The organism is Aquabacter cavernae (assembly GCF_003993795.1).
Taxonomy (GTDB): domain Bacteria; phylum Pseudomonadota; class Alphaproteobacteria; order Rhizobiales; family Xanthobacteraceae; genus Aquabacter; species Aquabacter cavernae.
In genome coordinates this window covers 56,207-167,488 of sequence record NZ_RWKV01000003.1, presented here as the reverse complement: position 1 = coordinate 167,488, position 111,282 = coordinate 56,207, and the positions used below count along the sequence as shown (strand labels likewise).

Here is a 111,282-nt window from a genome sequence, read left to right as displayed (position 1 = left end):
AAGCTCGGCTGGCAGCCGCGCCTCGACGACATCCCCACCATCGTCCGCACTGCCCTGGATTGGGAACGCGGCCTGGACGCCCGCAGGGGGGCCTGAAATATCCGCCACGGGAAACTTGCCTTACGTTAACCAAGGGGCAACCCTATTTCGTGCCCATTAGGCGGCGGACGATACGAGCGCGCACCGAACGGCCTGCACCCCAGGCTGTCCGGGCCGCGCGCTCGCCATCAATGGGTTCAGAGACGGATTCGGTGAAGAGGTTGGCCAAACCTCTTCGGATCAGGCTCCAAGTGACGAACGAGGCAGGCATGGCGCGGGATCTGGCCCGGGGACGAATCGCAGGCGTGGCGACATGGGCAGCGGGCATCACGCTGATGGCGCTCGGCGCTGCCAGTGCCCAGGCGCAGGTCACGGGATCCATCTTCGATCCGCCCGCGCAGCAGCAATCCGCTGCCACGGGCCGCGCCATGCATCCCATGATGACGCCCCAGGCCATCGCCGCGGCGGAGGCCAATTTCGATTCCTGCATCGCCGGCCTGTATCCCCTGGCCCAGGCCAAGGGCATCTCCCAGAACACCTATCGCCGCCTCACGTCCGGGCTCACGCCCGACATGAAGATCATGGACTTCCTGGATTCCCAGCCGGAATTCTCCAAGCCCATCGGCGATTATGTGAACATGCTGGTGAGCGATTACCGGGTGCGGAAGGGCAAGGAGATCCTCGCCCAGTACAAGACCATCTTCGACGCCGCCGAGAAGAAGTATGGCGTGGACCGTTATGCGGTGGCGGCCATCTGGGGCATCGAATCCAGCTATGGCAGTCCGCAGGGCATGGGCACCCGCTCCGTGCTGCGCTCCACGGCCACGCTGTCCTGCGTCGGGCGCCGGCAGGATTATTTCCGCGACGAATTCATCGCCACGCTCCAGATCCTGGACAAGGGCGACGTGCCGGCGGACCATCTGACGGGCTCCTGGGCGGGTGCCTTCGGGCCTACCCAGTTCATGCCCACCAGCTTCCAGCGCTTCGCCGTGGATTTCGACGGCGACGGCAAGCGCAACGTGGTGGATTCCATCCCCGACATCATCGCCTCCACCGCCAACAACCTGAAGCTGGATGGCTGGGAGTTCGGCAAGACCTGGGGCTACGAAGTGGTCCTGCCGAAGAATTTCGACTACCGTTACGTGGACCGCTCCCGCAACCACACGCTCGGCCAGTGGGCGTCGCTCGGCATCACCCGGCCCGGCGGCAAGGCGTTCCCGCGCCCGAACGAGACCGCCTTCCTGCTGCTGCCGCAGGGCGCCAACGGACCGGCCTTCCTCATGCTGCCGAACTTTTCGGCGATCTTGAAATACAACCCGGCCGATGCCTATGCCCTGGCCATCGGCCACCTGTCGGATCGCCTGCGCGGCGGCGGGGACTTCGTCCAGAGCTGGCCGAAGGAGCCGGCCCTGACGCGCTCCGAGCGGCTGGAAATGCAGCAGCGGCTGATCCAGCGCGGCTATGACATCGGCACCGTGGACGGCATCCTCGGCACCAAGACCCGCGTGGCGGTGCAGGACTTCCAGGTGCGCACCGGCCTTCTGCCGGACGGCTTCCCCTCCGTCGCCGTGCTGCAGAAGCTGCGCAACTGACAGGCTCGCCTGCCGAACGGAGTGTCCAAAAAGAAAAACCCCGTTTGCAGCGCTCACGGGGTTTTTTCATTGGACCGCCCCGGCCTCACTCCGCCTTGCCGTAGCCCCCGCCCGTGGGGGTGATGACGATGACCGCCTCGCCGGGTTCCAGCACGGTCTGGGCGCAGCCCTCCATCTGCTCGAACGAGCCGTCATTGCGCCGCACGAAGCCCTCGCCCACCTGTCCGGGCTCGCCGCCTTCCAGGCCGAACGGACGCACCCGGCGATGGGAGGAGAGCAGCGCGCAATCCATCTTCTCCAGGAAGCGGATGCGCCGGTAGGTGCCTGCCCCCGCGCTCCAGCGCCCCTTGCCGCCGGAGCCCGGCCGCACATGGAAATCCTCCAGCAGAACCGGGAAGCGGGTTTCCAGAACCTCCGGGTCGGTCAGGCGGGAATTGGTCATGTGCACATGCACCGCATCCGTGCCGTCAAAGCCGGGCCCGGCGGGGGAGCCGGAGCAGATGGTCTCGTAATACTGCACCTCGTCATTGCCGAAGGTGAGGTTGTTCATGGTGCCCTGGGAGGCGCCCATGGCTTTCAGCGCACCGAACAGGCAGTTGGTGACGGCCTGCGAGGTCTCCACATTCCCCGCCACCACGGCGGCAGGATAGACGGGGGAGAGCATGCAGCCCTTGGGCACCACGATCTCGATGGGCCGCAGGCAGCCGGCATTCATGGGGATCTGGTCGTCCACCATGACGCGGAACACATAGAGCACCGCCGCGCGGGTGACGGGCTCGGGCGCGTTGAAATTGGTTTCCTGCTGGGGCGAGGTGCCCGTGAAGTCCACCTTGGCGGTGCGCGCCGCCTTGTCCACGGTGATCTTCACCTTGATCACCGTGCCCTGGTCCATCTCATAGCTGAAATCGCAATCCTCCAGCCGGTCGAGCACCCGGCGCACGCTCTCGTCCGCATTGTCCTGCACATGGCCCATATAGGCCGTGACAACGTCCAGCCCGAACAGGGCGATCATCTTCTTCAGCTCGCGCACGCCTTTCTCGTTGGCGGCGATCTGGGCCTTCAGGTCGGCGACGTTCTGCACGGGGTTGCGGGCGGGATATTGCGCGCCCAGCAGCAGGGCATTCAGCTCCGCCTCCCGGAAGCGGCCCTCATCCACCAGCTTGAGATTGTCGATATAGACGCCTTCCTCGTCGATGGTGGTGGCGCGCGGGCTCATGGAGCCGGGCGCGACGCCGCCCACATCCGCGTGGTGGCCGCGTGAGGCCACCCAGAAGAGCAATTCCCCGCCGTCTTCGTCGAACAGCGGCGTCACCACGGTGATATCCGGCAGATGGGTGCCGCCATTATAGGGCGCGTTCAGCGCGAACACGTCGCCGGGGCGGATGGCGCCCGCATTCTCGCGGATCACCGTCTCCACCGACTTGTCCATGGAGCCCAGATGCACCGGCATGTGAGGGGCATTGGCCACGAGCCGCCCCTCGGCATCGAACACGGCGCAGGAGAAGTCGAGGCGTTCCTTGATGTTCACCGAATAGGCGGTGTTCTGGAGCGTGACGCCCATCTGCTCGGCGATGGACATGAAGAGGTTGTTGAAGACCTCCAGCATCACCGGGTCCGCATGGGTGCCCACGGCCTCCGCGCGCTTCATCTGCTTGGCGCGCGAGAGCAGGAGATGGTCCTTCACGGTCATCTGCGCCCGCCAGCCCTCCTCCACCACCACGGTCTGGTTGGGCTCGATGACGATGGCCGGGCCTTCCAGCACCATGCCGGGCTTGAAGGCCGCGCGCAGCACCACGGGCGCCTCGTGCCAGGCGCCGCGCGCGAAGAAGCGCGTGGTGCGGCAGGCGTCGGGCACGCCCTCCGCCAGCGCATGGTCGGGCTCGGCAATGCCCGCCCCGCCGCCTGAGCCCTGCACTTCCAGGGCCTCCACCACGATCTGCTTCTCCGGGGAGACGAAGCCGAACTGGTTGCGGTGGCGGGCCTCGAACTCGGTCACCATGGCCGGAATGTCGGCGAGGCGAACGGGCAGTGCCGTGTCGGTGCCCTCATAGCGCAGATGCGCCTTCGCCTCGGTCTCGATGTCGGCGGCGGGCACACCCTGGCCCATCAGTTCGGCACTGGTTTCGCCCGCCATGGCATCGCGCAGGGCGTCGAGCGGGGACACGAGCGCCGCCTCCAGCCGCTCGCCCACGGCGCGGGTGCGAAGCGCACGCACGGCGGCAAGGCCCATCCCATAGGCCGAGAGCAGGCCGGAGAAGGGATGGATGTGCACCGTGCGCATGCCGAGCGCATCGGCCACAAGGCAGGCATGCTGCCCGCCCGCCCCGCCGAAGCAGGAGAGGGCATAGCGCGTCACGTCATAGCCGCGCTCCACGGAAATCTTCTTGATGGCGTTGGCCATGTTCTCGACCGCGATGGTGACGAAACCATCCGCCACCGCTTCCGGCTCGCGCCCGTCGCCGATCTCGGCGGCGAGCGCCGCGAACTTCGCCCGCACGGCATCGGCATCCAGCGGCTGGTCCTGGCCGGGGCCGAAGATCTTCGGGAAGAAGTCCGGGATCAGCTTGCCCAGCATCACATTGGCGTCGGTCACCGCCAGCGGCCCGCCACGGCGATAGCAGGCGGGGCCGGGATTGGCGCCCGCGCTGTCCGGGCCCACGCGGAACCGCGACCCGTCATAGTGCAGGATGGAGCCGCCGCCCGCCGCCACCGTGTGGATGCGCATCATGGGCGCGCGGATGCGCACGCCGGCAACCTCCGTGTCGAAGGCCCGCTCCAGTTCGCCGTCATAGTGGCACACGTCCGTGGAGGTGCCGCCCATGTCGAAGCCGATAATGCGGTCCAGCCCGGCGATGCGGCCGGTCTCGGACGCGCCCACCACGCCCCCGGCCGGGCCGGAGAGCAGCGCGTCCTTGCCCTGGAACAGGTCCGCCGCCGTGAGGCCGCCGGACGACATCATGAACATGAGCCGGATGGCCTCGGCCCCGTCCGACGCCTGCCCCGCGCCCAGCTCCTCGGCCACCTGCGCCACGTAGCGCCGCAGGATGGGCGAGAGATAGGCGTCCGCCACCGTGGTGTCGCCGCGCCCCACCAGCTTGATGAGGGGCGAGACCTCGTGGGAGACCGAGACCTGCGGGAAGCCCATGCTGCGGGCGAGCGCCGCCACCTGCTGCTCATGGGCGGGATAGCGATAGCCGTGCATGAAGGCGATGGCGACGGAACGGATGCCCGCCGCCTTGGCCTCCTCCAGCGCCGCGCGCACCGCATCGAGGTCGGGCGCGGTCTCCACGGCGCCATCCGCCCGCACCCGCTCGGTCACTTCCAGAACCTTCTCGAACAGCATGTCGGGAAGGACGATCTTCTTCGCGAAGATATGGGGGCGGGCCTGATAGCCGATGCGCAGCGCGTCACGGAAGCCCAGCGTGGTGACGAGCAAGGTGCGCTCGCCCTTGCGCTCCAGCAAGGCGTTGGTGGCCACCGTGGTGCCCATCTTCACAGCTGAGACGAGTCCCTCGGGGATAGGCACGCCCGCCTTCAGCCCCAGCAGGTCGCGGATGCCGTGCACGGCGGCGTCGCGATAGGCTTCCGGGTTCTCGGACAGGAGCTTGTGGGCGACGAGGCTGCCATCGGGCTTGCGCCCCACGATATCCGTGAAGGTGCCGCCGCGATCGATCCAGAACTCCCAAGCGCCCGGCCCGCTGTTCTCGCCCGCTCCGGTCCCGCGCGATTGCGCCGCTTCACCCGTCATGTGCGCCACCTTTGATCCGCCATTCCGTGGCCCGCTTCCTGCATGGAACCATGGCGCACGGACGAACTGCCCGGCCTGCCCCAAGGTGAGTGCGAACCATTCCTCAAAGAGAAGCCACGTCACAAACAAAACGTCAACAATTTGTTGACGAAACGGCGCAAGTACGCCAACGTGGTGTCAGAAAGAGCGTCGCCCCATTTTTGGGCACCGGCGCCGCCTTCAGAGGGGACCGATGATGAGCCTCACCCGCGCGACACGCGCCCGGGCGCCTGCGGCTTGCCGCACCGCCGCCCCCGTTTCCACCGCCTCCCTTTCCGGCGGAGGCGCCGCATGATCCGCCGCGCCCTCGATGGCCTCTACCTGGTGGCCGGCTGGCTGGCGGGCCTCTTCCTGCTCTCCATCTTCGTGCTGATGATGCTGCTTTCGGGCGGCCGTTTCGTCGGCCTCAACATTCCCGCCGGCGACGATTTCGTGGCCTGGTGCATGGCGGCCAGCGCCTTTCTCGGCCTCGCCCACACTTTCCGCTCGGGCGAGATGATCCGGGTGGGCCTCGTGATGGACAAGCTCTCCGGCACGCCCAAGCATGTCATGGAGATCATCTGCCTCATCGTCGGCTGCGGCTTCACCGGCTTCTTCGCCTGGAACGCCGTGAAGATGACCTACGATTCCTACCGCTTCGAGGACATGGCCCAGGGCGTGCTCGCAATCCCCCTCTGGATTCCCCAGCTCGGCTATAGCGGCGGCCTCGTCATCCTGCTCATCGCGTTCGTGGACGAGCTGGTCCACGTCGTGCTCGGCGGCGCGCCGCGCTACGAGAAGCCCCCGGCCACCACTGCCGAGGAAGTGGTGGAACGCGCCATGCAGAGCGGGATCTGAGCCATGGAACTCATCGAGATCTCCGCTCTCCTTCTGGTCCTGCTCGCCGTCCTTCTGGCCGCGGGCGTGTGGATCGCCATCGCCCTCCTGGCGGTGGGCTTCGTGGGCATGCATTTCGTGGGCGGGGGCATCCCCACCGGCTCGGTGCTCGCCACCACCATCTGGGGCAACTCCGCCTCCTGGACCCTCGCGGCGCTGCCGCTCTTCGTGTGGATGGGCGAAATCCTGTTCCGCACCCGCCTCTCGGAAGAGATGTTCAAGGGCCTCGCGCCCTGGCTCAACTGGCTGCCCGGCCGGCTGATGCATGTGAACGTGCTGGCCTGCGGCATCTTCGGCTCGGTGTCCGGCTCCTCCGCCGCCACCTGCGCCACCGTGGCCAAGATCGCTTTGCCCGAGCTGAAGAAGCGCGGCTATGACGAGAAGGTCTCGCTGGGCTCCCTCGCCGGGGCGGGCACGCTTGGCATCCTCATCCCGCCCTCCATCACCATGGTGGTCTATGCGGTGGCGGCGAACGTCTCCATCATCCAGGTGTTCCTGGCGGGCTTCCTGCCGGGGCTGCTCGTGATGGCGCTCTATTCGGGCTACATCACCGTCTGGTCCATGGCGAACCCCAAGAAGGACCCGCCGCCCGAGCCGTCCCTGTCGTTCCGCGAGAAGCTGCGGGAATCGGCGAACCTCGTGCCCATCACGCTGCTGATCCTGCTGGTGTTCGCCTCGCTGCTGTTCGGCTGGGCCACCGCCACCGAATGCGCCGCCTGGGGCGTCATGGGCTCGCTGCTCATCGCCTGGTGGCAGGGGGCGCTCTCCTGGCCGTCCTTCTGGGCGAGCGTGATGGGGGCGACGCGGCTCACCTGCATGATCATGTTCATCCTGGCGGGCGCGTCCTTCATGTCCACCGCCATGGCCTATACGGGCATCCCGGTGGCGCTGGCCCAGTGGGTGGACAATCTCCACCTCTCGCCCTACGCGCTCATCGCCGCGCTGACCGTCATGTACATCATCCTCGGCACGGCGCTGGACGGCCTCTCCATGATCGTGCTCACCACCTCGGTGGTGATCCCCATGATCAAGACCGCCGGCTTCGACCCGGTCTGGTTCGGCATCTTCCTGGTGCTGGTTGTGGAGATGGCGGAGGTTTCCCCGCCCGTGGGCTTCAACCTCTTCGTGCTCCAGACCATGTCGGGCAAGGATTCGAACACGGTGGCCCTCGCCGCGCTACCGTTCTTCTTCCTTCTCGTTGCGGCAGTTGCCATCATCACCGTGTTCCCGTCCATCGTGATGGTTCTGCCGGAGATGGCATTCGGCCGATAGCTTTCGACCTCCCCCCCCTGAACGACAACCAGAGGACGTAACAATGTCAGGCTTGAAGAGACTTCTAGGCTCCGCCCTGGTTCTGGGCACGCTCGCCGCCGGTCCCGCGGTCGCGCAGACCAAGTGGAACCTTCCGTCCGCCTATCCCACGGACAATTTCCACACCGAGAATATCGCGCAGTTCGCCAAGGAGGTGGAAACCCTCTCCGGCGGCAAGCTCGCCATCACGCTGCATCCCAATGCGGTGCTGTTCAAGGCGCCCGAGATCAAGCGCGCGGTCATGACCGGCCAGGCCCAGGCGGGCGAGGTCCTTATGTCCTTGCACGAGAACGAGGATCCGGTCTTCGGCGTGGACGTGGTGCCGTTCCTCGCCACCTCCCACGACCAGTCCAAGGCGCTCTATCTCGCCTCCAAGCCCGCGGTTGAAAAGAAGCTGGCCTCCCAAGGGCTTAAGCTGCTCTACACCGTGCCGTGGCCACCCCAGGGCCTGTTCTCCAAGACCGCCGTCACCAAGATCGAGGACCTGAAGGGCGCCAAGTGGCGCGCCTACAATGCCGGCACCTCGCGCATCGGCGAGGCGGTGGGGGCCCAGTCGGTCACCGTGCAGCAGGCGGAGCTTGCCCAGGCGCTGGCCACCGGCGTGGTAACAGCCCTGATCACGTCCGCTGCTACCGGTTATGACGTGAAAATCTGGGAGAGCATCCCCTATTTCTACGATATTCAGGCTTGGCTGCCGAAGAACATGGTGTTCGTGAGCCAGGCGGCGTTCGACGCCCTGGACAAGCCCACCCAGGACGCCGTGCTGAAGGCCGCCGCCGCCGCCGAGACCCGCGGCTGGCAGTCCTCCATCGACAAGACCAAGTGGTACATGGAGCAGCTCAGCGCCAAGGGCATGAAGGTGGAGCAGCCCACCCCCGAGCTGAAGGCCGGCTTCGAGACCGTGGGCAAGCAGCTTTCCGCCGACTGGCTCAAGAAGGCCGGCCCCACCGGCGAGCAGATCCTCGGCGCCTACAGCAAGTAAGCCCAGCTCCGCCGGGCGCCCGCGCCCGGCCTGTCTTCCGAGCCCGCCCGCGCGGTTCAGCCGCGCGGGCCTTTCAGACGAGTGTCGCCGCCATGACCAAGCCCTCCGCCGCCCGCGATGACGCCCCGCCCGCCGCCCCGGCGAAGCCGGTGGGCTCCATCGTCTCCTCGGCCCATCTCGCCGACGGCGCGCTTCCCGCGCTGTCCGAGCTGGAATTCGGCCTCAACATGATCGGCCACGCCTATCACCGCTGGATGATCCGCTGCATGGCGGCCGCCGGGGTGCCGGACCTTTCGGCCCTGGACGTGCTGGTGCTGCACCATGTGGTGCACCGCCAGCGCCCCAAGACCATTGCCGACCTCTGCCTCGTGCTGGATGTGGAGGACACCCACCTCATCACCTATGCCGCCAAGAAGCTCCAGGCGCTGGGCCTCGTGAGCGCGGGACGGCGCGGCAAGGAGAAGACGCTGACCGTCACCGAGGCGGGCCGGGCCGCCTGCGCGCGCTATCGCGAGGTGCGCGAGGCCCTGCTGACCCAGGCCGTGGTGGGCACGGGCATCGCGCCCGAGCGCCTTTCCGAGGTGGCGGCGGTGCTCCGCACCCTGTCCGGCCATTACGACCAGGCCGCCCGCGCCGCCGCGAGCCTGTAAGGACAGCGGCAGGGCGGAGGCGCGGTCCCGCGCCGCACCGTCCCATCCGCCCCATGACAGGGGCGCCGTCCCGCGTTTATCCTTCCGCGTGCAGCAGGATCCGGATGCGCGCGGATGTGGTTGGACACGCAGATCTCGTTCCAGGAGGGCCCCGCCCCCGGCCTCAGGGGGCTGGCCTTCCGTGACTTCGGCCTGCGCCGCGCGCACCTGGGCGGGGAGACGATCCCCGTCGCGGAGGACATTGCCGGCCACCTGCCCTATGCGCAGATGCGCCGCTTCCGCCGGGCCGGATCGGACCGGCGGGTGCTGGTGGTGGCGCCGCTGTCCGGCGGCTTCCCCCTTCTGATGCGCGATCTCGCGGCGGGCCTACTGCGCCATGCGGGCGAGGTTGATGTCACCGACTGGCCCGACCCGCGCCATGTCCCGGCGGATATCCCCTTCGATTTCGAGGCGAATTGCCTGGAAACCGCCCGCATGATGCGCGCGCTCGGCCGCGACGCTCATGTGGTGGGCGTGTGCCAGGGCGTCATTCCCGCGCTCAGCGCCGCGCTCCTGCTGGCGGCGGAAGGCGAGGCGCCCGCCAGCCTCACCTTGCTGGGCGGCCCCGTGGACCCGGCGCGCAACCCCACCCATCTGGACCACCTGCTCACCGACCAGCCCCTCTCCACCTTCGAGCGGCTGATGGAGCCCGTGCCGCCGCCCTTCGCCGGCGCCGGGCGACGGGTTTTCCCCCGCCGCCGCCAGATGCAGGCCTTCGCCCTCTATCTCTGGCGCCAGGGCCTCACCGGCGGCGAGCTGCCGTCCATGATGATGGCCGACAGCGGGGACGACCCGCTCCTCTTCCCGCTCTCCCGCCTGTGCTGGGACATGATGGACCTGCCCGCCGAATTCTTCCTGGGCAATGTGGATCAGGTGTTCCAACGCCGCGCGCTCGCCTGCGGCACGCTGGATATCGCCGGACGACGGCTCCACCCGGACGCCCTCACCGACTGCGCCCTGCTCACCGGCGAAGCGGAACGCGACGACATCTCCGCCCCTGGCCAGACCCGCGCGGCCCATGATCTCTGCCGCGCCATCCCCAAGGGCCTGTCCCGGCACCTCCTGGTGCCGAAGGCCGGACACTTCTCGCTCTTCTACGGCCAGACCATGCGCGACTATGTGCTCCCCGCCATCGCGAAGCTGATGGCGGCGGCGGAGGAGCGGCGGGGGGATGGGGGCTCCCCTCTGTAGCCTAATCCAGTGCGCCTTAGTTCACTGATGCATTAGAGCGTTCGCCAGAGCGGTGTCCCGTTCTGCCGTAGGCGACATCCAGTGTGGTCCACGCTGATGCCCATCGCCGTCCTCCCGACCTTCGTTCGGTTATGGTTGGCGGCGATATGCCTTCCGCGTAATATGGATTCTCGAAGGATGAGTTAGTGATGAAGCTCGAAGGCAAGGTGTTCGAAGCACGTCTGGATGCGCCGTCGCGGAGCGACGAACATATCGGCGCCCGCCTGCGCGAGATCCGAAAGCTCGCGGGGATAACTCAGGCCGACCTCGCCGCCCGGCTTAACATCGGCCAGGCTGCCTTGTCCCGCGTCGAGGGCCGCAAGGACATCCTGGTCTCGACCCTACGCGATTATCTCGCCGCCCTCGGTGCCACCTTGCGGATTGACGCCCAGTTCAGTGACGCGGCTGCACTGGTTACAAGCATGCGCGAGGCGACCTTCCAATTCGATGCTGTCGACGAGAACCAGTTGCTTCTGCCAATCATCGGCGAGGCTACCTATCCATCGCGCCGGGACGTGGTGTTCAGCATTAAGCCTGAATATTGCGACGCGATCATCGAAGGCCGCAAGACCATTGAGCTGCGCCGCCGATTTCCCTCAACCGCGCCAGTTGGAGCCACCGCGTTCATTTACGCCACCAGCCCGACCCGCGCTCTGCTCGGTCTGGCTGAGATCGGAGAGGTGCACTGCCGTGCGCCGCGCGACATCTGGGACAGCTTCTCCGATCGCGCCTGCATCGCGCGAGAGGACTTTGATCGTTACTTCGATGGCGTTGACAGCGGCGTCGCCATCGAACTCAAGCATGCCCGGCGTCTGCGCCGCCCGCTCGACCTGAGCGAGTTGCGCGAGCGGTTTAGTTTCGAGCCTCCGCAGTCCTACCTCTACGCGACACCCAAGATGCGGGAAGCGCTGCATTATGAGTGCTCCGAAATACCTCATTGATACGAACGTATTCATCGGCCTTGAGGATCACGCCGAGGTCGTACCCGTCTTCGCTGCCCTTCAACAGGAAGCGGCACGGTATGGCATAGGCATCTGCGTCCACGCGGCATCCGTGGACGACATCCAACGCGACAAGGACGCCGCCCGCCGCCGCGTCTCGCTGAGCAAGATTAAGAAGTTCCCGGTCATCGCCAGGGTGATCGGTCTCGACAATGCGACCCTCGAAGCGCGTTACGGCGTGCTGCGCAAACCCAACGACATTGTCGACGCCACTCTGCTGCACGCCCTGGATATTGGGGTGGTAGACTTCCTGGTTACTCAGGACCAGGGTCTGCACGATCGGGCGCTCCGAGCCTCAGCGGCCTTGGCCAGCCGAGTGCTGCACGTCGCCGACGCCGTCTCCCTGCTGCGCAGCACCTATGCGACTATCAACGTCAACCTCCCGGCGGTGCGGGAGGTTGACGCCCACACCATCCCCATCAATGACCCGATTTTCGCGACCTTGCGCGCCGATTATCCGCCGTTCGACGCTTGGTGGCGCGACAAGTGCGTCCGGCCGATGCGGAAGTGCTGGGTAGTGTTGGACGACGGCCGCATCGCCGGCCTTGTTGTGCGTAAGGACGAAGGGCCGGGTGACACCGACGCCCGCCTACTGGGAGGCAAGATTCTCAAGGTCTGTACCTTTAAGGTTCGCCCCGAGAGCCGTGGAGTGAAACTTGGGGAACTCCTGCTGAAACAGGTACTTTGGTATGCGCAGTCAAATAAGCACGACGTTGTTTATCTGACGACCTACTCCGGCCAGACGACCTTGATCGGCCTTCTCGAATACTATGGATTCGTCCACACCTACGATAAACCCAATGGCGAGCGGGTTTATGAGAAGGCCTTACCGCGCGAGCGGCTGGAGGTTACGGACGGCGAATCGCTGTTTGACCTCGCTCGGCGGAACTACCCACGGTTCGCCGCCGGCGCGGGCGTCGAGGCCTACGCCATTCCTATCAAGGAAGATTTCCACCGGGTGCTTTTCCCGGAGTTGTTCGAACAGCCGCAGATGACCTTGTTCCCGACCTCAGCCGATGTCGGTCTTCACCGGCCGGGTAACACCATCCGCAAGGTCTACCTCTGTCGGGCTCAGGCCTGGATCGCGCAACCCGGTGCTCTGCTGTTCTTTTATAAAGGTAAAGCGGTACTTCCGCCGTCACAGGCAATCACCACCGTCGGCGTATTCGAGGAGATGACCTTGGCGCATTCTACTGAGGAATTGCGGCGACTGGCCGGGGGGCGGTCGGTCTATACCGACTCCCAGTTGACAGGTATGGACGCCTCCGCCGAGCGGCCGGTGAAGATCATCAACTTCCTCCTCGCCGGGCATTTCGAGCCGCCAGTCGGACTGGAAGCGCTCAAGCGCGACAATGTGTTCGCCGGACACCCACCGCAGTCAATCAAACACCTTGAGCCCGACCAACTGGCGTCGGTGCTCAAACAGGTCGATCTAGGATTCGCAGTGTGAAGCGCCGGATAGCATTGCTTGGCCTCTCGGGCGTTGGTAAATCGACACTCATCAGCCGGGTCGCGGTGCACACACCGCTAGTCCACCTACAGGCCAGCAGCCTGATTAAGGCTGAGCAGCAACATCGCGCCCAAACGCCTGACTCCTCCGAGGCCCTCCGCACCGGACCAGTGCTCGATAACCAGGCCCTTATGATCGCAGCCTTCGAACGGCTGACCCGGACGACCACCCTGCCGGTCGTGTTTGACGGGCACAGCCTCATAGACGGCCGCGATGGCCTGCTCGAAATACCCAGCACGGTGTTTGCCGCCCTGAGCCTAGACGCCATCGCTTTCCTGACCGCCGATCCCGCCGCCATCTTCGAGCGCCGTCGTCTCGACGACGGACGCGAACGCCCGACACGAGACTCGGCGACCCTCGCGCTGCACCAGAGCCTCGCCGAGTCCGCCGCACGGCGGATCGCCGCTGACATCGGCCGGCCGTTTCATCTGCTCGATGGCGATCCGACGGGACGCCTCGCTTCGCTACTCGCGGATTAGAGTGCCAAATACCCTCACCGCACCGCAGGCTGGGAGACGGCCTGGACGGCGGCGCTGCTGTCCGGCGCGGCGGCGGTCGGGGTGGCGGTCGGCGCGGAGACCGAGGGGGCCGGCGCGGGCGCCGGGGGGCGGGGGCGGCGGGTCACCGCCATCACGTCCTTGATCACGTCCGCATGGAGCGTGTCGGCCTTCTCGATGTTGAAATGGTCGATATTGCCGACGCTGTCCAGGTTGCGGTTGATCAGCGTGCCCTTGAAGCCGCGCGTGGCCACGAGGCGCTTACCGAAGCCGTTGTTGGACTGGTAGTAATTGATGAACCGGCCGCCGCTGGCACCCACTTCGGTGACGCCCACGGGATCGAAGGTGATGACGAGGCGCGGCGCGATGCCCAGGCTCGTCATGCGCTCGGCCATCTCCACGGCGGCGTCCGCGCCCAGCGAATGGCCGATGATGACCACGGGCGCCTTGTTGCGCGCCTTGGACCAGGCCACCGCGTCATCCGCCAGCGCCGGCCATTGGCCATATTCGAACACCTGGGCGTCGATGCCCCGCTGCTGCAGCTTCGCCGCCAGCGTGTCCATGCCATAGGAGAAGATGTTGGCGAGGCCCCGCATCAGGTAGACCTTGCCGATATAGGGGGACGAGGTCCTGCTTTGGGCGTGGGCGGTCTGAAATGGCGCACACAGAAGAACCAACGCTCCGAGGAGCACCCACACGAACCGAACACCAGCCGTCATGATCTCACCGCCCGTTTCCTGTCCTCTTCTGCCCAACATCGGGTGAGGCGGCAACATATGGGCGGGCGGATGGTTGCGGCCTGTGCGCCACCCCACGGCGGTTTTTGCGGGGGCGTTGCGCCGTTGCATCACCCGGGCGGTAAAGCCCCTTATCCCAACGGCCCCGGCCCTTGCCCGGTGCCGCCTGGGTTTCGCGCAAGCGCCGCGCGGGCTTGACCAAAGGCCCGCAGGGCAAGCGCACCGGCCTTTGGCGTCAGAGCGCGCCCACCAGCAGCACATGGAGGCTGCGCGGACCATGGGCGCCCAGAAGCAAGGTCTGCTCGATATCCGCCGAGCGGGAGGGGCCGGTGATCCAGTTGACGGTGCGCGGCAGGAGGCCCGCCCCGTAGGTGGCGCGCAGGCGATCCCACACCGCTTCGTAATTGCCGGTGATCTCCTCCGCCCGCACCACGATGAGGTGATGGTCCGGCAGCAGGTTCAGGGTGGACGGGTTGTCCGGCCCGGAGACCATCACCAGCGTGCCGGATTCCGCGATGCCCGCGAAGGCATGGGAGAGGCCGGCAAGCTGGCGCCCGTCGGACGGCCCCACCCACACGTCGAGGGTGGGCTCCCGGCTCCAGGGCAGATCGGCGAGGCGCGGGTCCTGCCCGCGCAGGATGGACAGAGGCAGGTTGCGCCCGCGCAGATAGGCGGCCACCGCCGCCGGCACGGAAGCCGCGTCCGGCAGATGGTCCACGCTGCCCGCGGCGGCCACCACCATCTGCTTGAACAGGGCGATCTGGCCGGCGGCCGGCAAATCGGCGCGCGCGGGCACGATGCCGCGCGGATGGCCGGCGATGCGATCCGCCACTTCCTGGCGGCGCGGCGCCTCCTGGCCGGACACGCCGAGCGCGCGGCGCACGGAGCCGAGCACGGTCTCACGGGAACTCATGACACCCTCCCGGTGCGGCGCGCGGCCTTGCGGGCCTGCCATTGCGCCTGGAAGGTGCCGCCTTCCGGCGCGGGGAAATCGCGCACCTTGGTCCAGCCGCCCGCCAGAGGCAGCGACGTGAAGCGGCCCTTGGCCTTTCCGGCCAGCGCCAGCAGGCGCATGGCGAGGTCCGTGGCGGGCCGATAAAGCCAGCCGCGCCGGGCGACGAACGACCACACGCCCAGCCCGTAGCGCACGGGCGCGGGGGTGAGGTGGCGCTCGAACTCCTTCTCGCGCCAATGCCGCATGAGCTTGGGCAGCGGAATGCGCACCGGGCACACCTCCTCGCACCGTCCGCAGAAGGTGGAGGCGTTGGGCAAATTGGCGCCCTTCTCGATGCCGATGATGGACGGGGTGAGCACGGCGCCCATGGGGCCGGGATAGACCCAGCCATACGCATGGCCGCCCACCGCGTGATAGACTGGGCAATGGTTCATGCAGGCGCCGCAGCGGATGCAGCGGAGCATCTCGCGCAATTGCCCCGCCAGCATGCCGGAGCGGCCGTTATCGAGAATGACCACGTGGTATTCGCCCGGCCCGTCCAGGTCCTCCGGGCGGCGCGGGCCGGTGGAGAAGGTGGTGTAGACGCTCATCTCCTGGCCCGTGGCCGAGCGGGCGAGCACCCGCAGGAGCTGGCTCACATCCTCCAGGGTCGGCACCAGCTTCTCCAGCGAGGCCAGCACGATGTGCGCCTTGGGCAAGGTCTGGGTGAGGTCGCCATTGCCCTCATTGGTGACGATGATGGAGGTGCCGGTCTCCGCCACCAGGAAATTGGCGCCGGTGATGCCCACGTCCGCCGCCAGGAATTTCGCGCGCAGTTCGCCCCGCGCCTCGGCCAAAAGCGCGGTGGGCTCGGTGAGGTTGCGCTCGGGCGGCAAATGGGTGTGCACGCGGCGGAAGTCCGCCTCCACCTGCTCCTTGTTGAGGTGGATGGCGGGGGCGATGATGTGGGAGGGCGCCTCGCCGCGGATCTGGATCAGATATTCGCCGAGGTCCGTCTCCACCGGCTCGATGCCGTTGGCCGCCAGATGGTCGTTGAGCCCGATCTCCTCGGAGACCATGCTCTTGCCCTTGGTGACGGTCTTCGCGCCAAGATCCCGGCAGATGCGGGTGACGATGTCCCGCGCCTCCGCGGCGTCCACGGCGAAATGCACATGGCCGCCCGCCGCCGTCACCTTCTCCTCGAAGCGCTCCAGATAGAGATCGAGATGGGCGAGGGTGTGGTTCTTGATGTCGCGCGCGGAATCCCGCAGCGCGTCGAATTCCGGCAGCAGGTCGCGCGCCGCCGCGCGGCGGCCGATGAAGCCGGGGCCGACCTTGGCGAGCGCAGCCTGGAGCGGCGCATCCGCCAGCGCCTGCTTGGCATTGTCCTTGAAGCGCGGAGAGGTGATCTGGACGCTCATGAGCCCGCCTTCCGCGCGACGCCGATGGCGGGTTCGCCGCCCTGGCCCGCCAGCACTTCGGCCACATGGCGCACCGCCACGGTCTTGCCCATGCGCTGGAGCTTGCCCGCCATGTTCATGAGGCAGCCGAGATCGCCCGCCACCAGCGTGTCCGCGCCGCTGGCGAGGATATTGACGGCCTTCTTTTCCACGATGGCGCCGGACACGTCGGGATATTTCACGCAGAAGGTGCCGCCGAAGCCGCAGCACACATCGCTGTCCGCCATCTCGGCCAGCTCCAGCCCCTCCACGGAGGCGAGCAGCTTGCGCGGCTGGCCCTTCACGCCCAGCTCCCGCAGGCCCGAGCAGCTGTCGTGATAGGTGACCGTGCCCTCATAGGCGGCGGCGACGCTGGTCATGCCGCGCACATCCACCAGGAAGGACATCAGCTCGAACACCTTGGCGCAGAAGCGCTCCACGCGCGGCATCCAGTCCGGCTCGCCCACGAACAGCTCGGGATAATGCGCCTTGATCATGCCCGCGCAGGAGCCGGAGGGCACCACCACATAGTCGAACGTCTCGAAGGCGGCGATGGTCTGCTCGGCCAAAGCGCGGGTGGTGGCGCGGTCGCCGGAATTGAAGGCCGGCTGGCCGCAGCAGGTCTGGCGCGGCACGTCCACCTCGCAGCCCGCCGCCTCGATGAGCGTGGCGGCGGCGAAGCCGACGCTGGGGCGCATGGTGTCCACGAGGCAGGTGGCGAACAGGCCCACGAGGGGCGGCCGCTGAGCGGAAGGTGATGGCATCTTCGGACGTCGTTCTTGTTGGCTTGGGTCTTGGTGGCTTCCCGGCGCGGAGCCTTGCATGGCGGGGCGGCGAAACCGGCCCCGCCCCGTCCGCGAGCTATACCATGGAGCCGTTCAAAAGAAACGCGGGCGGCTTACGGTTGTCTCTCACCCAGCGATATGAACCCGCGTGCCGGGCCGCAACCGTGCGACGAGGCGGCGCAGTTCCGGGAGGGGAAGCGCGACGCACCCTTCCGTGGGCGTGAGGCCGGGACGGGCCACATGGATGAACACCGCCGAGCCCCGCCCCTTCACGCGCGGACGGGCATTGTGGTCGATGACGATGACGAGGTCGTAGAGCCCGTCGTCCCGGCGCAGGCGCTCATGGCTCGGCCCGAACGGCAGGCGCACTTGGCGATTGTAGCGCCGGTCGGCGGGGTCGTCGCACCAGCCGTCCTCCCGCCCGATGGGGCGGGCGGGCAGGCGCGTGACGGGGCGCGGGCCGTGGTCGGGGCGGTAGAGCAGGCGCACAACGCGCCAGGTTCCGGCGGGCGTGCGCCCGTCGCCCTCGCGCTTGTCGAAATGGATACCGGATCGCCCCAGCGCCACCGGAAAGGCCCGTCCGCCGAAGGTCAACAGGCCCCGATGAGGGGCGCCCGGCAGGCGGCGGACCCTCAGAAGACCGATCCCCACAGAAGTTTGACCCATCGCACCTCACAAAAATACCGCCGGGGCGTGAATTTCTTGAAGAAATTTGCACCATTGGCCTGCCATGCTGTACTTGCGCGATTCGCCTGTCCGCAAGGGCGACGGAGGATTCGATGACCAATGCGTGGAAAATCCTGGTGGTCGAGGACGACCCGGAGCTGCGCGAGGCGTTGGTCGAGCAACTCGCGCTCCAGGACGAGTTCGAGCCGGTGCCGGTCGGCAGTGCCTCCGAGGCCATAGAGAACGCGAAGAACGGCGCCATCGATCTCGTGATCATGGATGTCGGCCTTCCCGATATGGACGGCCGCGACGGCGTGCGCCAGATGCGCGCCAACGGCTTCAAGGCGCCCATCATCATGCTGACCGCACATGACACGGACAGCGACACGATCCTGGGCCTGGAAGCGGGCGCCAACGATTATGTGGTGAAGCCGTTCCGCTTCGCGGTGCTGCTGGCGCGCCTTCGGGCGCAGATGCGCAGCCACGAGGCGAGCGAGGACGCGGTGTTCGCCATCGGCCCCTACAGCTTCCGCCCCGGCGCGAAGCTGCTGGTCACCGATCGCGGCTCCAAGATCCGGCTCACCGAGAAGGAAACCGCGATCCTGCGTTATCTCTACCGGGCCGGGAAAACACCCGTGGCCCGCGAGACGCTGCTGCAGGAAGTGTGGGGCTACAATTCCGGCGTGACCACCCACACGCTGGAAACCCACATCTACCGCCTGCGCCAGAAGATCGAGCCGGACCCGTCCGCGCCCACGCTGCTGGCCACCCAGGCCGGCGGCTACAAGCTCGTCCCATGACCGGCCCAAGCATCACCGCCGGGGGAGGCCATCCATCGTGAGCGTCGAGCAGGCGGCGGCGGTTCTGGCTGAGGTGCCCACCTTCGAGGGGCTCCCCGCCGAGGCGCTGCGCAGCCTCGCCGTCAGCGGCGAGGAAGTGGCGCTCAAGGCGGGCGAAACCCTGTTCCGCGCCGGAGAGGCGGCCGATGGCGCCTATGTGATCCTGTCCGGGCGGCTGGAACTGATGTCGGAACAGGCGGGACGGCGGCAGCGGCTGTGCGAGCTGCTGCCCGGCGCGCTCGCCGGCGAGCGCGCGCTGCTCATCGCCACCACGCACCCCGCCACGGCCCGCGCGCTGGCCGCCTCCCGCGTGCTGCGCATTCCCCGCCCGCTCTTCCTGCGGCTGCTGGAGGGCTTCCCGGAGGCCGCTGCCGCGCTGCAGGCGCTGTTCGGCGCACGGGTGCAGGACACGCTCGCGGCCCTGGAGACGGTGCGGGCGGAGAAGCTGGACACGCCCCTCCCCTCCCGCGCCCGCAAGCGCTGAACCCACGGGCGGAAAACGCTCGGCCGGGGCTTTAGAGCGTTTCAGTGTTTGCTGGAAGCACGGATCAGCCGTTACGGGCGCACCGTTGCTCCCTCTCCCCTCGCGGGAGAGGGTTGGGGTGAGGGGGGCCACCTGCGCGAACCTCTGCATGGGGCACCAAACGGTGCCCAACCCCTCACCCACCTCGCTGGCGCTCGGCACCCTCTCCCGCAAGGGGAGAGGGGAAGAACGCCTTGCGCTTCAATCAAATCGTGAAGGCTCTTCGCCTCACACCGCGAACGTCACCGCCACCGGCACATGGTCGGAGGGCTTCTCCCAGCTGCGCGCCTCGCGCAGCACGGTCATGGCCGTGGCCTTGGGCGCCAGCGCCGCATTGGCCCACACATGGTCGAGGCGGCGGCCCCGGTCATTGGCGGTCCAGTCGGGCGAGCGGTAGCTCCACCAGGTGAACAGCTTCTCCTGCGGCGGCACCAAAGCGCGCATCACGTCCACCCAGGGGCCCGCTTCCTGGAAGCGGTTCAGGCGGTCCACCTCCACGGGGGTATGGCTCACCACGGAGAGGAGCTGCTTGTGGCTCCACACATCCGTCTCCAGCGGCGCGATGTTGAAGTCGCCCACCATCACCGCATGGGCCTCCGGATCGCGGGCCTGCGCCGGCAGGCGTTCCCAGGCGATCAGCTCGTCCAGGAAGGCGAGCTTGTGGGCGAATTTCGGATTGAGGTCCGGGTCCGGGATGTCGCCGCCCGCCGGGATGTAGAAATTATGCACGGTGAGCGGCTTGGCGAGGCCCGCCGCCGCGCCGAGCGTGACGCCCACATGGCGCGCATCGCCCTTGCCGCAGAATTCCTGCTTCTCGATGCTCTCGAAGGGCAGGCGCGAGAAGGTGGCGACGCCGTGCCAGCCCTTCTGGCCGTTGAGCGCGATATGCTCGAAGCCGAGATCGCGGACGGCATTGAGGGGGAACTTGTCGTCCTGGCACTTGGTCTCCTGCAGGCACAGGACGTCCGGCTTCAGGCGCTCCACCGCGTCCTTGACGATGTCGAGGCGGATGCGGACGGAATTGATGTTCCAGGTGCAGACGGTGACGGTCTTCGAACCGATTTTGGGCGCGGTCTTGGTCAAGGCGATACCCCGTGCGGCAGGCGGGGCAGACTTATCCCCCTGCCCGCCTCGCCACAAGAGAGGCCGCTCGACCTCAAGCCCTGCGTGCCGTGCGCGCAGCGGGACGCGGGCATGTGCGAATTGCGCCTTGCCAGCAGGGCCGGGCGCCCGCGATAAGACGGGCCACGCACAAAGCGAGGGAGGCTCCCATGTATCGTGACGTTCAGCTCCACATCAACGGACAGTGGCGCGGCGCGGAAGGGGGACGCACCATCCCCGTGCTCAACCCCGCCACGGAAGAAGTGATCGGCACCGTCGCCCACGCCTCCAAGGGCGATCTCGACGCGGCCCTCGATGCCGCCGCCAAGGGCTTCAAGCTGTGGTCGAAGGTTTCCGCCTACGACCGCGCCAAGGTGATGCGCAAGGCCGCCGACCTGCTGCGCGAGCGCGCCGTGGACATCGCCCGCCTCATGACGCTGGAGCAGGGCAAGCCGCTCCCCGAGGCGCGCATGGAGACGCTCGCCGCCGCCGACATCATCGACTGGTTCGCCGAGGAAGCCCGCCGCGCCTATGGCCGGGTCATCCCCGCCCGCGGCCAGGGCGTCTACCAGCTGGTGATCAAGGAGCCGGTCGGCCCCGTGGCCGCCTTCACCCCCTGGAACTTCCCCATCAACCAGGTGGTGCGCAAGCTGTCGGCCGCGCTGGCGGCGGGCTGCTCCATCATCGTGAAGGCCCCGGAAGAGACCCCGGCCTCCCCGGCCGAGCTGATCCGCGCCTTCGTGGATGCGGGCGTGCCGGCGGGCGTCATCGGCCTCGTCTATGGCGTCCCCGCCGAGATCAGCGAATATCTCATCCCGCACCCGGTCATCCGCAAGGTGACGTTCACCGGCTCCACCCCGGTGGGCAAGCAGCTCTCGGCGCTGGCCGGGCTGCACATGAAGCGCGTGACCATGGAACTGGGCGGCCACTCGCCGGTCATCGTGTTCGAGGACGCGGACGTGGACGCGGCGGCCAAGCAGATCGCCACCGCCAAGTTCCGCAATGCCGGCCAGGTCTGCGTCTCCCCCACCCGCTTCATGGTGCAGGAAAAGGCCTACGACCAGTTCGTGGAGCGCTTCGTGGCCTATGCCAAGACCGTCAAGGTGGGCAACGGCCTGGAAGAGGGCATCCAGATGGGCCCGCTCGCCAATGAGCGCCGCGTGCCCGCCATCGAGGCCCTCATCGCCGACGCCCAGCAGAAGGGCGCCGAGGTGAAGACCGGCGGCAGCCGCATCGGCAACAAGGGCTATTTCTTCGAGCCCACGGTTGTCACCGGCGTCACCCGCGAGATGCGGATGATGAACGAGGAGCCGTTCGGCCCGCTCGCCATGATCTTCCCCTTCTCGGACTTCGACGAGGCGGTGGAAGAGGCGAACCGGCTGCCCTATGGCCTTGCCTCCTACGCCTATACCCGCTCGGCCAAGACCGCCAACGCCATCGCGGCGTCGGTGGAAGCGGGCATGATGACCATCAACCATCTGGGCCTCGCCCTTCCCGAAGTGCCGTTCGGCGGCGTGAAGGATTCGGGCTTCGGCTCGGAAGGCGGCTCGGAGGCCATCGAGGCCTATCTGAACCCGAAGTTCGTCTCCCAGGCGGGCCTCTGAGGCTCTCTTCCGACCGGCGGTCCCGCGCCGCCGGTCCCCATTGCACCCGGCCCTGCCTCAGGGCCGGGTTTTCTTTTGTCGCGCCTTGAGGGGCGCTCTCCTCCCATTTCCCCCGCGTCAGTTTGGGCCTTTCCGTCCCCGCGCATCTATCGCTATATATCCAGACTACATGACGCGAACGGACCCCGCCCGTGCCCATCGAAGCCCTCGTCACCCTCAAGGCTGAAAGCCTCTCGCCCGTGGGGCGCGAGCGCATTCGCCTGTTGGAGGCGGTGGCGCGGGAAGGGTCCATCACGGCGGGGGCCAAGGCCGTGGGCCTCACCTACAAGGCCGCCTGGGACGCGCTGGACGCCATGGCCAACCTGTTCGGCCAGCCGCTGCTGGAAACCCGGGCCGGCGGCAAGGCGGGCGGCGGGGCGCGCCTCACCCCCACCGGCGCCCGCGTGATCGCCGCCTTCACGCGCCTGGAAGGCGAGATGGCCCGCATCGTGCGCGCCATCGAGCCGGAACTGGCGGGCACCGGCATCTCGCCGCTCAATCTCATGTCCGGATTCCTCATGAAGACCAGCGCCCGCAACGCCCTGCGCGGCACCATCACCGCCATCGCCAGCGACGCGCTCGCCGCCGAAGTGTCGGTGGAGGTCTCGTCCGACACCGTCATCCACGCCCTCGTGACCATGGAGAGCGTGCGCGACCTCGGCCTGTGCGTGGGGCGCGACGCGGTGGTGCTGGTGAAGGCGCCCTTCGTGGTGATCGCGCCCGGCGAGACGCCGCCCTTGGTGAGCGTGCGCAATTGCCTGCGCGGCGTCATCTCCCGGGTGGAGACCGGCGCGGTCAGCGCCGAAGTGGTTCTCGATATCGGCGGCGGCAAGACCATCGCCTCCTCGCTCACGGCCCGCAGCGTCGAGGCGCTCGGCCTTGCCCCCGGCCGCCCCGCCTTTGCCCTGGTGGACGCGGCCCACGTCATCCTCGCCATCGACTGAAGGCTCACGCCTATGATGAAGCTGACACGCCGGACCCTTCTTGCCGCCGGTCTCGCCCTGACCGGCGCCCTGTCCGTCTTCGCCGGCCCCGCCAGCGCGGACGAGATCAAGGTGGCGGTGGCCGCCAACTTCACCGAGCCCGCGAAGCAGATCGCCGCCCTCTTCAAGGAGAAGACCGGCCACGAGGCCGTGCTGAGCTTCGGCTCGTCGGGCCAGTTCTACACCCAGATCACCCAGGACGCCCCGTTCGTGATCATGCTCTCGGCCGATGACGAGCGGCCGAAGAAGCTGGTGGCGGACGGTCTCGCTGTGCCCGAGAGCCGCTTCACCTATGCCATCGGCAAGCTGGCGCTCTGGAGCAAGACGGACGGCTATGTGAAGGGCGAAGAGACCCTGAAGGCCAACGCCTTCGCCAAGATCTCCATCGCCAATCCCGCCGCCGCCCCCTACGGCGCCGCCGCCATCGAGACCATGAAGGCGCTGAACCTCTACGACACCCTCCAGCCCAAGATCGTGCAGGGCAATTCCATCGCCCAGGCCTATCAGTTCGTGGATACCGGGAATGCGGAGCTGGGCTTCGTTGCCCTGTCCCAGATCGCCAATGCGGGCGGCTCGCGCTGGCTGGTGCCGCAGAATCTCTACACCCCCATCCTGCAGGATGCGGTGCTGCTCAAGAAGGGCGCCGACAACGCCGCCGCCAAGGCCTTCCTCGACTTCCTCACCGGCCCCGAGGCCCGCGCGGTCATCGAGAAGTTCGGCTACGCCCTCGCCACGGCGGGCTGAGGCGGGATGGAGACCCAGCTCGGCGACATGTGGAGCCCCATCCGGCTGACGCTGGAACTGGCGGGGCTCACCACGGTGCTCCTCATGCTGCTGGGCACGCCGCTCGCCTGGTGGCTGGCGCGCTCGCAGGCGTGGTGGAAGGAAGGCGTGGCGACCCTGGTCGCCATGCCCCTCGTCCTGCCGCCCACGGTGCTGGGCTTCTACCTGCTCATCGCGCTCGGCCCCTCGGGCGCCGGGGCGGTGACCGAGCCGCTGTTCGGCCTGCGCACCCTCGCCTTCACCTTCGAGGGGCTGGTGATCGGCTCGGTCTTCTATTCCATGCCCTTCGTGGTGCAACCCATCCGCAACGCCTTCGAGGCCATGGGCGAGCGGCCCATGGAAGTGGCGGCAACCTTGCGCGCCTCGCCCCTGAAAGCCTTCTGGAGCGTGGCCGTCCCGCTCGCGCGGCCGGGCTTCCTCACCGGGGCCGTGCTGGGCTTCGCCCATACGGTGGGCGAGTTCGGCGTGGTGCTGATGATCGGCGGCAATATCCCGCGCGAGACCAAGGTGCTCTCCGTGGCGGTCTATGACTTCGTGGAAACCGCCCAGTGGCGCGAGGCCCATATCCTGGCCGGCGGCATGGTGGTGTTCGCCTTCTGCGTCATCCTCTCCATGACGCTGATCCAGAAGCACGCGGCGAAGGCTGGCGCATGAACGTGGTCCCCGCCCCGGCCCAGACGACGTCCATGCCCGTCATCACCGCCGCCTTTTCCGGCGCGCTCGGCGCCTTCTCCCTGGACGTGTCGCTCACCTTGCCCGCGCGGGGCGTCACGGCGCTGTTCGGCCCGTCGGGCTGCGGCAAGACCTCGGTCCTGCGCTGCATCGCCGGGCTCAACCGGCTGCCCGGCACCTGCGTGGTGGCGGGCGAGACGTGGCAGGACGGAACCCGCTTCCGCCCCACCCATCGCCGCCCCGTGGGCTATGTGTTCCAGGAAGCGAGCCTGTTCCCCCACCTCTCCGTGCGGCGAAACCTGCTCTTTGGCGCGCCGCGCGACCCAGCGGCCCATTCCATTCCGTTCGACGAAGTGGTGCACCTGCTTGGCCTCGCCCACCTGCTGGAGCGGGCGCCGCAGAACCTCTCCGGCGGCGAGCGCCAGCGGGTGGCGGTGGGGCGGGCGCTGCTCTCCCAGCCGCGCCTGCTGCTCATGGACGAGCCCCTCTCCGCCCTCGACCGCGCCACCAAGGACGAGATCCTGCCCTTCCTGGAACGGCTGCATGCGGTGCTCGATCTGCCGGTTCTCTATGTGAGCCACGACATGGCGGAGGTGGAGCGCCTCGCCGACCATCTGGTGCTCATGGAGCGCGGCCGGGTGCGGGCGAGCGGGCCGCTGGCGGTGCTGCAGAGCGACCCCGACCTGCCGCTGGCGGCGGCGCGGGACGCGAGCGTGAGCCTGGACGCCGTCATCTCCCATCAGGATGACGCCTATGGCCTCACCGAGCTTTCCGTGCGCGGTGGGCGTTTCCTCGTCCCCGCGACACCCGGCGCGGTGGGCACGCGGCGGCGCCTCAGCGTGGTGGCGGGGGATGTGAGCCTCGCGGTGGTGCCGCCCTCGCCCAGCACCATCCTCAATGTCCTGCAGGGGCGCATCCTCTCCGCCGCCCCGCTGCGGGACACGGAAATGACCGTCGTGCTCGGCCTCGGCCCGGCGGGCGACGGCGACCGGCTGCTGGCCCGCGTCACCCGCCGCTCCTGGGAATTGCTCGGCCTCGCGGAAGGCACATCCGTCTTCGCGCAAGTGAAGGGCGTCGCCCTGGCCAATCTCGCTTCCGGGCCGGAGATGACGGAAATTTAGGCGGCTATGGACCTGAGGTTTTGGGCTCGACCGTCGTCGGAATGATGGACGGCTTCCAGCCTCTGCAAGCTGTCATGCCCGGGCTTGTCCCCGGCATCCACGCCTCTGGGTCAAGCGTGCACCCAGCCAAACCCCGTGGATGGCCGGGACAAGCCCGGCCATGACGGTGCTTTCCTAAAAGAGACGTTCAGGCCGCCCGACTGTCGATCCGACCTCGGTCAGACCGCCAGCCGCCGCGCGCTGCGCAAGGGGGTGGTGGCGGCGATGCGGGCGAGGGCGGGGGCCAGGGGCTCGCGGGCCACCATCATGTGGAAGGCATTGGCATGGAGCAGGGTCTGCGGGTCCTCCACCAGCGCCACATGGCCCGGCCAGAACAGCAGGTCGCCGCGCTGGAACGGCCCGTCGAGGGGCACCGGAAGGCCCAGCGCCTTCTCCTGCATGTCGCTGTCGCGGGGGCAGTCCAGGCCGCAGGCGACGAGGGCCGTCTGGACGAGGCCCGAACAGTCGAGCCCGAGGGCGGACCGGCCGCCCCACAGATAGGGCGTGCCCAGGAAGCGCGTGGCCACCTCCACGACATCCGTCTCCCGCGCGTCCAGCGGCACCGCGTGGCGCGTGAACACGAAACCCGCGGCGAGGCGCAGGAAGCGTTCGCCCCCGTCCAGCACCGACAGGCGCGCGCCGAACGGCAAGGTGGCGAGCGGCGGCATCTTGATGTCGGGGCCGGGGAACAGGAAGGTGCGCGGCGCGCAGACCTTGTGGGTCGCCGGCTCCACGGGAACACGCAGCATCTCGCTGGGCATGTAGCCCACATAGCCGTCCGCTTCGAGCTGGACCCAGGACCAGCCTTCCGCGTCCTGGTCATAGACCGTCACGCTCTCCCCCAGCAGCGCCTCGGTATCGAGGCTCGCCACCGAGAAGGGGGCATGGCGCACCGGCACCACGGGCTCGGCCACCACGCGGTGGTGCCCCTGCACATAACGGGGCGCCTCCACCTGGCCGCGCAGGGCCTCTGCCGCGAGGTCCGTCCGCGCGGGCGTCAACCGGGGATCACGGGTCATGCGCCGTAGCGCTCCGCCAGCAAGGCGTCGAGCGCGCGGATGGTCTGCGCCTCGCCGCCCTCCGGCCGTCCGGGCCGGGCGGAGGGGTTCCAGGCATAGATGTCCAGGTGCAGCCAGGACTTCGCCGCCTCCACGAAGCGCGACATGAACAAGGCCGCGGTTATGGAGCCGGCAAAGCCCCCCGCGCCCGCATTGTTGATATCCGCCACCTTGCTCTCCATCATGGAGAGATAGGGCTTCCAGAGCGGCATGCGCCACAGGGGGTCGAGTTCGGCCGCTGCGTGGCGCGCAAGGTCGGCCGCAAGCGCGTCGTCGTCGGTATAAGCGGGCGGCAGATGCGGGCCGAGCGCCACACGGGCCGCGCCCGTGAGCGTGGCGAAATCCACCAGAAGCTCGGGCGTCTCTTCGTCCGCCAGCGTGAGCGCGTCGGCCAGCACGAGGCGGCCTTCCGCGTCGGTATTGCCGATCTCCACGCTGATGCCCTTGCGGCTCGGCAGGATGTCGCCGGGGCGGAAGGCGTCGCCCGCGATGGAATTCTCCACTGCCGCGATCAGCACTCGCAGGCGCACCTTCAGCCCGCGCGCCATCACCATGGAGGCGAGGCCAAGCGCATGGGCGGCCCCGCCCATGTCCTTCTTCATGAGCAGCATGCCGGCGGAGGCCTTGATGTCGAGCCCGCCCGTATCGAAGCACACGCCCTTGCCCACCAATGTCACCTTGGGATGGGCGGGATCGCCCCAGGTGAGGTCGATGAGGCGCGGCGCGCGGACGGCGGCGCGGCCCACCGCATGGATGAGGGGGAATTGCTCCGTGAGAAGGGCGTCGCCCTCCACCACCCGCACCTTCGCCTTGTGCGTGGCCGCAAGCGAATGCGCCGCCGCCTCCAGTTCCGCCGGGCCCATGTCGTTGGAGGGCGTGTTCACCAGGTCGCGCACCAGGCAGATGGCGGCAAGGGTGCGCGTGAGCGCCGCCCGGTCATCCTCCGGGCCGAGCTTGAGGCGCGCCAGGTCGCCCGCCTTCTTCGCCTTGTAGCGGTCGAAACGATAGGTACCGAGGCCGAAGGCGAGCGCCGAGAGGCGCGGGAACGCCCCTTCCAGATGCACCGTGCGCCCGGCCGGCAGGAGGGCGGGCAGCGCACCCGCCGCGAAGCCGTCGCCATTCACCGGCACGCCGAACAGGAAGCCCGCCACCGCACCGTCCGCACCGGGCACCGCCAGCAGCTTGCCCGCCTCGCCGGAAAAGCCTGCGGCCCGGGCGAAGGCGCGCGCGGCCTCCGGCACGTCGGGTCCGTTCAGGCTGTCGGGCGTCACGCCCCAGACGGGCAGGCTCGGCACATCGGCGGAAGCGAAGCAGTCGGTCATGGAAATCCCTCCTCCCCAGGAGGTAGCACGGGCTTCGTGAGGCAGGAACCGTTAGGCAGCGGCCATCAGCACCGAATGGGGGAACAGGAGCAGGCCCGCGCCCGCCAGCGCCACCCCATAGGGCAAGGTGGCGATGCGCCCCAGGCCGCCGCCCCGCCGGGCGCGCCATGTGGCGGCGGCCACCAGCAGAAGGCCGATGCCTCCGCACAGGAGCGCGAAGGCCGGAAGCTGGGCGGGATCGAGCCAGAGAGCGAGGGCAGCGGCGAGCTTGGCATCCCCCGCGCCAATAATGTCCTGGGCGAACAGCGCGAACCCCACTCCGAGAATGGCGGCGGCCAGCAGCAGCCGCGCGGCGAGGTCGGGCACCGGGGAGAAGGCGCACAGAATGGCGAACCCGGCCACGAGCCCGCCCACCACGAGATTGGGAATGATCCGGCTCACCAGATCGCAGGCCATGGCGAGCGACAGGGCCGCCGGAAACAGCCAATGGACCAGCACGCCGGGCAGCGCGTTCTCCATATGGGGATCAGTTGCCGGCGACCGCGCTCGCCGCCTTCAGGCGCACGAGGGCGAAGCCGATCTGGGTGAGGACCGTGACGATGGCGACGGAGAGGCCGGCCGCGATGAGCCCGTATTCCAGCGCGGTGGAGCCGCGCTCTTCCCTCACGAAGCGGGTCAAAAGAACTTTCATCGCCTTGTCCCTCGACAGCGGGAGCCAGAAGGCCCCGCCGGGAAGCGGTGCTCCCGGATGCGGCGACGCTAGGGGGTGGGCCTTGCCCACTGGTAAAGATCGGCCCGCCGCCCCCGGTCACCGGGAGTCAGCGTGCCCAAATCGTTAACGGGCGGCCGAGGCCCGGCGGGTGGAGGTGCGGTCCATGAGCGCCGACAGGGCGCTGAGGGCGAGGGCCGCGGCGGAGAGGCAGGCAGCCACGAACGGCAGGTGCGCATAGGCCACGCCGGCCGTGATGGCGAGCCCGCCGACCCAGGCGCCCAGCGCGTTTCCAAGGTTGAAGGCGCCCTGGTTGAGGGTGGAGGCGAGGTTCGGCGCCGCCCCCGCCGTGTCCACCACCCGCAATTGGAGCAGCGGCACTAGCGCGAAGGCGAGGATGCCCCAGACCGGGAGCACCACCAAAGCCGTGACGGGGCTGCGGCTCGCGGGCACGAACACCAGCAGCACCGCCACCACCGCCGTGATGGTGCCCATGAGCGAGGGCATGAGGCGCCAGTCCGCAAGCTTTCCGCCCAGCATGTTCCCGGCCGTGAGCCCGGCCCCGAACAGGAGCAGCGCGCCCGTGATGGCCTCGGGCGAAAGCCCGGCCGTGGTGGAGAGAAGCGGCGAGATATAGGTGAAGACGCAGAACAGGCTGGCGGATGTCACCACGCTGATGAGCATGGCGAGGCCCACCTGCGGGTCCTTCATCACCCGGAACTCGGCCAGGATGCTGCCCGACGCCATGGGCAGCCGCCCGGGCAGCAGGATCGCCAGCGCCGCCAATGCCGCGATGCCGATGAGCGCCACGCCCCAGAAGGTGGCGCGCCAGCCCATCCACTGGCCGAACGCCGTGCCCGCCGGAACGCCCAGCACATTGGCGAGGGTGAGCCCCGCGAACATGAGCGCGATGGCCTGGGCGCGGCGGTCGCGCGGCACAAGGTCCGCCGCCACCACCGAACCGATGCCGAAGAAGGCCGCATGGCAGAGGGCGGTGGCCACCCGCGCGCCCATGAGCAGGCCATAGGACGGCGCCAGCGCGCACAGCACATTGCCGCCGATGAACATGACCATGAGGCCGATGAGCGTCGCCTTGCGCGGCAGGCGCGCAGTGAGCACCGCCAGGATGGGCGCGCCCACCACCACGCCCAGCGCATAGCCCGTCACCAGCAGCCCCGCCGAGGGGATGGAGACGCCCAGATCCCGCGCCACATCCGGCAGCAGGCCCATGATGACGAACTCGGTGGTGCCGATCCCGAAGGCGGCGACGGCGAGCGACAGAAGCGACAGGGGCATCGCGGCTCCGGAGCGATTTGGCAGGCGGGACACCTTGCCGTCGATGCTGCAATGCAGCAAGGGCGGTGCCTGCAAGGCTGGCATGCGGCAGGCGGGCGGAACAAAGACCGCGCGCCGGACCTCACGCGGCTTTCGGCGCCCGGGTCTTTCTGGTTTCATGGCACCGCGACCGGGAGGCGATGCGGCATGGGGCGTTTCTTCAAGGACGAGATGTTCGATGCCCAGTTCTTCCGGGCCCTGGGGCACACCTATTATGGCGGCGCGGATATCGGCGAATGCCTCGCGCTCGCCGCCCGCATTCCCGACCGCGACCCCGCGCGCTGGCATGGGGAATGGACCGCGCTTGCGGAGCGCATCCAGAGCCTGGGCCAGGCGAGCCTCGTGGCGGGACATCGCGCCAGCGCGCGGGACGCCTTCCTGCGCGCCTCCAACTATTTCCGCGCCTCCTACAGCTTCCTGTTCCAGGCCCCGCTCGATCCGCGCGCCGTCACCGCCTATGACCGCCAGACCGACGCCTTCGCGCGGGCCATGGCGCTCATGGAGACGCCCGGCGAAAGCCTGGACATCCCGTTCGAGGACACCAGCCTGCATGCCCTCTTCCTGCGGCCGGATGCCAGCGGCACCGCGCGGCGGACCCTCATCGTCACGGGCGGCTATGACGGCACGGCGGAGGAAAACTATTTCATGAGCGGGCGGGCCGCCCTGGAGCGCGGCTACAACGTGCTGCTCTATGATGGCCCCGGCCAGGGGCGCGCCCTGTTCAAGCAGGATCTGAAGCTGCGGCCGGACTGGGAGGCGGTGCTCCGCCCGGTGGTGGATTTCGCCCTGTCCCGCCCGGAGGTGGACCCGGCGGGCCTCGTTGTGCTGGGTGTCAGCCTCGGCGGCTATCTCGCCCCGCGCGCCGCCGCCAGCGAGCCGCGCCTTGCCGCTTTGGTGGCGGACCCCGGCCAGTTCTCGCTGCTGGAAGAGGCCCGCGCCCGCCTGCCCGGCTGGATCGGCCGGCAGCTTCCCGACGGCAACGGGCTGGTCCTCGCTCTGCTCGGGCGCATGCTGGACCGGCGGCTCACGGATGTCTCGGGCGGCTGGGCCTTGCGGCGCGGCCTGCTGGTGAACGGCTGCGCGACGCCCCTCGACTATCTGAAATCCACCGCCGCCTACACCAATGAGGGCCGCGCGCGGGAGATCGCCTGCCCCACCATGATCTGCGGCGCGGAGGGGGACGCCATCGGCGTGACCGCCCGGCGCCTGTTCGACGCGCTCGCCTGCGAGAAGCGCTTCCACGTCTTCCCGGCGGCAGACGGAGCGGGCGGCCATTGCGAGGGCGGCGCGCGCAGCCTGTTCAACCGCGAGATGTTCGACTGGCTCGACACGGTGCTGGACCGCGCCGGCTGAAACGCAAATGGGGGCCGGATGACCGGCCCCCATGCATCAGTTTTGCGTTGTGCCGCTCAGCGGACGATGATGTTCTTGAACTGCCAGGGATCTTCCAGGTCCAGGTCCTCGGGGAACAGGCGCACCCGCTCGGTGAGGGGCGTCCAGTCCGTATAGGTGCCGATGACCGGGCCGAGATAGGGACGCTGCACGTCCAGGCAGCGGCGGAAATCCATTTCGTCCGCCTCGACAATGCCCGCTTCCGGATTTTCCAGCGCCCACACCATGCCCGCGAGCACGGCTGAGGTCACCTGGAGGCCGGTGGCGTTCTGGTAGGGCGCCAGTTCGCGGGCCTCCTCGATGGAGAGCTGCGAGCCGAACCAATAGGCATTCTTGGCGTGGCCGTAGATGAGCACGCCCAGCTCGTCGATGCCGTCCACGATCTCGTTCTCGTCGAGAATCTTCCAGTCGCTCTGCATCCGCCCGCCGGCGCCGAACATCTCGTGGAGCGAGAGCACCGCGTCGTTGGAGGGGTGGTAGGCATAGTGGCAGGTGGGCCGGTAGAGCACCTTGTCGCCGTCGCGGACCGTCAGATAGTCCGAGATGGAGATGGCCTCGTTATGGGTGACGAGGAAGGCGAACTGCGGGCCGGGAGTGGGCGTCCAGCTGCGCACGCGGGTGTCCGCGCCGGGATGCATGAGATAGATGGCCGCGCCGCAGCCGCCCTGGTGGGTGCGCCCTTCCGGGGGCAGCTCCTTCTCGTGCGTGCCCCAGCCCAGCTCGGCCGGCTGCAGGCCCTCGGAGACGAAGCCTTCCACCGACCAGGTGTTCACGAACACGTCGCGCGGCTTGGGATCGCGGGCGCGCTGGGTGTCGCGCTCGGCGATGTGGATGCCCTTCACGCCCAGCGCGCGGGCGAACTGGGCCCATTCCTCGCGGGTCTTGGGCTCGGGCCGGTCCAGGCCGGTATCGTGGGCGATGTTGAGCAGCGCCTGCTTCACGAACCAGGACACCATGCCCGGATTGGCGCCGCAGGTGGAGACCGCCGTGGGGCCGCCCGGCGAGCGGCGGCGGGCATCCAGCAGGCCCTCGCGCAGCGCGTAGTTGGAGCGCGCCTCGGGGCCCTTGGTGTCGTCGAAATAGAAGCCCTTCCAGGGCTCGATCACGGTGTCCACATAGAGGCAGCCCAGTTCCCGGCACAGCTCCATGATCGCCACCGAGGACACGTCCACGGACAGGTTCACGCAGAAACCGCGCCCCTTGCCCGCCGTGAGCAGCGGGGTGAGCAGGTCGCGATAATTCTCGGCGGTGACCTCGGACTGGATGTAGCGCACCCCATGGGCATCCAGAAGCGCGCGGCCGTCATCCACCGGATCGATGACCACGAAGCGCGACGGGTCAAAATCGAAATGGCGCTCGATGAGCGGCAGGGTACCGCGCCCGATCGAGCCGAAGCCGATCATAACGATGGGGCCATCGATGGTCGCATGAACCGGCCATTGGGTCATGATGCGTCACACTCCTCGGCTAGAGGTCCCGCCGCCCGCAGGGGCATGCGGCCTCTATCAAAGATATGGAGATTGATTCACCGCCCGTGGCGTTTACCCGGCCGGATCAGGCTCCAGGCCACCACTGGCGTGGCCGCGGGCACCATGATGAGGCGGACCCACCGCGTCAACACCGCGATGGGAGGAAAGACGAGCGCGGGGAACGATTCTCCGACATCCAATTGTCATCCGGACGGGTGCGACGACACCTCGGCTTCGCCCGCCGGTGACATGTTGCCGCGCGCTCGGACAGACGGGAGGGCCATGTGGGGCGGGCGCCCTTGGCGCCCGGCATGTGGCCAGCGGCACCCCATTCCATGGCCGGGACAAAGCCGGCCATGGCCCGCCTGCCGGGAGAAGCCGCCCCGACCGGCGGAATGTCGCCCCGCGAGACGGGGCGACCACCGGAGAGGTCAGTCGCTGGCGAGGATGTGGTTGCGCACCAGGGGATAGACCTGCCCCGCCCATTTGCGGCCGCTGAAGACACCGTAATGGCCGACGCCCGGCTGCATGTGGTGGCGCTTGCGGTGGGGCCGCAGGCGCGAGCAGATCTCTTGCGCCGCCACCGTCTGGCCCAGCGAGCAGATATCGTCCCGCTCCCCTTCCACGGTGAGGAGCGCGGTGCGCCGGATGGCGCCGAAATCGATGGGATTGCCCCTATAGGTCAACTCGCCCTTGGGGAGGCGATAGTCCTGGAACACGTACTGCACCGTCTCCAGGTAGAATTCGGCGGCCAGATCGAGGACCGCGAAATATTCGTCGTAGAACGCCTTGGCGGTCTCGGCCTTCTCGGTCTCGCCATTGGCGAGATTCTCGTAAAGCTCGAAATGCGCCTTCATGTGGCGCCCGAGATTCATGGAGACGAAGGCGGACAATTGCACGAAGCCGGGATAGACCCGCCGCCCCGCGCCCTCGAAGCCCATGGGCACCTTCGAGATCAGGTTCCGCTCGAACCACTCAATGGGCTTGGACTGGGCGAGCTGGTTCACCTTGGTGGGGTTGATGCGGCAATCGATGGGGCCGGCCATCAGGGTCATGCTGCGCGGCTGGGCGGGATTGTCCTCCTGCGCCATCACAGCGGCGGCCACCAGCGCCTGCACGCAGGGCTGGCACACGGCCACCAGATGCGCGCCCGGGCCCATCCATTCCAGGAACTTGATGACGTGCTCGACATAATCGTCAAAGGCGAAGGGCCCGTGCTCCAGGCTCACGTCGCGGGCATTGTGCCAGTCGGTGATGTAGACGTCGTGGTCCGGCAGCAGCGTGCGCACGGTTCCCGCCAGCAGCGTGGCGAAATGGCCGGACATGGGGGCCACCACCAGCACGCGCGGCTGGGGAACGTCCGCATCCTTCTTGAAATGGAGCAGGGTGCCGAACGGGAGCCGATAGACGGACTCTTCGGTGACCTCCAGTTCCCGGTTGCCCACCGGGGTGCTGGCAATTCCGAAAGGCGGGCGACCGTGGCTCAGGGCCGCGCGCTCCACCATTTCATAGGCCGCCGCCAGATGCCGCGTGCCGGGGGTGGAGAAGGCCGCCATGAGCGGCGTGCTCAGCATGCGCCGGGCCATGTGGGCCCCGAAGCGCAGCGGATCCATGAGGTCGGCCTGGGTCTGGTAGGCGAGATACATCATGATGCCCTAAGCCGGAGGCGCAGCGCCGTGGAGGAAACGAACGGGACCGGATGACCGCCGACGCGGCGGGCCGGACCCGGGGACGAGGGGTGATCGCGACGACCTCCGCGCCCCAGCGGGGGACATCGCCGCCCCGGCGAGAGGTGCGGGCCGGGGAGACCGAAAAAATGACGCGCCCGACGGCAAACGCCGCCGACGCATACTAACCCATTGGTGCCGTGGATATTTCGCGCCATTCCCCGCGCTCGTCGCTGGTCACCCTTGTGCAAGATATTGGAACGGGGGGTGGTGCAATGCAACACGGAACAGCTAAGATCACGAAACGCCGCTCCGAAATCCGGTGATGTCCATGACCACGCTCACCATTTCCAGCAAGAACTATTCCTCCTGGTCGCTGCGCGGCTGGTTGTTGTGCAAGATGGTGGGGCTCGTATTCGACGAGGAGCGGGTCCCCTCGGACGATCCCGCGGCGAAGGCGGAGCTGCTGCTCCTGTCTCCCTCCTTCCTCGTGCCGCGCCTGGTGCATGAGGGCGTGACCGTGTGGGACACGCTGGCCATCGCCGCCTATCTGCACGAACTCTTCCCCGAGGCGGGCCTCCTGCCCCCCGATCGCGCAGTGCGCGCCCACTGCCTCTCCATCTCCGGCGAGATGCATTCGGGCTTCGCCAACATGCGCTCGGCCCTGCCCATGAACATCAAGGGCCAGTATCCCGGCTTCAAGGTGTGGGCGGGCGCCCAGGCGGACATCGACCGCATCGTCGCCATCTGGCGCGGCTGCTTCGCGGCCCATGGCGGCCCCTATCTCATGGGCCCCACCTTCACGCTGGCGGACGCCATGTTCGCGCCGGTCTGCTCGCGCTTCACCACCTATAGCGTTCCGCTGGACATGGCCTGCGACGCCTATCGCGCCCGCATCATCTCCCATCCGCTGATGCAGGAATGGATCTCCGGCGCCTATGACGAGCCGGAAGAGCTGGAAGAGCTGGACGTCGAGTTCTGACGCCGGCGTGACCACGGGCCGCCCCGTCCGGGACGGCCCCAGGGTTTGAGACGAAACCGCCGCCCTACCCCGCAGCCTGGGCGGCGCGCACCTTGGTTCCCTGACCGAGGGCCACCACCACCATCACGGCGGCCATGAAGGCATAGGTCTCCGCATCCGGCGCCTCGCCGTTGATGGGCCAGGAGAGCATCACGATCAGGAAGGTCTGGAGCAGCTGAAGCTGCCCGACCCGGGCGATGCCGCCCATGGCGAGGCCGGTATTCCAGAAGAAGAAGGCCACGAGCTGGCTGATGGCCGCCACATAGCCCAGCGCCACCCAGGCCCCCATGGGCGTCGTCGCCAGCCCCGCAGGCATGAAGAAAAGCGCGGCGGGAACCGAGAGCGGCAGGCCCAGCACCAGCGCCCAGCAGATCACCTCCCATCCCGCCATCCGCCGCGCGAGGCGCCCGCTCACCGCATAACCGATGGAACAGGTGATGGCCGAGAGGCCGAGCAGGATGTCGCCGAAGCCGAAGCCGCCCGCCCCGCCATTGCGCAAGGCGAAGGCCACCACCAGCGCGCAGCCCAGCACGGAGATGCCCACAAAGGCGAGGCTCGGCCGCTCCCCCGCCAGCAAGGTGGCGGCCAGGGCAGTGGTGAGCGGCAGGATGCCCAGCACCACGCCCGCATGGGAGGACGGCACGGAGACGCTGCCATGGGCCATGAGCAGGGGGAAACCCACCATGAGGCAGAGGGCGACCAGCACGAAATCGCCCATGGGCAATCCACGCCGCCAGGGCGGCTGGCAGCCGCGTGCCAGCAGCATGCCCGCCGCCATCAGCCCCGCCAGCGTGGCGCGGGCGAAGGTGAAGAAGGTGGGGTCCACGAACTGCACGGCATAGCGCGTCGCGGGAACGGTGGCGCCGAACAGCGTCACGCCCGCAAGGCCCAAAGCAAGGCCGAGAACGGTGCGACGATTCATGGCGTCGCCACGGGGCGGGTGGAATGCGGGATCATGGCGGGAATTCTTCAAGTATCCGTGTGGCCTCGGGCAAGGCCAAGATCGAAAGAGGATGCGGGGTGCAATCCCACACTGCGCAAGCGCAGCCTTGTTTCATCTAGCGCCTGCGGGGCCTCACGGGAAATAAAAGAATGTAATGGCGCCCATCAGCACCGTGACTGATCTTGACCTGTGCCGTGGCTTCCGGGTCCATACGCGGCAAAATTTACCGTGGACGTTTGCGCCGCAGCAGATACACTCTCCCGGCTATCAAGGCATGCAACCTCCGGGGGGCCGTACCCACGGTTCGGAGCGCGCGGCCGGAGGGGATTTCATCCATGACGCAGCCGTACCGGCCCGGATATGAGGTCGATCCGAAATTTCTCGAACTCCTGGTCTGCCCCCTCACCAAGGGGCCGCTGGTCTATGACAGCGCCCGCCAGGAATTGATCTCGCGCGCCGCGCGGCTCGCCTTCCCCATCCGGGACGGCATCCCGATCATGCTGGCGGACGAGGCCCGTCGCCTCGAAGACGCCGAGCTCAATAGCTGAGCCGTTCCGCGTGACGACGCGCCGCGCCATATTGGCGGCGGGTGCCTGCGCCCTGCTGCTGACCGCATCCAAACGCCTGGGCGCCGCCCCGCTTTATGCGGTGGAGGAAGCGCCCTGGGCCGCGGGCGGCCTCTCCGGCAGCCTCACCCAGGCGCGCAACGGCCCGCGCAGCGGCCCGGCCGTTCTGCTCATCGCCGGGTCCGGCCCCACCGACCGGAACGGCAACAGCCCGGCCATCGCCACCGACATGTATCGCCAGATCGCCTTCGGCCTCGCGGGGGCGGGCTACCGGGTGCTGCGCTACGACAAGCGCGGCGTGGGCGGCTCCTCCAACCTCGTGCAACGCGAGGAGGATCTGCGCTTCGACCAATATGTGGACGATGCGGCGGTGGCCCTGGCGAGCCTGCGGGCGCGCTCCGACACCAGCGCGGTCTTCCTGGCGGGGCATAGCGAGGGATCCACCGTTGCCATCCGCGCCGCCACCCGCGCACCGGTGGACGGGCTGGTGCTGCTGGCCGGTCCGGGGCGGCGGCTCGACACCATCCTGTCCGAGCAGTTCCAGGCCATGAACCTGCCGGAGCCGGTGCTGCGGCGGGCGCTCTCCATCCTCTCGGTGGTGGCGCGCGGCGGGCGGGTGCCCGAAGTGCCCAAGGCGCTGCACATGGCGTTCCGCCCCTCGGTCCAGCCGTTCCTCGCCTCCGAATGCGCGGTGGACCCGGCGGGCGAGCTTGCGCGCCTCACCACGCCCACGCTTCTGGTCCAGGGCACGCGCGATCTCCAGGTGGGGGCGGCGGACCTCGACGCCTTGCGGCGCGGGCGGCCGGACGCGGACGTGGTCCAGCTCTCCGGCGCCAATCATGTGTTCAAGTTCGCCCCCACCGAGCGGGCGGGCAATTTCGCGCTGTATCGCGATCCGGCGGCGCCGCTTCATCCCGGCGTGCTGCCCGCTCTGGTCCGCTTCATCGAAGCGCAGGGCTGACGCCGCACCGGCCTCGCGGTGGCCACAGGCTTGGCCTATAGAAGGCGCACGGATAGAGGAGCGCCCCATGACGACCCCCATCGAAGATCATCCCGCCCATCCCGGCGGCAAGGTGACCCTCGTCCTCGACCACGCGGTGGCGATCCTGCTGCTGGACCTCGTGGGGCGCATGGACGACCCCAATGTGGAGCCGGTGGTGGAGACCGTGGACCACCCCGCCGAGCGCGGCGCGCTCTGGATGCTCCAGGCGGAGCTGGAAGGCGCGGTGGGCGAGGATCTCGCGGCCGATTATGACGGCGCGCTGGAGACCGCCCGCACCACCCTGCTCGCGCAGCTCGAAGGCAAGTAAAACCAAAAGCCCGCGCGGCGCTTGAGCGAAACCCGCTCGGCACCGGTCAAAGACCGGGGCCGTTGGTATAAGACCAACCCGCCGGAAACGCGAACGGCGCCGGAGATCCGGCGCCGTCCTGAAAGCTCGGAAACGCTCCGGCTCACCAGCTGGAGAGCACCGCGCCCTTATAGGTCTGGTCGATGAAGGCCTTCACCTCGGGAGAGTGATAGCTCTCCACCAGGGTCGCCACCCAGGGCTTGTCCTTGTCCTGCGTGCGCACGGCGATGACGTTCACATAAGGCCCCTTGGGGTCCTCGCGCAGGATCGGGTCCTTCACCGGGTCGAGGCCGGCTTCCTTGGCATAATTGGTGTTGATGCCGGCGGCATCCACGTCGGGCAGCGAGCGGGGCAGCTGGGCCGCGTCGATCTCCACGATCTTCAGCTTCTTCGGGTTGTCGGTGATATCCGCCACCGAGGGCTTGAAGCCGACGCCGTCGCGCAGCTTGATATAGCCCTTGTCCTTCAGCAGCAGCAGCACGCGCCCGCCATTGGTGGGATCGTTGGGAATCGCCACCGTGGCGCCCACGGGCAGGTCGTCGAGGCTCTTATATTTCTTGGAATAGATGCCGATGGGGAAGTTCACCGTGGTGCCCACGGAGACGATCTTGTAGCCCCGGTCGGCCACCTGATTGTCCAGATAGGGCTGGTGCTGGAACGAATTGGCCTGGAGTTCGCCCGCCTCCAGCGCGGTGTTGGGCACCACATAGTCGGAGAATTCGACGATCTGGATGTCGAGCCCCTTCTTGGCGGCGATGGGCTTCACCGCTTCCAGGATCTGGGCATGGGGGCCGGGGGTCACGCCCACCTTGATGGTTTGGGCGGAGGCTCCGGTGGCGAGAAGGGCGATGGCCGCTCCCGCGATGAGGGTCTTCAGGGTCATGGATCTGCTCCTTGAGGTCTGGGCCTGACGCGGCGCGCCGAGGGCGGTTTTTTTCAAAGCCCTCTCCCGCTTGCGGGGGAGGGTTGGGAGGGGGAAAGGGACGAGGGAGAAGGGGACGGGTGAGCGCGGCGGGCTCGCCCGGCCTCAGCCGCGCCGGTTGCGCTTGTCGAGATGCCGGGCGAGCAAATCGCCCGCGCTCTGCACCGCCTGCACCAGCAGGATGAGGACGATGACCACGGCGGCCATCACTTCGGGCATGAAGCGCTGGTAGCCGAAGCGGATGCCGAGATCGCCCAGCCCGCCGCCACCCACCGCGCCCACCATGGCCGAGTAGCCGATGAGGCTCACCACGGCCAAGGTCAGGGCCAGCGTGATGGCGGGCAGGGCCTCGGGCAGCAGCACCTTCCCGACGATCTGGAGCGGGCTTGCCCCCATGGCGCGGGCGGCTTCCACCAGGCCCTGGTCCACCTCGCGGATGGCCGCCTCGATGAGGCGCGCGATGAAGGGCGCCGCCGCCACCGTGAGCGGCACGATGGCCGCGCTGGTGCCGATGGAGGTGCCGGCGATGAGGCGGGTGAAGGGGATGATGGCCACCACCAGGATGATGAAGGGCGTCGAGCGCGCGGCGTTCACCACCAGCCCCAGCACATGGTTGAGCCAGGGCGCGGCGAACAATTCGCCCGAGCGGCTGGTGGCCAGGAACACGCCCAGCGGCAGGCCGATGGCGGTGCCGATGAGGCCCGCCACCGCCACCATGTAGAGGGTCGCCTTCGTGGCCTCGATGAGCAGGTCCACGATGGCGGGGGAGAGGATGTCAAACATAGCCGAGCACCTCCGCCGACAGATTGAGCTGTTCCACCGAGCGCAGAACGGCGGCGACCGTCTCCGGCGCGTTCGGTATTCCGACCACGATCACGCCGAACGGACGCCCGGCAATCTCGTCCACCTGGGCCTGGATGATGTTCACATCCACCCCCAGCAGGCGGGAAATGCGCGACAGCACGGGGTCGGTGGCATGGTCGCCGGTGAAAACGATGCGCACCAGCGCCTCGCCGCCCGGCGCGGGCGTATCCTTCAGGCGGGCCGCCACATAAGGCGGCAAGGCTGAGCCTGCCACCGCCGCAATGAAGGAGCGGGTGGTGGGGTGCTGCGGGCGGGCGAACAGATCGTAGGTGGGCCCTTCCTCCACAATCCGCCCGCCATCCAGCACCGCCACCCGGTCCGCCACCGCCTTGATGACCGACATTTCATGGGTGATGAGCAGGACGGTGAGGTTCAGCTCGGCATTCACCTTGCGCAGCAAGGCGAGGATCTGGTTCGTGGTCTCGGGATCGAGCGCGGACGTGGCCTCGTCCGAGAGCAGCACGCGCGGCCGGGAGGCCAGCGCCCGGGCGATGCCCACGCGCTGCTTCTGCCCGCCGGACAGTTCCGCCGGATAGCGGTCGCGCTTGTCCGAGAGGCCCACGAGGTCCAGCAGCGGCTCCACCCGCTCCTTGATGGCGCGGGCGGAGACGCCGGCAATCTCCAGCGGCAGCGCCACATTCTCATAGGCGGTGCGCCGGGCCAGCAGGTTGAAGTGCTGGAAGATCATGCCGATGGACCGGCGCGCGGCGCGCAGGCCCGCCTCGTTGAGGGCGGTGATGTCGGTGCCATCCACCACGATGCGGCCCGCGGTCGCCCGCTCCAGGCCGTTCACCAGCCGGATGAGGGTGGACTTGCCCGCGCCGGAGCGGCCGATGACGCCGAGAATGGCACCCTCGGGCACGGCGAGGTCCACATCCGTCAGCGCCGCCACTTCGGGCGTGCCGCGCCGGGCGGGATAGGACTTGCCCACATGTTCGAAACGGATGGTGGATGGCGTCACGTCGGTTCCCCTGGCCACCTCTGGCGGGGGCGGAAGGATAGAGAAAGGAGCGTTCACGGTCATCTCCGTCACACGGAACGGGCGCGTTGCGCCACGGCCGCGCGACGCGGCGATCCGGTGTCAGGAAGGGAAAAACGGGACAGGCGTCACGCGCGGCGTCAGGGCCGCAGTCACATTCGCCGACACAAGCAGCACATCATGGCCGCACCCGTTCGCCTGATAAGTCCGATAGAACCGATATCGTTCTTTTTGGCGAACAAGTCAAGCGGGCATGCTGCGCTGCGGCGGCGGGCCGCCGGACCGCTCCCGAACGGCACGGGCCGAAGCCCGCGCCGGGAATTCACGAGGGCCGACCGACATTCAAGCGGTCGGGACCGTTCTTTCAAAAAAGCGGTGTCATGGCCGGGCTTGTCCCGGCCATCCACGGGGTTCGGCCTGGATCACGCTCGACCCGGAGGCGTGGATGCCCGGGACAAGCCCGGGCATGACGGCCCTAAGAGGCCAAAATCGCTCCAGCGATCCGAATATCGATCCAACCGAGGGGACGTTCACTCGGCGGGGCGGGAGGCGGTGTGCGCGGGCGTCTCGTCCTCGCCCGGTTCGTCCTTCTTGCCGATGAAGCGGCCGAAGATGCGGCTCAGCAGATGGTCGAGATCGTCCATCACCGAGAACACCGCCGGCACGAACACCAGCGAGAGCACGGTGGAGGCCAAAAGGCCACCGATGACCGCGATGGCCATGGGCGCGCGGAACGCGCCGCCTTCCCCCAGGCCCAGCGCCGAGGGCACCATGCCCGCCGCCATGGCGATGGTGGTCATGACGATGGGCTGGGCGCGCTTGCGGCCCGCCTCGATGAGCGCCGTGAAGCGGTCATGCCCCTCGGCCATGGCGACCACCGCGAAATCCACCAGCAGGATGGCGTTCTTGGTGACGATGCCCATGAGCATGAGGAAGCCGATGACCACCGGCAGCGACACGGAATTGCCCGTGAGCAGCAGCGCCACGAAGGCGCCGCCCACCGAGAGGGGGAGCGAAATAAGAATGGTGATGGGCTGCAGCACATCGTGGAACAGCAGCACCAGCACCGCCAGAACCAGCATGATGCCCGCCGCGATGGCCATGGCGAAGCCGGAGAAGACCTCGCCCATGATCTCCGCGTCGCCCGATTCCTTCAGCGCCACGCCGGGCGGAAGGTCGCGGGCGGCGGGCAGCGCCTTCACCGCCTCCAGCGCCGTGCCCAGCGGCGTGTCGCCCACAAGGTCCGCCTCCACCGCGATGCGGCGGGCGCGGTCATAGCGGTCGATGGCGGTGGGCCCCTTGCCGAAGCTGATGGTGGCCACCGACGAGAGCGGCACCGACACGCCCGGCGTGGACGTGGGCACGCGGATGGCGTCGAAGGTGGCGAGCTGGGCGCGCGCCTTCTCGTCCATCTTCACGCGGATATCGATCTGCCGGTCCTTGGCGGAGAATTTCGCGAGGTTGGCGTTGATGTCGCCGATGGTGGCGATGCGCACCGTCTCGGCGATGGTGTCCACCGACACGCCCAGTTCCGCCGCCTGGTCGAGCTTGGGCACGATGCGGATTTCCGGCCGGTCGAGGGACGCGGAGGAGACCACGTTGGTGAGCACGCCCACCTGGTCGCGGGTCTGCGTCTCCAGCTTCAGCGCCGCCTGTTCCACCGCCGCCCCGTCATTGCCGGAGAGGATCACGGTGAAGCCGCGCTGGGTGTTCTGCCCGTTGGCGCTCCAGGAAAAGCGCATGTCGGGCAGGTTGCGCAGCTCCGCATCCAGCCGGTCCTCGAAGTCCGACTGGGAGACGGTACGATCCGCGCGGGGCTTCAGGTTCACGATGATGGTGGCCTTGCGCACCTCGCCCGCCGACATGGACATGCCCCCCTCCCCGCCGTCACCGGCGGTGGAATAGACGCTCGCCACTTCGGGCTGAGCCATCAGCATGGAGGTGATGCGGTCGGAGACCTTCTGGGTCTCACTGAGCGTGGTGCCCGGCGGCATCTCCACCGAAAGCATGGTGCGCGAGATGTCGTTCTCCGGCAGGAAGCCGGAGGGCAGCATGGTGGAGAGGAAAATGGTGCCCGCGAACACGCCGAAGCCCATGAGAATGGTCAGGAAGCGATGGCGGATGGACCAGGCCAGGATGCGCACATAAGAGCGCATGACCGGCCCGTCGCGTTCCTGGCGGTGGCCCGTATCGCGCAGGAAATAGGCGGCGAACAAGGGCGTGATGAGCCGCGCCACCGCCAGCGAGAACAGCACCGCGATGGCCACCGTGATGCCGAACTGCTTGAAATACTGCCCGGCAATGCCGCTCATGAAGGAGACCGGCACGAACACGGCGGCGATGGTGAGCGTGGTGGCCACCACCGCCAGACCGATCTCGTCCGCCGCCTCGATGGAGGCGCGATAGGGCGACTTGCCCTGCCGCATATGGCGCACGATGTTCTCGATCTCCACGATGGCATCATCCACCAGGATGCCCGTCACCAGGGTAATGGCCAGTAGGCTCACCGCATTCAGCGAGAAGCCCAGCATGTCCATGATCCAGAAGGTGGGCAGGATGGACAAAGGGATGGCCAGCGTGGTGATGAGCGTCGCCCGCCAGTCGCGCAGGAACAGGAACACCACGATCACCGCCAGGATCGCCCCCTCGATGAGGGTGTGCATGGCGGATTCATAGTCCGCCTTGGTGTAGCGGACCGTGGTGTCGATCATGGAGATGGAGATGTCGGGATTGGCCTCCTGCAGCTCCTTCACCGCCTCGGCCACGCGGTCATAGACCACCACGTCCGAGAAGCCCTTGGCGCGGAACACGCCGAACGCCACCACGGGGCGCCCGTCGAGGCGGGCGAAGCTGCGGGCCTCCTCGGCCCCGTCATAGACCGTTCCCAGATCCTTCAGGCGCACATGGCGGCCGTTGGAGAGCACGATGCGGGTGTCGGCCAGTTCGTCCACGGTGGCCGCGCCCGCGAGGGTGCGGATGGACTGCTCCTGGGTTCCCACCTCGCCGCGCCCGCCGGACACATCCACATTGGTGGCGCGCAACTGGCGGCTCACCTCCGCCGCCGTGATGCCGAGCGCCATCAGCCGGTCGGGGTCGAGCGACACCCGGATCTCGCGCGCGAGGCCCCCCTGGCGCTTCACCTGGGCGACGCCGCGCACGCCCTGGAGCGCACGCGCCACCGTATCGTCCACGAACCAGGACAATTCCTCCGTGGAGAGGCTGGCGGAGGACAGCGCATAGGTCACGATGGCCGCGCCCTCGATGTCCACGCGCTGGATCTGCGGCTCGTCGATGGACTGGGGCAAATCGGAGCGGATCTTGGTGACCGCGTCGCGCACATCGTTCACCGCCCGGTCCACCTGGGTCTCCAGGTGGAATTCCACGATGGCGACGGACGCGCCTTCCGAGACGGAGGAGGTGATGTGCTTCACGCCAGCGACGCCGGCAACGGCATTCTCCACCTTCTTGGTCACCTGCGTCTCCAGCTCGCTGGGCGCGGCGCCCGGCTGGGTGATGGAGACCATGACGATGGGCACGTCGATATTGGGCATCTGCGTGACCGGCATGGACCGGAAATGCACGATGCCGAGCGCGGTGAGCACCACGAACAGGACGAGCGAGGGGATCGGCTTGCGGATCGCCCAGGCGGAGATGTTGAGGGCCATCAGCGGGCACCCGTCGCCGGAGCACGGCTGGCGCTCACATCGGTGGTCATGACGGGGCGGACCCGGTCTCCGTCGCGCAGGAAGCCGCCCGCGCGCACCACCACCACGTCCTGCGGCTTGAGGCCGCCCGTGACCTCAACCACGCCCTGCCCCTTCAGCCCGGCGCCCACGCGGCGCTCGCGCACGATGGCGTCCTCCACCACCATGACATAGGCGCCGTCGCCGTCGAACATCACGGCGGAGAGCGGCACGGTGAGGGCATCGCGCCGCCCCAGTTCCACGAGGCCGCGCCCATAGGTGCCCGGACGCAGCTCCGGATCGGCGGCGAGCGCCACCTTCACCTCTCCAAGGCGCGTGGACTTGTCCACCTGGGCCGCAATGAGGCGCACCGTGCCGTCCACCGGCTGGGTGAAGCCGGCGGGCGTCACCTGCACCTTCTGGCCCACCTTGAGCCGCGCCATGCTGGCCTCGGGCACCTGGGCGTCCAGGTCCACGGCGCCGTCGCGGGCGATGGTGAAGAGCGGATCGCTGCGGGTGGACAGGACGATGGCGCCGATGCGGGCATGGCGGGCCAGCACCACCCCCGCCTCGGGCGCCTTGATGTCGGTGCGCGCGAGGCGCAGCTCGATCTCCGCCCGCTGGGCAGCCACCAAGGTGGAATCCGCCTCGGCGGCGGCCAGCATCTCGCGGGCGGCGGCCACCTGGGCGGTCGCCACCTTCACCGCGCGCTCGCGCTCGTCCAGCTGCTCCTGGGAGGAGACGCCGGTCTTGCGCAGCTGGCGCGTGCGGTCCACGGCGGTCAGGGCCTCCGCCTCCTGGGCGAGGGTCTGGTCCAGATTGGCCTTCTGCTGGGCGATGGCGGCCCGCGCCTTGGCGGCATTGGCGGTGTTCTGGGCGAGCTGCACGTCCAGCATGTCGCGCGAGAGGCGCGCCAGAACCTGGCCCTTCTCCACCCGGTCACCGGCTTCCGCCAGCAATTCCACCAGCCGGTAGCCCTCGATTTCAGGCCCCACCTGGATCTCCTCGCGCGGCAGCAGAGAGCCGGTCACCAGCAGCGTGTCCGACATTTCCCGGCGCACGGGATGGGTGACGCTCACCGCCAGCCCCTTCTGCTCGGCGGGCACGGGATCGGCCGCGAGGGCAGGCGCAGGGATGGCGCCCGCGAGGGCGAGGAGAAGGAGAGCCGAGAAGCGGGCGAAACGGTCCATGGGGGCCGGGTTCCAATTGTGTGCAGGCATTGCCGTAAAAGCGGGTTGCGACGGTTTTCAGGCGGAAATTTCGAGTTTTATGTCTCAACCTCTCCCACCTGGGGGGCGATCATGCGCCGGATGAGATCCGCCAAGGCGTCCGCGCGCCCGGCGAGCTGCCATTCTGGATGCAGCAGATTGTGCAGGATCAGGCCGTCGCCGATCATGTTGAAGAGCATGTTGAGGGTTTCCAGATCGATGGCGGGATCGATCTCGCCCCGCGCGCGGGCGGCCTCCAGCGTGGCGACAAGCCGCGCCCGCGTCTCTTCCTCCACCGGCTCCAGGGCATCGCGCAGCGTCTCGTTGCGGATCGCCTCGGCCATCACTTCCGGGCCGAGCGCCTTGCAGGGCAGGAGCGGCTCCGGGGAGAGCATCACGTCGAGGCAGTCCCGCAGGCCGTCCACGAAGGTCGGGGCGCCGTCCAGCGCGTCGAGGATGCGGGCGCGGTCCGCCCGCTCGCCCTCGACGATGGCGCCGATCAGGGATTCCTTGGAGGGAAAGTAGCGATAGAGCGCACCCGGGCTCATGCCCGCCTCGGCGCAGATCTGCTGCATGGAGGTGCCGTGGAAGCCGTCGCGGCTGAAGCAGACCGCCGCCGCCGCGATGATCCGGCGCCGCTGCTCCGCCCGATGCTCCTGCTGTCCCGTCTGCGGACCTTCCATGCCCATGGCGACACCGGATGCGAATGAACGTTCGCTCTCATATCGCCGGAGTGGGTCGGGATCAAGGCGGATCGGCGGGATAGGCAAGCCGGGACGCCTGCTCTATTCAGCTTGGCACGGTCCTGCCGGAGCCAGCCATGTTTCGTCCTACGATGATCCGCCTTCTCGTCCTCGCCTTCGCCGTGACGGCGTCCGGCCTCGCCTCCGCCCAATCCCCCGCGCCGTCCCCGACGCCCGGCTGGCAGGCCAGCCCGTGGGCGGACAGCGTCATGGTGCAGAGCGAGCTGCGCTTCGAGCTGGAGAGCCCCGATGGCAAGGGGGTGAGCGCCCAGCAGTGGAATCAGTTCGCCACCGAGACGGTGCGCCCGCGCTTTTCGGACGGCGTCACCGTGCTGGAGGCGAGCACCCTCACCGCCACCGGCATCGCCGGGGTGCGCGTGATGCTCATTCTCCACCCCAACACGCCGGACGCCCTCGCGAAGGTCGGCCAGATCACCGCCGACTATGCCCGCCGCTTCGGCGGGGCGAAGGCGACCCGGCTCGACTATCCGGTCCGCGTCACGCCCTGAGGCCTCCCATCAGGCCCGCACCAGGGTCTCGGCCTGCTGTCCGAGCTTCAGCGTCTGCGCCGAGGGGCGCCATTCGCCGGTATTCTCGTTGCGCCCCTGGAGCATGAAGCGCGGCGCGGGCGCGCCCATCTGCTCGGCGGCCTTGCGGCTCAATTCGCCGATGCCGCCACCCTTCACGCGGTTCACGATCACGCCCAGGGCCGTCTCCTGGAATTCGGACAGCATGTTGAAGTCGCCGTCGCTGTCGCCGAACACAATGAGCGGGCCGAAGCCGCGCGCATCCACCATGGTCCGGCGGATCGCCTGCACCTTGCCCGGCCCCCAGGTGATGGGCCAGTCCTGCGCGGGGCGCCAGTCCATCTTCCCGTCGCGGCGCTGCATGCGGATGCCGTACACATGCGCCTCGGGCAGGCCGTAGCCGTAGCGCGGATCGCAGGCGAACACCTTCACCACCTCCTCGCAGGACGCGCTCACCACGAACACGTCGATGCCCGCCGCCATGAGGGCGTGCTGGATGCAGGCGATCTCGGGGGTGAGGCGCAGGCCGTCCAGATGGGTCTGGCTCACCACCCCCGCCTTGCCGGGGCGGCCGCGGGGCGAGGTGAAGGTGATCTCCGCCATGGCGCGGCCCAGCGTCTCGTCATTGTTGAGGCGCGCCAGCGCCTGCAAGTCCTCGGGCGTTCCGCCCGCGAGGAAGCCCACCATCCAGCCGTCGCCCACGAGGTCGCCGAACGTGTCGGTGATGGCGTTGTAGGTGAAGAACAGCTTGGCCTTGAGGCTCTGGAGCCGCTCATCCTTGGCGAGATCCGCGCGCTTCTCCTCACGCGCGGGCGTGCCGTAGGCGGCGGCGAGGGCGGCATAATCCGCATCGATGTCGGCCGCGAGATCCGCGAACGCGACCGGCGCCCCGGCGGCGTTGCGATAAGAAGCCGCGAACGGCCCCTCGGGCACCCCGGCCCGCAGCGCCTGGGCGAACTCGGCCGGAGGCAGGCGGAAGGCGAAGCGCTCGATGAGAGTGAGGAACAGCGTTTCCTCGCAATCATTCATGATGGACGTGTTGTCCCAGTCGAACACCGCATAGGGGCGGCGGGCGGGATCGAAGTCCGCATTGCCCCGCCCGTGCTGACGCATCAGCGTGATGAGGCGCGCCCGCAGGGCCGGCGAGATCTTCAGCGGCGGCAAGGACGGCGCGACGGCCGCGTCCAGCGGCTCCATCGGCTCGGCCCTGGCGGACCGCAGCACCAGCGGGGCGGCGAGAGGCAGCGTGAGGGCGGCGGTGAGAAGATCGCGGCGGCGCATGGCAGGTCCGATGGCATCGTGTTACCGGGCGCATGGAAGACCGCGGGGGGTGACGGCAGAATGACGGCCCTTGAGCTACGCGGGCCGCGCCCCCACCTTGGCGGTAACGCTCACCACGAAGGGTCCTTCATGTTTTCCGATGCCCTCACCGCCCTGCAACAGGTCTTCTCCCCGCTGCTTCGTGGCGTGCTCTGGAAGTCCGTGGGGCTGGCGCTCGCGCTGCTGGTCGTGCTCGGCATCGGCCTGAACGTCATTCTCGGCTGGCTGGTGGACCTGCCCACCCATCCCTGGCTGGAGACCACCATCGCCGTCATGGCGGGCCTCGGCATCGTCTTCGGCGCGCTCTATCTGGTGCCGGCGGTGTCCACGCTGGTGGCAGGCCTGTTCCTGGACGATGTGGCCGAGGCGGTGGAGAAGGCGAGCTACCCCGCCGACGCGCCGGGCCTGCCCCAGCCGGTGGGCCGCGCGCTGCTCTATTCGCTACGCTTCTTCCTGCTGGTGCTGGTGGTGAACCTCGTCGCCTTGCTCCTGCTCCTGGTGCCGGGCGTGAACCTCGTCATCTTCTTCCTGGTGAACGCCTATCTGCTCTCGCGGGAATATTTCGAGCTGGCGGCCATGCGCTTCGTCTCCCCCGCCGAGGCGCGGGCGCTGCGCCAGCAGAATGCCGTGACGGTGTTCTTCGCGGGCTTCTTCATCGCGCCGGTGCTCATGATCCCGGTGGTGAACCTCATCACCCCGGTCTACGGCACCGCCTTCATGGTGCATCTGCACAAGCGCATCGCCGCCCGCACGGGCCGCGCGCGCTTCATCGAGGCGTGAGGCTCACAAGGCTGTCTTGCCGGTCCAGCGGCACAGATCCTGGATCACGCAGACGGGGCAGTCCGGCGCGCGGGCCTTGCACACATAGCGCCCGTGCAGGATCAGCCAATGGTGGGCATGCAGCTTGAAGCGGTCGGGAATGCGCGCCTCCAGCCCCAGTTCCACGTCCAGCGGCGTGGCGCCGGGGGCAAGGCCCGTGCGATTGGCCACGCGGAACAGATGGGTGTCCACGGCGATGGTGGGCACGCCGAAGGCGATGTTCAGCACCACATTGGCGGTCTTGCGCCCCACGCCCGGCAGCGCCTCCAGCGCCGCCCGGTCAGCCGGAACCGCGCCGCCATGCCGCTCCAGCAGCAGGCGGGAGAGTTCCACCACATTCTTCGCCTTGCCCTTGTAGAGGCCGAGGGTGCGGATGTGCTGCGCCACGCGCTCCTCGCCCAGCGCCACCATGGCGGCGGGGGTGGAAGCGGCGGCGAACAGGCCGCGCGTCGCCTTGTTCACCCCCACATCGGTGGCCTGGGCGGAAAGCACCACCGCGACGAGAAGGGTGTAGGCGTCCGAATGGTCCAGCTCGCCCTGCGGCTCGGGATCACGCCGCTCGAAGCGGGTGAAGGCCTCCACGATCTCCGCCTCGCTCCAGGCGGCCACCGAGCGCCCGTGCAAGGCGGCGGCGGCATTGGCCACCGCCCGGCGGCGCGGCGGAGGGGAGCTTGCGGGCGGCAGCACGATCGCAGCCTTGCCGCGCGCCTTGGCAGGTGCGGGCGCCTTGGTTTGGGCGGACGCCTTTCCCGGCGCACGGCCGCGCGGGGACGTGATTCCGCCTGCGGGTGAATCTGTGGTTTTGCGGGCCATTTTCTCCCTATAGTGGGCGCCATGACGAAGGCCAATGACCTGCCCTTCCCGGACGACGGAGAACCGACGGTTTTCGCGGCCGCCATGGCGCCGCACCGTTCGCTGTCGCCGCGCGGCTTTCTCCTCGTCATGCTGGCCATCGGCGGGGTCAGCTTCCTCAGCGGCTTCTATTTCCTCTCCTTGGGCGCCTGGCCCATCCTCGGTTTCTTCGGGCTGGACGTGGCCCTGCTCTATTTCGCCTTCCGCGCCAGCTTCCGCTCGGCGGCGGCGCGCGAATTCATCCGCATCACGCCCAGCCTCGTGCAGGTGCGGCAGGTGTCGGCGCGGGGCGAAGCACGGGAGGCGCGCATGAACCCCTTCTTCACCCGCGTGAAGCGGCGCGACATGGAGGAGATCGGCACGCTGGACCTTGCTCTGGTCACCCGCGAGCGGCAGGTGGCGGTGGGCATCCATCTCGGCCCGTGGCAGAAGGCGGATTTGGCGGACGAACTGGGCGCGGCGCTCGGCGAAGTGAAGAAGGGCGTCACCCGCACGGTGTTCTGAACCCTGCGTCCCGGTGGGGCGAAATCGGGTGGATGCCCCTCGCCCGCGCTGGTGGAATGGGCGACAGTAAGATCAGGAGCCACGCCCGTGCTCGCCCAGGAACATCTCGTCCTCGACATGCCCAAGTCCCTCGGCCTCGCCGTCCCCTCCCCCGCGACTCCCCTGGAGATCGCCGCCTGCGACTATGACCTGGTGCGCCAGGCCGTGGCCTATGTGACGCAGCATGTGCGCCGCCAGCCGGAAGTGGAGGAGATCGCGGCCGCCGTGGGCGTGCCCGCCCGCGCGCTCACGGACCTGTTCCGCCGCTGGTGCGGGCTCACCCCCAAGGCCTTCCTCCAGGCGGTGACCCTGGACCGCGCCCGGCGGGTTCTGGCGGAAAGCACCAATGTGCTGGACGCCGCCCTGGAACTGGGCCTGTCCGGTCCCGGCCGCCTGCACGATCTGTTCGTGGTGCACGAGGCCATGTCGCCGGGCGAATGGAAGACCGGCGGGGCGGGCCTCGAAATCCGCTACGGCTTCCACCCCTCCCCCTTCGGCATGGCGCTGGCCATGGGCACCAAGCGCGGCCTGTGCGGGCTCGCCTTCGCCGATGCGGGCGAGGACGTGGCGGCACTGGCGGACATGCGGCGACGCTGGCCCAATGCGGCCTTCGTGGAGGACCCCGCCGCCACCGCGCCCCTGGTGAAGCGCATATTCGACCCCGAGGCGTGGCGGCAGGACCAGCCGCTGCGCATCGTCTTCATCGGCACGGATTTCGAGGTGCGGGTGTGGGAGACGCTGCTGCGCATCCCCATGGGCCGCGCCACCACCTATTCCACCATCGCCGGCCATGTGGGCAAGCCGCTGGCCGCGCGGGCGGTGGGGGCTGCGGTGGGCAAGAACCCCATCTCCTTCGTGGTCCCCTGCCATCGCGTGCTGGGCAAGAGCGGCGATCTCACCGGCTATCATTGGGGCCTCACCCGCAAGCGGGCCATACTGGGCTGGGAGGCGGGCAAGGTCCTCACGCCGTGAGGCCCCTCTTGACCTCGCGGGCGCGGGGCGCCACCACAGAGGCATGACGCGCGCCCTTCCCGTCCTCGCATCCGCTCTGGCCCTCGTCCTGGCTCTCGCCGGGCCGGCCAAGGCCGTGGAAGGCTCCACCCCGCCTTATGAGGCCGACCTCTTGAAGCTGGCCGAGCTTCTGGGCGGACTGCATTATCTGCGCCCGCTCTGCGGCCTTAGCGCGGAAAGCCAGAGCTGGCGCACCGAAATGCAGGCGCTGATGGATGCCGAGCAGCCTTCCGATGCGCGGCGGGGAAAGCTCATCGCCGCCTTCAACCAGGGCTATGGCAGCTATGCCCAGGTCTATCGCACCTGCACCCCCGCCGCCGCCCAGGCGGTGACGCGCCAGCTGGACGAAGGCGCGAAGCTCGCCCACGAGATCGTGGTCCGCTACGGCGGAAACTGAGACCTCGCCGGTCCGCCGGGGGCATTAACCTTTCGTTCAGAACTTGCCCCCCCGCGCCGGGCGCCATGCTACTCATGCGGGCGTCGCCCTGGAGCGCGATCCGACCGGCCTGCGCAGGCCCGCCGGGCATCGCGCGCCACACGCAGAAAGAGGGACGGCCGCCCGGCGGTCCCTCACCACGGAAAGAGAACAACCGACGTGTCGAGCACCGGCTACGCCCCCCGTGTCCCTGACCTCGCCGAAGCCGCCTCAGACGAGCGGCATGCCGCGTTGTCCTATCTGGACGACGCCTGGACCGAGGCCATGCGGGACGGGCTGGACGAGGACTGCCTCGTTCAGGCGGCCCTGTTCACGGCGCTGCGCACCCTGGTGGACACCTATGGCGAGGAGCCCTGCGCCACCTATGTGGAAGGGCTCGCCCGGCGCATCCGCGCGGGGGAATACACCGTGGTGGGCCAGCGCCAGTAGGCGTACGCGCCACCGCCTACCCCTTACTCGTCAGTCGCCGCCTGAAGAGCCGCATCCAGCGCCTGGATCTGCCGGTTCAGGGCCTGCAGTTGGTCCGGGCTGAGCCCTGAGCGCTGCAACAGCGTCTGGCCGAGGCATGCGCTCCTGCTCAGCAAGGCCCGGCCCTCGTCCGTGAGCCACACCTGCACCTGCCGTTCGTCCGCCGCGTCCCTGCGGCGGGTGAGCAGGCCCGCCGCCTCCATGCGCTTTACCGCCGGGGTCACGGTGCTGGACTCCAGCGCCAGCCGCGCCGCGATGGCGCCGATGGTCCGCCCATCCTGTTCGCCCAGGACATTCAGCATCAGATATTGCGGATAGGTGATGCCCATGGCGTCCAGCATGGGCTTATAGGTGCGGTTGATGGCCATGCTGGTGCGGTAGAGCGTGAAGCAGATCTGCTCCTCCAGCGGAAACGGATGTTCGGCCATGGCGACCCTCCTCGGTACGCGGTTCGCGGCATTATATTATCACTGAAATAATTATCGTGATAATTTTTATCTGGACAGACCCGCCGGAGCGTCATAGCGTAAATTTATCGCGATAAACATTATCGCAAAATCAGATGGAGAGAGCCATGACCGCCAATTCGGATGCCGCCGGGACCCGGGCCAATGGACAGGGCAGCGGCTATGTCACCGCCGCCGACGGGGCGCAGATCTTCTACAAGGACTGGGGCACCGGCCAGCCCATCGTGTTCCATCACGGCTGGCCGCTCTCGGGCGACGACTGGGACGCCCAGATGATCTTCTTCCTGAACCAGGGCTATCGCGTCATTGCCCATGACCGGCGCGGCCACGGGCGCTCCACCCAGACCGACACCGGCAATGGGATGGACACCTATGCCGCCGATGTGGCCGCCCTCGCCCGCCATCTGGACCTGCGCGATGCCATCCATGTGGGCCATTCCACCGGCGGCGGCGAAGTGGCCCGCTATGTGGCTCAATATGGCGGCGACGGCCGCGTGGCCAAGGCGGTCCTGATCGGCGCGGTGCCGCCGGTGATGGTGAAATCGGAGAAAAACCCCGGCGGCCTGCCGCTGGAAGTCTTCGATGGCTTCCGCAAGGCGCTGGCGGACAATCGCGCGCAATTCTATCGCGATGTCCCGGCCGGGCCGTTCTACGGCTTCAACCGTCCGGGCGTGGCGACCCTTCCGGGCGTGGTGGACAATTGGTGGCGCCAGGGCATGGCCGGCGGGGCCAAGGCCCATTACGACTGCATCGCCGCCTTCTCGGAAACCGACTTCACCGAGGATCTGAAGGCCATCGCGGTGCCGACCCTGGTGCTGCACGGCGAGGACGACCAGATCGTCCCCATCGCGGACTCCGCTCACCTGTCCATCAAGCTGCTCAAGCAGGGCACGCTGAAGACCTATCCGGGCTATCCGCACGGCATGGCCACGACCCATGCGGACGTGATCAACGCCGACCTGCTCGCCTTCTTCAAGAGCTGAGCGTTAGCGACGAGCCAGACCATGCCCCGCAGCCCGACCGGGCTGCGGGGCATGACATGTCAGCCCTCGTAATAATCCGCCACCAGCTTGTCGAGCAGGCGCACGCCCCAGCCCGAGCCCCAGCTGCGGTTGATGTCGCTGGTGGGCGAGGACATGGCCGTGCCGGCCACGTCCAGATGGGCCCAAGGGGTCTTGTCCACGAAGCGCTGGAGGAATTGCGCGGCGGTGATGGAGCCACCATTGCGCCCGCCGGTATTCTTCATGTCGGCGAAACGGCTGTCGATGAGCTTGTCATATTCCGGGCCGAGCGGCATGCGCCACACCTTCTCGCCCGTGGCGAGCCCGGCGGCGGCGATCTCGCCGGCCAGCTTGTCGTCATTGGCGAACAGGCCCGCATGCTCCTGGCCGAGCGCCACCAGGATGGCGCCCGTGAGGGTGGCGAGATCCACCATGAAGCGCGGCTTGAAGCGCTCCTTGGCGTACCAGAGCACGTCGGCCAGCACGAGGCGGCCTTCCGCGTCCGTATTGATGATCTCGATGGTCTGGCCTGACATGGAGGCGACGATGTCGCCGGGGCGCTGGGCGGCCCCGTCCGGCATGTTCTCCACGCAGCCGATGATGCCCACCGCATTCACCTTGGCCTTGCGGGCGGCGAGCGCATAGAGGAGGCCGGTGACGCAGGCCGCGCCGCCCATGTCGCCCTTCATGTCCTCCATGCCCGCGGCGGGCTTGATGGAGATGCCGCCGGTGTCGAAGGTGACGCCCTTGCCGATGAAGGCCACGGGCTGGGACTTGGCCGAGGCGCCGTTCCAGCGCATCACCACCACCCGGCTTTCCTTGATGGAGCCCTGGCCGACGCCCAGCAGCGCGCGCATGCCGAGCTTGGCGAGATCCTCGTCGCCCAGAACCTCCACTTCCACGCCCACGGCCCGCAGGCCCTCGGCGCGGCGCGCGAATTCCGGCGGGTCCAGCACGTTGGACGGCTCGTTCACGAGGTCGCGGGCCAGCACGACGCCGTCCGCCACAGCCTCGCGGGCGGTCCAGGCGCGGCGCGCCATGGCCTCGTCGCCCACCAGGAAGGTGAGCGAAAGCGGCGCGGGCTCCGCTTCGCCTTCCTTGCGGCGGGTCTTGTAGCGGTCGAAGCTATAGCTGCGCAGCTTCGCGCCCAGCGCCATCTCGGCGGCGGCGGAGCCGGGCACGGTGCGGCCGGGCAGGTCCACCACCACGCTCGCCTCGCGGGTGCCGGCGGGCAGGCGGGCGGCGATGATGCCGCCGAGGCGCAGATAATCGCTCTCCTTCAGATCCTCGGCCTTGCCGACGCCCGCCACGATCACGCGGGAAACCGCCAGCTTCTCCGGCGCGAGCACATCCACCGCGCCACCCAGCCGGCCCTTGAACCGGTCCGCGTCGAGCGCGCGGGCGATGGCCGGGGCCGAAGGCTTCAGCGCCGCCTGGGCCAGCTTGCCGAAAGCCAGGGTCTCGTCGGTGAGCACCACGAGAACGCCCTTGGGCGCGGCATCGGCCTTGGCCGACAGCTTGGCGAACTGGATGGTGACGGGCTCGGACATGAACAGACCTCGGGCTGGAGCGTTTCCGAGCGGCAAAAGCGACGGCGCGCGGGGCGGAAACGCATGTGGATGGAGAGATAAGGCATTTCAACGGTCCCGTGGACCGCGAAATGCCGGGGGCCGCCGCCGCGCGGGCACCGGCCCGGCAGGATCAGGCGGGAGGCTGGAAATCGAGCATCCGGCCCGCGGGAAAATCATAAAGGCGCCCGGTATCCGCGCAGGCGGGCAGGCACAAGGGCAGGAGCGCGGCGGCGGCCGCCTCGGGGGTGGGCAGGGTTTCCGGATCCTCGCCCGGAAACGCCTTGGCCCGCATGCGCGTGCGGATGGGGCCGGGATTGAACAGGTTGACCTTCAGATTGCCCGTGAGGCTTTCGGCGGCCCAGGTCCGCGCCATCACCTCCAGCGCCGCCTTGGTGACGCTGTAGGGCCCCCAATAAGCGCGCGCCTTGTGCGCCGCACCCGAGGAGACGAACACCGCGCGCCCGGCGGTGGAGAGGCGCAGCAGGGGATCCAGCGAGCGCACGAAGCGGTAATTGGCCGTGAGATTGACGCAGAGCGCCTGGTCCCAGTCCTTGGGGTCCACATGGCCCACGGGGGTGAGGGGACCGAGGATTCCCGCATTGCCCACGAACACGTCGAGATGGCCATAGCGCTCATAGAGCGCGCCGCCCAGCCGGTCGATGGCGTCGTAATCGGTCACGTCCATGGGCACGAGCGTGGCGCTGGCGCCCGTCGCCTGGATGGCGTCGTCCAATTCCTCCAGCGCACCCTGGGTGCGGCCGACGGCCACCACATGGGCGCCGGCCTTGGCCAGCTCCAGAGCAATGGCCGCGCCGATGCCGCGCGTGGCACCGGTAACGAGGGCGATCCGGTCGGCGAGAGGCCGGTCTTCGAGCCGGTTTGTCATGGGGCATCCGGAATGTGGCGGGCCGGCGGGACCGCTGGAAGCCGGGGCCGGCCAGGGAAGGGGGGAATTGGGAAGGCGGGGAGGCGGAGCGCGCGGGAGGCCGCGCGCTCCGGAAGGATCAGCTCGCCTCGGCGAGCAGGGAAAGCTGCTCGGCGCCAACCGCCGTGGTGCGGTCGGTCAAGGCGGTGGGATAATCGCCGGTGAAGCAATGATCGGTGAATTGCGGCCGGGCCGGGTCGCGGGCCTCATAGCCCATGGCCCGGTAGACACCATCCACGGAGAGGAAGGCGAGGCTGTCCGCGCCGATATAGCGCCGCATGCCTTCCAGATCGTGGGTGGCGGCCAGCAGCTTGTCCCGGTCCGGCGTGTCGATGCCGTAATAATCGGGATGGGTGATGGGCGGGGAGGCGATGCGGAAATGCACCTCGGTGGCGCCCGCGTCCCGCATCATGCGCACGATCTTCACGGAAGTGGTGCCGCGCACGAGGCTGTCGTCCACCAGCACGATGCGCTTGCCTTCCACCACTGCGCGGTTGGCGGAATGCTTCATGCGCACACCCTGGTCGCGCACGCTCTGGGTGGGCTGGATGAAGGTGCGGCCCACATAATGGTTGCGGATGATGCCCAGCTCGTAGGGGATGCCGGCCATGCGCGAATAGCCGAGCGCCGCGGGCACGCCGGAATCCGGCACCGGCACCACCACGTCGGCGGGCAGGTGGGTCTCCTGGGCGAGCACTTCGCCCATATTCTTGCGCACCTGATAGACGGAGCGGCCGCCGACGATGGAATCGGGCCGGGCAAAATAGATGTACTCGAAGATGCAGGGGCGGGCCTGCATGGGCGGGAAGGGCTTGTGCGACTGCACCCCATCCTCGTCGATGACGATCACTTCGCCATTCTCGATGTCGCGCACATAGGTGGCGCCGATAATGTCGAGGGCGCAGGTCTCGGACGCCAGGATATAGGCATCGCCCAGGCGGCCCAGGACCAGCGGGCGGATGCCCAGGGGATCGCGGGCGCCGATCAGCTTCTTGTTGGTGAGCGCCACCAGCGAATAGGCGCCTTCCAGCATCCGGATCGCATCGGTGAAGCGGTCCATGAAGCGCGTCTTGCGGGAGCGGGCCACCAGATGGAGGATCGCCTCCGTATCCGTGGTGGACTGCATGATGGCGCCCTCGCGCACCAGCTGGCGGCGCAAGGTGAGGCCATTGGTGAGGTTGCCGTTATGGCCCACGGCGAATCCGCCGCCCTCGATCTCGGCGAACAAAGGCTGCACGTTGCGCAGCAGCGTCTCGCCGGTGGTGGAATAGCGCACATGCCCCACCGCCATGTGGCCGGGGAGCCGGTCGATCACGCGGGAATCGGAGAAGGTGTCGCCCACCAGGCCGAGGCGTCGCTCGGAATGGAAGCGCTTGCCGTCATAGGCGACGATGCCCGCCGCCTCCTGGCCGCGATGCTGGAGCGCGTGGAGGCCGATGGCGGTCAGAGCGGCGGCATCGGGGTGGTTATAGACCCCGAATACGCCGCACTCCTCGCGCAGCCGGTCCCCGTTGAGGTCGGCGTCCCAAAGAGCGGCGCCGTGCGGGCCGCCCGCGTCTGCGGTGTCCATGTCCTAATCCTCCGCTCGGCGGCCTACTGGCCGGTCCCGCGCGTACTCTCAAGCAGCTGGTTGATGCCCTGACGCTCCCCCTGCCGATATCCACCGGGTCCCGCCGGATTGGCAGCGGGCGCGGCGGCGAGCGTAGGGGCTCCGGTTCCTCCGTCCGAGCGCTGCCCCGGCACCGTGGCAGGCGGCGTGGCGCCGTCTTCACCGTCGGGGGTGCGCTTCAGTTTCTTGAGAATGGTGTTCTCCGGGTCGTCCGGCAACAGGGAAACCAGCCAATTCCCGGTGTTTTGAAGCACGGGACGGGATTTCGCGTTCAGCACCCACGGCGGCTGGCTCTTGTCCGGCACCAGCCAGTTGAAGAACAGGAACGCCACCACCATGACCAGCAGGCCGCGCGCGAGACCGAAAGCGAAGCCCAGCGTGCGGTCCAGCGCGCCGATGCGGCTGTCCAGGACGATGTCGGACAGGCGCGCGCTGATGATGGAGACGATCAGAAGCGTGCCCAGGAACAGGGCGGCCACCGTCACGGCGAGGGCCACGGTATCCTGGGTGATGTACTGCTTCGTGATGGGCAGCAGCTGCGGATAGAAATAAGCGGCGACGCCGGCCGCCGCCACCCATGAGACGATGCTGAACACCTCCCGCAGCAGCCCACGCACCATGGCGAGCAGCCCGGAGAGCAGCATGACGGCGATGACGATCAGATCCAGCAACGTCACGGGCATGGGCGCAGCAGAACCTCCGGTGGGCCCGCCGGAGAATCAGCGGGCGGACGGGTCCATGGTGCCATGGATGCCCGGATGGCGGGACGTATAGCTTCTACGGCTCGCGCCGTCATCCCTCCCCGGCGTGCGAGACCTCTTTTGCCGGCATCGCTGCCCTGCGCGGAGCGCGGGCCGCAACCTGGGCCACGAGGCCCGCAAGGGAGGAAACCCCTTCCACTCGCAAGGCGCCCTCCCCCTTGTCCGTGCCGGGAACCGGCGCGACGGCGCGGGCGAAGCCCAGCTTAGCCGCTTCTTTCAGCCGCGCCGGCGCCTGGGAGACGGGGCGCACGGCCCCGGTCAGGCTGACCTCGCCGAAATAGACGGCGTCCGCCGGCAAGGGCGCGCCCGTGAGCGAGGAGACCAGCGCCCCCGCCACCGCCAGGTCCGCCGCCGGCTCGCCGATCTTCAGCCCGCCCGCCACGTTCAAATAGACGTCATGACCGCCGAGCCGCACGCCGCAGCGCGCGTCCAGCACCGCCAGCACCATGGCGAGGCGGTTGGAATCCCAGCCCACCACCGCCCGGCGGGGCGTGCCCAGGCTGGAAGGCGCCACCAGGGCCTGGATCTCCACCAGGATGGGCCGCGTGCCCTCCATGCCGGCGAACACCGCCGTACCCGGCGCGCCCGCGTCACGGTTGGAGAGGAACAGCTCGGAGGGATTGGCCACTTCCGACAGGCCGCGCCCGGTCATCTCGAACACGCCGATCTCGTCGGTGGGGCCGAAGCGATTCTTCTGGGCGCGCAGAATGCGGAACTGGTGCGCGCCGTCGCCCTCGAAGGAGAAGACCGCGTCCACCATGTGCTCCACCACGCGGGGGCCGGCGATCTGGCCGTCCTTGGTGACATGGCCCACGAGGATCACGGCGGCGCCGGTCTGCTTGGCATAGCGCACCATGAGCTGGGCGGAGGTGCGCACCTGCGTCACCGTGCCCGGCGCGGACTCCACCGTGTCGCTCCACATGGTCTGGATGGAATCGATCACCACGAACCGAACCGGCGGGCCGGAGGAGAGGGTGGCGAGGATATTTTCCGCATTGGTCTCGGCCGCGAGCCCCACTTCCGCGCCCGACAGGCCGAGGCGCCCGGCACGCAGGCGCACCTGATCCACCGCTTCCTCGCCCGACACATAGACCACCCGGTGCCCCCGCTCCGCCAGCGCGGCGGACGCCTGGACCAGGAGCGTGGACTTGCCGATGCCCGGATCCCCGCCCAGCAGGACGATGGAGCCCGGCACGAAGCCGCCGCCGGCCACCCTGTCCAATTCGCCGATGCCGGAGACGAGACGCGGCGGCGGCGTGCCCTGGCCCTTCAGGCTCTCCAGCGCCACCGGCCGCCCCTTGCGGCCCGAGCGCTGCACGGCGGGGACGGAGGCCGCCACTTCCGGCTCCTCGGCGATGGTGTTCCAGGCGCCGCACGCCTCGCACTTGCCCTGCCAGCGGTTATAGACCGCGCCGCAGGACTGGCAGGCGAAGCTGGGGGTGCGGCGGGCCATGGGGTGCGCGGTCTCCGAAGCGGGCGCGAAGCACCCATGCCGAAATATAGAAGCTGACTATAGAGCCTGATCCGCCCCGATTGCATCAACAGGCGCGGCGAGAGGGTGCGCGGACGCCCTGATCCCACGCGCTGGACGCATGGGCGCTCCGCCCGGAGCGCGGGGCAGGCATGAGCACATCACCCTCCCAAAGGCGCCCATCAGCCTGTAGCGTGGCGCTCCCTCCCTTGGATCCAGGGTATTCCATGTCGCCGGTCCGCGAGCCCTTGCTCGTCCTCATCCCCTTCGCGCCCGACCATCTCGCCCGGCTCAATGCCGCCCATGACGTGATCTACGCCCCGGACCCGCGGAGCCGGGCCGACGCCATCGCCGGTGCGGCGAAGGATGTGCGCGCCGTGCTCACCCATGGAACGGCGGGCCTCAGCGCGGGGGAGATGGACGCCCTGCCCCGCCTTCAGATCGTGTCCTGCTACGGCGTCGGCTATGACCGCATCGAGGTGCCCGCCGCCTTGGAGCGGAACATCATGGTCACCCACGGGCCGGGCACCAATACGGGATCGGTGGCGGACCACGCTTTCGCGCTCATCCTCTCCACGGTGCGCTGCGTGCCCGAAAGCGACCGGGCGGTGCGCGCCGGCCAGTGGCACGAAGCGCGCCGCTCGGCGCCGGAACTCTCCACGCTGCGGCTCGGCATATTGGGCCTCGGCGCCATCGGCCGGGCGGTGGCGCGGCGGGGCGCCTTGGGTTTCGAGATGAGCGTGGGCTACCACAACCGCAATCCGGCGGCGGACGCGCCTTATGCCTATCACGCCGGCGTGCTGGATCTGGCGGACGCCAGCGACGTGCTGGTGGTGGCCGCGCCGGGCGGAGCGGCGACACGCCACCTGATCGATGCGCAGGTGCTCGAAGCGCTGGGGCCGAGGGGCTATCTGATCAATATCGCGCGCGGGTCGCTGGTGGACACGGACGCGCTGATCGCGGCCCTGCATGCCGGGCAGATTGCCGGGGCGGGCCTCGACGTGGTGGACGGGGAGCCGGTGGTGCCCCCGGCGCTGCTGAATGCGCCGAACCTCGTCATCACGCCCCACAGCGCGGCGCGCTCGCCCACGGCCGAGGACAATATGACGGTTCTGGCGCTGAAGAATCTGGCGGCCCATTTCGCCGGGGCGCCGGTTCTGACGCCGGTTCCGGAATGGGCCCGCCGCCTCGGGTGAGGCGGCGTGAAAATATCCCGTCTGGGCACGCACCTAGGGGCATGCCCATACGGGGATGATCCTCACCGGGGGGCGAGGATCATGATCATCTGGCGGCCTTCGAGCATGGGCTCGGCTTCCACCTTGGCGATGGCGACCACGTCTTCCTTCAGCTTCTGAAGCAGCTTGAAGCCGATGTCCTGGTGGGCCATCTCACGACCGCGGAAGCGCAGGGTGACCTTCACCTTGTCGCCTTCCTCGAAGAAACGCTCCATGGCGCGCATCTTCACGTCGTAATCGTGGGTGTCGATGCCGGGGCGGAGCTTGATCTCCTTGACCTCGACCACCTTCTGCTTCTTGCGCGCCTCGCTGGCCTTCTTCTGGTTCTGATACTTGAAGCGGCCGTAATCGAGGATCTTGCAGACCGGAGGCAGGGAATTCGGGGCGATCTCGACAAGGTCGAGGCCAGCCTCCTGCGCCAGGATCAAGGCGTCACGGATTGCCATGACCCCCTTGTTCTGCCCCTCGGTATCGATGAGCTGAACTTCGCGGACGCGGATATCTTCGTTGACGCGCGGTCCATCTTTCTCCGGCGCGACGGGTCTCATAGGGCGGCGAATGGCGACGTTCTCCTCTGCCGTTGAAATCGCTCACCCCGTAGTCCGGGGCCGCGCCATTCGGCGCGCCAGCCTGGAAAGCAGCCGGGTGAGCGAGCCAGAACATCGTGATTATTCGCTAAAAAGTCAATGACCGGGCCGCTTCACAGGCAACAGGAACGATGCTGCACGGCAGCATGGGGAGCGGCAGCCACAGTTCAGCCGCGTTCGCCCCGCAATCGAAGGAACTTGAGGATTCGCCGAGGCGTGTGCCCCGGCCTCGCACGGGCCCTTGAATGACGAACCTTCGTGCCGCGTTCGCCCGAGCCGCCCGCCCCCTTCTCACGGGCGGTTGCGTGCTGGCGGGCCTCGCCGGGCCGGCCGCGGCCGACGGCATGCTCAGCGCCAAATACGCGCTGTCGCTCGGCGGCATCGAGATCGGCCGCGCCAACCTCATCGTCCAGGCCACCGACACCAGCTTCGAGGCGGCGGGCACGGGCCGGGTCTCGGGCATCGCCCGCGCCCTGTCCTCGGGCAAGGGCTCGGTGGCCGCGCGCGGCCCCATGACCAGCCAGCGCCCCATGCCCACCGTGTTCGCGGTGAATACCGAGGCGGACGGCAAGGCGGAATCCATCCGCATGACCTTCGCCGGGACCACGGTGAAGGAACTGGACCTTGAGCCCCCGCCCAAGCCCCTGCCCGACCGCATCGAGCTGACCGACGCCCATAAGACCAACATCATCGACCCGCTGAGCGGCGCCTTCGTCATGGTGGCGGCGGGCAAGGACATGCTCTCCGAGGCCGCCTGCGCGCGCCCCATCCCCATCTTCGACGGCCGCCAGCGCTTCGACGTGACCCTCACCTTCCTGCGCACCGAAGAGGTGAAGATCGAGAAGGGCTATCAGGGCACGGCGGTGGTGTGCCGCGTGGGCTACGAGCCGGTGGCCGGACACCGCCCCACCCGCTCCACCGTGAAGTATATGCAGGCCAACAAGGAGATGTTCGTCTGGCTGGTGCCCATCGCCGGCACCCGCCTGATGGCGCCCTTCAAGGTCTCCATCGCCACCATGATCGGTACCGCGGTGCTGGAGGCGACCAGCTTCGAGACGAACGAAGTGGCCAAGACCCTGCCTGTCAACGCCCCGAAGCGCTGACCCGAGAATCCGCTGATAATTATCCACAGCCCCTATATCTAGTACGGGGTGAAACGAGAACTTCGCGCAGACTCGATTCGACCGCGATTCGTTCCAGACTCGTTCCAATCTTCGTTGGCTACCGTCCCAAGGCGGGACAGCGTCCCGAATGACCCTCCGCAGCGAAGCTGAGCCGGCAAGAAAACGTTGATTTGCGGGGATCCGTTGACACCTCACCCGCTGCCAGTGTTCCCTTGATACCAGCGCGACCTCTCGCGCAAGAGGACATCATGGCTAAAAAGAAAGCGGCGCAGGAGGCGGCTCTCGCCGCGCCTCGGGGTGTTAAGACGCTGGCTGAGGCGAAAGCCTGGATGGCGGCGCGGGGCATCACCGAGATCGAATGCACCGTCCCCGATCTTGCCGGCGTGGCACGCGGCAAGATCATGCCCGCGTCCAAATTCCTCTCCTCGCCGGTGATGAACCTGCCCCTCTCCATCTTCTTCCAGACCATATCGGGCGAATATCCCGACTATGAGGGGCTGGTGGATTCCGTCGTGGCGGATTCCGACCTGGTGATGGAGCCGGACTTCTCCACCCTGTCCATCGTGCCCTGGGCGCAGGACCCCACCGCACAGGTGATCCACAACGCCTTCCACCGCGATGGCCGCCCCGTGGAACTGGCGCCCCGGCAGGTGCTGAAGAATGTGCTCAACCTCTACGCCAAGCGCGGCTGGAAGCCCGTGGTGGCGCCGGAGGTCGAATTTTATCTCGTCGAGCCCAATACCGACCCGGACTATCCGCTGAAGCCGCCCGTGGGGCGCTCCGGCCGTCCCGAGATCGGCCGCCAGTCCTATTCCATCCAGGCGGTGAACGAGTTCGACGCGCTGTTCGAGGACATCTACGATTATTCCGAGGCCCAGGGCCTGGAGATCGACACGCTGATCCATGAGGACGGCGCGGCGCAGATGGAGATCAACCTGCGCCACGGTGATCCGCTGGAGCTGGCCGACCAGGTGTTCCTGTTCAAGCGCACCATCCGTGAGGCGGCGCTGGTCCATAAGATCTATGCCACCTTCATGGCCAAGCCCATCGCCAACGAGCCGGGCAGCGCGCTGCATATCCACCAGTCGGTGGTGGACGCGGAAACGGGGCAGAATATCTTCTCCGATGCCGATGGCGACCCGACGCCGGAATTCTTCTCCTTCCTCGCCGGGCACCAGAAGTACCTGCCCTCGGTCATGTGCATCCTGGCGCCCTATGTGAATTCCTACCGGCGCCTGACCCGCGACTCCATGGCCCCCATCAACGTCCAGTGGGGCTATGACAACCGCACCGCGGGCCTGCGCGTGCCGCCCGCCCCGCCCGCCGCCCGCCGCGTGGAGAACCGGGTGCCGTCCTCCGACGCCAACCCCTATCTCGTCATCGCCGCATCCCTCGCCTGCGGCTATCTCGGCCTCGTCAAGGGACTGCGTCCCACCGAGCCCCTGGAAGGCGACGCGAAGAATCTCGACTTCGACCTGCCGCGCGGCCTGCTGGAGGCGGTTGCCGCCTTCGAGGAGAACGAGGACCTCTCCGAAGTGCTCGGCCGCAGCTTCATCGCCACCTATTCGGCCGTGAAGCAGGCGGAGTTCGAGACCTTCATGCGCGTCATCTCCCCGTGGGAGCGCGAATACCTGCTCCTGAACGTGTGACGGCACGGCCCGCCGCCGGGCGGCGGGCCTGCCCGCAGGACCCCTGATGAGCCACGAAAAGCACCCGCAGTCCTGGTACGCCGCGACGGCGCATGCCTTGCCGCACCTGCCGCCCTTGCGCGGGCAGGTGACGGCGGACGTGGCCATCGTCGGCGCCGGCTTCACCGGGCTGTCCGCCGCCCTGCACCTCGCCGAGGCGGGGCTGAAGGTGGTGGTGCTGGAGCGTGGCCGCATCGGCTGCGGCGCCTCGGGCCGGAACGGCGGCCAGCTCCATTCCGGCCAGCGGCGCGACCAAGAGTATCTGGAGAAGGTCGTCGGCCCGGACGATGCCCGCAAGCTCTGGGACATGGCGCAGGAGGCCAAAGCCCTCGTCCATGACCTCATCGCCCGCCACAAGATCGAGTGCGACTACCGGCCGGGCCTGATCCATGCGGACCACAAGGCGCGCTATGTGCCCGAGGGCCACGCTTATGCCCGGCACCTCGCCGAACATTACGGCTATGACCAGATCGACCTGCTGGACCGGGAGCAGATCCACGCTTTGGTGGGTGCGCCGGGCTATTATGGCGGAACCCTCGACCATGGCGCGGGCCATCTCCACCCGCTGAACTTCACCCTCGGCCTTGCCCGCGCGGCCTTGGCGCAGGGCGTGGCGATCCACGAGGAGAGCCGCGCCGTCCGCTATGAGGACGGCCATGGCGTGCAGGTGGACACGGCCGATGGCGGCCGGGTGAAGGCGCAGTTCCTGCTGCTGTGCGGCAACGGCCTCATGGACGGGCTCGACCGGACCGTGGACGAGCACGTCATGGCCATCAACAATTACATCGCCGTCACCGAGCCCCTGGGGGCGCGGGCGAAGGAGATCATCGCCAATGGCGCGGCGGTGGCGGACAGCCGGTTCGTGGTGAATTATTTCCGGCTGACCCCGGATGATCGCCTGCTGTTCGGGGGCGGCGAGAATTACAAACGGGGCCTGCGGCGTGACCCCATGCCCTTCGTGCGGCCCTTCATGCTGCGCATCTTCCCCCAGCTCGCGGACATCCGGCTGGACTATGGCTGGGGCGGAACGCTGGGCATCACCATGAGCCGCCTGCCCTTCGCCCGGCGCCTGTCGGACCATGTGCTGGTCTCCGCCGGCTATAGCGGGCAAGGCGTGGCGCTGGCGCCCTTCTATGGGAAGATCCTGGCCGAGGCGCTCGCCGGGCAGATCGGGCAGCTCGATATTCTGGAGCGCCTGCCGGTGCCGCGCTTCATCGGCGGCACCGCGCTTCGCTACCCGCTGCTGGTGGCGGGCCTCACCTATTACGCCCTGCGCGACCGGATTTGAGGCCGCCCGGGCTCTTCATCCCGTGAAACGGGCGTTCACTTACCATCCAGCATGGAGCGGGCTTCGTTCACGGCCTTCAGGCACGCCGCCTCGTTGCCGGCGGCCTGGAAATTCTGCGCGGCATTCAGGGCGGCAGCCGGGCCCACCGGCGCGGACGGGTCGCCGGACGCGGCGGCCACCGAAGACGGGGTGGGCTGGCGACCGAGCTGGGCACCCACGCTCTGCGCCTCGGTGGGAGGAGCGGCCTGGGCGGGGCTCGCCGCCTTCACGCGGGACTGCAGGGCGACGATCTCTTCCAGGCAGGACGCCTGCGCACCGGCGGGCAGGGCAAGGAGAGCGGTGCAGGCGGCTGCAGCCAACAGGTTGAACTGGCGCATGTTTTCTCCATTCTGTCTCCACGCCGGATGGCCGGCGCGGAACGCGGGCGGAGTGTGTCGCCGCGCGCCGCGCGGAGCAACCCCGAAATGACCCCTACCGGAAACAGGCCCGTCCACCCGTTCAGTGGCTGGGCGCGGCGGCGGCACCGGCGGGCTTGCGCACCAGCAGGACCAGGAAGGCCGCGAAGCTCAGGAACACGGTGACCAGCAGGAACACGTCCGCGAACGCCATCACCAGCGCCTGCTGTCGCACCATCAGCGCCAGTTCCTTCGTCGCCGCCAGTTCGCCCGCCGGGCCGAGCTGGGCCGCGAAGCCCGCCGTGAGGCTGTTCAGCGTGTCCACCACGGAAGGCCGCGCCCATGTCACCTGCTCGCGCAGGCGCTCCATGTGCAGGTCCCACCGCCCGTTCAGCGTGGTGACGATGACCGCGAGGCCCACGGCGCCGCCGAGATTGCGCATGAGGTTGAACAGGCCGGAGGCATTCTTGAGCTGGGAGGGCGGCAATGTGCCCAGCGACACCACGTTGATGGGCACCATGCACAGCATCAGCGCCGCCCCGCGCAGCACCTGCGGCGCCAGCAATTCCCAGAAGCCCCAATCCTTGGTGATGGGCAGAAGCTCCAGGCAGGAGATGATGAGGAACAGGAAGCCGGTGCCCACCACGAGGCGCGGATCCACCCGGCGCGCCAGCACGCCCACCACGGGTGCGGCGAGGAACATGGTGGCGCCGGTGACGAACACCGTCTCGCCGATCTCCAGCGAATTGAAGCCGCGCACCTGCGCGAGGAACAGCGGATAGAGATAGGTGAGCCCGTACAGCACCGTGCCGAGCATGAAGGTGAGCATGGACCCCACCGCGAAATTGCGGTCGCGATAGGCGTTGAGGTCCACCACCGGCTGCTCCGCGCGGAAGGCCCGCCAGAAGAACAGGATCCCGCCCAGCACGGCAGCGAAGGTGAGGAACGAGATGGTGGCGGACTGGAACCAGTCGTCCTTCGCCCCTTCCTCCAGCACATATTCGATGGAGCCCAGCATCACCGCCATGCCGGCAAGCCCCGCCACGTCGAACTTCCGTAAAAGGGAAAAGTCCGGCGTGTCGAAATCCACCAGGAACCAGCACAGAAGCGTCGCGGCGATGCCCGGCACGATGTTCACCAGGAACAGCCAGTGCCAGGAGAACAGCTCCGTCAGATAGCCGCCCACCGTGGGGCCCACCGTGGGCGCCAGGGTCACGACGAGGCCCACCAGGGCCATGACCGGGCCTTGGTGGCGCTTGGGAAAGATGGTGTAGGCCGCCGCGAAGGCGGTGGGGATCATGCCGCCGCCGATGAAGCCCTGGAAGGCGCGGTAGACGATCATCTGCTCGATGGACGTGGCCGTGGCGCACAGAAGGCTCGCCAGCGTGAAGCCGGCGGCGGAGGCGGCGAACAGATAGCGGGTGGACAGCGCGCGGGCGAGGAAGCCCGAGAGCGGGATCATCACCACCTCGGCGATGAGATAGGCGGTCTGCACCCAGGAGACCTCGTCCGCGCTGGCGGACAGGCCGGCCTGGATCTCCGAGAGGGAGGAGGAGACGATCTGGATGTCCAGGATCGCCATGAACATCCCGAAGATGAGCGCGAAGAAGGCGATGAGCCGCCGGGGCGTGACCTGCGGTTCGCCCGGCAGCGCTGCCCCTTGTGGCCCTTGAGCATTCGCCATGGGATCAGTGCCCCGGCGCCGCCGCCACCTTGGCATGGGCGGACGGCGTGGTGCGGGTGTCCACCCGCGCCTCCACGGACAGGCCGGGACGCAGCACGCCGCTCGCCATCACCGCATCGGGCACGCGGATGCGCACGGGCACGCGCTGCACCACCTTGGTGAAATTGCCGGTGGCATTTTCCGGCGGCAGCAGGCTGAACACCTGTCCCGCGGCGGGCGCGATGCTTTCGAGCGTTCCCGTGATGGGATGACCGGGATCGGTGTCCAGCGTCAGCTCCACGCTCTGCCCGGGTTCAAGGCGCGCGATCTGCGTCTCCTTGAAATTGGCATCCACATAGGCCCCGGTATCGGAAACCAGGGCCGCGAGGCGCTTGCCGGCGGAGACATAGTCGCCCACCTGCACGGCCTTGTTGCCCACGATACCGTCAAAGGGCGCGCGCAGCGTGGTGGCGTCGAGATCGAGCTGCGCCTTGGCGAGCGCCGCCTCCAGCTCCACGCGGGTGCGCTCGGCCTCCAGGCGCTGCGCCTTCAGCACGTCCAGATTGGCCTTGGTGGATTCCAGGGCGGCCTGGGCGGCGAGGGTCGCCGCATGGGTCTTGTCCTTGTCGGCGCGCGCGGCATCGAGGGCCTGCTGGCTGGCGAACTTGTTCTCGGCGAGCCGGGTGGTGCGGTCGAAATCGGCGCGGGACCGGGCCTCGTCCGCCTCGGCGGAGGCGACCTGCGCACGGGCCTGGTCGATGCTCGCGGCGCCCGCTTCCACCTGCTTGCCCAGACGCACGATGGTGGCGTCCTGGGTGCCGATCTTCGCGTTCGCCTGCCGGACGGCGACCCGATAGTCGCGGTCATCCAGCTGGACCAGCACATCGCCCGCCTTCACATGGGAATTGGCGACCACCGGCACGGCGGCCACATAGCCCGTCACCTTCGGCGAGACGAGTGCGATGTCCGCGCCCACATAGGCATTGTCGGTGGAAACCTGGAAGCGCCAGGTGTTCCAATATTCGGTCCCCGCCCAGCCGAGCCCGGCCAGAAGCACCACGGCGGCGCTGAGAAGAAGCGTGCGCCGACGGCTGCGGGCAGGTGGACGGGAAATGGCGCTATCGGCGGCTGCGGCGCGGGAAGAGGCATCGGCCTCGCTTGCGCGCGCGCCCGGATGGGACGCCACAGCCGGAGCGGATGGGGTCTGGATCTGGGTCATGATGGCTCAAGAGCACGGCGGCACGGCTGCCGCGAAAAGATGGAGGGAGAAGAGCGGGGGCGGTGCCCTTCTCCCTCCAGCGCCAGTCAGATCCGGGTTGCGGTCCGGAACTGACCGAACGGTTCGGTCAACGTATTATTGACATACGCGATGCCCGGGAGCATTTCAACATCGAACTGAACGGTTCGGTCAAAAAATTTCGACCCGATGGTCGTGAGATCACGCACATCGCTGTCGCATATGCTTGCGCCGGCCCGCGCGCTCCGCGAAAAGAGAAGCATGGAGCCGATTTTGCTTGAGAAGGAAAATCACGAGGTTCTGTCCCAGGCCGGGCAGGATCCTGAGAAGCGCGGCCAGATCCTGGCGGGCGCGCGGGAGGTCTTTCTCGACCGTGGCTTCGACGCGGCCAGCATGGGCGACATTTCCCGCGCGGCCGGCGTGTCGAAGGGCACGCTCTACGTCTATTTCAAGGACAAGGTGGATTTGTTCACCGCCCTCGTCCAAACCCAGTGCAACGAAACCGCCGAATGCACGTTCGCCATGGATGCGCGCGGCGACATCGTCGAGGTGCTGGGCAAGGTCGGCCACTCCTACGTGGCCATGATGGTGCGGCCGGAAAACATCGCCACCCTGCGCATCGTCATCGGCGCCGCCGGAAAATTCCCGCAGATCGGCAAGGAATTCTTCGAGGCCGGCCCGCGCCAGGGCGCGCGGCGGCTCGCCGCCTTCCTGCGCTCGAAAGTGGAAGAAGGCGCGCTCGATATCGCGGAAGCGGATCTTGAAAGCGCCGCCAACCAGTTCCTCGCCTTGTGCAAGGAGGCGGTGGCCATGCCCATCCTGGTGGGCGCCGCCGCCCCGCCGGACGCGGAGCATACGGACCGCGTGGTGCGCCGGGCCGTGTCCTTCTTCCTGAAGGTTTACGGCACCGACCGCATCCGGGCCTGACCCGCCCCGGCGATCAACCGCGCATGAGCGCGGTGACGTGCGCGGCGGCGGAGGTGGCGAGCCCGTCCAGATCGTAGCCGCCCTCCAGCACGGACACGATGCGTCCGCCGGCGGTCTTGTCCGCCACATCCATGAGGCGGCGCGTCACCCAGCCGAAATCCGTGTCCACGAGGCGCAGCGAGCCCAGCGGATCGTTCTTGTGGGCGTCGAAGCCCGCCGAGATGATCAGCAATTCAGGCGCGAACGCCTCCAGGCGCGGCAGGATGCGGTTTTCCATGGCCTCCTTGAACCGCTCGCCCCCGTCGCCCGAGCGCAGCGGCGCATTGACGATGGTGTTGAGCGCCCCGGTCTCCGAGACCGCACCCGTGCCGGGATAGAGCGGCATTTCATGGGTGGAGGCGTAGAGCACGCTGTCGTCGGCCCAGAAGATCTCCTGGGTGCCGTTGCCGTGGTGCACGTCGAAATCCACGATGGCCACCCGCTCGATGCCGTGCACCGCCTGGGCATGGCGCGCGGCGATGGCGGCCTGGTTCAGCAGGCAGAAGCCCATGGGGCGGCGCGTCTCGCAATGATGGCCGGGCGGGCGCGTGCAGACGAAGGCATTGTCCACCTTGCGCGCCACCACCTCGTCCACCGCATAGCAGGCCCCGCCCACGGCGCGGGTCACCGCCTCCCAGGTGCCGGGAGACATGATGGTGTCGGAATCGATGCGCACCAGCCCCTCATGGGGCGAGGCCTCCGCCATGGCGTCCACAAAGTCCGCCGGATGCACGCGGATGATGTCCTCGCGGTCCCCGGCCGGCGCGATCTCGCGCAGCAGCGTCGCGAACTTTTCCTGCTCGAAAATCCGGTCCAGCGCCTTGAGGCGGTCCACCCGCTCGGGGTGGCCCGGCGGCGTCAGATGCAGGAGGCCGGACGGATGGGTGATGAGCAGGGTGGACATTTGGCGTCGGTGCCTCTCTGGGGGAGGTTGTTCGTGACATACCATATTCCAATCCGTGCCGAAGGAAATTGAGCGGCATCAGAAAACCGCCATTCCCCCTTCATTCTCCCGCCCCGGAAGCGCTATGCCTGGACCGCCGCGACGGAACGGCGAACGGGAACCGGGAGACACCCATGAGCACGCAGAACGGGCGGACCGCCCTCGTCACCGGCGGGGCATCCGGCATTGGGGAAGCGTGCGCCGCCGCCCTTGCCGCCAAGGGCTGGCGGGTGATCATCAGCGATGTCCGCGCGGACGCGGCGCAGGAGACCGCGCGGCGCCTCGGCGGCGAGGCGCTGGCCCTGGACGTGTCGGACGAGGCCGCCATCACCGCCGCCGCCGAGGAAGCGGAACGCCGCTTCGGCCCGGTGGACGGCCTCGTCACCAGCGCCGGGGTGCTCCAGCCGCCGACGCCCCCGGAGAATTTCTCCGCATTCGACTTCGACCGCGTGATGAACGTGAACCTGCGCGGCACCTGGCTGACCGCCGTCGCCTTCGGCACGCGCATGGCGCGGCGCGGGCGCGGCGCCATCGTCACCATCGGCTCGGTCACCTCGCTGCGCGCCGTGCCGCTCCATGCCTATGGCCCATCCAAGGCGGCGGTGGCGGCGCTCACCCAATGCCTCGCGGCGGATTGGGGCCGCTCCGGCGTGCGCATCAACTGCATCTCGCCCGGCTATGTGGCGACCCCGCCGCTCCAGAAGGCCATCGATTCCGGCCAGCGCGATCCCCGCTCACTGGAAGAGGCCGCAGCCATGGGGCGCCTCGTGCGCGCGGAGGAGGTGGGCAAGGCCGCCGCCTTCCTGCTGTCGGACGATGCCAGCGCCATCACGGGGGTGAACCTGCCGGTGGATTGCGGCTGGCTGGTCGCCTCGCACATGGGCACCTATGGCGGCGTGCCGCCCGCGCGCGGGGAATAAGGCGACCGCGCAAAGGGCTCTATGCGCAAACGCAATGGCGGAGACCCAGCACGCGCCTTAAGTGAGAGGCAGCGCAAACACAAAAAGGTGATCCCGTGCCCCATCTCGAACTCGGCCTCGACACGTTCGGCGATGTCACCGCCGGCCCGGACGGGGCGCTGCTCTCCCATGCCCAGGTGCTGCGCGACGTGGTGGAGCAAGGCGTCCTGGCGGATCAGGTGGGCGTGGACTTCATCGGCCTCGGCGAGCATCACCGGGATGATTTCGCCATCTCCGCTCCCGAAATGGTGCTGGCCGCCATTGCGGCACGCACCACGCGCATCCGCCTGGGCACGGCGGTCACGGTGCTCTCGTCCGACGATCCCATCCGCGTGTTCCAGCGCTTCTCCACCCTGGACGCCCTATCGAATGGACGCGCCGAGGTGATCCTGGGGCGCGGCTCCTTCACCGAGAGCTTCCCGCTGTTCGGCTTCCCCATGTCCGACTATGAGCGGCTGTTTTCCGAGAAGCTGGACCTGTTCGCGGCGCTGCTGGCCAATGGGCCGGTGACCTGGGAAGGCAGCATCCGCCCGCCGCTGAAAAACCAGAGCGTCTTCCCGCCCATTGAAGGCGGCCGGCATCTGCGGGCCTCCATCGGGGTGGGCGGAACGCCGGAATCGGTGGTGCGCGCCGCGCAATACGGCCTGCCGCTCATGCTCGCCATCATCGGCGGCGCCCCGGCGCGCTTCCGGCCCTATGTGGAGCTGTATCACCGCGCCCTGTCCCAGCTCGGGCGGGAGCAGCTTCCCGTGGGCGCCCATTCCCCCGGCTTCGTGGCGGACACGGACGAAGAGGCCCGCGAGCAGATGTTCGCGCCCTATAAGGGCATGCGCGACCGCATCGGCGCGGAGCGCGGCTGGCCGCCCATGGGCCGCGACGAGTTCGAGCGGGAGATCACCCACGGCGCCCTGTTCGTGGGCGGGCCGGAGACGGTGGCCCGCAAGATCGCGGACACGGTCCAGGCGCTGGGCATCGACCGCTTCGACCTGAAATACAGCGCGGGCGCCATTCCCCACGCCCAGCTCCTGCGCTGCATCGAGCTTTACGGCACCAAGGTCATTCCCCTGGTGCGCGAGATGCTGGCCTGAGCCCGGAAAGCGCTTCCTCGCCCAGCTTGCGGAAGGCGGCGGAGGCCATCTCCAGCCGCCCACGCCATAGCCCATGCAGACCAGGGCCCGGCCGGGAGGCGCAGGACCAGGAACGGCCAGGTGCGCAGCACGAGGCCGAAGGCGCGGGCGACCGAGAAATTCACCACTGCCTGCTGCTCCGGACCATTGCCCGCCTGCTTCACGCGCCCAGCCGCATCCCAGCTAATCACGCCGGCGTGATCCGGCAAAGGCGGACACCCGCCATTTAAGGGCGATTCGCATGGCCCGGTGGCAGGAAGCACCTTCCGCCGGTTTGCGGCGCGTTCAGGCCGCCATCAAGCAGACGTGAAGGGCGGACCCAGGCCCCGCCAGCCCCTGCGCCCACACCATTCCGGCGTTTCAGGCAAGCCGCCTGCAACTTTTGGCCGGTTGCCGGGGCAGCACAGGCAGGGCCTTGGTTAAGAGCGGATTAACGCCTTCAGGCCAAGGTGCCGCCCAATCGCGCCCGCGCAACCGGGCTTCGACGCACATGCGAGAGCGGCGGAACGAACCGCGTGCCCGCCGTGTTGTCGAAAGCAAAAGGAGCAGGATGCCGGGCATGAACGAGGCCAATCGGACGGTGAGCGTGGATTTCTGGCGGGGCTTTGCCCTGCTCACGATCTTCATCAACCATGTCCCCGGTCACGTTCTCGGTGGCCTGACCTTCCGCAATTTCGGCTTTTCGGACGCGGCCGAGCTGTTCGTGCTTCTGGCGGGCGTCTCGGCGGCCTTCGCCTATATGCGCGGCTTCGAGCCCGGCGCGAGGATCCGCGTCACCGCCCGCATCGTGCTGCGGGCCTTCCAGCTTTATGTGGCCCAGCTGGCCCTGCTCATGGTGGCGGTGGCGGTGGTGGGCGGCTTTGCCGTCTGGTCGGGAGACGGTCGCCTGCTGGACACGCTCCATCTGGACCTGATCCTCCAGGCCCCCATGGAATCCATCGTCGGCATGGCGATGATGAGCTATCAGCCCGCTTACCTGAACATCCTGCCGCTCTATGTGGCCATCCTGCTGCTGGCGCCCGTGCTCATGGCGGCCATGCGGGTCAGCATCGGGTTCGGGCTCGCGCTGTCCGGCGCGCTCTATCTGTTCAGCCTGCTCTCCGGGCTCGCGCTGCCGGTCTGGCCCAATTCCGGCACCTGGTATTTCAACCCCTTCGCGTGGCAGCTCCTGTTCGCCTGCGGCCTCGCCATCGGGCGGATGCTGGACCAGGGCACCCCTGCCCCCGGCAACCGGCTGCTGGACGCCGTCGCCCTCCTCTATCTCGTGGTTTCCATGGGCTGGGTGGTCGCCGGCTTCCCCGTGGCGCTGGACTTCGCCCCCGTGCCCGCCTTCCTGTGGGACTTCGACAAGACCAACCTCTCCGTGCCGCGCCTCGCGCACATCCTGGCCCTGGCCTATCTGGTGTCGCGCCTGCCGCTGGAGCGCCTGCTGCGGAGCGCCGCCGCCGCACAGCCCCTCATCCTCATGGGGCGCCATGCGCTGCCGGTTTTCTGCGTGGGAACCGTGCTCAGCCTCGCTGCACAAGTCGCACGTCTGGCTTATGATGGCGGCATCGCCCTCGATGTCCTGATCGCGGGCGTGGGAATCACGGTTCAGTGGCTCTTGGCATGGACGCTGGAGTGGCATCGCTCGGGTTTGAAATCCGCGTCCCGCAGGCCGCTGGAAGCCGCCTGACGCGCGCCATGTCCCCTGTCGTGTCGCCTGTTCTCGCCGCTCTCGCCGCGGTGGCTTTTCTTGTATTCGCGCTCACCCCCCTGCCGGCCGTCGCCGGCATGTCGGGCTCGTGCCGGGTGCCGGACGTCTATCTCACCTTCAACAACTTCCTGCCGCGCACCACGCGGCTCATCGACCGGGCCGCGCCGGTGCGCATCCTGGTGATCGGGCCGCAGATGGACGAGCGGATATTGTCCTCCCGCAAGCTCTCGAAACTGGCCCAGGAACTCCAGAGGCGGCTTCCCGGCGCGCGCTTCACCATCCTGGAGGAAGACGCGGTGCCCGGCCTCGCCCGGGAGGATTTCGACCGCATCCGCGCCTCCGTGGAGCGCACCGAGCCGGACCTGCTCATCTGGCAGGTGGGCTCGGGAGATGCGCTGGCGGGCACATCGGACCACAGCTTCTCCGACACGCTGGACGAGGCGGCGGAATGGCTGAGGGGCCGGGACATCGACCTGATCCTGGTGGATCCGCCCTTCCTGCCCAATGTGCGCCATGAAAAGCGCTACGGGCGCATCGTGCAGCAGATGGACAGCCTCTCCGACAAGGAGAGCCTCAACGTGCTGCAGCAATATGGCGCCACCACCTATCTCTTCTCCTCGCCCCAGTCCGGCGCGCGCGGCAGCGCGGGGCGCCTCTGCCTGCCGGAGCTTCTGGCCGAGGCCATCGTGCGCTCCGCGCTGAGATAGCCCCCCTGAAATGAAAACGGCCGGGCGCGAGGCCCGGCCGTGGAATGTGCTCCCTTGAGAGGGATCAGGCCTGGCTGGCGGCCTTGCGGCCCAGCGCCGCCTGGGCGGCGGCGAGGCGCGCGATCGGCACGCGGAAGGGCGAGCACGATACATAGTCGAGGCCAATCTGGTCGCAGAACGCCACCGAGGCCGGATCGCCGCCATGTTCGCCGCAGATGCCCAGCTTGATGTCGGGACGCGACTTGCGGCCGCGCTCGACGCCGATCTTCACAAGCTCGCCCACGCCGTCCACGTCGATGGAGACGAAGGGATCCACCTCGATGATGCCCTTCTGCACGTAGGGGCCGAGGAAGGTGCCCGCGTCGTCGCGCGAGACGCCGTAGCAGGTCTGGGTGAGGTCGTTGGTGCCGAAGGAGAAGAATTCGGCACCCTGGGCGATCTCCTCCGCCCGCAGCGCGGCGCGGGGCAGCTCGATCATGGTGCCCACCTGGAAGGTGAGGGTGGCGCCGGTCTCCTGCTCCACCGCCTTGGCGGTCTTGCGGATGATGGCGTCCACGATGTCGAACTCCGCCTTGGTAGCGATAAGCGGCACCATCACTTCCGGCACCACGGCCTCACCGGTCTTCTTGGCGGCGATCACCGCCGCCTCGAAGATGGCGCGGGCCTGCATCTCGGCGATCTCCGGGAAGGCGATGGCGATGCGGCAGCCACGGAAGCCGAGCATGGGGTTCACCTCATGCAGCTCCTTCTGGCGGCGCTGGATGCGCTCCACGTCCACGCCCAGGCTCTTGGCCACATCCGCCACTTCCGCATCGGTGTGGGGCAGGAACTCGTGCAGCGGCGGGTCCAGCAGGCGGATCGTGACGGGCAGGCCCTTCATGATCTCGAACAGTTCGACGAAATCGTCCCGCTGCATGGGCAGGATCTTGGCGAGCGCGGAGCGGCGGCCCGCCTCGTCGTCGGACAGGATCATCTCGCGCACCGCCAGGATGCGGTCCGCGTCGAAGAACATGTGCTCGGTGCGCGAGAGGCCAATGCCTTCGGCGCCGAAGGAGCGGGCCATGCGCGCGTCCGCCGGGGTTTCGGCGTTGGCGCGGATCTTGAGCCGGCGCACCTTGTCCGCCCAGCCCATGAGGGTGGCGAACTCGCCGGACAGTTCCGGCTGGAGCATGGCGACCTCGCCGGCGAGCACCTGACCGGTGGAGCCGTCGATGGTGATGATGTCGCCCTTCTTGAAGGTGCGGCCGGAGACGGTGAGCGTCTGCGCGCGATAATCGATGCGCAGGGCGCCCGCGCCGGACACGCAGGGCGTGCCCATGCCGCGCGCCACCACCGCCGCGTGGGAGGTCATGCCGCCGCGCGAGGTGAGGATGCCTTCGGCCGCGTGCATGCCGTGAATGTCCTCGGGCGAGGTTTCCACGCGCACCAGGATGACCTTGCGGCCCTGGCCCTTCCAGGATTCCGCCTCGTCGGCGGAGAACACGATGGCGCCGGACGCCGCGCCGGGCGAGGCGGGCAGGCCGGTGGCCACCACGTCACGCTCCGCCTTGGGGTCGATGGCGGGATGCAGAAGCTGGTCAAGGGCGGCGGGATCGACGCGGGCGACCGCCTCCTGCTCGGAGATCAGCCCTTCGCTCGCCAGCTCCACGGCGATGCGCAGGGCCGCCTTCGCGGTGCGCTTGCCGGAGCGGGTCTGGAGCATCCAGAGCTTGCCCTTCTCCACCGTGAATTCCAGGTCCTGCATGTCCCGGTAGTGGGTCTCAAGCGCGTTGGAGATGCGCTCGAACTCCTTGAACGCCTCGGGAAGCGCGGCTTCCATGGAGGGCTTCTCGGAGCCCGCCGCCTTGCGGGCGGCCTCGGTGAGATCCTGCGGGGTGCGGATGCCCGCCACCACGTCCTCGCCCTGCGCGTTCACAAGGAACTCGCCATAGAGCGCCTTCTCGCCGGTGGAGGGATTGCGGGTGAAGGCGACGCCCGTGGCCGAGGTCTCGCCCATATTGCCGAACACCATGGCCTGCACGTTCACCGCCGTGCCCCAGCTCTCCGGGATGGAGTGGAGGCGGCGATAGGTGATGGCGCGCTGGTTCATCCAGGAGCCGAACACGGCGCCGATGGCGCCCCAGAGCTGCTCGTGGGGTTCCTGCGGGAAGGGCTTGCCCAGCTCCTTCAGCACCTTGGCCTTGTACTGCACCACCAGCTCGGCCCAGTCGTCGGCGGTCAGGTCGGTGTCGAGGGTGTAGTTGTTCTGGAACTTGTAGGCGTCCAGCAATTCCTCGAAATGGTGGTGGTCCACGCCCAGCACCACGTCGGAATACATGGTGATGAACCGGCGGTAGCTGTCATAGGCGAACCGGCGGTCGGCGAGCTTGGCCACGGCTTCCACGGTCTCGTCGTTGAGGCCGAGATTGAGCACGGTGTCCATCATGCCGGGCATGGAGGCGCGGGCGCCGGAGCGCACGGAGACCAGAAGCGGGTTCGCGGGATCGCCGAAGGTCTTGCCGGTGATGGCGCCCACCTTGGCGAGCGCGGCGGCCACATCGCCCTTCAGCTCGGCCGGATAGGTCTCGCCATGCGCGTAATAATAGGTGCAGACCTCCGTCGGAATGGTGAAGCCGGGCGGAACGGGCAGGCCGAGATTGGCCATTTCGGCAAGGTTCGCGCCCTTGCCGCCCAAGAGGTTCCGCATGTCGGCTTTCCCTTCGGCCGTGCCGTCGCCGAAGGAGTAGACCCATTTCGTCATCTTTGGAGATCCCTTGGGGTGTTCACGCTACGCGGGGAGACAGCGCGGTTGCTTTAAACCCTGGCGCCCGCTCCTTCAACTCCGCCGTATACAAAGAACTCAGTGCGGCACGAGCCCGAGGATGCCCACGAGGATCAGATAGACCGCCACCAGCACATTCAGCAGGCGCGGGAAGAGCAGGATGAGGATGCCCGTGACCAGGGCGATGACGGGCGAAATCAAGACGATATCAAAGGTCATGGCAGGCTCCGAAGGGGTCCATGGTGGCTGGACGGTCAGATAAGGGCGCACGCACGGCCCCGGTTCCCGGCGCCCCTCACGCCGCTGTGAAATGCCGCATCATTGCGCCGGCGAAGGCTTCCCGGCGAAACTCAGCTTGACGTTGGATCAAGTCCCGCCGGCCGAGGGCGGACGGGGCTCCGCAGGAAAGGGGCACCCATGGGCTGGACGGGTCACCTGGCGATCCTGAGCCTCGCGCTCGGCCTGCTGGCCGCGCCGGGCACGGCCCGTGCCGAGCCGGAGAAATGCCCGCGCATGGTGGCGCAGGCCCCCTCCCCCTTCCGCACGGCCATGGCGCTGAAGGAACAGGCGAAGCTGTGGCGCGCCGCCGCCCCGGCCGGTCTCCAGAATGCGGCGGTGGAAGGCGGCCAGGTGGCGCTCACCTTCATCGGCCACGCCACCTTCCTCATCGAGAGTCCCAAGGGCGTCACCATCGCCACGGACTATAACGACTATATCCGCCCGCGCGGGGTGCCCCTGGTGGTCACCATGAACCGGGCGCACGACACCCACTACACCGACAATCCCGACCCCGGCATTGCCTATGTGCTGCGCGGCTGGAACCCGGACGGCGGCGCGGCGCAGCACGAAATCACCGTGGAGGATGTGTGGGTGCGCAACGTGCCCACCAATATCCGCAACGGCGCGGCCACCCTCTATGACGGCAATTCCATGTTCGTCTTCGAGGTGTCGGGCCTGTGCATCGCCCATCTCGGCCACCTGCATCACCTGCTCACCCCGGACCATCTGGAGGCGCTGGGCCGCATCGACGTGGTGCTGGCGCCGGTGGACGGCTCCTACACGCTGGACGTGGAAGGCATGGTGGAGACGCTGAAGGCCATCAACGCCCCGCTGGTCATCCCCATGCACTATTTCAGCGAATGGGGCCTCGACCGGTTCCTGGGGCGGCTCGGCAAGGAATATGAGGTCACCCGTTCCGCCTCGGCCACCGTCATGCTGTCGCGCGAGACCCTGCCCACAAAGCCCACGCTCCTGGTGCTGCCCGGCCGCTGAGCCCCTTGACGGGGGCGGGGCGGGCCGCGACGGTGCGCGCCGTGACCGAGATGCTCTTCTACCATCTGGAGCGGCGCCCCCTGGAGGATGCCCTTCCCCTGCTGCTCGAAAAGAGCCTGGAACGCGGCTGGCGCTGCGTGGTCCAATGCGCCACGCCCGAGCGGCGCGATGCGCTCGATGCCCATTTGTGGACCTATAGCGACGCCTCCTTCCTGCCCCACGGCACCGATGCCCAGCCGCGCCCCGAGCGCCAGCCCATCCTGATCGCCCTCACCGAGGCCAATCCCAACGCGGCCACCGTGCGCTTCCTCGTGGACGGCACGGACATCGCCGACGCCGCGCCCTATCAGCGTGTGGTGCATATGTTCGACGGGCGGGACGACGAGCAGGTGGCCTCGGCGCGGGAGAAATGGCGGCGCGCCAAGGCCGAGGGACACGCCCTCACCTATTGGCAGCAGGACGAAAACGGCCGCTGGGTGCGCAAGGCCTGAGGCCATCAAGGCTCATATGTGGCATATGGGAGTTCGGCCCAGCGCCGCAGTCTGCCGCAAGACGGACGCAAACCGGAGGGAGCCCAAGGCATGTCGCGGACCATCGAATATTTCTTCTCCTTCGCGAGCCCCTGGTCGTTCCTCGGCCACGCCCCCTTCATGGAGGTGGTGGCGCGGCATGGCGTCGAGGTTGACTATGTGCCCGTCAATCTCGGCCCCGTCTTCGCGGAAACCGGCGGCCTGCCGCTCGCCAAGCGCGCGCCCGCCCGCCAGCGCTACCGGATGATGGAATTGCAGCGCTGGCGCGTGAAGCGCGGCGTGGATTTCCATCTGGCCCCGCGCTTCTGGCCGTTCGATCCCTCCACCGCCGACCGGGCGGTGATCGCCGCCCTCGCCCACGGGCCGGTGGACGGCCTGCTGGCCCGCCTCTATTCGGCGGTGTGGCAGCGACAGGAAAATCTTGGCGACCCGGCGGAACTGGCCCGCATCATCGATGAGATGGGCCTGCCGGGCGCGGCTATCGTCGCGGACGCCCAGGGGGAGGCGACCGGCGCCGCCTATGAGGCGAACCGCCAGCGGGCGCTGGATGCGGGCATGTTCGGCGCCCCCTCTTATGTGCTGGAGGGCGAGGTGTTCTGGGGCCAGGACCGCGTCGAGCTTCTGGACGACGCCCTCTCCAGCGGCCGCGCGCCCTTTACCGCCTGAGCGCGGCGCCGCGCGGGTTCGAGCGCTTTCCGCTCGAACGCAAATTATGGAGCCGCCTCACAATCCATCCAGGAAGGCGTCGGCCCGCGCATTGGCGGCGTCCGCCGCCGATCCCGGAAAGCGGTTGAACACATGGGCGCCGCCGGGCGCGACGATGAGTTCGGCCGCATTGCCCGCCGCGAGCCAGCGGGCGGACATGAAGAGCGTATCGTCCAGCAACGGGTCCTGCGTGCCCACCGCGAACAAAGCGGGCGGCAGGCCGGACAGATCCGCCAGGAGGGGGGAAACGTCCGGATCCTCCACGCCGCCGCCGCCCGCCAGATAATGGGCGACGAAATTCTCGATATCCCTGGTGTTCAGCACCAGCGGCGTCTCGCCCCACCGCCGCACACTGGGGGTGAGGCGCAGATCGAAGCAGCCCGCGGTGAGCAGGGCGCCGCGGAACGGGGACACGCCGTGCCGGTCCCGCAGCCGCACCAGCACCGCAGCCGCAAGGCAAGCCCCGGCCGATTCGCCGCCGATGACGAGCCGGTCCGTGCCGAAGCGCTCCTGCGCCACCTTCGCCAACCACAGGGCCGCCGCCTCGCAATCGTCCGGTCCCTGGGGATAGGGATGCTCGGGAGCGAGGCGATAGCGCACGGAGACCACCGCATAGCCGGTGCGCGCCACGATGCGGTCATTGCCCGAATCATTCTCGCGCGGCGAGCCGATGCACCAGCCGCCGCCATGGAAATGCAGATAGACGCCCTTCGGCGCCTCCTCCGGCCAATAGATGCGCAGCAGGATGGGGCCGTGCGGTCCCTCGATCATCTCTTCCCGGGCGCGGCGGCTTTCCGGCGGCAGGGGGAAGGGCCCGCGCCCCTCCAGCCGCGCCTGGCGCATGATTGCGGGGGGAATGGCGCTGCGGTTCGCGATGGCCGACAGGGCCCGGATGACGGCCTGATTGACCATGCGCGTGTCGGCGGCCACGGCGTCGGCCGCGAAATCCGCGCCGGAGATGGTGATGCGATCCATTTGCCTCGCCTCGGGTTCGTGGCAGAGGGAAAAGCGCCGCGCCCCTGCCGTCAAGGGCGACGGCCCCCAGGGAGGCGCCCTTGTCCGTGATGACACGCACCCACGCCCGCACGGCGCGGATCGATTTCCACGCCGAGGCCCGCCTCACGGTGCGCACGCCGGGGGAAGGCTTCACCGACCTCACGCGGGAGGTCCGCGCCTTCCTCACCGAGATCAAGGCGGGCGAGGGCATGGCCTACCTGTTCTGCCGGCACACCTCTGCCTCCCTCACCATCCAGGAAAATGCCGACCCGGACGTGCGCACGGACCTCATCACCGCCTTGCGCCTGCTGGCGCCGCGCGACCACCCCTGGGTGCACGATCTGGAGGGGCCGGACGACATGCCCGCCCATATAAGAACCCTGCTGTCGGACACTCAGCTTGCCATTCCGGTTTCGCAGGGGCGCCCGCTGCTGGGCACATGGCAGGCGGTCTATCTGGTGGAGCACCGCGCGCGGCCACATGAACGCGAGGTGGTCCTTGCCTTTTCCGGCGCCGCCACGACCTGATTCGCGGCTTGCCACGTCGCGCCCCGGCCCCAAGAATGGCGGCGGGTGATTCGCGGGGCGCCTTACCCTTTGGCGCCGAGGGGGAGCATGCGCGTGGGAGACGAGGTCGCCAATGCCGTCCGGCTCGTCATCGCCGATGACCATCCCCTGTTCCGGGGTGCGCTGCGCGAGGCGGTGACGGCGCGCTATCCCGCCAGCGAGATATTGGAGGTGGGCACCTTCGACGAATTGCACGCTCTGCTGGAGCGGGATTCGGAATTCGATCTGGTGCTTCTCGACCTCACCATGCCCGGCGCGCGCGGCTTTTCCGGCCTCATCTATCTGCGCGCGCAGTATGCGGCCGTGCCGGTGGTGGTGGTCTCCGGCAATGAGGAGCCGGCGGTAATCCGCCGCTGCCTCGATCTCGGCGCCTCCGGCTTCATTCCCAAGACGCTCTCGACCACCGGCATGCGCGACGCGGTGGCCGCCGTCATGGCGGGCGGCACCTGGGCGCCCGCCGACATCAATCTCGCCGGCCGCCAGGATGCGGAAACCGACGCGGTGATCGCCCGGCTCGCCACCCTCACCCCCCAGCAGGTGCGGGTGCTGATGATGCTGTCCGAGGGGCGGCTCAACAAGCAGATCGCCTATGAGCTGTCGGTGTCCGAGGCGACCGTGAAGGCCCATGTGTCCGCCATCCTCCAGAAGCTGGGCGTGGAAAGCCGCACCCAGGCCGTGATCGCGGTGTCCAAGGTGGAAAGCGGCCTGTGGGCCGCCCAGGGCTGAGCCGCCCGCTGATCCGCCCGCCGAGCCTTCGGCATCATCGCGCCCCGAAGGAGAGGTTCGCCCGAACATGAGCGCCCCCGCCACCGAACGCCCCGTCTCCCGCTTCGAGGCCATCACCGTCTATTTCCGGCCGAGCGTGCTGGTGGTGATCCTGCTGGGCTTCTCCTCCGGCCTGCCGCTGGCGCTCACCGGCACCACGCTCTCGGTCTGGATGACGGAAGCGGGCGTCAATCTCGGCACGATCGGCCTGTTCTCGCTGGTGGGCCTGCCCTACACGCTGAAATTCCTCTGGGCGCCGGTGGTGGACGCCATCGACGTGCCGGTTCTCTCGCGCCTGCTGGGGCGGCGGCGCGGCTGGCTGCTGGCCACCCAGTTCGCGCTCATCGCGGCCATCCTGTTCCTCGGAATCCAGGACCCCGCCCACGCGCCGATGGCCGTGGCGCTGGGCGCGGTGTTGCTCGCCTTCGCCTCGGCCACCCAGGACATCGTGGTGGACGCCTTCCGCGTGGAGCGTCTGGACACGTCCGAACAGGCGGCGGGCATGGCGGGCTATGTGGCCGCCTATCGCATCGGCATGCTGGTGTCGGGGGCGGGCGTCATCGCCATCGTGGCCACGGTGGAGACCACCGGCATCGCCCGCGACGCGGTCTGGATGTGGGGCTATGTGGCCGCCGCCGCCTTCATGGGCGTCGGCATCCTGGCGACCCTGCTCGCCCGCGAGCCCGAGCCCCCGCCCGCCCGCGACGGCACGGGGGAAGGCGCGCTCGGCCGCGTCGCCGCCACCGCCTATGGCGCCTTCGCCGAATTCCTCTCCCGCCCGCAGGCGGTGACCATTCTTTTGTTCGTGCTGCTCTACAAGTTCGCGGACGCCTTTGCGGGCGTGCTCACCGCGCCCTTCGTCATCGCGGTGGGCTTCGACAAGGCTACCTATGCGGCCATCGTGAAGGGCGTGGGCCTCGCGGCGGCCCTGGCGGGCGGGTTCGCGGGCGGCGTCATGGCGCGGGCGGTGCCGCTCGTCACCTGCCTGTGGATCGGCGGCGTGCTGCAGATGCTGTCCAACCTGGTCTTCTCCGCCCAGGCGCTCATCGGCGTGAACGTGCCCTTCCTCACCGGGGCCATCATCGTGGAGAATTTCTGCGGCGCCATCGGCACGGTGATCTTCGTCGCCTATCTCTCGGCCCTGTGCGGGGCGCGGGCGCACACGGCCACCCAATATGCCCTGCTCACCGCGCTCACCGCCGTGGGCCGCACTTTCCTCGCGTCGGGCGGCGGGTTCGTGGCGGAGGCGACAGGCTGGCCGCTCTTCTTCGTCATCACCACGCTGGCGGGCATTCCCGGCCTGATCCTGCTGGCGATGCTCCAGCAGCGGCGGCACTTCCTGGGGATGGAGCGGTAGGGGCGGGCGGGATTCGATTTCGCGGCATTACTGGGCGCCGTTTCCCCTTCCCCGCTTCCCCCTCCCAACCCTCCCCCGCAAGCGGGAGAGGGCTTTACCCGGCGATACAACGCTAAGCCCCCTCTCCCGCTTGCGGGGGAGGGATGGGGAGGGGGCAGGCACGGTAGAATTAGGAGACAGGGGCCGACGCCCCCGCCCTCAGCCCTTCCGCCGCCCCGCGATCTGGAGCACGGCGCGTTCGCATACGGCGTCGCCCAAAGCCGCGTTGCGGCGGCAGGCCAGGATGGCCTCGTCCACCATGAGCAGCGCCCGCATGCACTGGCCGGCGGAAAAGGTGCGCAGCGCCCGGTCCAGATGCGGCTTGCGGGAAAAGTGAACCGCCGGCTTCTGCTGCTCGATCACCCGCTCGATGGTGGCGCCGTTCTCCACCGCCAGGGCCATCTGGTGCAGGGAGGTGAGGCCGCGCAGCAGCGCGCCCAGAACCGCGTCCGCGCGCGTCGCCGCCCCGCGCGCCTTGGCGAGGGCGGTCGCCGCCGCAGGCGCATTGCCCGCCAGGGCCGCATCCACCACATCGTCCAGGGCGAGAGCGGAGGCATCGCCCACGATGAGGCGCACATCGTCCAGCGTGATGCGCCCCTGCCCCTGCGCATACAGAGCGAGCTTCGCGATCTCGCCCCGCGAGGCGAGGCGATCGCCGCCGATCAGCGACACCAGCAAATCCTTCGCATCCCGGTCGATGGAGAGGCCCGCCTCGGAGAGCATGGTGTCCACCAGGCGGGCGAGGTCGCGCTCGCCGTCCGCATAGCAGGCGATGGCGAGCGCCGCCTTGCTGGCCTCGCACAAGGCGCGCAAGGGGGCGCCGCGCTTCAGGTCGCCCGCCTCGATCACCACAAGCGCCGCGCACGGCTCCGCCAGCAGCGGCTCCAGCGCCGGCACGATGTTGCGGCTGCCGGCGCGCACCCACACCACCCGCTCCCCGCCGAACAGGCCGATGGTGCGGGTCTCGTCCATGAGGCGGCGGGGGTCGGAGGCGATCTCGTCGCCCTCCAGGCGGACCACGGCGAAGGGGTCGGACGTGTCCGGCACGGCGCGCTTCACGACCGCGCTCGCGCGCTCGCGCACGAGGCCCGTGTCCGGGCCGAACAGAAGAATGACCGGGTGCTTGCCGTCGCGCCGGGTAAGCGCGGTCTCGGCATCGGCCGGGCGCACCGCGACCATGGCGCTCGTCTCCCATGACGGCGTTTCCGAGCGGCGCATACGGCGATCCGCAGGAAGGAAACGCGGTAAAGCAAACAGGTGAGGTGCTTCGATGCGTCCTTTAAGACGCGAAGCACACAAGGAGACCGGCAGGGCCCAAGAGCCCCGCCGCAAGGATCAGCTTCCGGCCTGCTTCACGAAATAGGCGGCCAGCTGGGCCTTGATCATCTCCGCCAGCGTCCCGCCCGCGCGCCTCTCGGCGTCGCGCGTGGCGCTGTAATTGGCGAAGCGTTCCTGGCTCACGTCGATGGAGGCGGAGGAGGCCGCCGAACCCTTGGTGACGGGCCCCTTGGCCTCTTCGCCCGCCCGCAGGAGCACCCAGTCGCTGGAGACGCGCACCACCTTCGCCTCGGGCAGGCCCGAGGAGGTGTTCACGATGGCGTAGGTGGAGGTGGACTTCACCTTCATCACGAGCTTGTAGGGCGCACCCGCCGGATTTCCCGCGCCGCCGGTGAGATTGAAGATCAGGTCGTTGCGGAACTCGTTGCCGAGTTCGCCCTCGATCTTCACCACCTCGATATTGGACAGCTGCTCCTTCAGCCCCGGCCCCGCCTGCGGCGTGCCGGTGGCGTACATGGGCTGGAAGCAGCCGCCCAGAGCCCCGGCCAGCGCGAAAACGAGCGCGACACGGGCGAGGCGGAGGCGGGGGAGCGGCGCGGCGCGATCAGGCGACAACATTCACGATCCTCTGTGGAACCACGATGATACGCTTCGGCGGGCGCCCGTCGAGAGCGCGCTGGATGCTTTCCAGGGCCAGCACCGCCGCTTCAACCTCGGCGGGCGTGGCGGACAGCGGCACCTCAATGTCGTCGCGCTTGCGGCCGTTGATCTGGATGGGCAGCGTGATGGTGTCGCGCTTCAGCAGCGCGGGGTCCGCTTCCGGCCACGCGGCCTCCGCGGCGAGCCCGTCATGGCCGAGCACGCCCCAGCACTCTTCCGCAAGATGGGGGACCATGGGGCCCACCACCCGCGCCAGGATGTCGGCGGCCTCGCGCAGGGCGAAGTCGAGCCCGTCCCCGGTGCCGCCCGCGCGCGCGGCAGCGATGGCCTGCCCGAACGCATTGGCGAATTCATGCACATGGGCCACGGCCACGTTGAAGCGCAGGCGCTCCACATCATCCGCCACCGTGGCGGCGAGGCCGTGGGAGGCGCGGCGCAGCGCGGTCGCTTCCTTGCCGAAGGCGGCAGGCGCCGGGGCATCGGCGGGCGCCCCCAGTTCCACCGCCTCGGTGACGAGGCGCCAGACGCGCTGAACGAAGCGCCACGCGCCCTCGATGCCCGCCTGGGTCCATTCGCTGTCGCGCTCGGGCGGGGTGTCGGAAAGCATGAACCAGCGGGCACAGTCCACGCCGTACGTGTCCGCCACCACTTCCGGCGGCACCACGTTGCGCTTGGACTTGGACATCTTCTCCGGCGGGCCGACCACCACGTCCTCGCCCGTGTCCACCTTCACCGCCTTGCCGTTGCCCAGGAGCTTCACCTCCTCCGGGAACAGCCAGCGGCCGGCCTGGTCCTTATAGGTCTCGTGGACGATCATGCCCTGGGTGAACAGGCCCGCGAAGGGCTCGGTCACATCCACCCGGCCGCACGCCTTCAGCGCCCGCGTGAAGAAGCGGGAATAGAGCAGATGCAGGATCGCGTGCTCGATGCCGCCGATATACTGGTCCACCGGCAGCCAATGGGCCACCGCGCCCTTGTCCAGAGGCCGCTCGGTGTTGTCGCTGGCATAGCGCAGGAAGTACCAGGACGAATCCACGAACGTGTCCATGGTGTCCGTCTCGCGGTGCGCCGGCGCACCGCATTTCGGGCACGGCACGTCGCGCCACGCCGTGGCGCGGTCCAGCGGATTGCCGGGGCGGTCGAAGGTCACGTCGTCCGGCAGCTTCACGGGAAGCTGGTCGCGCGGCACCGGCACCGGGCCGCAGGCGGCGCAATGGATGACCGGGATGGGGCAGCCCCAATAACGCTGGCGGGAAATGCCCCAGTCGCGCAGACGGAAATTCACCCGGCGCACGGCCTGGGGCTCCTCGGCGATGCGGAAGCGCTCCAGCTGGCGGGCCACCGCCTCCTTGGCGTCCGGAATGCTCATTCCGTCCAGGAAGCGGGAATTGAACAGCGTGCCCTCGCCGTCATAGGCCTCGTCGCCGATGGCGAAGCTGCCGGGATCGGTGTCGGGCGGCAGCACCACGGGCACCACCGGCAGATGGTATTTGCGGGCGAAGTCCAGGTCGCGCTGGTCGTGGGCCGGGCAGCCGAAAATGGCGCCCGTGCCGTAGTCCATGAGCACGAAATTGGCCACATACACCGGCAGCGTCTGGGTGGGATCCAAAGGATGGACCACGGTCAGGCCGGTATCGTAGCCCTGCTTTTCCTGGGTCTCGATGATCTCGGCGGAGGTGCCGCCCTTCTTGCACTCGGCAATGAAGTTCGCGAGCGCCGCATTGTCCCGCGCCAGCGTCTGGGCGAGCGGGTGGTCCGCCGACAAGGCGAGGAAGGACGCGCCGAACAGGGTGTCGGGGCGCGTCGTATAGACCTTCAGGGTCTCGCTGCCCGCCGCCTTCGCGCTCGCCTTGGACAGCTCGAACAGGACTTCCAGCCCTTCCGAGCGGCCGATCCAGTTGCGCTGCATGAGGCGCACGCGGTCGGGCCAGCGCTCCAGGCCGTCAATGGCGTCCAGAAGCTCCTGGGCGAAGCCGGTGATGCGCAGGAACCATTGGGAGAGCTTGCGCCGCTCCACCACCGCGCCCGAGCGCCAGCCGCGCCCGTCGATTACCTGCTCGTTGGCGAGCACGGTATTGTCCACCGGGTCCCAATTGACCTCGCTCTCCTTGCGATAGGCGAGGCCCGCCTCCAGGAAGTCCAGGAAGATGCGCTGCTGCTCGGCATAATAGGACGGGTCGCAGGTGGCGATCTCGCGGTCCCAGTCCAGCGACAGGCCGAGCAGCTGGAGCTGCTCCTTCATGGAGGCGATGTTTTGGTAGGTCCATTCCTTGGGATGGATGCCGCGCTCGATGGCGGCATTCTCCGCAGGAAGGCCGAAGGCGTCCCAGCCCATGGGATGCAGCACGTTGAAGCCGCGCATCCTCTTGTAGCGGGCCAGCACGTCGCCCATCACATAATTGCGCCCATGGCCGATATGGATGCGTCCCGACGGATAGGGGAACATCTCCATCACGAAGAATTTCGGGCGCGGATCGTCGTTGCGGGCGCGGAAGATGCCGCGCTCGCGCCAGATCTTCTGCCACCGGGGCTCGGCGTCGCGGGCGTTGTAGCGGTCTGCGGTCATGGTTCTCGTGCGGGTCCCAAGGCACCGGGACGAGGGATGGATCGTCCGTGGCGCCGTCCCGAGAAGGGATGGAGCGCTTTCGGCAGATCCGCCTCTGTTCAAAAAATCCGAAGGGCGGCTCACGGTTCACCCCGACGCGCGGGCGCGCATCCCGGTGAACCGGGCGCACTCTAGGACAGAAAGCGGCGTACGGGTCAACCGCCGCGCATGCTTTTGGCCCGCCCGGCCTTGCCAGGGGGGGCGCCATCAGCCATCAAAAAGAAAAATCACGAAATGGGGGCCGCCGGGTGACATATGGATGGATGAGGAGCGCCGGGCTCGGCGCCTCCGTCGGGTCGGGCCTGCTCCTGACCGTGTCTGCCGCCCATGCGGCTGTGCCGGGGGCCGTTGCCATCGCGGGGGCGGAGCTCTCGGTTCTCTGGGCCCTCCCCTTCGCGGGCATGCTCCTGTCCATCGCCCTCTTCCCGCTTCTGGCGAGCCGGTTCTGGCATCATCATTACGGCAAGGTGGCCCTGTTCTGGGGGCTGGCCTTCGTGGTGCCCTTCGCCCTCACCCAGGGTGCGGACCTGACCGCCCATGAGGTGGTCCATACGGCACTGCTGGAATATATCCCCTTCATCATCCTGCTGTTTGCACTGTTCACGGTGTCCGGCGGCATTCTGGTGGTGGGCAACATCCATGGCAGCCCGGCCACCAATACGGCCATTCTCGCCTTCGGGACGGTGATCGCGAGCCTGATCGGCACCACCGGCGCCTCCATGGTGCTGATCCGCCCGCTGCTGCGCGCCAACGACAACCGGCGCTACAATGTGCACACCGTAGTGTTCTTCATTTTCCTGGTGTCGAACATCGGCGGCTCGCTGACGCCGCTGGGCGATCCGCCGCTCTTCCTCGGCTTCCTGAAGGGCGTCAGCTTCTTCTGGACCACCACCCATTTGTTCCACGATACGGCGGTGATCGCCTCCATCCTGCTGGTGGTGTTCTATTTCCTCGATCGCTACTTCTACGCGAAGGAAGGTCTCGCGGCCCGCCCGGACCCGACCCCGGACACCGAGAGCATCGGCGTGCGCGGCCTCCAGAACATCCCGCTACTCGCCGGCATCATCGGCGCCATCCTGTTCAGCGCGCTGTGGAAGCCCGGCGTCAGCTTCCGCATCTACGGCACGACCGTGGAGCTGCAATGGCTGATCCGCGACGTGCTGCTCGTCGTCATCGCCTTCATCTCGCTGGCCATCACCCCGCGCCTCGTGCGCGAGCGCAACGGCTTTGACTGGGAGCCCATCAAGGAGGTGGCGAAGCTGTTCGCCGCCATCTTCCTCACCATCATCCCGGTCATCGCCATCCTGCGGGCAGGCCCGGCGGGGGCGTTCTCCCCGCTGGTGGATCTCGTCACCACCGAGACCGGAGAACCGGTGAATGTCTGGTATTTCTGGCTGACCGGCGCCCTGTCCTCCTTCCTGGACAATGCGCCCACCTATCTCGTCTTCTTCAATCTGGCGGGCGGCGACCCGGCCCGTCTCATGGGCCCCCTGGCGGTGACGCTGGAAGCCATCTCGGCGGGCGCGGTGTTCATGGGCGCCATGACCTATATCGGCAACGCGCCGAACTTCATGGTGCTGTCCATCGCCCGGCACCGGGGCGTGAAGATGCCGAGCTTCTTCGGCTACATGGCCTGGTCGTGCGTGTTCCTGCTGCCCTGCTTCGCGCTGCTGACCTGGCTCTACTTCCTGTAGGCCACCTTCCGGGGCACCACATGAAAAAGGCCCGGGAGGCGAGCCTCCCGGGCCTTTTTTCTTTTTCAGAACAGGCAGGCGCCATCAGCCCGCGCGGGTGCGGATCCACTCGATGATGCCGGAAAAGTCCTTGCCCGCATTCCCGTCCGCCTCGAAGGCGGCATAGAGGTCGGACGCCGCGGCGCCGAGCGCGGTGGCGGCGCCCGCCTGGCCGGCGGCCTCCTGGGAAAGCTTGAGGTCCTTCAGCATGAGGGCGGCGGCAAAGCCCGGCGCATAGCCCCGGTTGGCGGGGCTCGCGGGCAGCGGGCCGGGAACCGGGCAATAGCTGGTGAGCGACCAGCACTGGCCCGAGGACGTGGACGCCACGTCATAGAGCGCCTGATGGGACAGGCCGAGCTTCTCGCCCAGCACGAACGCCTCGCACACGCCGATCATGGAAATGCCGAGGATCATGTTGTTGCAGATCTTGGCCGCCTGCCCGGCGCCCGCATCGCCGCAATGGACGATCTTCTTGCCCATGAGCACGAGCAGCGGCTCGGCCTTGGCGAAGGTCTCGGGGGCGCCGCCGCACATGAAGGTGAGCGTTCCCGCCTCCGCGCCGCCCACGCCGCCGGACACCGGCGCATCCACCGTCTCGTGTCCAGCCGTCTTGCCGGCCTCGTGGAAGACACGGGCGGAGGCCACGTCGATGGTGGAGCTGTCGATGAACAGCGTGCCCTTGGGCGCCGCCGCGAACAGGCCCTGCGTCGCCGCCACCACATGCTTGCCGCTGGGCAGCATGGTGATGACCACTTCCGCGTCCTTGACCGCCTCGGCAACGTCAGCGGCGACGCTGACGCCGCGCGCGCGGGCCGCGTCCAGGGCGGCGGGGGAAAGGTCGAAGCCCGTCACCGTGTGGCCGGCCTTGGCGAGATTGCCCGCCATGGGGCCGCCCATATTGCCGAGCCCGATGAATGCGATCCTGGCCATGATGGCCTCCCTATCTGTTGTGGTTCAGTTGGCGCGCGCCACCAGCGCGCGCGAGATGATGAGGCGCATGATCTCGTTGGTGCCTTCGAGGATCTGGTGCACGCGCAGGTCGCGGACGATCTTCTCGACCCCGTAATCGGCCAGATAGCCGTAGCCGCCATGCATCTGGAGCGCCTGGTTGGCCACATCGAAGCCGGCATCCGTCACATGGCGCTTGGCCATGGCGCACAGGCGCGTCGCCTGCGGGTCCGCCCGGTCCAAAGCGGCGGCGGCGCGCCACAGGAAGGTGCGGGCCACCTCCAGGCTCGTCTCCATGTCCGCGAGGCGGAACTGGAGCGCCTGGAACTCGTTCAGCGCCTTTCCGAAGGCCTTGCGCTCGCCCATGTAAGTCAGCGCCTTCTCGAAGGCGGACTGGGCGCCGCCCAGCGAGCAGGCGGCGATGTTGAGCCGCCCGCCATCGAGCCCGGCCATGGCGAACTTGAACCCGTCGCCTTCCGCGCCCAGGCGGTTCTCGACCGGCACCCGGCAATTCTCGAAGATGACCGCGCGGGTGGGCTGCACCTTCCAGCCCATCTTCTTCTCATTGGCTCCGAAGGAGAGGCCGGGCGTGCCCGCCTCCACCAGCACGGTGGAGATGCCGGAGGGGCCCGGCCCGCCGGTGCGCACCATCACCGCATAGAGGTCGGCCGATCCGGCGCCGGAGATGAACTGCTTCTGGCCGTCCAGCACATAATGGTCGCCGTCGCGCACGGCCCGGGTCTTGAGCGCTGCGGCGTCCGACCCGGAGCCGGGCTCGGTGAGGCAATAGGCGCCCACCAGATCCATGCTGCACAGCTTCGGCAGGAAGCGCGCGCGCTGCGCGTCGTCGCCGAACTTGTCGATCATCCACGCCACCATGTTGTGGATGGACAGATAGGCGGAGGTGGCGGGACAGCCGGTGGCCAGCGCCTCGAAGATGAGGGCCGCATCCAGCCGGGCGAGGCCCGAGCCGCCGAAATCCTCGCGCACATAGATGCCGCCCATGCCGAGCGCGGAGGCGGCCTTCAGGGTGGGGATGGGGAAGTGCTCGCTCTCGTCCCACTCCAAGGCGTGGGGCGCGATCTGCTCGCGGGCGAAATCCTGCGCCATCTCGCGGACGGCGCGCTGGTCTTCGGTCAGCTCGAACATGTCGGGGGGCCAATCGGACGGAGGAAGGAGGCGGCCGGCGGGGAGCCGCCGACCTTGGGCTTAAGCGCCGCTCATCCTTATCCGAACCGGCGGCTCAAACCCCGTGCGCCGCAGAGACAGCCGCGCGCACCGGCGCCGCCCTTGCGGGCGGCCCGGCCACGCGAACTTGCGTCAACCCATGGTGGGGATGACGAACTCCGCGCCTTCCTTCACGCCGGAGGGCCAGCGCGAGGTGATGGTCTTGGTCTTGGTGTAGAACCGGATGCCGTCCGGGCCGTGTTGGTTCAGGTCGCCGAAGCCCGAGCGCTTCCAGCCGCCGAACGTGTGGTAGGCGATCGGAACCGGGATCGGCACGTTGATGCCCACCATGCCCACATTCACCTTGGAGGCGAAGTCGCGGGCGGCATCGCCGTCGCGGGTGTAGATGGCGACGCCGTTGCCATATTCATGCTCGGTGGGAAGGCGCAGCGCCTCCTTGTAGTCCTTGGCGCGCACCACGGCGAGGACCGGCCCGAAGATCTCTTCCTTGTAGATGCGCATGTCCGGCGTCACATGGTCGAACAGGCAGCCGCCCAGATAGAAGCCGTTCTCATAGCCCTGGAGCTTGAAGCCGCGGCCGTCCACCAGCAGCTTGGCGCCTTCCTGGACGCCGATATCCACGTAATTGGTGACGCGCTCCAGCGCCTCGCGGGTGACGAGGGGGCCGAAATCGGCGGTCATGTCGGTGGAGGGGCCGATCTTGAGGCTCTCCACGCGGGGCACCAGCTTCTCGATGAGCTTCTCGGCCGCAGCCTCGCCCACCGGCACCGCCACCGAGATGGCCATGCAGCGCTCGCCCGCCGAGCCGTAGCCGGCACCGATGAGCGCGTCCACCGCCTGATCCATGTCCGCGTCGGGCATGATGATCATGTGGTTCTTGGCGCCGCCGAAGCCCTGGCAGCGCTTACCCGTCGCGGCGGCGCGGGAATAGATGTACTGGGCGATGTTGGACGAGCCCACGAAGCCCACCGCCTGGATGTCCGGATCGTCCAGGATGGCGTCCACCGCCACCTTGTCGCCGTTCACCACATTGAGCACGCCGGCCGGAAGGCCCGCTTCCATCATCAGCTCCGCAAGGCGCATGGGCACGCCCGGATCGCGCTCGGAGGGCTTGAGGATGAAGGAATTGCCGCAGGCGATGGCCGGGCCGAACTTCCACATGGGGATCATGGCCGGGAAGTTGAACGGGGTGATGCCCGCCACCACGCCCAGCGGCTGGCGCATGGAATAGACGTCGATGCTGGGACCGGCGCCGTCCGTGAACTCGCCCTTCAGCAGATGCGGCACGCCGCAGGCGAACTCGATGACTTCGAGGCCGCGCTGGATGTCGCCCTTCGCGTCGGGAATGGTCTTGCCGTGCTCGCGGGCCAGCAACTCGGCCAGCGCGTCATAGTCGCGCTGCACCAGTTCCAGGAACTTCATGAGCACGCGGGCGCGGCGCTGCGGGTTGGTGGCGGCCCAGCCGATCTGGGCGGCCTTGGCGTTCTCCACGGCGGCGCGCATCTCGGCGGCGGAGGCGAGCGCAACGCGGCCCACCACTTCGCCCGTCATGGGCTGCCAGACGTCGGAATAGCGGCCGGACGTGCCGGGCACGTTCTTGCCGCCGATGAAATGACCAATCTCGCGCATGATGCGTCTCCCTAGGAGCCTGTTTTCAGTTGGCCGGCACAATGGCGTATGGTTTTTTGCACATCCAGATAAATTTGTGCACCTCCACTGTGCGGAATTTCACATGCCCTCCGGCGAATTCGAGTGGTCCGACCTGCGGTTTTTCCTGGCGGTGGCGCGGGCGGGCAAGCTGACCCTGGCGGCGCGGCAGCTGGGCGTTGAGCATTCCACGGTCAGCCGGCGCATCGTGGCGCTGGAAGCCACATTGGGCGCGAAGCTGTTCGACCGGAACCCGGTGGGTTATGTGCTGACCGCCCATGGCGAGCGCCTGTTCGCCTCCGCCGAGGCCATGGAGACGCTCGCCTCTGCCGCCCAGCAGGAGATTGGCGGGGCGGATCTCGGCGTTTCCGGCACGGTGCGCATCGGCGCGCCGGACGGGTTCGGCACCTCCTTCCTCGCCGCGCGCCTGGGGCGGCTCGCGGCCCAGCATCCGGCGCTGGAGATCCAGTTCCTCGCCATGCCGCGCCTGTTCAACCTTACGAAGCGCGAGGCGGATATCGCCATCTCCCTGAGCCGCCCCAAGCAAGGCCGCCTGCATGCCCGCAAGCTCACCGACTACCAGCTTCGCCTTTACGCCTCGCGCGCCTATCTGGACACGCACGGCCCCATCGAGAACCGGGCCGCTTTGCTGCGCCACACCTTCATTTCCTATGTGGACGAACTGCTCTATGCGCCGGAGCTGGACTACACGCCCCAGGTGGCGCGCGAGCTGCGGCCGCGCGTGAAGAGTTCCAGCGTGGTGGCGCAGTTCATGGCGGTGAAGGCGGGGGCCGGGGTGGCGGTGCTGCCGGGCTTCATGGCCGACGCGGACCCGGACCTGGTGCCGCTTCTGGCCGACGAGGTGCGCCTGACGCGGGCCTTCTGGCTCATCACCCATTCCGACACCCGCACCCTTGCCCGCGTGCAGGTGGCGGCGGACTTCATCGCGCGGGAAGTGCAGGAGGCGCGCAGCCTGTTCCTGCCCAATGAGGTGCGCGCATCATTCGGGCACGGAAGGAAATGAAACCCCGCACGCGCCGTTTCATCGCAGATTCTCTGAGTGACCCTAGCTCCACCGACTTGGCACGTTTAATGTGTCGCGCCGGATTGGTGTCATCAGAGGCACGCACCCGGGGAGAGGGCATCTCTGCACTCTCTCCCAAGAACTACGCTCGATATAATCGAGATTAAAATAAAACATAAGATCAAGGACCTTCTTATGCGCAAAACAATATCTGACACTTACCTGCAACTTCAGACGGAACTTCACAAAATACCCCAATATGGAACAGCTTCGCTTGGCTATGGAAAAAAGGTAAAGGAACTTCTTGAGCAAATTAACGGGACATCTCTATCTGATTACGGCGCCGGGAAATGCAGGCTTCTCGAAGCCTTAAAAAACGTCGGCGTAGAAAATATTGAATACTACCCATACGACCCCGTATTTCCAGAATACGGCCCGCCAAGATCCGCAGATCTCGTCTGCTGCATCGATGTGCTCGAGCACATTGAAGAAGAATATATTGACGATGTCATCAATGATCTAAAAAAGATCACGACAAATTATGGGCTTTTCAGCATCGCAACCGGCCCCGCCAGGAAAAAACTGTCGGATGGACGCAACGCGCATCTTATTCAAAAGAAAACCTCTTGGTGGCTGCCCAAATTCCTGCCTCACTTCGATATTCTCGAACTCACCACGACCGATCACGGATTTTGGTTTACGGTTCGGCCCGCAGAACCGGCACAGGCTCCAAGCTTGTAAGCTCACGCCAAGCGGCCAGCGCAGAACGCGCGATCCCGTCAAGTTCAGCCCGGCTTGCACCATCGCGCGCCTGAAGCGATAGCCCCTGCACCACGCAGGAATAGAAGCGCGCGATGGCGGGGAGGTCGAGCCCCTCCGGCAACTCCCCTTCAGAGACAGCGCGCGCGAGACGGGCTTCGAGGCGATGCGTGCCATCGGCCCGCGCCTCGCGCACAAGAGCACCCAGGCGCGCCTCTCCCTCCTCGCCCACGCTGGACAGCGCCACCATGCAGCCGGGGGGACGGCCGGAACAGCCCAAATTGGCGGCAGAGGCGAGCAGCACGCTCTCCACGGCATCGCGCGCGGTCGGCGCGCCATCCACGCCGCCCCAGATGGCCGGCACCGCCAGGGCGCCATAGCGCGCCAGCGCCTGCTCGTAGAGCGCATCCTTGCTGCCGAAGGCGGCGTAGAGGCTGGGCGGATTGATCTCCATGGCCGCGCACAGCTCCGCGAGCGAGCTGGCGGTGTAGCCCTTGCGCCAGAACACCTGCATGGCCGCATCCAGTGCGGCATCGCGATCAAAGGCCCGGGGCCGTCCGCGGGGCGCCATGGGGCACCTCCATGTCCATATTTTTGTATCGATCCCTAAATTAAAGCCTTGACCGCGAATTCGCAAATTGATTTATGTATCGATCATTACATATTGAACCGCAGGAGCGGATCATGACCTCCACGCCGAACCCCTCGCTCGCCGCCCATCTGGACCTCTCGGGCAAGAAAGCCCTCGTCACCGGCGCGAGCCGGGGCATCGGCGCCGCCATCGCCCGCTCGCTCGCCGCCGCAGGCGCGGATGTGGCCATCACCTATGAGCGCTCCGCCGACCGGGCCGAGGCCGTGGCGGGCGAAATCCGCGCGCTGGGCCGCAAGGCGGTGGCCATCCGCGCCGACAGCGCCGACGCCGCCGCGGCACGCGCCGCCGTCGTGCAGGCCCATGCGGACCTGGGCGGCCTCGACATTCTCGTGAACAATGCGGGCGTTGCGCGCGGCGGCCCTCTGGAGACCATGAGCCTTGAGGACATCGACGCGCTCATCGGCGTCAATATCCGGGGCGTGGTGCTCACCACCCAAGCGGCCATTCCGCTGCTGTCCGACGGTGGGCGCATCATCAATATGGGCAGCTGCCTCGCGGACCGGGTGTCCCTGCCGGGCATCAGCATCTATTCCATGACCAAGTCCGCCATGGTCGCCCTCACCAAGGGCCTGTCGCGGGATTTGGGGCCGCGCCGCATCACGGTGAACGTGGTTCATCCCGGCCCCACCGACACGGACATGAACCCCGCCGACGGGCCGAACCGCGACGCCATGCTCGGCGGCATGTCCATCAAGCAGTACGGCACCCCGCAGGATATCGCCAATATGGTGACCTTCCTCGCAAGCCCGGCGGCGGGCCAGATCACGGGGTCCGGATTCGTGGTAGACGGGGGCGTGAATGCGTGAGGGTGCGAGGTGCACCTTGACGCGCGAGAGCCCGCCGCTTATACGAGCGGCTTCCCGACATGCGGGTGACTGACGAAGGGCCTTGCGGCTCCGTACGGCGTCGCCCGCAAGCAACGAATTTAAAGGACTTCTGCCATGTCCCGGCGGTGTGACCTGACCGGCAAGGCGGTTCTCAGCGGCAACCTTGTGAGCCACTCGAACCGCAAGACCAAGCGCCGGTTCCTGCCGAACCTGTGCAACGTCACGCTCCAGAGCGAGACGCTGAACCGTTCGGTGAAGCTTCGCATCAGCGCCAACGCGCTGAAGAGCGTGGATCACCGCGGCGGCCTCGATGCCTTCCTTAAGAAGGCCCGCGAGGAAGAGCTGTCGCAGGTGGCCCGTGAGCTGAAGCGCCAGATCGCCAAGGCGAATGCCGAGGCTGCCACGGCCGCCTGACGCCGTGGCGTCACGTCATCTTTTGCAGATATCGGAACCGCGGGCGTTCGCGCTCGCGGTTTTCTGCATGTGCGCCGCCGTTCTGGCGGCCAATATCCTGGTGCAGTTTCCCTTCACGCCCTTCGGCCTGGAGGATGTGCTCACCTGGGGCGCCTTCACCTATCCGGTGACGTTCCTGGTGAACGATCTCACCAACCGGCGCCTCGGCCTCGCCCGCACCAAGCATGTGGTCTATGCCGGCTTCGCGCTCGCCGTGCTGCTGTCGGCCGCCTTCGCGAGCCCGCGCATCGCGCTCGCCTCGGGCGTCGCCTTCCTGTCTTCCCAATTGCTGGATGCCGTCGTCTTCAACCGCCTGCGGCGCCGCGCCTGGTGGATACCCCCGCTCAGCTCCGGCTTCATCTCGGCGGCGCTCGACACGGCCATCTTCTTCGCCTTGGCCTTCGGCGGCACCGACCTGCCCTGGCAGAACTGGGCGCTGTTCGACTATGGCGTGAAGCTGGCCATGATCGGCCTGTTCCTGGGGCCGTACCGCATGCTCATCGACCGCATGCCCTCCTTCCAGGGCGCGGACACGACGCAGGCGTCCGCACGGCCCTGACAGAACCAGCCGGGAGCGGCCATCGACGATATTTACCCGGCAAATAAACTGGACTGAAACCCCTGTAGCTCAGCCCATGGCCCGCAATTGGCGGCGGATGACCTTGCCCGTGGAGGTCATGGGAAGCGCGTCCAGATAGGCGAAGGCGCGGGGATATTCGTAGCCCGCCAGCGCCTCGCGCACGAGCGTCTGGATCTCGCTTTCGAGGACGGCGCCGGGGGCGACCCCCTCGTTCAACACCAGGAACGCCTTCACGACTTCGGTGCGCACGGGGTCCGGTACGCCCACCACAGCCACGAGCGCCACCGCCGGGTGGCGCAGGATCACATCCTCGATCTCAGTCGGCCCGATGCGATAGCCCGCGGAGGTGATGATGTCGTCGTCACGCCCCTGGAAGAAGATGTAGCCGTCCGCATCCGCCTGGGCCATGTCGCCGGTGAGCATGTAGCCGCCGCGGAACTTGTCGGCCGTGGCATCGGGCCGGTTCCAATAGCGCAGGAACATGACCGGGTCGGGCGCGCGCACGGCGATCTGCCCCATCTCGCCCGGCTCGCAGCGTGTCCCGTCCGCCCGCAGGATCGCCACGTCATGGCCGGGAATCGGCTTTCCGGTCGCCCCGGCCCGCGCCACGCCCATCTGGGCGCAGGAGCCGATCACGTAATTGCATTCCGTCTGGCCGTAGAATTCATTCACCGGCACGCCCAGCGCCTCGCGGCCCCACGCGAAGGTCTCCGCCCCCAGCGCCTCGCCCGCCGAACCGACGCTGCGCAGCGAAAAGCCGAACCGCTCGCGGGGGCGCGGCACCGCGCGCATCATCCGCAGCGCCGTGGGCGGGATGAAGACGTTGCGAATCTCCGCCCGCGCCAGCAGCGCGAAGGCGGCCTCCGGATCGAACTTGCCGGGCGGCTGCACCACCACCGGCACGCCATGGACCAATGACGGCAGCACCGTGTTGAGCAGCCCGCCCGCCCAGGCCCAGTCGGACGGCGTCCACATGCGATCATCGGCGCCGCCGGGAAAGCCGTGCGTATAGGTCTGGCCGGTCACATGGGGAATGAGTACGCGATGCGCATGGAGCGCGCCCTTGGGGCGGCCCGTGGTGCCCGAAGTGTAGATCATGAGGGCGGGATCGTCCGGCCCGCTGGTGACGGGAATGGGCGCGTCATCCTGCCCGTCCATCAGGCGGTCGAACCCCTCCACCCCCGGCGCGGCGCCGTCCATACAGATCCGCAGCACAAGGCTGTTCGGCCCCTGCCCCACCTTGGCGAGGCCCGCCGCGTCCGCGATCAGGCCCTTCGCGCCGGAATCCTCCAGGCGATACTGGATGGCATCCACGCCGAACACGGCGGCGAGCGGAACGGCGATGGCATTGAGCTTGTAGAGCGCCAGATGGGAAATGAGCACCTGCGGGGACTGCGGCGCCAGGATCGCCACCCGGTCGCCCGCCGCAATTCCCTGGGCGGCAAGGCCCCGCGCCAGGCGGTTGGAAGCCCGCGCAATGTCCAGATAGCTCAGCGGCGACAAGCCGGTCTCGGTGACCGTGAACAGCGCAGGCCGATGCGGGTCGCGCGCCGCCCAGTCATCGCAGGCGTGCGCGGCCATGTTGTAGCGCGCGGGAATGGACCAGCGGAAACAGGCCCGCGCCCGCTCGTAATCGGTCCTCTCCAGCAAAGGCGGACGTCCTGCATAAGGCTTGGGCAGAACGCACCTTAAACGGGCTATTGCACCGCGTCCAACTTTTTTGTGCAGCGCAAAGACGCCGGCTACTTATCCGGCTGGGCCAGCACCAGCGCCCAATAGACCTTGTATTTGGAGCGCGGCGCGAAGGCGGTAGCGATGCCCATGCGGGTCACGCCGGGGGTCAGCATGTTCTGGTTGTGGGGCGGGGAATCCCGCCAGCCGGAAAACGCCTCGGCCAGCGTGTGATAGCCCGCGCCCACATTCTCCACCGCGATCTTCGGGTCGAAGCCCGACGCCTTCATGCGCATGACGAAGGTGCGCCCGCCCACCTCGTGGGAAAGCTTATCGGCGGCCGCCATGGCATTAGCCTGCTCCTGCGCCACCTTGCTCAGCTCGGGATCGATGGAGACCTGGGAAAGGCCCTTCGTGCCGCGATAGGCATTGAGAATGGAGGCCGCCGCCGCCGGGTCCACCGGCTGTCCGGACTTGGCGAGGTCGTTATAGAAGGTGGGCTTGGTGTCCACCGGGGCGGAACCGCACGCGGCAAGACCGAGCGCGAGGGGCAGAAGAAGCAGGGCAAAGCGGCGCATGGCGGCCTCGGGTCTGGACATGTTGCGGCGATCAGAGGCCGGTCAGGTTGAGGAAGCGTTAGCGTCCCTAGAGCGTGATCGCCTCACCTCAATGCACGTATGTGCATTGAGGTGAGGCGTGAATCGCTCTCTATCAATGATTTAGAGACTGATTCACCAATCCGGTTGATTCAACCGGATTGGATCAGGCTCTAACGTCATGCGCGTGCCGCATCCCCGGAAGGCGCGGGCGGAAGGTCCAGAGTCGGCTCGTCCGGCACCTGCGGCGGCGGCGCGTAGGGCGGGGGAACGAGGTCCGCCGGCGCCCGCGCAAGGGCGGCCCAGGGCTGGCAGGCGAGGCCGACGCCCGCCTTGCGGAAGCGCGTGAGAATGGAGAAGTGCAGGTCGCTCTTCACGGTCAACGCATAGTCCACATTGGCCACCACGCAGCGCAGCTCGAACTGGAGCCCGGCATCGGCGAACTTGGTGAGGAAGACGCGGGGCGGCGGGCTCTGGATCACTTGCGGGTGATCGCAGGCGGCGGCCACCAGCAGGTCGCGCACCAAGTCCATGTCCACGTCATAGGTGGTGTTCATGGTGACGATGACCCGCCCCGTGGTGTTGGAATGGGTGAAATTCTTCACCATCCCGGTGATCAGGTCCGAATTGGGGACGATCACGGTGGAGCGCTCGAAGGTCTCGATCTCGGTGGACCGCACGCTGATGCGGCGGACATAGCCCTCCTCGCCCTTCACATTGATGGTGTCGCCCACCCGGATGGGCCGCTCCGCCAGAAGGATGAGGCCGGACACGAAGTTCGACACGATGGACTGGAGGCCGAAACCGATACCGACCGAGAGAGCACCGGCCACCAAAGCGATGTTTTCGAGGTTCAGCCCCACCTCGCTCATGGCGATGGCCACGGCGATGATGGTGCCCACATAGCCCACCACCGTGGAGACCGAGGACTGGAGGCTTCGCTCCATATCGGTGCGCGGCAGGATGGTGTTGGCGATCCAGCGCTGGAAGGTGCGGGCGATGAAGACGCCGATCAGCAGCAGCACCACCGCATAGAGCAGGCTCCACAGGGTGACCGTGGTGTTGCCGATGCGCAGCCCGAACGAGGCACGCTCCAGGGTATCGATAAGATCGGTGGTCGAACTCCAGCTTCCCACCACCAGGAGGATGCCGGTGAACAGCAGGCAGAGCTTGAGCAGGGCCGCCACCAGCAGGCCGATCAATTCCAGCCTGTTGGGCCGGATGCCCAGGGTCTTCGACACCACGCGCGCCTGGGGCGTGTCGGCATTCAGCGAGCCGAAGAAGCCGTCGATGAGCGCGTTAAGGATATAGACCGCACCGGCCATGGTGGTGGCGAGCACGATTCGCCCCGTCACGAAGGAGGCGAGGCTCACATAACCGGCCGCCAGCGCAACGACGATGGCCGCCAGCACCATCCAGATGAACAGGCGCAGGGGCTGGAGGATGCGCATCATCCCCGACGGTTCCTGCCCCCCGTCATCGTCTTCCGCCGCCCGCGCCAGCACGATGAGGCTGCGGGCGATGAAGCCGCCGATCAGCAGCGCCATGATGGCGCTGGTGGCGACCGTGAGAACCACGGGGCTGAACAGGGCCCGGTGCATGGTGTTGAGGAAGGCCGCGATGGCCAGGGTCAGCACCGTCCAATGAAAATACCGGAAGCTGATGGTCGCCGCCCGGTCGGAGATGGAGAGCAGCCGACGCCAGGGCTCCGTGGGGGCGAGAAGCGCCCGCGCCATGGCATGGCCGACCGCATAGACCACCACCGCGATCGCCACCGCCCGCAGCATGTCCGCCACGCGCGTGGGCACCAGCTCGAATCCGGTGAGGAAAATCACGGCCCCGGTGACCGCCGCCGGCCAGATCAGGGCATCCAGCACCGCGATCTTCACCGCCTCGCGGGCGGCGCGGAAACGGGGAAAGGGCTTGTCGTCCGTGGGCGGCTTGCAGCGCAGGCGGAGGCGCAAGGCCCGTCCGCCCGCCAGGATAAGCCCGAACACCAGCACCGCCCCGGCACCCAGCGCGAGCAGGACCGGGCCGCCATATTGGTTGCGGGCATAGCCCACCCAGTCGCGGGCGAGGAAATGGAGCGCGCGGCTCTCCACCGACAAGGCCGAGGCCGCCCCCGCCCAGAGCGCGGGATCCAGCACGCTGTTGGAACGCTCCAGGATCTGGTTGGCGAACAGGGTCCGGCGGCGGGTGGCGATCTGGTCCGAAAGGGTGTCGGCCCGGCTGTTGAGGGCCACATATTGCTTCACCGCCGCATCGATGAGCGCGAGCTGGGTGGTGAGCTGCTCGCGGGCGGCGGTGGTCGCGGGGTCCTCCGGCGGCGCGCCGGCCGCCGGCGGCTTGCCCACTTCTTCCAGGCGCGCCTTGGCGCTGGTGAGGCGCGGCGTCAACTGGTCCAGTTGCTGCTGGGTCTCCCGCCGCAGCGGCTCCAGGCGACCGCGCAGGTCGTCCAGATCGGAGGAGCGCAGCCCCTCCACGGTCAGCGCGCCCTCAAGGCTGTTGAGTGCCGAACGGCTGGCGTCGATCCGGTCCCTGGCCGCCTGGACGGGATCGCCAGCCACGGGCGAGGCCGTCTGCGCCCAGCCCGCCGTGGCGAGCGTGATGAAAGCGAGGATCGCGAACAGCCGCAAGACAGCGCGAGCGGGCAGATGTGACGCGGACCAGCCTGACATGGACATCCTCCGTGAGGCGGCCTTCTCTTGCCCGAAGACGGCGAGGTGATGGCAGCGCTCCGCCGCCCCCCCCCCTTGCCGCCACACGCCGACCCACTAAAACGGCGCAAGAGCGATGCGGAACCTTAAGTCCATGAGCACCCCCCCCGACGTCAAGGCCCCCCTATGGGCCGAAGGGCTCGATCCCCTGTCCCTGACCCAGGCGCTGCTGCGCGCGCCCTCCGTGACGCCCAACGCGCACGACGCCCTGGAGGTGGTCGCCCGCGCCTTGTCCGAAGCCGGCTACGAGGTGCACCGCCTGCCCTTCGACAGCGCCGGGCCGCGCGTGCCGAACCTCTATGCCCGGATCGGCACCGAGGGACCCAATTTGTGCTTCGCGGGCCATGTGGACGTCGTGCCGGTGGGCGATGAAGCCCACTGGACCCACGGCCCGTTCGCGGGAGAGGTGGCGGACGGCCTGCTTTATGGCCGGGGCGCCGTGGACATGAAGGGCGGCCTTGCCTGCGCGCTGGCGGCGGCGCTGCGCCATGGCAAGCCGGAGACGGGGAGCCTCTCCTTCCTCGTGACCGGGGACGAGGAAGGCCCGGCCATCGACGGCACGGTGAAGGTGGTGGACTGGCTGAAGGCGCGCGGCGAGCGCCTCGACCATTGCATCCTGGGCGAACCCACCAATCCCAATGCCCTGGGCGACATGGTGAAGATCGGCCGGCGCGGCAGCCTGTCCGGCACCGTCACGGTCACTGGCAAGCAGGGCCATGTGGCCTATCCGCATCTGGCGGATAATCCCGTGCCGCGCCTCCTGCGGCTGCTCAACGCCCTGACCGCCGCGCCGCTGGACGCGGGCACGCCCCATTTCCAGCCCTCCAATCTGGAGGTGGTGGGCGTCCAGGCGGGCACGTCGGCCTATAATGTGATCCCGGCCACCGCGCAGGCGCGCTTCAATGTGCGCTTCAACGACCTCTACAGCCTGGAGAGCCTGAAGGCGGAGATCGCCCGCCGCCTCGGCACGGCGGGCGAGGACGGCCACTACGCCCTCGCCTTCGAGACCGGCGGCAGCGACAGCTTCCTCACCGCGCCCGGTCCCTTCATCGACATTCTCTGCGACGCGGTGGAGCAGGCCACGGGACGCCGCCCCGAGCCCTCCACCACGGGCGGCACATCCGACGCGCGTTTCATCAAGGACCTGTGCCCGGTGGTGGAATTCGGCCTTGTGGGCCAGACCATGCACCAGGTGGACGAGGTGACGCCGGTCGCCGATCTGTTCGCCCTCGCCGACATCTACGGCGCCGTCATCACCCGTTATTTCGCGCCCCGCGCGGCCTGAAGAGAGCCAGCCATGACCGTGCCCGGAGCCGAAACCCTCTCCCATCTCGACGTGGCCGGACGCGCCATCGCCGTGCGTGCCATTCCCGGCCAGGGGCCGGGCGTGTTCTGGCTGGGCGGCTTCAAGTCCGACATGATGGGCGGCAAGGCGCAAACGCTGGCCGACTGGGCCGCGCGGCGCGGCCAGGCCTATGTGCGCTTCGACTATTCCGGCCACGGCGAATCCGCCGGGCGGTTCGAGGATGGCACCATCTCCCAATGGCTGGAGGATGCATGCGCCGTCTTCGAGGAGAAGACCAGCGGCCCACAAATCCTCGTGGGCTCCTCCATGGGCGGCTGGATGGCGCTGCTGCTGGCCCGCGCGCTGGCGGCACGCGGCGAGACGCGGCTTGCGGGCCTCGTCCTCATCGCCCCGGCGCCGGACTTCACGGAAACCCTCATGTGGGCGCGCTTCGCCCCCGAGGTGCGCGAACAGATCCTCTCCACCGGCCGGTTCGAGCGCCCCTCAGATTATAGCGACGCGCCCTACATCATCACCCGCGCCCTCATAGAGGACGGACGCCGCCATCTCGTGCTGGGCGCGCCTTTTGCCGTCGGGTGCCCGGTGCGCATTCTCCAGGGCGCGCAGGATGCGGACGTGCCGTGGCAGCACGCCATGTCGCTGGTCACCTGCCTCGCCGAGGACGATGTGGTCTTCACCCTGGTGAAGGACGGCGACCACCGCCTCTCGCGGCCCGAGGATCTGGAGCGGCTGGTAGGCGCGGTGGAAGGGCTGCTCTGACAGCCAGCGGGCGCGGCGTCGCAAAGGCGCTTGACACCCCCTTATACTCACTCTTAGCATAACCAAATAGAGCCGGCTTCCCAACCGGCCTTTCTTTGACGCCAATTATACTCATAGCGAGTATAAAGGGAGGATATCCCATGCTCCGCGATCCCGCTGAAACGGGTGCGCCCGCACGCGCGCCGCTGCCTTTCCCGGACCTCTATGCCCGCGTGGCGCGGCATGTGCCGCCCATGGAATGGGAGCTGCTGGCGGACGACATCGCCGCCATTTTGGCGCTGAAGCGGCAGCGCAATGCCGTCCTGCTGGCCCATAATTACCAGGCACCGGAAATCTTCCACACGGTGGCGGACATCGTGGGCGACAGCCTCGCTTTGGCCCGCGAGGCGGCGGAGACGGACGCGGACGTGATCCTGCTGGCGGGCGTGCATTTCATGGCCGAGACGGCCAAGGTGCTCAATCCCCACAAGGTGGTGCTGATCCCGGACGAAGAGGCGGGGTGCTCGCTGGCCGAATCCATCCGGCCGGAGGATGTGCGCGCGCTGAAAGCCCGCCATCCCGGCGTGCCCGTGGTCACCTATGTGAACACCTCGGCGGCGGTGAAGGCGGAATCCGACATCTGCTGCACCTCCGGTAATGCCAAGGCCGTGGTGGAAGCGCTGGGCGTGCCCCGCGTCATCATGATCCCCGACGAATATCTCGCCCGGAACATCGCCGCCCAGACGGATGTGGAGATCATCACCTGGAACGGGCGCTGCGAGGTGCATGAGCGCTTCACGCCCATGGACATCGCCGAGATCCGCGACATCCATGCGGATGTCACCGTCATCGCCCATCCTGAATGCCCGCCGGACGTGGTGGCGGCGGCGGATTTCGCGGGCTCCACCGCCGAGATGGTGCGCTTCGTGGCGGACCGGCGCCCGGCCCGCGTCGCGCTCGTCACGGAATGCTCCATGGGCGACAACGTGGCGGTGCATTATCCCGAGATCGACTTCGTGAAGCCGTGCAACCTCTGCCCGCACATGAAGCGCATCACGCTGAAGAATATCCGCGCCGCGCTGGAGCGCATGGCCCCGCAGGTGGAGGTGCCCGCCGACATCCTCCCCGGTGCCCGCGCCAGCGTCGAGCGCATGCTGGCGATCCGCTGACATGGCCCACATCCTCCCGGCCGACACGGATCGCGTGATCGTGGTGGGCGCGGGCCTCGCCGGCATCGCCACCGCGCTGGAGCTTGCGCCCCTGCCGGTGCTGCTGGTGGCGCCGGACGCCGATCGGACCCGTCCCGCCATTCCCGCAAGTGCCCTGGCCCAGGGCGGCATCGCCGCCGCGCTCGGGCCGGACGACCATCCCGCCTTCCATGCGCAGGATACGCAGGCGGCGGGTGCGGGCCTGTGCGATCCCGCCCTCGTCGCCCGCGTGACCGGCGCGGCGGAACGGGTGGTGGCGCAATTGCTCGCCTGGGGCGTCCCGCTGGACCGCGACGCCGACGGCACCCTGGCGCGCGGACTGGAAGCGGCCCATGGGCGCGCGCGCATCCTGCATGCGGGCGGCGACGCCACGGGCCGGCATGTGCTGGAAGCCCTGGCGGCGCGGGCAGCGGCGGCGCCCCATGTCACCCGCCTGACCGCCCGGGCACACCGGCTCGTGGTGCGGGAGGATCGCGTGACCGGGCTCTGGTGCGAGACCCCGACGGGGCCGCCTGTCTTCCTCTCCGCGCGGGCCGTGGTGCTCGCCACAGGCGGCATCGGCGGGCTCTATGCCGCGACCACCAATCCCTCCGGCGCGCTGGGCGCGGGCCTCGCCTTGGCGGCCCGTGCAGGCGCCGTGCTGCGGGACATGGAGTTCGTGCAGTTCCACCCCACCGCCCTCGATGTGAAGGCGGACCCGCTGCCTTTGGCCACCGAGGCGCTGCGGGGCGCCGGGGCGGTTCTGGTGGATGGCACCGGCGCCCCGGTCATGGCCGGCATTCCCGGCGGCGACCTCGCCCCGCGCGACGTGGTGGCCCGCGCGCTCCATGAACGCCTCGCGGCGGGCGGACGGGTGTTCCTGGACGCGCGCGGCGCGCCGGGCACCGCCTTCGCCCGGCTCTTTCCGTCGGTCCATGCGCTCTGCGCGCGCTACGGCATGGACCCGGCCCACGCGCTGCTGCCGGTGCGGCCCGCCGCGCATTATCATATGGGCGGCATCAAAGTGGACGGCGCGGGGCGCGCCTCCCTCGACGGGCTGTATGCGTGCGGGGAAGTGGCCTCCACGGGACTGCACGGCGCCAATCGCCTCGCCAGCAATTCGCTTCTGGAAGCGCTCGCCTTCGCCCGCTGGATCGCCGACGACATTCGCGACCGCGCTGCCCCTTACGACCGCACACCCGCCACGCCCATCATGCCCGGATCCGGCCGTGTCACGGCCGATGTGCGGGCCATGATGGAGGCGCATGTGGGCGTGGTCCGCCATCAGGCGGGCCTGTCTCGCGCCCTGGACACCCTGCTGCCGCGCGCCGCCCGGTGCGATGCGGCGCTGGTGGCGGCCCTCGTCGCCCTCGGTGCGCTCCGGCGGGAGGAAAGCCGGGGCGGGCATTTCCGGGCGGACTTCCCCGAGACCGGCACCGCCCGCCATGGCGAACTCACCCTTGCCGCCCTGCTTATTGACCATGACGCCACGCCCCCGCAAAGGCTCGGCGTCCGGACCCTTCCCGCCGCGCGCGCGACCTCGCGCAACCGTGTCGGCGCCAAGATCGAGGATGTCGCATGAGCCTCTCCCCGCTGCCTGCCCTGCTGACCGAACCCGCCGTGCGCGCTGCCCTCCTGGAGGATCTCGGCCGCGCGGGCGACATCACCACCGACGCCGTCATTCCCGCGGGCATTCGCATGCAGGCGGTGATGACCGCACGCGAGCCCGGCGTGCTGGCCGGCGGCCCCATCGCCGAGCAGGCGTTCCGCCTCATGGGGCCGGACCTTGCCGTCACCCGCCTCGCGGCGGATGGCGCCCACATCGCCCCCGGCACGGCCGTGCTGCGGGTGGAAGGCGAGGCGCGGGCGATCCTGTCCGCGGAGCGCGTGGCGCTGAACTTCGCCTGCCGCCTCTCCGGCATCGCCACCGCCACGGCGACGCTGGTAGCGGCAGCCGAGGGGCACGGCCATGCCCGCATCACCTGCACCCGCAAGACCACGCCGGGCCTGCGGGCGCTGGAGAAATACGCGGTGCGCGCGGGCGGCGGCTCGAACCATCGGTTCGGCCTCGATGACGCGGTCCTCATCAAGGACAATCATGTGGCGGTGGCGGGCGGTGTGCGACAGGCCATCCTGGCCGCGCGGGCCCATGTGGGCCACATGGTGCGCATCGAGGTGGAGGTGGACACGCTCGGGCAATTGAAGGACGCGCTGGAAACGGGCGTCGATGCCATCCTCCTGGACAACATGAACCCGGACATGCTGCGCAAGGCCGTGGCGCTGGTGGCGGGCCGGGCGATCACCGAGGCGTCGGGCCGGGTGACGGCGCAGAGCGTGCCCGCCATCGCCGCGACGGGGGTGGACTATATCTCCTGTGGGTGGCTCACCCACAGCGCCCCCATCCTGGATCTCGGCCTCGATTTCGAGGCCTGAGCCGGCGCACAAAAAAGCGTGAGCGGCGGGTGCCGCTCACGCTTCATTGGATCATCGCGAGACCCGCTAGCTCAGTCCACGGCCACGATGGGCACGCTGGCATAGCGCAGCAGGCGGGTGAAGGTGGAGCCGAACAGGAAGGCGGTCATGCCCGCCTCGTGATGGGCTCCCGCCACCAGGATGTCGCCCCACAGCCAGCCCACCGAGGCGATGGCCCGCTTCCAGTCGGGCCCGTCGCCAATGGCGCAGGTGCCCGAAATGTCGGACGGCAACTCCTCGAGCGCCGCCTTCTGGGCCTGTATCGCCTGCTTGCGCCAGGTGTTGGAGACCACGTTCTCGATGTCGTAGCCCACATTGGAGGGATACATCTGGTTGTCGCGCACCACGAAGGTGACGAGGCGCAGCGGCACATTGTGCTGGCGCGCGAGGTCGATGGCGACGGACAGCGTCGCCGCGCCCTGGCGGTCGTCGGAGAAGGCGCAGGTGACGCGCTCCAGCGTCTTCGGGGCATTGGTGGCAAAGCCGAGCGGCGCCATGAGGGTGGGGCACTTGGTGCCCGCCAGAACGCCGGACGCGGTGGAGCCGAGGCCCGCGCGCATCTTCTTGCCGTCGCGGGCGGAGCCCACGATGGTGAGATAGGCGTTCATCTCATTGGCGACCCGCGACAGTCCCTTGGAGGCGCTGTCGGCGGCAACCACCAGATAGTCGGCCTTCACGGCTTCGCCGAGATAGGCCTTCGCCCTGGCAAGCGCCTTGCGGGAATATTCGCCCAGGAACTGCTTGTATTCCGCGTCCACCGCCGCCGGGGAGGGATAGCCCCACGTCTCCGGCGTCACCACGCAGACGGTGACGGGCACATTGCCCGCCAGCGCCATCATGCGCCC

Annotated in this window: 104 protein-coding genes (2 of these 104 only partly in view); 56 read left to right on the top strand and 48 right to left on the bottom strand. The window is 68.3% G+C overall.

Going from position 1 to position 111,282, the window contains the following annotated elements:
• Both galE and EJJ38_RS02565 read left to right on the top strand, forming a co-directional pair.
• Positions 1–96, top strand: the 3' portion of a protein-coding gene (gene galE, locus EJJ38_RS02570; RefSeq protein WP_127088550.1) for a UDP-glucose 4-epimerase GalE. The gene continues 894 nt to the left of window position 1, outside the view; the window shows 96 of its 990 coding nt (coding positions 895–990); its start codon lies beyond the left edge, outside the window; it ends in the stop codon at positions 94–96.
• Positions 97–308: 212 nt separating this feature from the next.
• Positions 309–1,631, top strand: a complete 1,323-nt coding sequence (locus tag EJJ38_RS02565; protein WP_127088549.1) for a lytic murein transglycosylase — start codon at positions 309–311, stop codon at positions 1,629–1,631.
• A gap of 85 nt (positions 1,632–1,716) precedes the next feature.
• Here the strand turns inward: EJJ38_RS02565 and EJJ38_RS02560 are convergent, their stop codons facing one another.
• A complete protein-coding gene (locus tag EJJ38_RS02560; protein ID WP_127088548.1) occupies positions 1,717–5,379 on the bottom strand; it encodes a hydantoinase B/oxoprolinase family protein in 3,663 nt (1,220 codons plus the stop codon).
• A 330-nt stretch (positions 5,380–5,709) separates the two neighbouring features.
• Between EJJ38_RS02560 and EJJ38_RS02555 the strand changes: the two genes are divergently transcribed.
• From EJJ38_RS02555 to EJJ38_RS02520, 8 genes are all read left to right on the top strand, one after another.
• On the top strand, positions 5,710–6,255 hold the full coding sequence (locus tag EJJ38_RS02555; RefSeq protein WP_127088547.1) for a TRAP transporter small permease: 546 nt from the start codon (positions 5,710–5,712) through the stop codon (positions 6,253–6,255).
• A gap of 3 nt (positions 6,256–6,258) precedes the next feature.
• Positions 6,259–7,566: a TRAP transporter large permease gene (locus EJJ38_RS02550; RefSeq protein ID WP_127088546.1), complete on the top strand. Its 1,308-nt coding sequence runs from the start codon at positions 6,259–6,261 to the stop codon at positions 7,564–7,566.
• Between the two features lie 43 nt (positions 7,567–7,609).
• Positions 7,610–8,587, top strand: coding sequence for a TRAP transporter substrate-binding protein (locus tag EJJ38_RS02545; RefSeq protein ID WP_127088545.1), 978 nt, complete (start codon positions 7,610–7,612; stop codon positions 8,585–8,587).
• 92 nt (positions 8,588–8,679) lie between these two features.
• Positions 8,680–9,237, top strand: coding sequence for a winged helix DNA-binding protein (locus tag EJJ38_RS02540; RefSeq protein WP_127088544.1), 558 nt, complete (start codon positions 8,680–8,682; stop codon positions 9,235–9,237).
• Between the two features lie 114 nt (positions 9,238–9,351).
• Positions 9,352–10,467, top strand: coding sequence for an alpha/beta hydrolase family protein (locus EJJ38_RS02535; RefSeq protein ID WP_127088543.1), 1,116 nt, complete (start codon positions 9,352–9,354; stop codon positions 10,465–10,467).
• Positions 10,468–10,655: 188 nt separating this feature from the next.
• The gene (locus EJJ38_RS02530) at positions 10,656–11,447 is read left to right on the top strand and encodes a helix-turn-helix domain-containing protein (protein ID WP_127088542.1); all 792 of its coding nucleotides are present in this window, start codon (positions 10,656–10,658) and stop codon (positions 11,445–11,447) included.
• Positions 11,422–12,957, top strand: coding sequence for a GNAT family N-acetyltransferase (locus EJJ38_RS02525; protein ID WP_127088541.1), 1,536 nt, complete (start codon positions 11,422–11,424; stop codon positions 12,955–12,957). Before EJJ38_RS02530 ends, EJJ38_RS02525 begins: the two co-directional genes overlap by 26 nt.
• On the top strand, positions 12,954–13,496 hold the full coding sequence (locus EJJ38_RS02520) for an ATP-binding protein (protein ID WP_164738383.1): 543 nt from the start codon (positions 12,954–12,956) through the stop codon (positions 13,494–13,496). The genes EJJ38_RS02525 and EJJ38_RS02520 overlap by 4 nt, the downstream gene beginning before the upstream one ends.
• A gap of 14 nt (positions 13,497–13,510) precedes the next feature.
• Here EJJ38_RS02520 and EJJ38_RS20240 read toward each other — a convergent pair whose 3' ends face one another.
• The 5 genes from EJJ38_RS20240 to EJJ38_RS02490 form a co-directional block, all read right to left on the bottom strand.
• Entirely contained in the window at positions 13,511–14,233 is a 723-nt protein-coding gene (locus tag EJJ38_RS20240; protein ID WP_164738382.1) for a thioesterase domain-containing protein, read from the bottom strand.
• Between the two features lie 253 nt (positions 14,234–14,486).
• The gene (locus tag EJJ38_RS02505; RefSeq protein WP_127088539.1) at positions 14,487–15,164 is read right to left on the bottom strand and encodes a LutC/YkgG family protein; all 678 of its coding nucleotides are present in this window, start codon (positions 15,162–15,164) and stop codon (positions 14,487–14,489) included.
• Complete coding sequence (locus EJJ38_RS02500) at positions 15,161–16,606, bottom strand: LutB/LldF family L-lactate oxidation iron-sulfur protein (RefSeq protein ID WP_127088538.1); 1,446 nt, start codon at positions 16,604–16,606, stop codon at positions 15,161–15,163. The genes EJJ38_RS02505 and EJJ38_RS02500 overlap by 4 nt, the downstream gene beginning before the upstream one ends.
• Entirely contained in the window at positions 16,603–17,388 is a 786-nt protein-coding gene (locus EJJ38_RS02495; RefSeq protein ID WP_127088537.1) for a (Fe-S)-binding protein, read from the bottom strand. The genes EJJ38_RS02500 and EJJ38_RS02495 overlap by 4 nt, the downstream gene beginning before the upstream one ends.
• 147 nt (positions 17,389–17,535) lie before the next feature.
• Complete coding sequence (locus EJJ38_RS02490; RefSeq protein ID WP_127088536.1) at positions 17,536–18,075, bottom strand: L,D-transpeptidase family protein; 540 nt, start codon at positions 18,073–18,075, stop codon at positions 17,536–17,538.
• Positions 18,076–18,188: 113 nt separating this feature from the next.
• Between EJJ38_RS02490 and EJJ38_RS02485 the strand changes: the two genes are divergently transcribed.
• The gene (locus tag EJJ38_RS02485; protein WP_127088535.1) at positions 18,189–18,875 is read left to right on the top strand and encodes a response regulator transcription factor; all 687 of its coding nucleotides are present in this window, start codon (positions 18,189–18,191) and stop codon (positions 18,873–18,875) included.
• Between the two features lie 37 nt (positions 18,876–18,912).
• Positions 18,913–19,398, top strand: a complete 486-nt coding sequence (locus EJJ38_RS02480) for a cyclic nucleotide-binding domain-containing protein (RefSeq protein ID WP_164738381.1) — start codon at positions 18,913–18,915, stop codon at positions 19,396–19,398.
• A 267-nt stretch (positions 19,399–19,665) separates the two neighbouring features.
• Here the strand turns inward: EJJ38_RS02480 and EJJ38_RS02475 are convergent, their stop codons facing one another.
• On the bottom strand, positions 19,666–20,520 hold the full coding sequence (locus tag EJJ38_RS02475) for an exodeoxyribonuclease III (RefSeq protein WP_245454076.1): 855 nt from the start codon (positions 20,518–20,520) through the stop codon (positions 19,666–19,668).
• A gap of 188 nt (positions 20,521–20,708) precedes the next feature.
• On the opposite strand from EJJ38_RS02475, the gene EJJ38_RS02470 reads away from it, so the two are divergent.
• The 5 genes from EJJ38_RS02470 to modC all read left to right on the top strand — a co-directional run bounded on the left by EJJ38_RS02470 (position 20,709) and on the right by modC (position 25,740).
• A complete protein-coding gene (locus EJJ38_RS02470) occupies positions 20,709–22,142 on the top strand; it encodes an NAD-dependent succinate-semialdehyde dehydrogenase (protein WP_127088533.1) in 1,434 nt (477 codons plus the stop codon).
• Positions 22,143–22,333: 191 nt separating this feature from the next.
• The gene (locus EJJ38_RS02465) at positions 22,334–23,125 is read left to right on the top strand and encodes a TOBE domain-containing protein (protein WP_127088532.1); all 792 of its coding nucleotides are present in this window, start codon (positions 22,334–22,336) and stop codon (positions 23,123–23,125) included.
• Between the two features lie 15 nt (positions 23,126–23,140).
• Positions 23,141–23,908, top strand: coding sequence for a molybdate ABC transporter substrate-binding protein (gene modA, locus EJJ38_RS02460; protein ID WP_127088675.1), 768 nt, complete (start codon positions 23,141–23,143; stop codon positions 23,906–23,908).
• Positions 23,909–23,914: 6 nt separating this feature from the next.
• A complete protein-coding gene (gene modB / locus EJJ38_RS02455; protein ID WP_127088531.1) occupies positions 23,915–24,601 on the top strand; it encodes a molybdate ABC transporter permease subunit in 687 nt (228 codons plus the stop codon).
• Between the two features lie 32 nt (positions 24,602–24,633).
• Positions 24,634–25,740, top strand: coding sequence for a molybdenum ABC transporter ATP-binding protein (gene modC, locus EJJ38_RS02450; RefSeq protein ID WP_127088674.1), 1,107 nt, complete (start codon positions 24,634–24,636; stop codon positions 25,738–25,740).
• 218 nt (positions 25,741–25,958) lie between these two features.
• Here the strand turns inward: modC and EJJ38_RS02445 are convergent, their stop codons facing one another.
• The 5 genes from EJJ38_RS02445 to EJJ38_RS02425 all read right to left on the bottom strand — a co-directional run bounded on the left by EJJ38_RS02445 (position 25,959) and on the right by EJJ38_RS02425 (position 30,164).
• Positions 25,959–26,798, bottom strand: a complete 840-nt coding sequence (locus tag EJJ38_RS02445; RefSeq protein WP_127088530.1) for a C40 family peptidase — start codon at positions 26,796–26,798, stop codon at positions 25,959–25,961.
• Positions 26,795–28,159 (bottom strand): leucyl aminopeptidase family protein, encoded by a 1,365-nt coding sequence (locus tag EJJ38_RS02440; RefSeq protein WP_127088529.1) that lies wholly within the window; start codon positions 28,157–28,159, stop codon positions 26,795–26,797. The genes EJJ38_RS02445 and EJJ38_RS02440 overlap by 4 nt, the downstream gene beginning before the upstream one ends.
• Positions 28,160–28,210: 51 nt before the next feature.
• Positions 28,211–28,678, bottom strand: a complete 468-nt coding sequence (locus EJJ38_RS02435) for a prepilin peptidase (RefSeq protein ID WP_127088528.1) — start codon at positions 28,676–28,678, stop codon at positions 28,211–28,213.
• Positions 28,679–28,685: 7 nt separating this feature from the next.
• Positions 28,686–28,850, bottom strand: a complete 165-nt coding sequence (locus EJJ38_RS02430) for a Flp family type IVb pilin (protein WP_127088527.1) — start codon at positions 28,848–28,850, stop codon at positions 28,686–28,688.
• A gap of 144 nt (positions 28,851–28,994) precedes the next feature.
• The gene (locus EJJ38_RS02425) at positions 28,995–30,164 is read right to left on the bottom strand and encodes an MFS transporter (RefSeq protein ID WP_127088526.1); all 1,170 of its coding nucleotides are present in this window, start codon (positions 30,162–30,164) and stop codon (positions 28,995–28,997) included.
• 186 nt (positions 30,165–30,350) lie between these two features.
• On the opposite strand from EJJ38_RS02425, the gene EJJ38_RS02420 reads away from it, so the two are divergent.
• On the top strand, positions 30,351–31,556 hold the full coding sequence (locus EJJ38_RS02420; protein ID WP_164738380.1) for an alpha/beta hydrolase family protein: 1,206 nt from the start codon (positions 30,351–30,353) through the stop codon (positions 31,554–31,556).
• 56 nt (positions 31,557–31,612) lie between these two features.
• On the opposite strand, the gene EJJ38_RS02415 is transcribed toward EJJ38_RS02420, so the two are convergent.
• Both EJJ38_RS02415 and EJJ38_RS02410 read right to left on the bottom strand, forming a co-directional pair.
• On the bottom strand, positions 31,613–33,043 hold the full coding sequence (locus EJJ38_RS02415; RefSeq protein WP_127088524.1) for a homospermidine synthase: 1,431 nt from the start codon (positions 33,041–33,043) through the stop codon (positions 31,613–31,615).
• Between the two features lie 452 nt (positions 33,044–33,495).
• A complete protein-coding gene (locus EJJ38_RS02410; RefSeq protein WP_127088523.1) occupies positions 33,496–34,713 on the bottom strand; it encodes a polyhydroxyalkanoate depolymerase in 1,218 nt (405 codons plus the stop codon).
• Between the two features lie 343 nt (positions 34,714–35,056).
• On the opposite strand from EJJ38_RS02410, the gene EJJ38_RS02405 reads away from it, so the two are divergent.
• Positions 35,057–35,713: a glutathione S-transferase family protein gene (locus EJJ38_RS02405; RefSeq protein WP_127088522.1), complete on the top strand. Its 657-nt coding sequence runs from the start codon at positions 35,057–35,059 to the stop codon at positions 35,711–35,713.
• Positions 35,714–35,777: 64 nt separating this feature from the next.
• On the opposite strand, the gene EJJ38_RS02400 is transcribed toward EJJ38_RS02405, so the two are convergent.
• Complete coding sequence (locus EJJ38_RS02400) at positions 35,778–36,674, bottom strand: DMT family transporter (protein WP_127088521.1); 897 nt, start codon at positions 36,672–36,674, stop codon at positions 35,778–35,780.
• Positions 36,675–37,030: 356 nt separating this feature from the next.
• Here EJJ38_RS02400 and EJJ38_RS02395 point away from each other — a divergent pair, with 356 nt between their 5' ends.
• The 3 genes from EJJ38_RS02395 (at position 37,031) to EJJ38_RS02385 (ending at position 38,571) form a co-directional block, all read left to right on the top strand.
• Complete coding sequence (locus EJJ38_RS02395) at positions 37,031–37,243, top strand: Trm112 family protein (protein ID WP_127088520.1); 213 nt, start codon at positions 37,031–37,033, stop codon at positions 37,241–37,243.
• Positions 37,244–37,253: 10 nt separating this feature from the next.
• Positions 37,254–38,222, top strand: a complete 969-nt coding sequence (locus tag EJJ38_RS02390) for an alpha/beta hydrolase (RefSeq protein WP_164738379.1) — start codon at positions 37,254–37,256, stop codon at positions 38,220–38,222.
• Positions 38,223–38,289: 67 nt separating this feature from the next.
• Positions 38,290–38,571, top strand: coding sequence for a hypothetical protein (locus tag EJJ38_RS02385; protein WP_127088518.1), 282 nt, complete (start codon positions 38,290–38,292; stop codon positions 38,569–38,571).
• Between the two features lie 142 nt (positions 38,572–38,713).
• Here EJJ38_RS02385 and EJJ38_RS02380 read toward each other — a convergent pair whose 3' ends face one another.
• The 6 genes from EJJ38_RS02380 to EJJ38_RS02355 all read right to left on the bottom strand — a co-directional run bounded on the left by EJJ38_RS02380 (position 38,714) and on the right by EJJ38_RS02355 (position 46,955).
• Positions 38,714–39,493 carry a MetQ/NlpA family ABC transporter substrate-binding protein gene (locus EJJ38_RS02380; RefSeq protein WP_127088517.1) on the bottom strand — a complete coding sequence of 260 codons (780 nt, stop codon included), beginning with the start codon at positions 39,491–39,493 and terminating at the stop codon, positions 38,714–38,716.
• Positions 39,494–39,637: 144 nt separating this feature from the next.
• Positions 39,638–40,315 carry a methionine ABC transporter permease gene (locus EJJ38_RS02375; protein WP_127088516.1) on the bottom strand — a complete coding sequence of 226 codons (678 nt, stop codon included), beginning with the start codon at positions 40,313–40,315 and terminating at the stop codon, positions 39,638–39,640.
• A complete protein-coding gene (locus tag EJJ38_RS02370) occupies positions 40,308–41,420 on the bottom strand; it encodes a methionine ABC transporter ATP-binding protein (RefSeq protein ID WP_127088515.1) in 1,113 nt (370 codons plus the stop codon). Before EJJ38_RS02370 ends, EJJ38_RS02375 begins: the two co-directional genes overlap by 8 nt.
• 485 nt (positions 41,421–41,905) lie before the next feature.
• Positions 41,906–45,040: an efflux RND transporter permease subunit gene (locus tag EJJ38_RS02365; protein WP_127088514.1), complete on the bottom strand. Its 3,135-nt coding sequence runs from the start codon at positions 45,038–45,040 to the stop codon at positions 41,906–41,908.
• Positions 45,040–46,248, bottom strand: coding sequence for an efflux RND transporter periplasmic adaptor subunit (locus EJJ38_RS02360; protein WP_245454073.1), 1,209 nt, complete (start codon positions 46,246–46,248; stop codon positions 45,040–45,042). The genes EJJ38_RS02365 and EJJ38_RS02360 overlap by 1 nt, the downstream gene beginning before the upstream one ends.
• A gap of 77 nt (positions 46,249–46,325) precedes the next feature.
• Entirely contained in the window at positions 46,326–46,955 is a 630-nt protein-coding gene (locus tag EJJ38_RS02355) for a TetR/AcrR family transcriptional regulator (RefSeq protein WP_127088512.1), read from the bottom strand.
• A gap of 131 nt (positions 46,956–47,086) precedes the next feature.
• On the opposite strand from EJJ38_RS02355, the gene EJJ38_RS02350 reads away from it, so the two are divergent.
• A complete protein-coding gene (locus EJJ38_RS02350) occupies positions 47,087–47,518 on the top strand; it encodes a DUF3574 domain-containing protein (RefSeq protein WP_127088511.1) in 432 nt (143 codons plus the stop codon).
• A 9-nt stretch (positions 47,519–47,527) separates the two neighbouring features.
• On the opposite strand, the gene EJJ38_RS02345 is transcribed toward EJJ38_RS02350, so the two are convergent.
• Entirely contained in the window at positions 47,528–48,817 is a 1,290-nt protein-coding gene (locus EJJ38_RS02345) for a haloacid dehalogenase-like hydrolase (protein ID WP_127088510.1), read from the bottom strand.
• A gap of 129 nt (positions 48,818–48,946) precedes the next feature.
• Here EJJ38_RS02345 and EJJ38_RS02340 point away from each other — a divergent pair, with 129 nt between their 5' ends.
• On the top strand, positions 48,947–49,636 hold the full coding sequence (locus EJJ38_RS02340; protein WP_127088509.1) for a sulfate transporter family protein: 690 nt from the start codon (positions 48,947–48,949) through the stop codon (positions 49,634–49,636).
• A 3-nt stretch (positions 49,637–49,639) separates the two neighbouring features.
• On the opposite strand, the gene nth is transcribed toward EJJ38_RS02340, so the two are convergent.
• Positions 49,640–50,488, bottom strand: a complete 849-nt coding sequence (gene nth, locus EJJ38_RS02335; RefSeq protein ID WP_205666085.1) for an endonuclease III — start codon at positions 50,486–50,488, stop codon at positions 49,640–49,642.
• Between the two features lie 21 nt (positions 50,489–50,509).
• Here nth and EJJ38_RS02330 point away from each other — a divergent pair, with 21 nt between their 5' ends.
• From EJJ38_RS02330 to EJJ38_RS02315, 4 genes are all read left to right on the top strand, one after another.
• Entirely contained in the window at positions 50,510–51,031 is a 522-nt protein-coding gene (locus EJJ38_RS02330; RefSeq protein ID WP_127088508.1) for a DUF2244 domain-containing protein, read from the top strand.
• A gap of 117 nt (positions 51,032–51,148) precedes the next feature.
• Entirely contained in the window at positions 51,149–52,042 is an 894-nt protein-coding gene (locus EJJ38_RS02325) for a bifunctional helix-turn-helix domain-containing protein/methylated-DNA--[protein]-cysteine S-methyltransferase (protein WP_127088672.1), read from the top strand.
• A 43-nt stretch (positions 52,043–52,085) separates the two neighbouring features.
• Positions 52,086–52,478 carry a TIGR02301 family protein gene (locus tag EJJ38_RS02320; RefSeq protein ID WP_127088507.1) on the top strand — a complete coding sequence of 131 codons (393 nt, stop codon included), beginning with the start codon at positions 52,086–52,088 and terminating at the stop codon, positions 52,476–52,478.
• Positions 52,479–52,676: 198 nt separating this feature from the next.
• A complete protein-coding gene (locus EJJ38_RS02315) occupies positions 52,677–52,946 on the top strand; it encodes a hypothetical protein (RefSeq protein WP_127088506.1) in 270 nt (89 codons plus the stop codon).
• A gap of 23 nt (positions 52,947–52,969) precedes the next feature.
• Here the strand turns inward: EJJ38_RS02315 and EJJ38_RS02310 are convergent, their stop codons facing one another.
• On the bottom strand, positions 52,970–53,413 hold the full coding sequence (locus EJJ38_RS02310; protein ID WP_127088505.1) for a MarR family winged helix-turn-helix transcriptional regulator: 444 nt from the start codon (positions 53,411–53,413) through the stop codon (positions 52,970–52,972).
• A 146-nt stretch (positions 53,414–53,559) separates the two neighbouring features.
• Here EJJ38_RS02310 and EJJ38_RS02305 point away from each other — a divergent pair, with 146 nt between their 5' ends.
• Positions 53,560–54,435 carry an alpha/beta fold hydrolase gene (locus tag EJJ38_RS02305; RefSeq protein WP_127088504.1) on the top strand — a complete coding sequence of 292 codons (876 nt, stop codon included), beginning with the start codon at positions 53,560–53,562 and terminating at the stop codon, positions 54,433–54,435.
• A gap of 59 nt (positions 54,436–54,494) precedes the next feature.
• On the opposite strand, the gene EJJ38_RS02300 is transcribed toward EJJ38_RS02305, so the two are convergent.
• The 5 genes from EJJ38_RS02300 to radA form a co-directional block, all read right to left on the bottom strand.
• The gene (locus tag EJJ38_RS02300; protein ID WP_127088503.1) at positions 54,495–56,003 is read right to left on the bottom strand and encodes a leucyl aminopeptidase; all 1,509 of its coding nucleotides are present in this window, start codon (positions 56,001–56,003) and stop codon (positions 54,495–54,497) included.
• A 151-nt stretch (positions 56,004–56,154) separates the two neighbouring features.
• Entirely contained in the window at positions 56,155–56,910 is a 756-nt protein-coding gene (locus EJJ38_RS02295) for an SDR family NAD(P)-dependent oxidoreductase (protein WP_127088502.1), read from the bottom strand.
• A 118-nt stretch (positions 56,911–57,028) separates the two neighbouring features.
• Positions 57,029–58,519, bottom strand: a complete 1,491-nt coding sequence (gene purF, locus EJJ38_RS02290) for an amidophosphoribosyltransferase (RefSeq protein ID WP_127088501.1) — start codon at positions 58,517–58,519, stop codon at positions 57,029–57,031.
• 23 nt (positions 58,520–58,542) lie between these two features.
• Complete coding sequence (locus EJJ38_RS02285; RefSeq protein ID WP_127088500.1) at positions 58,543–59,241, bottom strand: CvpA family protein; 699 nt, start codon at positions 59,239–59,241, stop codon at positions 58,543–58,545.
• 109 nt (positions 59,242–59,350) lie between these two features.
• Positions 59,351–60,772 (bottom strand): DNA repair protein RadA, encoded by a 1,422-nt coding sequence (gene radA / locus EJJ38_RS02280; RefSeq protein ID WP_127088499.1) that lies wholly within the window; start codon positions 60,770–60,772, stop codon positions 59,351–59,353.
• Between the two features lie 245 nt (positions 60,773–61,017).
• Here radA and EJJ38_RS02275 point away from each other — a divergent pair, with 245 nt between their 5' ends.
• Positions 61,018–61,986 (top strand): 2-hydroxyacid dehydrogenase, encoded by a 969-nt coding sequence (locus tag EJJ38_RS02275; protein WP_127088498.1) that lies wholly within the window; start codon positions 61,018–61,020, stop codon positions 61,984–61,986.
• A 62-nt stretch (positions 61,987–62,048) separates the two neighbouring features.
• Here the strand turns inward: EJJ38_RS02275 and infC are convergent, their stop codons facing one another.
• Positions 62,049–62,573: a translation initiation factor IF-3 gene (infC, locus tag EJJ38_RS02270; protein WP_127088497.1), complete on the bottom strand. Its 525-nt coding sequence runs from the start codon at positions 62,571–62,573 to the stop codon at positions 62,049–62,051.
• Between the two features lie 284 nt (positions 62,574–62,857).
• On the opposite strand from infC, the gene EJJ38_RS02265 reads away from it, so the two are divergent.
• The 3 genes from EJJ38_RS02265 to EJJ38_RS02255 all read left to right on the top strand — a co-directional run bounded on the left by EJJ38_RS02265 (position 62,858) and on the right by EJJ38_RS02255 (position 66,712).
• A complete protein-coding gene (locus EJJ38_RS02265; protein ID WP_127088496.1) occupies positions 62,858–63,715 on the top strand; it encodes a DUF3108 domain-containing protein in 858 nt (285 codons plus the stop codon).
• Positions 63,716–63,984: 269 nt separating this feature from the next.
• Complete coding sequence (locus EJJ38_RS02260) at positions 63,985–65,385, top strand: glutamine synthetase family protein (RefSeq protein ID WP_127088495.1); 1,401 nt, start codon at positions 63,985–63,987, stop codon at positions 65,383–65,385.
• Positions 65,386–65,431: 46 nt separating this feature from the next.
• On the top strand, positions 65,432–66,712 hold the full coding sequence (locus EJJ38_RS02255; RefSeq protein ID WP_127088494.1) for an NAD(P)/FAD-dependent oxidoreductase: 1,281 nt from the start codon (positions 65,432–65,434) through the stop codon (positions 66,710–66,712).
• Between the two features lie 35 nt (positions 66,713–66,747).
• On the opposite strand, the gene EJJ38_RS02250 is transcribed toward EJJ38_RS02255, so the two are convergent.
• From EJJ38_RS02250 to EJJ38_RS02240, 3 genes are all read right to left on the bottom strand, one after another.
• Positions 66,748–67,089 (bottom strand): hypothetical protein, encoded by a 342-nt coding sequence (locus tag EJJ38_RS02250; RefSeq protein ID WP_127088493.1) that lies wholly within the window; start codon positions 67,087–67,089, stop codon positions 66,748–66,750.
• A 121-nt stretch (positions 67,090–67,210) separates the two neighbouring features.
• Complete coding sequence (locus EJJ38_RS02245) at positions 67,211–68,791, bottom strand: DHA2 family efflux MFS transporter permease subunit (RefSeq protein WP_127088492.1); 1,581 nt, start codon at positions 68,789–68,791, stop codon at positions 67,211–67,213.
• A 4-nt stretch (positions 68,792–68,795) separates the two neighbouring features.
• Positions 68,796–69,989, bottom strand: coding sequence for an HlyD family secretion protein (locus tag EJJ38_RS02240; protein WP_127088491.1), 1,194 nt, complete (start codon positions 69,987–69,989; stop codon positions 68,796–68,798).
• A gap of 62 nt (positions 69,990–70,051) precedes the next feature.
• Between EJJ38_RS02240 and EJJ38_RS02235 the strand changes: the two genes are divergently transcribed.
• Together EJJ38_RS02235 and EJJ38_RS02230 are read left to right on the top strand one after the other, a co-directional pair.
• Positions 70,052–70,288, top strand: a complete 237-nt coding sequence (locus EJJ38_RS02235; protein ID WP_127088490.1) for a hypothetical protein — start codon at positions 70,052–70,054, stop codon at positions 70,286–70,288.
• Entirely contained in the window at positions 70,269–70,934 is a 666-nt protein-coding gene (locus tag EJJ38_RS02230) for a TetR/AcrR family transcriptional regulator (protein ID WP_127088489.1), read from the top strand. Before EJJ38_RS02235 ends, EJJ38_RS02230 begins: the two co-directional genes overlap by 20 nt.
• 13 nt (positions 70,935–70,947) lie before the next feature.
• Here EJJ38_RS02230 and EJJ38_RS02225 read toward each other — a convergent pair whose 3' ends face one another.
• A complete protein-coding gene (locus tag EJJ38_RS02225) occupies positions 70,948–71,877 on the bottom strand; it encodes a histone deacetylase family protein (protein WP_127088488.1) in 930 nt (309 codons plus the stop codon).
• A 173-nt stretch (positions 71,878–72,050) separates the two neighbouring features.
• Between EJJ38_RS02225 and EJJ38_RS02220 the strand changes: the two genes are divergently transcribed.
• The 4 genes from EJJ38_RS02220 (at position 72,051) to EJJ38_RS02205 (ending at position 76,405) form a co-directional block, all read left to right on the top strand.
• Positions 72,051–72,836 (top strand): SDR family NAD(P)-dependent oxidoreductase, encoded by a 786-nt coding sequence (locus tag EJJ38_RS02220; RefSeq protein ID WP_127088487.1) that lies wholly within the window; start codon positions 72,051–72,053, stop codon positions 72,834–72,836.
• A 95-nt stretch (positions 72,837–72,931) separates the two neighbouring features.
• The gene (locus EJJ38_RS02215) at positions 72,932–73,963 is read left to right on the top strand and encodes an LLM class flavin-dependent oxidoreductase (protein ID WP_127088486.1); all 1,032 of its coding nucleotides are present in this window, start codon (positions 72,932–72,934) and stop codon (positions 73,961–73,963) included.
• A 598-nt stretch (positions 73,964–74,561) separates the two neighbouring features.
• Positions 74,562–75,677, top strand: coding sequence for an OpgC family protein (locus tag EJJ38_RS02210; protein WP_164738377.1), 1,116 nt, complete (start codon positions 74,562–74,564; stop codon positions 75,675–75,677).
• An 8-nt stretch (positions 75,678–75,685) separates the two neighbouring features.
• A complete protein-coding gene (locus tag EJJ38_RS02205; RefSeq protein WP_127088484.1) occupies positions 75,686–76,405 on the top strand; it encodes a hypothetical protein in 720 nt (239 codons plus the stop codon).
• Positions 76,406–76,469: 64 nt separating this feature from the next.
• Here the strand turns inward: EJJ38_RS02205 and ppdK are convergent, their stop codons facing one another.
• Both ppdK and EJJ38_RS02195 read right to left on the bottom strand, forming a co-directional pair.
• On the bottom strand, positions 76,470–79,145 hold the full coding sequence (gene ppdK, locus EJJ38_RS02200; RefSeq protein WP_127088483.1) for a pyruvate, phosphate dikinase: 2,676 nt from the start codon (positions 79,143–79,145) through the stop codon (positions 76,470–76,472).
• A 99-nt stretch (positions 79,146–79,244) separates the two neighbouring features.
• A complete protein-coding gene (locus EJJ38_RS02195; protein ID WP_127088482.1) occupies positions 79,245–79,385 on the bottom strand; it encodes a DUF3096 domain-containing protein in 141 nt (46 codons plus the stop codon).
• Positions 79,386–79,583: 198 nt separating this feature from the next.
• Between EJJ38_RS02195 and EJJ38_RS02190 the strand changes: the two genes are divergently transcribed.
• The 3 genes from EJJ38_RS02190 to EJJ38_RS02180 all read left to right on the top strand — a co-directional run bounded on the left by EJJ38_RS02190 (position 79,584) and on the right by EJJ38_RS02180 (position 81,634).
• Positions 79,584–80,438: an MBL fold metallo-hydrolase gene (locus EJJ38_RS02190; protein WP_127088481.1), complete on the top strand. Its 855-nt coding sequence runs from the start codon at positions 79,584–79,586 to the stop codon at positions 80,436–80,438.
• Between the two features lie 41 nt (positions 80,439–80,479).
• Positions 80,480–80,929, top strand: a complete 450-nt coding sequence (locus EJJ38_RS02185) for a DNA polymerase III subunit chi (RefSeq protein WP_127088480.1) — start codon at positions 80,480–80,482, stop codon at positions 80,927–80,929.
• Positions 80,930–81,019: 90 nt separating this feature from the next.
• A complete protein-coding gene (locus EJJ38_RS02180) occupies positions 81,020–81,634 on the top strand; it encodes a 2-hydroxychromene-2-carboxylate isomerase (protein WP_127088479.1) in 615 nt (204 codons plus the stop codon).
• A gap of 57 nt (positions 81,635–81,691) precedes the next feature.
• On the opposite strand, the gene EJJ38_RS02175 is transcribed toward EJJ38_RS02180, so the two are convergent.
• Positions 81,692–82,648 (bottom strand): alpha/beta hydrolase, encoded by a 957-nt coding sequence (locus EJJ38_RS02175; RefSeq protein WP_127088478.1) that lies wholly within the window; start codon positions 82,646–82,648, stop codon positions 81,692–81,694.
• A gap of 89 nt (positions 82,649–82,737) precedes the next feature.
• Here EJJ38_RS02175 and EJJ38_RS02170 point away from each other — a divergent pair, with 89 nt between their 5' ends.
• From EJJ38_RS02170 to EJJ38_RS02160, 3 genes are all read left to right on the top strand, one after another.
• Entirely contained in the window at positions 82,738–83,196 is a 459-nt protein-coding gene (locus tag EJJ38_RS02170; protein WP_127088671.1) for a secondary thiamine-phosphate synthase enzyme YjbQ, read from the top strand.
• Between the two features lie 87 nt (positions 83,197–83,283).
• Positions 83,284–83,961, top strand: coding sequence for a response regulator transcription factor (locus EJJ38_RS02165; RefSeq protein WP_127088477.1), 678 nt, complete (start codon positions 83,284–83,286; stop codon positions 83,959–83,961).
• A gap of 67 nt (positions 83,962–84,028) precedes the next feature.
• Positions 84,029–85,357 (top strand): AmpG family muropeptide MFS transporter, encoded by a 1,329-nt coding sequence (locus EJJ38_RS02160; RefSeq protein ID WP_127088476.1) that lies wholly within the window; start codon positions 84,029–84,031, stop codon positions 85,355–85,357.
• Between the two features lie 198 nt (positions 85,358–85,555).
• Here EJJ38_RS02160 and holA read toward each other — a convergent pair whose 3' ends face one another.
• From holA to leuS, 3 genes are all read right to left on the bottom strand, one after another.
• Positions 85,556–86,575, bottom strand: coding sequence for a DNA polymerase III subunit delta (holA, locus tag EJJ38_RS02155; RefSeq protein ID WP_127088475.1), 1,020 nt, complete (start codon positions 86,573–86,575; stop codon positions 85,556–85,558).
• Between the two features lie 156 nt (positions 86,576–86,731).
• Positions 86,732–87,292 (bottom strand): hypothetical protein, encoded by a 561-nt coding sequence (locus EJJ38_RS02150; protein ID WP_127088474.1) that lies wholly within the window; start codon positions 87,290–87,292, stop codon positions 86,732–86,734.
• Positions 87,279–89,900, bottom strand: coding sequence for a leucine--tRNA ligase (gene leuS / locus EJJ38_RS02145; RefSeq protein ID WP_127088473.1), 2,622 nt, complete (start codon positions 89,898–89,900; stop codon positions 87,279–87,281). The genes EJJ38_RS02150 and leuS overlap by 14 nt, the downstream gene beginning before the upstream one ends.
• Before the next feature lie 302 nt (positions 89,901–90,202).
• Here leuS and EJJ38_RS02140 point away from each other — a divergent pair, with 302 nt between their 5' ends.
• On the top strand, positions 90,203–91,633 hold the full coding sequence (locus EJJ38_RS02140) for a sodium:proton antiporter (RefSeq protein ID WP_127088472.1): 1,431 nt from the start codon (positions 90,203–90,205) through the stop codon (positions 91,631–91,633).
• An 84-nt stretch (positions 91,634–91,717) separates the two neighbouring features.
• Here EJJ38_RS02140 and mmsB read toward each other — a convergent pair whose 3' ends face one another.
• The 3 genes from mmsB to EJJ38_RS02125 form a co-directional block, all read right to left on the bottom strand.
• Positions 91,718–92,602 (bottom strand): 3-hydroxyisobutyrate dehydrogenase, encoded by an 885-nt coding sequence (gene mmsB / locus EJJ38_RS02135; protein WP_127088471.1) that lies wholly within the window; start codon positions 92,600–92,602, stop codon positions 91,718–91,720.
• Between the two features lie 24 nt (positions 92,603–92,626).
• Entirely contained in the window at positions 92,627–93,769 is a 1,143-nt protein-coding gene (locus EJJ38_RS02130) for an isobutyryl-CoA dehydrogenase (protein ID WP_127088470.1), read from the bottom strand.
• Between the two features lie 171 nt (positions 93,770–93,940).
• Entirely contained in the window at positions 93,941–95,437 is a 1,497-nt protein-coding gene (locus EJJ38_RS02125) for a CoA-acylating methylmalonate-semialdehyde dehydrogenase (RefSeq protein WP_127088469.1), read from the bottom strand.
• 103 nt (positions 95,438–95,540) lie between these two features.
• Here EJJ38_RS02125 and EJJ38_RS02120 point away from each other — a divergent pair, with 103 nt between their 5' ends.
• A complete protein-coding gene (locus EJJ38_RS02120) occupies positions 95,541–96,479 on the top strand; it encodes a LysR family transcriptional regulator (RefSeq protein WP_127088468.1) in 939 nt (312 codons plus the stop codon).
• 195 nt (positions 96,480–96,674) lie between these two features.
• The gene (locus EJJ38_RS02115) at positions 96,675–97,220 is read left to right on the top strand and encodes a class I SAM-dependent methyltransferase (protein WP_127088467.1); all 546 of its coding nucleotides are present in this window, start codon (positions 96,675–96,677) and stop codon (positions 97,218–97,220) included.
• Here EJJ38_RS02115 and EJJ38_RS02110 read toward each other — a convergent pair.
• Positions 97,177–97,809 carry a TetR/AcrR family transcriptional regulator gene (locus tag EJJ38_RS02110; RefSeq protein ID WP_127088466.1) on the bottom strand — a complete coding sequence of 211 codons (633 nt, stop codon included), beginning with the start codon at positions 97,807–97,809 and terminating at the stop codon, positions 97,177–97,179. The genes EJJ38_RS02115 and EJJ38_RS02110 overlap by 44 nt on opposite strands.
• A 113-nt stretch (positions 97,810–97,922) precedes the next feature.
• On the opposite strand from EJJ38_RS02110, the gene EJJ38_RS02105 reads away from it, so the two are divergent.
• From EJJ38_RS02105 to EJJ38_RS02095, 3 genes are all read left to right on the top strand, one after another.
• A complete protein-coding gene (locus tag EJJ38_RS02105; RefSeq protein ID WP_127088465.1) occupies positions 97,923–98,696 on the top strand; it encodes an SDR family NAD(P)-dependent oxidoreductase in 774 nt (257 codons plus the stop codon).
• Positions 98,697–98,831: 135 nt separating this feature from the next.
• Entirely contained in the window at positions 98,832–99,131 is a 300-nt protein-coding gene (rpmB, locus tag EJJ38_RS02100; RefSeq protein WP_127088464.1) for a 50S ribosomal protein L28, read from the top strand.
• 67 nt (positions 99,132–99,198) lie between these two features.
• A complete protein-coding gene (locus EJJ38_RS02095) occupies positions 99,199–99,729 on the top strand; it encodes a queuosine precursor transporter (RefSeq protein WP_245454071.1) in 531 nt (176 codons plus the stop codon).
• A gap of 69 nt (positions 99,730–99,798) precedes the next feature.
• Here the strand turns inward: EJJ38_RS02095 and EJJ38_RS02090 are convergent, their stop codons facing one another.
• The 3 genes from EJJ38_RS02090 to EJJ38_RS02080 form a co-directional block, all read right to left on the bottom strand.
• Positions 99,799–101,400, bottom strand: a complete 1,602-nt coding sequence (locus tag EJJ38_RS02090; RefSeq protein WP_245454070.1) for an AMP-binding protein — start codon at positions 101,398–101,400, stop codon at positions 99,799–99,801.
• A 92-nt stretch (positions 101,401–101,492) separates the two neighbouring features.
• On the bottom strand, positions 101,493–102,020 hold the full coding sequence (locus tag EJJ38_RS02085) for a CAP domain-containing protein (protein WP_245454069.1): 528 nt from the start codon (positions 102,018–102,020) through the stop codon (positions 101,493–101,495).
• Between the two features lie 176 nt (positions 102,021–102,196).
• Positions 102,197–104,695, bottom strand: a complete 2,499-nt coding sequence (locus tag EJJ38_RS02080; protein WP_127088462.1) for a DUF3772 domain-containing protein — start codon at positions 104,693–104,695, stop codon at positions 102,197–102,199.
• A 133-nt stretch (positions 104,696–104,828) separates the two neighbouring features.
• On the opposite strand from EJJ38_RS02080, the gene dapE reads away from it, so the two are divergent.
• From dapE to nadC, 5 genes are all read left to right on the top strand, one after another.
• Complete coding sequence (dapE, locus tag EJJ38_RS02075) at positions 104,829–106,019, top strand: succinyl-diaminopimelate desuccinylase (RefSeq protein WP_127088461.1); 1,191 nt, start codon at positions 104,829–104,831, stop codon at positions 106,017–106,019.
• 12 nt (positions 106,020–106,031) lie between these two features.
• Complete coding sequence (locus EJJ38_RS02070) at positions 106,032–106,799, top strand: alpha/beta hydrolase (protein ID WP_127088460.1); 768 nt, start codon at positions 106,032–106,034, stop codon at positions 106,797–106,799.
• 140 nt (positions 106,800–106,939) lie between these two features.
• Positions 106,940–107,947: a quinolinate synthase NadA gene (gene nadA / locus EJJ38_RS02065; protein WP_127088459.1), complete on the top strand. Its 1,008-nt coding sequence runs from the start codon at positions 106,940–106,942 to the stop codon at positions 107,945–107,947.
• Between the two features lies 1 nt (position 107,948).
• A complete protein-coding gene (locus EJJ38_RS02060; RefSeq protein WP_127088458.1) occupies positions 107,949–109,547 on the top strand; it encodes an L-aspartate oxidase in 1,599 nt (532 codons plus the stop codon).
• Positions 109,544–110,398, top strand: a complete 855-nt coding sequence (gene nadC, locus EJJ38_RS02055; protein ID WP_127088457.1) for a carboxylating nicotinate-nucleotide diphosphorylase — start codon at positions 109,544–109,546, stop codon at positions 110,396–110,398. Before EJJ38_RS02060 ends, nadC begins: the two co-directional genes overlap by 4 nt.
• Before the next feature lie 71 nt (positions 110,399–110,469).
• Here the strand turns inward: nadC and EJJ38_RS02050 are convergent, their stop codons facing one another.
• Positions 110,470–111,282, bottom strand: the 3' portion of a protein-coding gene (locus EJJ38_RS02050) for a universal stress protein (RefSeq protein ID WP_127088456.1). 57 nt of this gene lie beyond the right edge of the window; the window shows 813 of its 870 coding nt (coding positions 58–870); its start codon lies beyond the right edge, outside the window — the gene reads right to left on this strand; the stop codon is at positions 110,470–110,472.

What these genes read in the sequence shown, in the direction of transcription:
- EJJ38_RS02095 (WP_245454071.1), top strand. Translation starts at nt 99,199, where the DNA reads ATGTGCGCCGCCGTTCTGGCGGCCAATATCCTGGTGCAGTTTCCCTTC.
- EJJ38_RS02495 (WP_127088537.1), bottom strand. Translation starts at nt 17,388, where the DNA reads ATGCCATCACCTTCCGCTCAGCGGCCGCCCCTCGTGGGCCTGTTCGCC.
- EJJ38_RS02250 (WP_127088493.1), bottom strand. Translation starts at nt 67,089, where the DNA reads ATGCGCCAGTTCAACCTGTTGGCTGCAGCCGCCTGCACCGCTCTCCTT.
- EJJ38_RS02295 (WP_127088502.1), bottom strand. Translation starts at nt 56,910, where the DNA reads ATGACAAACCGGCTCGAAGACCGGCCTCTCGCCGACCGGATCGCCCTC.
- modA (WP_127088675.1), top strand. Translation starts at nt 23,141, where the DNA reads ATGAAGCTGACACGCCGGACCCTTCTTGCCGCCGGTCTCGCCCTGACC.
- nadC (WP_127088457.1), top strand. Translation starts at nt 109,544, where the DNA reads ATGAGCCTCTCCCCGCTGCCTGCCCTGCTGACCGAACCCGCCGTGCGC.
- EJJ38_RS02160 (WP_127088476.1), top strand. Translation starts at nt 84,029, where the DNA reads ATGAGCGCCCCCGCCACCGAACGCCCCGTCTCCCGCTTCGAGGCCATC.
- EJJ38_RS02345 (WP_127088510.1), bottom strand. Translation starts at nt 48,817, where the DNA reads ATGCGCCGCCGCGATCTTCTCACCGCCGCCCTCACGCTGCCTCTCGCC.
- EJJ38_RS02320 (WP_127088507.1), top strand. Translation starts at nt 52,086, where the DNA reads ATGACGCGCGCCCTTCCCGTCCTCGCATCCGCTCTGGCCCTCGTCCTG.
- EJJ38_RS02285 (WP_127088500.1), bottom strand. Translation starts at nt 59,241, where the DNA reads ATGCCCGTGACGTTGCTGGATCTGATCGTCATCGCCGTCATGCTGCTC.
- holA (WP_127088475.1), bottom strand. Translation starts at nt 86,575, where the DNA reads ATGGTCGCGGTGCGCCCGGCCGATGCCGAGACCGCGCTTACCCGGCGC.
- EJJ38_RS02485 (WP_127088535.1), top strand. Translation starts at nt 18,189, where the DNA reads ATGACCAATGCGTGGAAAATCCTGGTGGTCGAGGACGACCCGGAGCTG.
- nadA (WP_127088459.1), top strand. Translation starts at nt 106,940, where the DNA reads ATGCTCCGCGATCCCGCTGAAACGGGTGCGCCCGCACGCGCGCCGCTG.
- EJJ38_RS02220 (WP_127088487.1), top strand. Translation starts at nt 72,051, where the DNA reads ATGAGCACGCAGAACGGGCGGACCGCCCTCGTCACCGGCGGGGCATCC.
- EJJ38_RS02545 (WP_127088545.1), top strand. Translation starts at nt 7,610, where the DNA reads ATGTCAGGCTTGAAGAGACTTCTAGGCTCCGCCCTGGTTCTGGGCACG.
- EJJ38_RS02560 (WP_127088548.1), bottom strand. Translation starts at nt 5,379, where the DNA reads ATGACGGGTGAAGCGGCGCAATCGCGCGGGACCGGAGCGGGCGAGAAC.
- EJJ38_RS02535 (WP_127088543.1), top strand. Translation starts at nt 9,352, where the DNA reads ATGTGGTTGGACACGCAGATCTCGTTCCAGGAGGGCCCCGCCCCCGGC.
- EJJ38_RS02445 (WP_127088530.1), bottom strand. Translation starts at nt 26,798, where the DNA reads ATGACCCGTGATCCCCGGTTGACGCCCGCGCGGACGGACCTCGCGGCA.
- EJJ38_RS02120 (WP_127088468.1), top strand. Translation starts at nt 95,541, where the DNA reads ATGCCCTCCGGCGAATTCGAGTGGTCCGACCTGCGGTTTTTCCTGGCG.
- EJJ38_RS02425 (WP_127088526.1), bottom strand. Translation starts at nt 30,164, where the DNA reads ATGCCCCTGTCGCTTCTGTCGCTCGCCGTCGCCGCCTTCGGGATCGGC.
- EJJ38_RS02410 (WP_127088523.1), bottom strand. Translation starts at nt 34,713, where the DNA reads ATGATGTATCTCGCCTACCAGACCCAGGCCGACCTCATGGATCCGCTG.
- EJJ38_RS02435 (WP_127088528.1), bottom strand. Translation starts at nt 28,678, where the DNA reads ATGGAGAACGCGCTGCCCGGCGTGCTGGTCCATTGGCTGTTTCCGGCG.
- EJJ38_RS02205 (WP_127088484.1), top strand. Translation starts at nt 75,686, where the DNA reads ATGTCCCCTGTCGTGTCGCCTGTTCTCGCCGCTCTCGCCGCGGTGGCT.
- ppdK (WP_127088483.1), bottom strand. Translation starts at nt 79,145, where the DNA reads ATGACGAAATGGGTCTACTCCTTCGGCGACGGCACGGCCGAAGGGAAA.
- EJJ38_RS02325 (WP_127088672.1), top strand. Translation starts at nt 51,149, where the DNA reads ATGCCCAAGTCCCTCGGCCTCGCCGTCCCCTCCCCCGCGACTCCCCTG.
- EJJ38_RS02420 (WP_164738380.1), top strand. Translation starts at nt 30,351, where the DNA reads ATGGGGCGTTTCTTCAAGGACGAGATGTTCGATGCCCAGTTCTTCCGG.
- nth (WP_205666085.1), bottom strand. Translation starts at nt 50,488, where the DNA reads ATGGCCCGCAAAACCACAGATTCACCCGCAGGCGGAATCACGTCCCCG.
- EJJ38_RS02470 (WP_127088533.1), top strand. Translation starts at nt 20,709, where the DNA reads ATGTATCGTGACGTTCAGCTCCACATCAACGGACAGTGGCGCGGCGCG.
- EJJ38_RS02550 (WP_127088546.1), top strand. Translation starts at nt 6,259, where the DNA reads ATGGAACTCATCGAGATCTCCGCTCTCCTTCTGGTCCTGCTCGCCGTC.
- EJJ38_RS02375 (WP_127088516.1), bottom strand. Translation starts at nt 40,315, where the DNA reads ATGTTTGACATCCTCTCCCCCGCCATCGTGGACCTGCTCATCGAGGCC.
- EJJ38_RS02260 (WP_127088495.1), top strand. Translation starts at nt 63,985, where the DNA reads ATGGCTAAAAAGAAAGCGGCGCAGGAGGCGGCTCTCGCCGCGCCTCGG.
- EJJ38_RS20240 (WP_164738382.1), bottom strand. Translation starts at nt 14,233, where the DNA reads ATGACGGCTGGTGTTCGGTTCGTGTGGGTGCTCCTCGGAGCGTTGGTT.
- EJJ38_RS02175 (WP_127088478.1), bottom strand. Translation starts at nt 82,648, where the DNA reads ATGGATCGCATCACCATCTCCGGCGCGGATTTCGCGGCCGACGCCGTG.
- EJJ38_RS02150 (WP_127088474.1), bottom strand. Translation starts at nt 87,292, where the DNA reads ATGTTGTCGCCTGATCGCGCCGCGCCGCTCCCCCGCCTCCGCCTCGCC.
- EJJ38_RS02540 (WP_127088544.1), top strand. Translation starts at nt 8,680, where the DNA reads ATGACCAAGCCCTCCGCCGCCCGCGATGACGCCCCGCCCGCCGCCCCG.
- EJJ38_RS02505 (WP_127088539.1), bottom strand. Translation starts at nt 15,164, where the DNA reads ATGAGTTCCCGTGAGACCGTGCTCGGCTCCGTGCGCCGCGCGCTCGGC.
- mmsB (WP_127088471.1), bottom strand. Translation starts at nt 92,602, where the DNA reads ATGGCCAGGATCGCATTCATCGGGCTCGGCAATATGGGCGGCCCCATG.
- EJJ38_RS02085 (WP_245454069.1), bottom strand. Translation starts at nt 102,020, where the DNA reads ATGTCCAGACCCGAGGCCGCCATGCGCCGCTTTGCCCTGCTTCTTCTG.
- EJJ38_RS02180 (WP_127088479.1), top strand. Translation starts at nt 81,020, where the DNA reads ATGTCGCGGACCATCGAATATTTCTTCTCCTTCGCGAGCCCCTGGTCG.
- EJJ38_RS02525 (WP_127088541.1), top strand. Translation starts at nt 11,422, where the DNA reads ATGAGTGCTCCGAAATACCTCATTGATACGAACGTATTCATCGGCCTT.
- EJJ38_RS02165 (WP_127088477.1), top strand. Translation starts at nt 83,284, where the DNA reads ATGCGCGTGGGAGACGAGGTCGCCAATGCCGTCCGGCTCGTCATCGCC.
- purF (WP_127088501.1), bottom strand. Translation starts at nt 58,519, where the DNA reads ATGGACACCGCAGACGCGGGCGGCCCGCACGGCGCCGCTCTTTGGGAC.
- EJJ38_RS02415 (WP_127088524.1), bottom strand. Translation starts at nt 33,043, where the DNA reads ATGACCCAATGGCCGGTTCATGCGACCATCGATGGCCCCATCGTTATG.
- EJJ38_RS02210 (WP_164738377.1), top strand. Translation starts at nt 74,562, where the DNA reads ATGAACGAGGCCAATCGGACGGTGAGCGTGGATTTCTGGCGGGGCTTT.
- EJJ38_RS02395 (WP_127088520.1), top strand. Translation starts at nt 37,031, where the DNA reads ATGACGCAGCCGTACCGGCCCGGATATGAGGTCGATCCGAAATTTCTC.
- EJJ38_RS02115 (WP_127088467.1), top strand. Translation starts at nt 96,675, where the DNA reads ATGCGCAAAACAATATCTGACACTTACCTGCAACTTCAGACGGAACTT.
- EJJ38_RS02225 (WP_127088488.1), bottom strand. Translation starts at nt 71,877, where the DNA reads ATGTCCACCCTGCTCATCACCCATCCGTCCGGCCTCCTGCATCTGACG.
- EJJ38_RS02060 (WP_127088458.1), top strand. Translation starts at nt 107,949, where the DNA reads ATGGCCCACATCCTCCCGGCCGACACGGATCGCGTGATCGTGGTGGGC.
- EJJ38_RS02070 (WP_127088460.1), top strand. Translation starts at nt 106,032, where the DNA reads ATGACCGTGCCCGGAGCCGAAACCCTCTCCCATCTCGACGTGGCCGGA.
- EJJ38_RS02380 (WP_127088517.1), bottom strand. Translation starts at nt 39,493, where the DNA reads ATGACCCTGAAGACCCTCATCGCGGGAGCGGCCATCGCCCTTCTCGCC.
- rpmB (WP_127088464.1), top strand. Translation starts at nt 98,832, where the DNA reads ATGTCCCGGCGGTGTGACCTGACCGGCAAGGCGGTTCTCAGCGGCAAC.
- EJJ38_RS02230 (WP_127088489.1), top strand. Translation starts at nt 70,269, where the DNA reads ATGGAGCCGATTTTGCTTGAGAAGGAAAATCACGAGGTTCTGTCCCAG.
- EJJ38_RS02350 (WP_127088511.1), top strand. Translation starts at nt 47,087, where the DNA reads ATGTTTCGTCCTACGATGATCCGCCTTCTCGTCCTCGCCTTCGCCGTG.
- EJJ38_RS02330 (WP_127088508.1), top strand. Translation starts at nt 50,510, where the DNA reads ATGACGAAGGCCAATGACCTGCCCTTCCCGGACGACGGAGAACCGACG.
- EJJ38_RS02340 (WP_127088509.1), top strand. Translation starts at nt 48,947, where the DNA reads ATGTTTTCCGATGCCCTCACCGCCCTGCAACAGGTCTTCTCCCCGCTG.
- EJJ38_RS02105 (WP_127088465.1), top strand. Translation starts at nt 97,923, where the DNA reads ATGACCTCCACGCCGAACCCCTCGCTCGCCGCCCATCTGGACCTCTCG.
- EJJ38_RS02385 (WP_127088518.1), top strand. Translation starts at nt 38,290, where the DNA reads ATGACGACCCCCATCGAAGATCATCCCGCCCATCCCGGCGGCAAGGTG.
- EJJ38_RS02490 (WP_127088536.1), bottom strand. Translation starts at nt 18,075, where the DNA reads ATGGGTCAAACTTCTGTGGGGATCGGTCTTCTGAGGGTCCGCCGCCTG.
- EJJ38_RS02405 (WP_127088522.1), top strand. Translation starts at nt 35,057, where the DNA reads ATGTCCATGACCACGCTCACCATTTCCAGCAAGAACTATTCCTCCTGG.
- EJJ38_RS02110 (WP_127088466.1), bottom strand. Translation starts at nt 97,809, where the DNA reads ATGGCGCCCCGCGGACGGCCCCGGGCCTTTGATCGCGATGCCGCACTG.
- EJJ38_RS02190 (WP_127088481.1), top strand. Translation starts at nt 79,584, where the DNA reads ATGGGCTGGACGGGTCACCTGGCGATCCTGAGCCTCGCGCTCGGCCTG.
- EJJ38_RS02370 (WP_127088515.1), bottom strand. Translation starts at nt 41,420, where the DNA reads ATGACCGTGAACGCTCCTTTCTCTATCCTTCCGCCCCCGCCAGAGGTG.
- EJJ38_RS02365 (WP_127088514.1), bottom strand. Translation starts at nt 45,040, where the DNA reads ATGGCCCTCAACATCTCCGCCTGGGCGATCCGCAAGCCGATCCCCTCG.
- EJJ38_RS02140 (WP_127088472.1), top strand. Translation starts at nt 90,203, where the DNA reads ATGAGGAGCGCCGGGCTCGGCGCCTCCGTCGGGTCGGGCCTGCTCCTG.
- EJJ38_RS02310 (WP_127088505.1), bottom strand. Translation starts at nt 53,413, where the DNA reads ATGGCCGAACATCCGTTTCCGCTGGAGGAGCAGATCTGCTTCACGCTC.
- EJJ38_RS02245 (WP_127088492.1), bottom strand. Translation starts at nt 68,791, where the DNA reads ATGGCGAATGCTCAAGGGCCACAAGGGGCAGCGCTGCCGGGCGAACCG.
- modC (WP_127088674.1), top strand. Translation starts at nt 24,634, where the DNA reads ATGCCCGTCATCACCGCCGCCTTTTCCGGCGCGCTCGGCGCCTTCTCC.
- EJJ38_RS02440 (WP_127088529.1), bottom strand. Translation starts at nt 28,159, where the DNA reads ATGACCGACTGCTTCGCTTCCGCCGATGTGCCGAGCCTGCCCGTCTGG.
- EJJ38_RS02555 (WP_127088547.1), top strand. Translation starts at nt 5,710, where the DNA reads ATGATCCGCCGCGCCCTCGATGGCCTCTACCTGGTGGCCGGCTGGCTG.
- infC (WP_127088497.1), bottom strand. Translation starts at nt 62,573, where the DNA reads ATGAGACCCGTCGCGCCGGAGAAAGATGGACCGCGCGTCAACGAAGAT.
- EJJ38_RS02125 (WP_127088469.1), bottom strand. Translation starts at nt 95,437, where the DNA reads ATGCGCGAGATTGGTCATTTCATCGGCGGCAAGAACGTGCCCGGCACG.
- EJJ38_RS02195 (WP_127088482.1), bottom strand. Translation starts at nt 79,385, where the DNA reads ATGACCTTTGATATCGTCTTGATTTCGCCCGTCATCGCCCTGGTCACG.
- EJJ38_RS02275 (WP_127088498.1), top strand. Translation starts at nt 61,018, where the DNA reads ATGTCGCCGGTCCGCGAGCCCTTGCTCGTCCTCATCCCCTTCGCGCCC.
- EJJ38_RS02300 (WP_127088503.1), bottom strand. Translation starts at nt 56,003, where the DNA reads ATGTCCGAGCCCGTCACCATCCAGTTCGCCAAGCTGTCGGCCAAGGCC.
- EJJ38_RS02530 (WP_127088542.1), top strand. Translation starts at nt 10,656, where the DNA reads ATGAAGCTCGAAGGCAAGGTGTTCGAAGCACGTCTGGATGCGCCGTCG.
- EJJ38_RS02080 (WP_127088462.1), bottom strand. Translation starts at nt 104,695, where the DNA reads ATGTCAGGCTGGTCCGCGTCACATCTGCCCGCTCGCGCTGTCTTGCGG.
- EJJ38_RS02565 (WP_127088549.1), top strand. Translation starts at nt 309, where the DNA reads ATGGCGCGGGATCTGGCCCGGGGACGAATCGCAGGCGTGGCGACATGG.
- radA (WP_127088499.1), bottom strand. Translation starts at nt 60,772, where the DNA reads ATGGCCCGCCGCACCCCCAGCTTCGCCTGCCAGTCCTGCGGCGCGGTC.
- modB (WP_127088531.1), top strand. Translation starts at nt 23,915, where the DNA reads ATGGAGACCCAGCTCGGCGACATGTGGAGCCCCATCCGGCTGACGCTG.
- EJJ38_RS02500 (WP_127088538.1), bottom strand. Translation starts at nt 16,606, where the DNA reads ATGAGCGTCCAGATCACCTCTCCGCGCTTCAAGGACAATGCCAAGCAG.
- EJJ38_RS02265 (WP_127088496.1), top strand. Translation starts at nt 62,858, where the DNA reads ATGACGAACCTTCGTGCCGCGTTCGCCCGAGCCGCCCGCCCCCTTCTC.
- EJJ38_RS02170 (WP_127088671.1), top strand. Translation starts at nt 82,738, where the DNA reads ATGACACGCACCCACGCCCGCACGGCGCGGATCGATTTCCACGCCGAG.
- leuS (WP_127088473.1), bottom strand. Translation starts at nt 89,900, where the DNA reads ATGACCGCAGACCGCTACAACGCCCGCGACGCCGAGCCCCGGTGGCAG.
- EJJ38_RS02305 (WP_127088504.1), top strand. Translation starts at nt 53,560, where the DNA reads ATGACCGCCAATTCGGATGCCGCCGGGACCCGGGCCAATGGACAGGGC.
- EJJ38_RS02240 (WP_127088491.1), bottom strand. Translation starts at nt 69,989, where the DNA reads ATGACCCAGATCCAGACCCCATCCGCTCCGGCTGTGGCGTCCCATCCG.
- EJJ38_RS02360 (WP_245454073.1), bottom strand. Translation starts at nt 46,248, where the DNA reads ATGGACCGTTTCGCCCGCTTCTCGGCTCTCCTTCTCCTCGCCCTCGCG.
- EJJ38_RS02255 (WP_127088494.1), top strand. Translation starts at nt 65,432, where the DNA reads ATGAGCCACGAAAAGCACCCGCAGTCCTGGTACGCCGCGACGGCGCAT.
- EJJ38_RS02355 (WP_127088512.1), bottom strand. Translation starts at nt 46,955, where the DNA reads ATGGGCATGGAAGGTCCGCAGACGGGACAGCAGGAGCATCGGGCGGAG.
- dapE (WP_127088461.1), top strand. Translation starts at nt 104,829, where the DNA reads ATGAGCACCCCCCCCGACGTCAAGGCCCCCCTATGGGCCGAAGGGCTC.
- EJJ38_RS02400 (WP_127088521.1), bottom strand. Translation starts at nt 36,674, where the DNA reads ATGAATCGTCGCACCGTTCTCGGCCTTGCTTTGGGCCTTGCGGGCGTG.
- EJJ38_RS02430 (WP_127088527.1), bottom strand. Translation starts at nt 28,850, where the DNA reads ATGAAAGTTCTTTTGACCCGCTTCGTGAGGGAAGAGCGCGGCTCCACC.
- EJJ38_RS02130 (WP_127088470.1), bottom strand. Translation starts at nt 93,769, where the DNA reads ATGTTCGAGCTGACCGAAGACCAGCGCGCCGTCCGCGAGATGGCGCAG.